Annotated in this window: 88 protein-coding genes, 20 tRNA genes, 1 pseudogene and 1 riboswitch (1 of these 110 running past the window's edge); of the genes and pseudogenes, 53 read left to right on the top strand and 56 right to left on the bottom strand. The window is 48.4% G+C overall.

The window, feature by feature from the left end:
- The 11 genes from nqrM to ung all read left to right on the top strand — a co-directional run.
- Nucleotides 1-106: the final stretch of a (Na+)-NQR maturation NqrM gene (gene nqrM, locus CWB98_RS05510; RefSeq protein ID WP_046003082.1), read on the top strand. Its footprint begins 107 nt before the window's first position; 106 of the gene's 213 nt are visible here — the last part of the coding sequence; its start codon lies beyond the left edge, outside the window; it ends in the stop codon at nucleotides 104-106.
- Nucleotides 107-184: 78 nt separating this feature from the next.
- Nucleotides 185-784 (top strand): histidine phosphatase family protein, encoded by a 600-nt coding sequence (locus CWB98_RS05505; RefSeq protein WP_138543934.1) that lies wholly within the window; start codon nucleotides 185-187, stop codon nucleotides 782-784.
- A riboswitch (cobalamin riboswitch) is annotated at nucleotides 785-984 on the top strand.
- A gap of 239 nt (nucleotides 985-1,223) precedes the next feature.
- Nucleotides 1,224-2,021, top strand: coding sequence for an ABC transporter ATP-binding protein (locus CWB98_RS05500; RefSeq protein ID WP_138543933.1), 798 nt, complete (start codon nucleotides 1,224-1,226; stop codon nucleotides 2,019-2,021).
- Nucleotides 2,018-3,010: a FecCD family ABC transporter permease gene (locus CWB98_RS05495; protein ID WP_138543932.1), complete on the top strand. Its 993-nt coding sequence runs from the start codon at nucleotides 2,018-2,020 to the stop codon at nucleotides 3,008-3,010. Before CWB98_RS05500 ends, CWB98_RS05495 begins: the two co-directional genes overlap by 4 nt.
- A gap of 16 nt (nucleotides 3,011-3,026) precedes the next feature.
- Nucleotides 3,027-4,091, top strand: a complete 1,065-nt coding sequence (cobT, locus tag CWB98_RS05490; RefSeq protein WP_138543931.1) for a nicotinate-nucleotide--dimethylbenzimidazole phosphoribosyltransferase — start codon at nucleotides 3,027-3,029, stop codon at nucleotides 4,089-4,091.
- Nucleotides 4,088-4,864 carry an adenosylcobinamide-GDP ribazoletransferase gene (locus CWB98_RS05485; protein ID WP_138543930.1) on the top strand — a complete coding sequence of 259 codons (777 nt, stop codon included), beginning with the start codon at nucleotides 4,088-4,090 and terminating at the stop codon, nucleotides 4,862-4,864. The genes cobT and CWB98_RS05485 overlap by 4 nt, the downstream gene beginning before the upstream one ends.
- Nucleotides 4,861-5,403: a bifunctional adenosylcobinamide kinase/adenosylcobinamide-phosphate guanylyltransferase gene (gene cobU, locus CWB98_RS05480; RefSeq protein ID WP_138543929.1), complete on the top strand. Its 543-nt coding sequence runs from the start codon at nucleotides 4,861-4,863 to the stop codon at nucleotides 5,401-5,403. Before CWB98_RS05485 ends, cobU begins: the two co-directional genes overlap by 4 nt.
- The gene (locus tag CWB98_RS05475; protein ID WP_138543928.1) at nucleotides 5,400-6,881 is read left to right on the top strand and encodes a cobyric acid synthase; all 1,482 of its coding nucleotides are present in this window, start codon (nucleotides 5,400-5,402) and stop codon (nucleotides 6,879-6,881) included. The genes cobU and CWB98_RS05475 overlap by 4 nt, the downstream gene beginning before the upstream one ends.
- A complete protein-coding gene (gene cobO / locus CWB98_RS05470; RefSeq protein ID WP_130246016.1) occupies nucleotides 6,878-7,477 on the top strand; it encodes a cob(I)yrinic acid a,c-diamide adenosyltransferase in 600 nt (199 codons plus the stop codon). Before CWB98_RS05475 ends, cobO begins: the two co-directional genes overlap by 4 nt.
- A complete protein-coding gene (locus CWB98_RS05465) occupies nucleotides 7,477-8,361 on the top strand; it encodes a cobalamin-binding protein (RefSeq protein ID WP_138544050.1) in 885 nt (294 codons plus the stop codon). Before cobO ends, CWB98_RS05465 begins: the two co-directional genes overlap by 1 nt.
- Nucleotides 8,358-9,017, top strand: a complete 660-nt coding sequence (gene ung / locus CWB98_RS05460; protein ID WP_138543927.1) for a uracil-DNA glycosylase — start codon at nucleotides 8,358-8,360, stop codon at nucleotides 9,015-9,017. Before CWB98_RS05465 ends, ung begins: the two co-directional genes overlap by 4 nt.
- 46 nt (nucleotides 9,018-9,063) lie before the next feature.
- On the opposite strand, the gene CWB98_RS05455 is transcribed toward ung, so the two are convergent.
- Nucleotides 9,064-9,255: a DUF3545 family protein gene (locus CWB98_RS05455; RefSeq protein ID WP_054014615.1), complete on the bottom strand. Its 192-nt coding sequence runs from the start codon at nucleotides 9,253-9,255 to the stop codon at nucleotides 9,064-9,066.
- Between the two features lie 298 nt (nucleotides 9,256-9,553).
- Nucleotides 9,554-10,504 carry a transaldolase gene (tal, locus tag CWB98_RS05450; protein WP_138543926.1) on the bottom strand — a complete coding sequence of 317 codons (951 nt, stop codon included), beginning with the start codon at nucleotides 10,502-10,504 and terminating at the stop codon, nucleotides 9,554-9,556.
- A gap of 299 nt (nucleotides 10,505-10,803) precedes the next feature.
- Between tal and yaaA the strand changes: the two genes are divergently transcribed.
- The 3 genes from yaaA to CWB98_RS05435 are packed head-to-tail and all read left to right on the top strand — an operon-like array spanning nucleotide 10,804 to nucleotide 13,084.
- Entirely contained in the window at nucleotides 10,804-11,583 is a 780-nt protein-coding gene (gene yaaA / locus CWB98_RS05445; RefSeq protein ID WP_138543925.1) for a peroxide stress protein YaaA, read from the top strand.
- Between the two features lie 13 nt (nucleotides 11,584-11,596).
- Complete coding sequence (locus tag CWB98_RS05440; RefSeq protein ID WP_138543924.1) at nucleotides 11,597-11,854, top strand: hypothetical protein; 258 nt, start codon at nucleotides 11,597-11,599, stop codon at nucleotides 11,852-11,854.
- A 54-nt stretch (nucleotides 11,855-11,908) separates the two neighbouring features.
- A complete protein-coding gene (locus CWB98_RS05435) occupies nucleotides 11,909-13,084 on the top strand; it encodes an MFS transporter (RefSeq protein WP_138543923.1) in 1,176 nt (391 codons plus the stop codon).
- Here CWB98_RS05435 and CWB98_RS05430 read toward each other — a convergent pair.
- The 4 genes from CWB98_RS05430 to srmB all read right to left on the bottom strand — a co-directional run bounded on the left by CWB98_RS05430 (nucleotide 13,056) and on the right by srmB (nucleotide 18,343).
- Nucleotides 13,056-13,856, bottom strand: coding sequence for a hypothetical protein (locus CWB98_RS05430; RefSeq protein WP_138543922.1), 801 nt, complete (start codon nucleotides 13,854-13,856; stop codon nucleotides 13,056-13,058). The two genes, CWB98_RS05435 and CWB98_RS05430, sit on opposite strands and share 29 nt — an antisense overlap.
- A 69-nt stretch (nucleotides 13,857-13,925) precedes the next feature.
- Nucleotides 13,926-15,911: a flavohemoglobin expression-modulating QEGLA motif protein gene (locus CWB98_RS05425; RefSeq protein ID WP_171045591.1), complete on the bottom strand. Its 1,986-nt coding sequence runs from the start codon at nucleotides 15,909-15,911 to the stop codon at nucleotides 13,926-13,928.
- Nucleotides 15,895-16,941: a glutathione synthase gene (gene gshB / locus CWB98_RS05420; RefSeq protein ID WP_138543921.1), complete on the bottom strand. Its 1,047-nt coding sequence runs from the start codon at nucleotides 16,939-16,941 to the stop codon at nucleotides 15,895-15,897. Before gshB ends, CWB98_RS05425 begins: the two co-directional genes overlap by 17 nt.
- Before the next feature lie 169 nt (nucleotides 16,942-17,110).
- Nucleotides 17,111-18,343, bottom strand: a complete 1,233-nt coding sequence (gene srmB, locus CWB98_RS05415) for an ATP-dependent RNA helicase SrmB (protein ID WP_054014621.1) — start codon at nucleotides 18,341-18,343, stop codon at nucleotides 17,111-17,113.
- 67 nt (nucleotides 18,344-18,410) lie between these two features.
- Between srmB and CWB98_RS05410 the strand changes: the two genes are divergently transcribed.
- The 3 genes from CWB98_RS05410 (at nucleotide 18,411) to CWB98_RS05400 (ending at nucleotide 24,290) form a co-directional block, all read left to right on the top strand.
- Entirely contained in the window at nucleotides 18,411-19,109 is a 699-nt protein-coding gene (locus CWB98_RS05410) for a tRNA1(Val) (adenine(37)-N6)-methyltransferase (RefSeq protein WP_138543920.1), read from the top strand.
- A gap of 134 nt (nucleotides 19,110-19,243) precedes the next feature.
- The gene (locus tag CWB98_RS05405) at nucleotides 19,244-19,768 is read left to right on the top strand and encodes a hypothetical protein (protein WP_138543919.1); all 525 of its coding nucleotides are present in this window, start codon (nucleotides 19,244-19,246) and stop codon (nucleotides 19,766-19,768) included.
- A 466-nt stretch (nucleotides 19,769-20,234) separates the two neighbouring features.
- Nucleotides 20,235-24,290, top strand: a complete 4,056-nt coding sequence (locus CWB98_RS05400; protein ID WP_138543918.1) for a carboxypeptidase-like regulatory domain-containing protein — start codon at nucleotides 20,235-20,237, stop codon at nucleotides 24,288-24,290.
- Between the two features lie 486 nt (nucleotides 24,291-24,776).
- Here the strand turns inward: CWB98_RS05400 and CWB98_RS05395 are convergent, their stop codons facing one another.
- Nucleotides 24,777-25,010, bottom strand: a complete 234-nt coding sequence (locus tag CWB98_RS05395) for a helix-turn-helix domain-containing protein (RefSeq protein ID WP_054014624.1) — start codon at nucleotides 25,008-25,010, stop codon at nucleotides 24,777-24,779.
- A 517-nt stretch (nucleotides 25,011-25,527) separates the two neighbouring features.
- Here CWB98_RS05395 and CWB98_RS05390 point away from each other — a divergent pair.
- The 3 genes from CWB98_RS05390 (at nucleotide 25,528) to CWB98_RS05380 (ending at nucleotide 38,547) form a co-directional block, all read left to right on the top strand.
- Nucleotides 25,528-26,952: a hypothetical protein gene (locus tag CWB98_RS05390; RefSeq protein WP_138543917.1), complete on the top strand. Its 1,425-nt coding sequence runs from the start codon at nucleotides 25,528-25,530 to the stop codon at nucleotides 26,950-26,952.
- A 557-nt stretch (nucleotides 26,953-27,509) separates the two neighbouring features.
- The gene (locus tag CWB98_RS05385; RefSeq protein WP_171045590.1) at nucleotides 27,510-38,057 is read left to right on the top strand and encodes an RHS repeat-associated core domain-containing protein; all 10,548 of its coding nucleotides are present in this window, start codon (nucleotides 27,510-27,512) and stop codon (nucleotides 38,055-38,057) included.
- Complete coding sequence (locus tag CWB98_RS05380) at nucleotides 38,041-38,547, top strand: hypothetical protein (protein ID WP_128064550.1); 507 nt, start codon at nucleotides 38,041-38,043, stop codon at nucleotides 38,545-38,547. The genes CWB98_RS05385 and CWB98_RS05380 overlap by 17 nt, the downstream gene beginning before the upstream one ends.
- Nucleotides 38,548-38,650: 103 nt before the next feature.
- Here CWB98_RS05380 and CWB98_RS24585 read toward each other — a convergent pair whose 3' ends face one another.
- From CWB98_RS24585 to xseB, 10 genes are all read right to left on the bottom strand, one after another.
- Entirely contained in the window at nucleotides 38,651-41,257 is a 2,607-nt protein-coding gene (locus CWB98_RS24585; protein WP_138543915.1) for a fibrinogen-like YCDxxxxGGGW domain-containing protein, read from the bottom strand.
- A gap of 251 nt (nucleotides 41,258-41,508) precedes the next feature.
- Nucleotides 41,509-42,114, bottom strand: coding sequence for a phage tail protein (locus tag CWB98_RS05370; protein WP_138543914.1), 606 nt, complete (start codon nucleotides 42,112-42,114; stop codon nucleotides 41,509-41,511).
- 244 nt (nucleotides 42,115-42,358) lie between these two features.
- Nucleotides 42,359-42,976 (bottom strand): phage tail protein, encoded by a 618-nt coding sequence (locus tag CWB98_RS05365; RefSeq protein WP_138543913.1) that lies wholly within the window; start codon nucleotides 42,974-42,976, stop codon nucleotides 42,359-42,361.
- Between the two features lie 170 nt (nucleotides 42,977-43,146).
- Nucleotides 43,147-43,767 carry a phage tail protein gene (locus CWB98_RS05360; protein ID WP_138543912.1) on the bottom strand — a complete coding sequence of 207 codons (621 nt, stop codon included), beginning with the start codon at nucleotides 43,765-43,767 and terminating at the stop codon, nucleotides 43,147-43,149.
- A gap of 118 nt (nucleotides 43,768-43,885) precedes the next feature.
- Nucleotides 43,886-44,386 (bottom strand): hypothetical protein, encoded by a 501-nt coding sequence (locus CWB98_RS05355; protein WP_138543911.1) that lies wholly within the window; start codon nucleotides 44,384-44,386, stop codon nucleotides 43,886-43,888.
- A gap of 86 nt (nucleotides 44,387-44,472) precedes the next feature.
- On the bottom strand, nucleotides 44,473-45,198 hold the full coding sequence (gene deoD / locus CWB98_RS05350) for a purine-nucleoside phosphorylase (RefSeq protein WP_138543910.1): 726 nt from the start codon (nucleotides 45,196-45,198) through the stop codon (nucleotides 44,473-44,475).
- Between the two features lie 2 nt (nucleotides 45,199-45,200).
- A complete protein-coding gene (deoC, locus tag CWB98_RS05345; RefSeq protein WP_138543909.1) occupies nucleotides 45,201-45,965 on the bottom strand; it encodes a deoxyribose-phosphate aldolase in 765 nt (254 codons plus the stop codon).
- A gap of 316 nt (nucleotides 45,966-46,281) precedes the next feature.
- Nucleotides 46,282-48,141: a 1-deoxy-D-xylulose-5-phosphate synthase gene (dxs, locus tag CWB98_RS05340; protein WP_138543908.1), complete on the bottom strand. Its 1,860-nt coding sequence runs from the start codon at nucleotides 48,139-48,141 to the stop codon at nucleotides 46,282-46,284.
- A gap of 211 nt (nucleotides 48,142-48,352) precedes the next feature.
- Entirely contained in the window at nucleotides 48,353-49,240 is an 888-nt protein-coding gene (ispA, locus tag CWB98_RS05335) for a (2E,6E)-farnesyl diphosphate synthase (protein ID WP_138543907.1), read from the bottom strand.
- A gap of 6 nt (nucleotides 49,241-49,246) precedes the next feature.
- On the bottom strand, nucleotides 49,247-49,489 hold the full coding sequence (gene xseB, locus CWB98_RS05330) for an exodeoxyribonuclease VII small subunit (protein ID WP_054017279.1): 243 nt from the start codon (nucleotides 49,487-49,489) through the stop codon (nucleotides 49,247-49,249).
- A 241-nt stretch (nucleotides 49,490-49,730) separates the two neighbouring features.
- Here xseB and pomA point away from each other — a divergent pair, with 241 nt between their 5' ends.
- The 3 genes from pomA (at nucleotide 49,731) to CWB98_RS05315 (ending at nucleotide 52,126) form a co-directional block, all read left to right on the top strand.
- Nucleotides 49,731-50,498, top strand: coding sequence for a flagellar motor protein PomA (pomA, locus tag CWB98_RS05325; RefSeq protein WP_138543906.1), 768 nt, complete (start codon nucleotides 49,731-49,733; stop codon nucleotides 50,496-50,498).
- Between the two features lie 2 nt (nucleotides 50,499-50,500).
- Complete coding sequence (locus CWB98_RS05320) at nucleotides 50,501-51,433, top strand: flagellar motor protein MotB (RefSeq protein WP_138543905.1); 933 nt, start codon at nucleotides 50,501-50,503, stop codon at nucleotides 51,431-51,433.
- 228 nt (nucleotides 51,434-51,661) lie between these two features.
- Nucleotides 51,662-52,126 (top strand): hypothetical protein, encoded by a 465-nt coding sequence (locus CWB98_RS05315; RefSeq protein WP_249364612.1) that lies wholly within the window; start codon nucleotides 51,662-51,664, stop codon nucleotides 52,124-52,126.
- Between the two features lie 526 nt (nucleotides 52,127-52,652).
- Here CWB98_RS05315 and CWB98_RS05310 read toward each other — a convergent pair.
- From CWB98_RS05310 to putA, 3 genes are all read right to left on the bottom strand, one after another.
- Nucleotides 52,653-53,537, bottom strand: a complete 885-nt coding sequence (locus CWB98_RS05310; RefSeq protein ID WP_138543903.1) for a hypothetical protein — start codon at nucleotides 53,535-53,537, stop codon at nucleotides 52,653-52,655.
- Between the two features lie 91 nt (nucleotides 53,538-53,628).
- Nucleotides 53,629-54,849, bottom strand: coding sequence for an aromatic amino acid transport family protein (locus CWB98_RS05305; RefSeq protein WP_138543902.1), 1,221 nt, complete (start codon nucleotides 54,847-54,849; stop codon nucleotides 53,629-53,631).
- 189 nt (nucleotides 54,850-55,038) lie between these two features.
- Entirely contained in the window at nucleotides 55,039-58,842 is a 3,804-nt protein-coding gene (gene putA, locus CWB98_RS05300) for a bifunctional proline dehydrogenase/L-glutamate gamma-semialdehyde dehydrogenase PutA (RefSeq protein WP_138543901.1), read from the bottom strand.
- A gap of 372 nt (nucleotides 58,843-59,214) precedes the next feature.
- Between putA and CWB98_RS05295 the strand changes: the two genes are divergently transcribed.
- The 4 genes from CWB98_RS05295 to CWB98_RS05280 all read left to right on the top strand — a co-directional run bounded on the left by CWB98_RS05295 (nucleotide 59,215) and on the right by CWB98_RS05280 (nucleotide 64,631).
- Entirely contained in the window at nucleotides 59,215-59,703 is a 489-nt protein-coding gene (locus CWB98_RS05295) for a winged helix-turn-helix transcriptional regulator (protein WP_138543900.1), read from the top strand.
- A gap of 142 nt (nucleotides 59,704-59,845) precedes the next feature.
- A complete protein-coding gene (locus tag CWB98_RS05290) occupies nucleotides 59,846-63,070 on the top strand; it encodes a S41 family peptidase (protein ID WP_171045589.1) in 3,225 nt (1,074 codons plus the stop codon).
- A 119-nt stretch (nucleotides 63,071-63,189) separates the two neighbouring features.
- Nucleotides 63,190-63,936, top strand: coding sequence for an SDR family oxidoreductase (locus CWB98_RS05285; protein WP_138543898.1), 747 nt, complete (start codon nucleotides 63,190-63,192; stop codon nucleotides 63,934-63,936).
- A gap of 260 nt (nucleotides 63,937-64,196) precedes the next feature.
- On the top strand, nucleotides 64,197-64,631 hold the full coding sequence (locus CWB98_RS05280; RefSeq protein ID WP_138543897.1) for a hypothetical protein: 435 nt from the start codon (nucleotides 64,197-64,199) through the stop codon (nucleotides 64,629-64,631).
- 86 nt (nucleotides 64,632-64,717) lie between these two features.
- Here CWB98_RS05280 and CWB98_RS05275 read toward each other — a convergent pair whose 3' ends face one another.
- The 7 genes from CWB98_RS05275 to miaB all read right to left on the bottom strand — a co-directional run bounded on the left by CWB98_RS05275 (nucleotide 64,718) and on the right by miaB (nucleotide 71,325).
- The gene (locus CWB98_RS05275) at nucleotides 64,718-65,272 is read right to left on the bottom strand and encodes a GNAT family N-acetyltransferase (protein ID WP_138543896.1); all 555 of its coding nucleotides are present in this window, start codon (nucleotides 65,270-65,272) and stop codon (nucleotides 64,718-64,720) included.
- Entirely contained in the window at nucleotides 65,256-65,522 is a 267-nt protein-coding gene (locus CWB98_RS05270) for a helix-turn-helix domain-containing protein (RefSeq protein WP_138543895.1), read from the bottom strand. The genes CWB98_RS05275 and CWB98_RS05270 overlap by 17 nt, the downstream gene beginning before the upstream one ends.
- A 316-nt stretch (nucleotides 65,523-65,838) precedes the next feature.
- Nucleotides 65,839-67,419 (bottom strand): apolipoprotein N-acyltransferase, encoded by a 1,581-nt coding sequence (lnt, locus tag CWB98_RS05265; RefSeq protein WP_138543894.1) that lies wholly within the window; start codon nucleotides 67,417-67,419, stop codon nucleotides 65,839-65,841.
- Nucleotides 67,397-68,275, bottom strand: a complete 879-nt coding sequence (gene corC / locus CWB98_RS05260) for a CNNM family magnesium/cobalt transport protein CorC (protein WP_054017264.1) — start codon at nucleotides 68,273-68,275, stop codon at nucleotides 67,397-67,399. The genes lnt and corC overlap by 23 nt, the downstream gene beginning before the upstream one ends.
- Nucleotides 68,276-68,297: 22 nt before the next feature.
- The gene (gene ybeY / locus CWB98_RS05255; protein WP_138543893.1) at nucleotides 68,298-68,756 is read right to left on the bottom strand and encodes an rRNA maturation RNase YbeY; all 459 of its coding nucleotides are present in this window, start codon (nucleotides 68,754-68,756) and stop codon (nucleotides 68,298-68,300) included.
- Entirely contained in the window at nucleotides 68,756-69,838 is a 1,083-nt protein-coding gene (locus CWB98_RS05250) for a PhoH family protein (protein ID WP_054017263.1), read from the bottom strand. Before CWB98_RS05250 ends, ybeY begins: the two co-directional genes overlap by 1 nt.
- 53 nt (nucleotides 69,839-69,891) lie before the next feature.
- The gene (gene miaB, locus CWB98_RS05245; protein ID WP_046002924.1) at nucleotides 69,892-71,325 is read right to left on the bottom strand and encodes a tRNA (N6-isopentenyl adenosine(37)-C2)-methylthiotransferase MiaB; all 1,434 of its coding nucleotides are present in this window, start codon (nucleotides 71,323-71,325) and stop codon (nucleotides 69,892-69,894) included.
- 326 nt (nucleotides 71,326-71,651) lie between these two features.
- On the opposite strand from miaB, the gene CWB98_RS05240 reads away from it, so the two are divergent.
- The gene (locus CWB98_RS05240) at nucleotides 71,652-72,815 is read left to right on the top strand and encodes an FAD-dependent oxidoreductase (RefSeq protein ID WP_138543892.1); all 1,164 of its coding nucleotides are present in this window, start codon (nucleotides 71,652-71,654) and stop codon (nucleotides 72,813-72,815) included.
- Nucleotides 72,816-72,948: 133 nt separating this feature from the next.
- Here the strand turns inward: CWB98_RS05240 and CWB98_RS05235 are convergent.
- The 18 genes from CWB98_RS05235 to lolB all read right to left on the bottom strand — a co-directional run bounded on the left by CWB98_RS05235 (nucleotide 72,949) and on the right by lolB (nucleotide 80,112).
- Nucleotides 72,949-73,033 (bottom strand) — tRNA-Leu (locus CWB98_RS05235).
- Nucleotides 73,034-73,244: 211 nt separating this feature from the next.
- A tRNA-Leu gene (locus CWB98_RS05230) sits at nucleotides 73,245-73,329 on the bottom strand.
- Nucleotides 73,330-73,356: 27 nt separating this feature from the next.
- Nucleotides 73,357-73,431: transfer RNA gene (locus CWB98_RS05225), tRNA-Gln, on the bottom strand.
- Between the two features lie 117 nt (nucleotides 73,432-73,548).
- Nucleotides 73,549-73,633 (bottom strand) — tRNA-Leu (locus CWB98_RS05220).
- Nucleotides 73,634-73,637: 4 nt separating this feature from the next.
- Nucleotides 73,638-73,714, bottom strand: a tRNA-Met gene (locus CWB98_RS05215).
- A gap of 2 nt (nucleotides 73,715-73,716) precedes the next feature.
- Nucleotides 73,717-73,791 (bottom strand) — tRNA-Gln (locus tag CWB98_RS05210).
- A 141-nt stretch (nucleotides 73,792-73,932) separates the two neighbouring features.
- Nucleotides 73,933-74,017: transfer RNA gene (locus tag CWB98_RS05205), tRNA-Leu, on the bottom strand.
- Between the two features lie 4 nt (nucleotides 74,018-74,021).
- Nucleotides 74,022-74,096, bottom strand: a tRNA-Gln gene (locus tag CWB98_RS05200).
- 141 nt (nucleotides 74,097-74,237) lie between these two features.
- Nucleotides 74,238-74,322 (bottom strand) — tRNA-Leu (locus CWB98_RS05195).
- Between the two features lie 95 nt (nucleotides 74,323-74,417).
- Nucleotides 74,418-74,492: transfer RNA gene (locus CWB98_RS05190), tRNA-Gln, on the bottom strand.
- A gap of 144 nt (nucleotides 74,493-74,636) precedes the next feature.
- Nucleotides 74,637-74,721: transfer RNA gene (locus CWB98_RS05185), tRNA-Leu, on the bottom strand.
- 39 nt (nucleotides 74,722-74,760) lie between these two features.
- Nucleotides 74,761-74,837 (bottom strand) — tRNA-Met (locus CWB98_RS05180).
- Between the two features lie 245 nt (nucleotides 74,838-75,082).
- A complete protein-coding gene (ychF, locus tag CWB98_RS05175) occupies nucleotides 75,083-76,174 on the bottom strand; it encodes a redox-regulated ATPase YchF (protein ID WP_054017260.1) in 1,092 nt (363 codons plus the stop codon).
- 58 nt (nucleotides 76,175-76,232) lie between these two features.
- The gene (pth, locus tag CWB98_RS05170; protein ID WP_046006617.1) at nucleotides 76,233-76,817 is read right to left on the bottom strand and encodes an aminoacyl-tRNA hydrolase; all 585 of its coding nucleotides are present in this window, start codon (nucleotides 76,815-76,817) and stop codon (nucleotides 76,233-76,235) included.
- 19 nt (nucleotides 76,818-76,836) lie between these two features.
- The gene (locus CWB98_RS05165; protein ID WP_138543891.1) at nucleotides 76,837-77,445 is read right to left on the bottom strand and encodes a 50S ribosomal protein L25/general stress protein Ctc; all 609 of its coding nucleotides are present in this window, start codon (nucleotides 77,443-77,445) and stop codon (nucleotides 76,837-76,839) included.
- A gap of 199 nt (nucleotides 77,446-77,644) precedes the next feature.
- Nucleotides 77,645-78,592, bottom strand: a complete 948-nt coding sequence (locus CWB98_RS05160; protein ID WP_010386544.1) for a ribose-phosphate pyrophosphokinase — start codon at nucleotides 78,590-78,592, stop codon at nucleotides 77,645-77,647.
- Between the two features lie 78 nt (nucleotides 78,593-78,670).
- Nucleotides 78,671-79,528, bottom strand: coding sequence for a 4-(cytidine 5'-diphospho)-2-C-methyl-D-erythritol kinase (ispE, locus tag CWB98_RS05155; protein ID WP_138543890.1), 858 nt, complete (start codon nucleotides 79,526-79,528; stop codon nucleotides 78,671-78,673).
- The gene (gene lolB, locus CWB98_RS05150) at nucleotides 79,525-80,112 is read right to left on the bottom strand and encodes a lipoprotein insertase outer membrane protein LolB (RefSeq protein ID WP_138543889.1); all 588 of its coding nucleotides are present in this window, start codon (nucleotides 80,110-80,112) and stop codon (nucleotides 79,525-79,527) included. Before lolB ends, ispE begins: the two co-directional genes overlap by 4 nt.
- 83 nt (nucleotides 80,113-80,195) lie before the next feature.
- Here lolB and hemA point away from each other — a divergent pair, with 83 nt between their 5' ends.
- From hemA to rlmM, 12 genes are all read left to right on the top strand, one after another.
- The gene (gene hemA / locus CWB98_RS05145; RefSeq protein ID WP_138543888.1) at nucleotides 80,196-81,452 is read left to right on the top strand and encodes a glutamyl-tRNA reductase; all 1,257 of its coding nucleotides are present in this window, start codon (nucleotides 80,196-80,198) and stop codon (nucleotides 81,450-81,452) included.
- A gap of 7 nt (nucleotides 81,453-81,459) precedes the next feature.
- Nucleotides 81,460-82,545, top strand: a complete 1,086-nt coding sequence (prfA, locus tag CWB98_RS05140; protein ID WP_054017254.1) for a peptide chain release factor 1 — start codon at nucleotides 81,460-81,462, stop codon at nucleotides 82,543-82,545.
- Nucleotides 82,545-83,393, top strand: a complete 849-nt coding sequence (prmC, locus tag CWB98_RS05135) for a peptide chain release factor N(5)-glutamine methyltransferase (protein WP_138543887.1) — start codon at nucleotides 82,545-82,547, stop codon at nucleotides 83,391-83,393. Before prfA ends, prmC begins: the two co-directional genes overlap by 1 nt.
- A 145-nt stretch (nucleotides 83,394-83,538) precedes the next feature.
- Nucleotides 83,539-85,080 carry a DUF3369 domain-containing protein gene (locus CWB98_RS05130; RefSeq protein ID WP_138543886.1) on the top strand — a complete coding sequence of 514 codons (1,542 nt, stop codon included), beginning with the start codon at nucleotides 83,539-83,541 and terminating at the stop codon, nucleotides 85,078-85,080.
- Between the two features lie 29 nt (nucleotides 85,081-85,109).
- Nucleotides 85,110-85,484, top strand: coding sequence for a SirB2 family protein (locus tag CWB98_RS05125; RefSeq protein WP_138543885.1), 375 nt, complete (start codon nucleotides 85,110-85,112; stop codon nucleotides 85,482-85,484).
- 144 nt (nucleotides 85,485-85,628) lie between these two features.
- Complete coding sequence (locus tag CWB98_RS05120; protein WP_054017250.1) at nucleotides 85,629-86,432, top strand: tetratricopeptide repeat protein; 804 nt, start codon at nucleotides 85,629-85,631, stop codon at nucleotides 86,430-86,432.
- 97 nt (nucleotides 86,433-86,529) lie between these two features.
- On the top strand, nucleotides 86,530-87,780 hold the full coding sequence (locus CWB98_RS05115; protein ID WP_138543884.1) for a DUF819 domain-containing protein: 1,251 nt from the start codon (nucleotides 86,530-86,532) through the stop codon (nucleotides 87,778-87,780).
- Nucleotides 87,781-87,813: 33 nt separating this feature from the next.
- Complete coding sequence (kdsA, locus tag CWB98_RS05110; RefSeq protein ID WP_046006606.1) at nucleotides 87,814-88,668, top strand: 3-deoxy-8-phosphooctulonate synthase; 855 nt, start codon at nucleotides 87,814-87,816, stop codon at nucleotides 88,666-88,668.
- A gap of 62 nt (nucleotides 88,669-88,730) precedes the next feature.
- Nucleotides 88,731-89,624: a transcriptional regulator GcvA gene (locus CWB98_RS05105; protein WP_046006605.1), complete on the top strand. Its 894-nt coding sequence runs from the start codon at nucleotides 88,731-88,733 to the stop codon at nucleotides 89,622-89,624.
- Nucleotides 89,621-90,283, top strand: coding sequence for an alpha/beta family hydrolase (locus CWB98_RS05100; protein WP_138543883.1), 663 nt, complete (start codon nucleotides 89,621-89,623; stop codon nucleotides 90,281-90,283). The genes CWB98_RS05105 and CWB98_RS05100 overlap by 4 nt, the downstream gene beginning before the upstream one ends.
- On the top strand, nucleotides 90,276-90,644 hold the full coding sequence (locus tag CWB98_RS05095; protein ID WP_054017245.1) for a DUF423 domain-containing protein: 369 nt from the start codon (nucleotides 90,276-90,278) through the stop codon (nucleotides 90,642-90,644). The genes CWB98_RS05100 and CWB98_RS05095 overlap by 8 nt, the downstream gene beginning before the upstream one ends.
- A gap of 23 nt (nucleotides 90,645-90,667) precedes the next feature.
- Nucleotides 90,668-91,753 carry a 23S rRNA (cytidine(2498)-2'-O)-methyltransferase RlmM gene (gene rlmM, locus CWB98_RS05090; RefSeq protein ID WP_138543882.1) on the top strand — a complete coding sequence of 362 codons (1,086 nt, stop codon included), beginning with the start codon at nucleotides 90,668-90,670 and terminating at the stop codon, nucleotides 91,751-91,753.
- Nucleotides 91,754-91,851: 98 nt separating this feature from the next.
- Here rlmM and CWB98_RS05085 read toward each other — a convergent pair whose 3' ends face one another.
- Entirely contained in the window at nucleotides 91,852-92,292 is a 441-nt protein-coding gene (locus CWB98_RS05085) for a hypothetical protein (protein WP_138543881.1), read from the bottom strand.
- A gap of 217 nt (nucleotides 92,293-92,509) precedes the next feature.
- Here CWB98_RS05085 and CWB98_RS05080 point away from each other — a divergent pair.
- Together CWB98_RS05080 and CWB98_RS05075 are read left to right on the top strand one after the other, a co-directional pair.
- Nucleotides 92,510-92,983 (top strand): annotated as a pseudogene (locus CWB98_RS05080) (AAA family ATPase); the annotation flags it as partial.
- Nucleotides 92,973-93,371, top strand: a complete 399-nt coding sequence (locus CWB98_RS05075; RefSeq protein ID WP_138543879.1) for a hypothetical protein — start codon at nucleotides 92,973-92,975, stop codon at nucleotides 93,369-93,371. The pseudogene CWB98_RS05080 and the gene CWB98_RS05075, both read left to right, overlap by 11 nt.
- Nucleotides 93,372-93,402: 31 nt before the next feature.
- On the opposite strand, the gene CWB98_RS05070 is transcribed toward CWB98_RS05075, so the two are convergent.
- The gene (locus CWB98_RS05070; protein WP_171045588.1) at nucleotides 93,403-98,883 is read right to left on the bottom strand and encodes a response regulator; all 5,481 of its coding nucleotides are present in this window, start codon (nucleotides 98,881-98,883) and stop codon (nucleotides 93,403-93,405) included.
- Between the two features lie 227 nt (nucleotides 98,884-99,110).
- Between CWB98_RS05070 and CWB98_RS05065 the strand changes: the two genes are divergently transcribed.
- Nucleotides 99,111-100,640 (top strand): response regulator, encoded by a 1,530-nt coding sequence (locus tag CWB98_RS05065; protein WP_138543877.1) that lies wholly within the window; start codon nucleotides 99,111-99,113, stop codon nucleotides 100,638-100,640.
- A 42-nt stretch (nucleotides 100,641-100,682) separates the two neighbouring features.
- Here CWB98_RS05065 and cysZ read toward each other — a convergent pair whose 3' ends face one another.
- Nucleotides 100,683-101,411 carry a sulfate transporter CysZ gene (gene cysZ, locus CWB98_RS05060; RefSeq protein WP_138543876.1) on the bottom strand — a complete coding sequence of 243 codons (729 nt, stop codon included), beginning with the start codon at nucleotides 101,409-101,411 and terminating at the stop codon, nucleotides 100,683-100,685.
- Nucleotides 101,412-101,665: 254 nt separating this feature from the next.
- On the opposite strand from cysZ, the gene CWB98_RS05055 reads away from it, so the two are divergent.
- Together CWB98_RS05055 and CWB98_RS05050 are read left to right on the top strand one after the other, a co-directional pair.
- Nucleotides 101,666-101,941: a hypothetical protein gene (locus CWB98_RS05055; protein WP_138543875.1), complete on the top strand. Its 276-nt coding sequence runs from the start codon at nucleotides 101,666-101,668 to the stop codon at nucleotides 101,939-101,941.
- Nucleotides 101,942-102,162: 221 nt separating this feature from the next.
- The gene (locus CWB98_RS05050; protein ID WP_138543874.1) at nucleotides 102,163-102,765 is read left to right on the top strand and encodes a hypothetical protein; all 603 of its coding nucleotides are present in this window, start codon (nucleotides 102,163-102,165) and stop codon (nucleotides 102,763-102,765) included.
- Between the two features lie 133 nt (nucleotides 102,766-102,898).
- On the opposite strand, the gene CWB98_RS05045 is transcribed toward CWB98_RS05050, so the two are convergent.
- Nucleotides 102,899-103,195 (bottom strand): hypothetical protein, encoded by a 297-nt coding sequence (locus CWB98_RS05045; RefSeq protein ID WP_138543873.1) that lies wholly within the window; start codon nucleotides 103,193-103,195, stop codon nucleotides 102,899-102,901.
- Nucleotides 103,196-103,329: 134 nt separating this feature from the next.
- On the opposite strand from CWB98_RS05045, the gene CWB98_RS05040 reads away from it, so the two are divergent.
- The 6 genes from CWB98_RS05040 to msrB all read left to right on the top strand — a co-directional run bounded on the left by CWB98_RS05040 (nucleotide 103,330) and on the right by msrB (nucleotide 111,671).
- A complete protein-coding gene (locus CWB98_RS05040; RefSeq protein ID WP_138543872.1) occupies nucleotides 103,330-104,061 on the top strand; it encodes a TrmH family RNA methyltransferase in 732 nt (243 codons plus the stop codon).
- A gap of 48 nt (nucleotides 104,062-104,109) precedes the next feature.
- On the top strand, nucleotides 104,110-107,517 hold the full coding sequence (locus tag CWB98_RS05035) for an AAA family ATPase (RefSeq protein ID WP_138543871.1): 3,408 nt from the start codon (nucleotides 104,110-104,112) through the stop codon (nucleotides 107,515-107,517).
- 16 nt (nucleotides 107,518-107,533) lie between these two features.
- Nucleotides 107,534-108,247 carry a cell division protein ZipA gene (gene zipA, locus CWB98_RS05030; RefSeq protein WP_138543870.1) on the top strand — a complete coding sequence of 238 codons (714 nt, stop codon included), beginning with the start codon at nucleotides 107,534-107,536 and terminating at the stop codon, nucleotides 108,245-108,247.
- A gap of 81 nt (nucleotides 108,248-108,328) precedes the next feature.
- The gene (gene ligA, locus CWB98_RS05025) at nucleotides 108,329-110,350 is read left to right on the top strand and encodes an NAD-dependent DNA ligase LigA (protein WP_138543869.1); all 2,022 of its coding nucleotides are present in this window, start codon (nucleotides 108,329-108,331) and stop codon (nucleotides 110,348-110,350) included.
- Between the two features lie 208 nt (nucleotides 110,351-110,558).
- Nucleotides 110,559-111,044 carry a DUF2919 family protein gene (locus CWB98_RS05020; protein WP_138543868.1) on the top strand — a complete coding sequence of 162 codons (486 nt, stop codon included), beginning with the start codon at nucleotides 110,559-110,561 and terminating at the stop codon, nucleotides 111,042-111,044.
- 171 nt (nucleotides 111,045-111,215) lie between these two features.
- On the top strand, nucleotides 111,216-111,671 hold the full coding sequence (msrB, locus tag CWB98_RS05015; protein WP_138543867.1) for a peptide-methionine (R)-S-oxide reductase MsrB: 456 nt from the start codon (nucleotides 111,216-111,218) through the stop codon (nucleotides 111,669-111,671).
- A gap of 28 nt (nucleotides 111,672-111,699) precedes the next feature.
- Here the strand turns inward: msrB and CWB98_RS05010 are convergent, their stop codons facing one another.
- The 7 genes from CWB98_RS05010 to CWB98_RS04980 form a co-directional block, all read right to left on the bottom strand.
- Complete coding sequence (locus CWB98_RS05010) at nucleotides 111,700-113,334, bottom strand: response regulator (RefSeq protein ID WP_138543866.1); 1,635 nt, start codon at nucleotides 113,332-113,334, stop codon at nucleotides 111,700-111,702.
- 341 nt (nucleotides 113,335-113,675) lie between these two features.
- Nucleotides 113,676-113,751 (bottom strand) — tRNA-Val (locus tag CWB98_RS05005).
- Nucleotides 113,752-113,785: 34 nt separating this feature from the next.
- Nucleotides 113,786-113,861 (bottom strand) — tRNA-Val (locus tag CWB98_RS05000).
- Between the two features lie 115 nt (nucleotides 113,862-113,976).
- Nucleotides 113,977-114,052 (bottom strand) — tRNA-Val (locus CWB98_RS04995).
- Between the two features lie 24 nt (nucleotides 114,053-114,076).
- Nucleotides 114,077-114,152, bottom strand: a tRNA-Val gene (locus CWB98_RS04990).
- A 63-nt stretch (nucleotides 114,153-114,215) separates the two neighbouring features.
- A tRNA-Val gene (locus CWB98_RS04985) sits at nucleotides 114,216-114,291 on the bottom strand.
- 95 nt (nucleotides 114,292-114,386) lie between these two features.
- Nucleotides 114,387-114,462, bottom strand: a tRNA-Val gene (locus CWB98_RS04980).
- Between the two features lie 598 nt (nucleotides 114,463-115,060).
- Here CWB98_RS04980 and CWB98_RS04975 point away from each other — a divergent pair.
- Both CWB98_RS04975 and CWB98_RS04970 read left to right on the top strand, forming a co-directional pair.
- A tRNA-Ala gene (locus CWB98_RS04975) sits at nucleotides 115,061-115,136 on the top strand.
- 71 nt (nucleotides 115,137-115,207) lie between these two features.
- Nucleotides 115,208-115,283 (top strand) — tRNA-Glu (locus CWB98_RS04970).
- Nucleotides 115,284-115,343: the final 60 nt, after the last annotated feature.

Raw genomic sequence — 115,343 nt, 5'->3', positions numbered from 1 at the left:
GGGCTCCATGGGCATCGACAAGATCTGTGATTGTGACGACCCGTGCGACAAACGCAAGAAGCGTCTTAAGAAAGAGCAAATGTGGAAAGAGAATCAGATTCTTTAATCCGCTGCTTCCATCAAAAACGCAAGCCCAGGCTTGCGTTTTTGCGTTTCAGGCCCCGAATAACAGAGCCCTAATCTCATGCAACAAACCTTGTATTTTATTCGCCATGGTGAGCCACTTGAAACCGGTCGTTTGCTCGGGCGCACAGATATGCCGGCAAGCGAGTTGGGCAATGAGCAGGTGTATGCCCAACTGCAGGCTTGTGATGCTGTTACACAGGTGATGAGCTCTCCGTTGCAGCGGTGTCAGACAGTGGCGCGCGCTTTTTGTGAATCAGCCGGTCTGTCATTACAGATTGACCCCAGGCTCAGTGAAATGGATTTTGGCGACTGGGACGGACAAAGTTATGAGGCGCTCTGGCAGTCAACACAGTCGCCCGGAATTGGGGATTTCTGGCAGAGCCCGTGGCAGCATACGCCACCAAACGGTGAACCGATGTCAGCATTTCACTTACGCTTAATTGACTGGTGGCAACAGTTTACAACAACGCCCTCATCCCAGAGCACCGCCATTGTTACCCATGCGGGGGTGATTAAACAGTTGCTGACAGTCTGGTTAGGTTTACCAGAGGGCTTTGATACGCATTTATCTCGGCTGGAGATAGGCTATGCCAAAGTGATTAAAGTAACTGTTTTCTATGATGACACCGGTCGTGCCTGGCCGAAAGTTGTGTTTTAGACGTCTGGACTTCATAATAGGCGCTAAATCTAGAATCGTATTGTATTGGCAGTCATTGGGAATGAGGTGCAAACCCTCAGCTGTCCCCGCAACTGTAACGGACTTTTATACCAATTTGCTTAATTAAGTGTTCTATTTTGAGGCGAGAAAATAGGGTCGATAACACCGCTCACGCGTCCTGCTATCGCTGAGGCACCTATGTCCATATAGGCGAGGCAAAAATTTTGCTATTTAGTTATTCTAAATGAGAAATTTTTAACGCCGTTAGCGTCATATTTGCTCCGTCTAATTGAACAGGCATTAAGTGAAATTGGTATTAGTCTGAAGCCAGATACCAAGGCCAATACCTACACTTAAGCGGGCGCACTTAAGTCAGTACAGAAGACCAGTCGTAGCAATGCGAGTGGCCTGCTCTGCTGCCGTCCGTATTTGAGGCGGTATGAGTTCACCACAAATCTCCGTACACAATCTGAGCCTGAACCTCGGCAATAAGCCTGTGCTGAGCGGATTAAATTTTGCTATTGCGCGCGGTCAGTTTATTGGCCTGATTGGGCCAAACGGGGCGGGAAAATCCAGCTTACTGCGCTGTCTGTATCGTTACTGGGACCCGACTGAGGGCGAAATTCACTATGCGGGTAAACCTGTGTCTGACTATCCCCGCCGGGCTTATGCGCGTCAGGTTGCGGTTGTTTTACAGGAGATCCCCAGTCAGTTTAACCTGGCGCTGTTTGAGGTGGTGGCGATGGGCGTCACACCACATAAAACCCTCTTTAGCACAGTCAATGCCGACGATAAGCAGCGTATTTTAGAAGCCATTGAGCGAGTGGGCCTGAGCCACAAGGCGCAGCTGGCTTTTGATTCCCTGTCCGGGGGCGAAAAACAGCGTGCGATGATAGCCCGGGCCATGGTTCAGCAACCTGAGTTGTTAATTATGGACGAGCCAACCAGTCACCTGGATGTGAAGTATCAGATCCAAATCATGGAGCTGGCGAAAGCCATGGGGGTGACTGTGATTGCCTCTTTTCACGACCTAAACCTGGCGGCGGCGCTCAGCGACGAGTTGCTGGTGCTGGCACAAGGTAAACTGATGGCTCAGGGCACACCTCTGGATATCATAACCCCCGACTTACTCAGCGACATTTTTGGGGTGTGTGCAGAAGTAGAAACAGTACCCGGACTCCACAGCAGTGCACCGGGCGTGCCCCACATTCGTTATCATTATGGGTATCAGCTATGAAGGCATTACTGATACCTGGCCTCATTTTGGCCTGCATGTTCAGCCTGCTCAGTGCGCTGTCTGTCGGCGCTGTTTCTCTGAGTTGGGGTGAAGTCTGGCAGGCACTGAGTAACTATGATAGCAGCATACTGAGTCAGAAAATTGTGGTTGAGCTGCGATTACCCCGCACCCTACTGGCATTCTTCGCCGGTGCCGGGCTGGCCATTGCCGGGCTCATTCTGCAAACGGTCACCCGCAACCCACTGGCCGACCCTTACTTATTTGGCATCTCTTCTGGCGCCTCATTTGGTGTGGTGTTGCTGGTAGCGCTGTTTGGTGTGCACAGTGCGCTGGCGTTGTCCGGTGCCGCGTTTGCGGGCAGTGCTGTGGCAATGAGTCTGTTGCTGCTGATTGCCTTTCACAAAGGCACCGCACTAGTTGAAAACATGTTGTTGTCGGGTGTCGCTTTGACCTTTTTATTCTCTGCCTTTACCAGCTTGCTGTTGTACTGGAGCGATCCGCAGGCCATTAGCGCGATTATATTCTGGAGCCTGGGCAGTTTCAGCCGCGCAGACTGGCAATGGCTGTGGCTGCCTGCCTTGGTTGTTTCGCTCGGGTGTATCCTCATGCTTTTGATGCGCCGCAGCTTGAATGCCCTGCTGGTTGGAGATGAGGGCGCGGTGACGCTGGGGGTGAACGTCCACCGGCTCAGGCTGGGCATGTTAATTTTGGCGTCGATGTTAACGGCCGTGATTGTCGCGGCCTGTGGTGGCGTCGGCTTTGTGGGCCTGATGATCCCCCATATCGTGCGTTTTTTTATCTCTCAGGTTCGCACTGTGGGTATGTTAGCGACTGCCTTATCTGGCGGACTCATGATGCTGTGGGTCGATGTACTCGCCCGTACCCTGATAGACAACCAGGAGCTGCCGATTGGGGTGATCACCTCAGCGATTGGCAGCGTGTTTTTCTTATCGCTGTTAATCGCCAAAAAGCGCGCCGCCAGCATCTGATCTAACCGGAGACTTTATGATCCCACAACTCAACCACCAGCATGACGCGCATATTCAGCACACCATAGATATGAAGACTAAGCCTCAGGGCGCTTTGGGCAAGCTCGAAACATTGGCGCATCAGCTGGTCACGGTTTTGAGTCAGGGCATGGAGCGCAGTCAGCTTGAAAGCGAAAAGCCAGATATCGTAAGGCCCCAGATGCTGATCTTTGCCGGCGATCACGGCATTGCAGGCGAAGGCGTTTCCATTGCACCCAGCGAGGTGACTGCGCAGATGGTGGCTAACTTTGCCACAGGTGGCGCGGCCATTAATGTTTTGTGCGCTCAGCTTGGCTGGCAACTGAGTGTGATTGACTGTGGCATTTTGACGCCACCGGCGCCTGAGCTGAATGTGGTGTCGCAGCGTCTGGGTAATATCACCCGGCCTTTGCACCTTGAGCCCGCACTGAGTGAAGCGCAGCTGGAGCAAGGCCTGGTATTGGGTCAAGAAGCGGTAAAGCCAGCGCTGAGCTCAGGCACTAACTTATTTGCATTGGGCGAAATGGGGATTGGCAATACCACCGCCGCTGCGGCGATTTTTTCTGCCCTGAGCGGACTAACAAGTGCTGACACGGTCGGGCGAGGCACCGGCGTCAGCGACGAGGTGGTAGAGAAAAAGCAACAACTTATCGAGCAGGCTTTGCGATTACATTGTGAGGCATTGCATGACCCACGTGAAGTATTGCGCCGTTTAGGCGGGTTTGAAATCTGTCAGATAGTCGGTGCCATGCTGGAGATTGCCCGTGCTCAGAAGATCATTCTGGTGGATGGCTTTATTGCAACAGCAGCGGCCATGCTGGCCTATCGGATTGACCCTGCGTGTAAAGATTATATGGTTTTTGCCCATTGCTCGGGTGAGCAGGGGCATCAGGCGATGCTGAATTGGCTCAATGTTGAGCCACTGCTGAACCTGAATATGCGACTCGGCGAGGGCACTGGTGCTGCATTGGCCTTACCCCTGTGTCAGAGCGCGCTGGCATTTTACTATCAGATGGCCAGTTTCGAGGTCGCGGACGTCACTCAGGTGGTCAAAACCTCATGAGTGAACTGAGACAATTTAAACTGGCGGTGATTTTTCTGACCCGTATTCCCGTTAAAGTGGCGGGTGAGGTCAGCAGTCTGGATATTAATCAGGCCAGTGGCTACTTTGCCTGGGTGGGTATGTTATTGGGTGTTCTGCTGGCCTTGATCTACTTAGTGCTGAGCAGCTTCTTGCCCGAAGGCATTGCGGTATTGCTCACGCTTGGCTGCGGACTGCTGATCACCGGCGCATTCCATGAAGACGGCTTTGCCGATGTCTGGGATGGCTTTGGAGGCGGCTGGTGCGTGGCCGACAAGCTGGCCATTATGAAAGACAGCCGCCTTGGCACTTATGGTGCTGCCGCATTGATCATCTTGCTGCTCACCAAATATCAGGCTTTGCTGGCACTGAGTGAGCGCGCCCTTTATGTCTGCGGTGCGCTTGTCCTTGCGCATGGTTTGAGCAGGGCCATGGCCACCAGCCTGATTGGTAAACTGGACTATGTGCAGGCGGATGCGCAGAGTAAAGTGAAGCCGGTTGCCCAGTCTCTTGCCCATGAAAGTAAGCAGTTACTCTACGTTTGCGGACTGATTTTGATGATAGTGAGCTGGATAGCTGGGCTGTTTACGTTATGGCAAAGCATTGCGCTGCTTGGTGTACTCTGGCTATGCCGCACGATTTGTATTTACTGGTTTAAGCGTCAGCTCGGTGGGTATACCGGAGACTGTCTGGGCGCGGCGCAGCAACTGGGTGAGGTCACTGTGTATCTATTTTGTCTGGGTGTCTGGTTATGACAGGGCGGGTAGAATTGATCCTCGGCGGGGCTCGCTCAGGTAAAAGCAGATTAGGTGAGCAAAGGGCCGAGCGTTGGCTTAGGGACGGCAAAGTGGCCCGGTTATTTTATGTGGCCACGGCTCGGCCCGGGGATGAAGAAATGACCGCGCGGATAGCCCATCATCAGGCAACGCGCACCAGTCACTGGCAGCTCATCGAGGAGCCCTGGGCACTGGATCAGGTTCTAAGCACGCTTGGCCCCGATGATGGCGTGTTGATTGACTGCCTGACTTTATGGCTGACCACAGCGCTGTGCGACTACAGCGACTCGGCATTTCAAAACAAGCGCGCGGCGCTGCTGAGTGCGCTGAAATCCAGCCATGCACAGGTTATTCTGATCAGCAATGAAGTGGGCCACGGCATCGTGCCGCTTGGCGAGTTAAGTCGCCGTTTTGTTGATGAAGCAGGCTGGTTACATCAGGACATTGCTGCACTGGCGGATAAAGTCGATTTTGTGATGGCGGGTTTGCCGTTGACGCTTAAAGGAGGCGAGATATGAATACGTTAATGGTACAGGGGACCACCTCCGATGCGGGTAAAAGCACGCTGGTAGCGGGCTTGTGCCGGGCATTACAGCGCCGTGGCGTTAAGGTCGTTCCGTTTAAACCACAAAATATGGCACTGAACAGTGCGGTCACGCCAGATGGGGGCGAGATTGGCCGTGCTCAGGCGCTACAGGCGATGGCTGCCAAAGTACCTCTTAGTACCGACCTCAACCCGATCTTACTTAAGCCGAATTCAGATACCGGTGCGCAGGTAATCGTACATGGCCGGGCGCTGAGCAACATGGAAGCGGCGGGCTATCACGACTACAAAAAGATCGCGATGCAGGCTGTGCTGACTTCACATCAAAGGCTCAGCGAACAGTATGCACTATGTGTGGTAGAAGGAGCCGGAAGCCCGGCGGAAATTAATCTGCGAGAGAACGACATTGCTAACATGGGGTTTGCCTGTGAGGTAGATTGCCCGGTGATCATCATTGCGGATATCGACAAGGGCGGCGTGTTTGCTCATCTGGTTGGCACCCTGGCGCTGCTAAGTGAACATGAGCAATCTCTGGTTAAGGGGTTTGTGATCAACCGCTTTCGCGGCGATATTGCCTTACTGCAAAGTGGTCTGGACTGGCTGGAGCAGTATACCGATAAACCCGTATTGGGCGTGTTGCCTTACCTGCATGATCTGGCGCTGGATGCCGAAGATGCCGTGACTATGGCCAATCGCATCGACAGCCCAGAGGTCAAAGTGGCTGTATTGCTATTGCCACATATTAGTAATCACACCGACTTTGATACCCTGCGATTAGACCCCAAAGTGGATCTGCGTTATGTGCGCCACACCGAAACCATAGGCGCAGCCGACTTGGTGATCATTCCCGGCAGCAAGAATGTCCTTAATGACCTGGCCTTTGTGCGTGCAGAAGGCTGGGACGTGGAGTTGCAACGCCATGTGCGTTACGGCGGCAAGGTGCTGGGGATCTGTGGCGGATTTCAAATGTTGGGCAATCGCATTTGCGATCCGGAACAGGTTGAGTCGACACTGGGCGCTATTAAAGGCCTGGGACTGGCGGAATTTGATACCAAACTGACGCGCAATAAAACCCTGACTCAGGTGCAGGCAAACTGCCTGTTAAACGCACAGCAAACGCCATTGAATGGCTATGAGATCCACTGCGGGATCAGTCAGGGCCCGGCACTGGCGCAGCCATTTTTACAGTTTGTTGCACATCCATCGGGGTGGCAAACGGATGGCTTTATCAGCGAGGACAACCAGCTGGCAGGCACCTACTTGCACGGACTGTTTGACAGTCCCGAGGGGCTAACCTGTGTACTGCTCTGGGCAAGCGAAGGTCGATACAGTAGTGGCGGATTCAATCTGGCTGAGCACCGGGAGCAGCAACTTGAGCGGCTGGCAGATGTGTGCGAAACCCATTTAGACATAGATAAAATTCTGGCAATCAGTGAACAGAGGACAACATGAGCGAACACAATCAGGACAAACACAAGGCAAGACAGCAAAAGGTGAAAGAGCAGGTCGATGCCAAAATCGAGCAGGCACAGGAAGAAAAAGGCATATTGCAGGTGATCACCGGCAATGGCAAAGGTAAGTCCACTTCAGGGTTCGGCACCGTAGCCAGGTGCGTGGGCCATGGCATGAATGCTGCGGTAGTGCAGTTTATTAAAGGCATGTGGGAATGTGGCGAGCGCAACTTGCTGGAACGTGCTGGTGTGCCGTTTGCCGTTATGAAGACAGGCTTTACCTGGGAGACACAAAATCGCGAAACAGATACCCAGGCGGCACAGGCTACCTGGCAGCAGGCAAAGCTGTGGCTCCAGGATGAGAGTATCGACCTGGTGCTGCTGGATGAGCTCACTTATATGGTCAGCTACGACTATCTTGATTTGGATGAAGTGATTGAGGCGTTGGAAAATCGCCCTGCGATGCAGTCGGTGATCATCACCGGCCGTGGTGCACATCGTCGCCTGACTGAGCTGGCCGATACCGTCAGTGAGGTGCGCAATGTGAAACACGCGTTTGAAGCGGGGATCAAAGCACAAAAAGGATTCGACTTTTGATGAACAAGGTCCTGATCATCTGGCTGAGCCTGGTGTTCTTTTTGACTGCAATTTCAGCGAGCGCAGATGATAATCCTGTGCCGCCTGCCAAACGGATCGTTGCTCTTGCGCCCCACATTGTTGAGAACTTATATGCCATTGGCGCAGGGGAGCGCATCGTCGGCACCGTGGAGTATGCGGACTATCCGGCTGAGGCGAATCAAATCCCACGTATCGGCGGTTATCATGGTATTGCACTGGAGAAGCTGCTGGCTTTGTCGCCCGACCTGGTGATTGCCTGGCAAGGCGGTAATCAACAAACTGATCTGGATAAGCTTGAACAGCTTGGTGTTAAAGTGGTGTACAGCGAAACCAGAGACCTACAACAGATCCCTGATGCTCTGCGCTGGTTGGGTCAGTTAACAGCACTGGAAGAAAACGCTGAGCAGATTGCTCGGCGCTTTGAGCAAGGCCTGACAAAATTGCAGGAACGGTATCGCTCAGCTATGCCTGTATCTGTATTTTACCAGTTATGGCCTGCGCCTATGATGACGGTCAATGGCACCACCTGGATCCATCAAACCCTGGAGGTGTGCGGGGCCAGTAACGTGTTTGCCGATGCCGTTACGGCATATCCGCAGATCAGTATCGAAAACGTACTACATACTAAGCCACAGGTGATAGTGATCCCGCAGGAGAAGTCCAAAAAAGCACAGCCAAAAATTGACTGGCATAAATGGCCAGAAATTCCGGCAGCCAAACATCAGCAATACATAGAAGTGAATGCCGATTTATTGCACCGATATACCAGCCGGGTGCTTGAAGGGCTGAGCGGATTATGTAATAAACTGGATACTTCGCGAACTTATTATCAGAAACTCACAATAACAGGGAAACAAGCATGACAACCTGGAGTGACGTGCTCGGGCACGAAAAACAAGAAGCGTATTTTCAGGACACCCTAAACTATGTTGCCGAGCGTCGGGCACAGGGCGTGACCGTTTACCCACCTCAGGAGCAGGTGTTTGAGGCGTTCAAGGTAACTGCTTTTGATCAGGTCAAAGTGGTGATCCTGGGACAAGATCCATACCACGGGCCTAATCAGGCACACGGGCTGTGTTTCTCTGTGTTGCCTGGCGTCAAGGCGCCGCCGTCGCTGGCCAACATGTATAAAGAGCTGGCACAAGATATCCCGGGCTTTCAAATCCCTAACCACGGCTATTTGCTGCCCTGGGCAGAACAAGGCGTACTGCTGCTCAATACCGTACTGACGGTTGAACAGGGGCAGGCACACTCTCACAAGCATCTTGGCTGGGAGCGCTTTACCGACGCAGTCATAGCGCAGCTTAACCAACATAGCGAAGGCGTTGTCTTCTTGCTATGGGGCGCGCATGCGCAAAAGAAAGGCAAAGCGATTGACCAGCAACGTCATCATGTGCTGCACGCACCCCACCCATCTCCGCTGTCAGCGCACCGCGGTTTTTTTGGCTGTCAGCACTTCTCGCAAACCAATACGCTATTACAAAGCATGGGCAAAACGCCCATCAACTGGCAAGTTTGAGTTTAGATTTAAAAAACAAAAAAAGGCGCTCAATGCGCCTTTTTCGTTAGATAAAGTCAAGCTCGTCCAGATCGACGCTGTCTGCGAATATGTCCAGCTCTTCCAGTTCCTTACGCAGGCGTTGTTTGTCTTTCAGCGCTTCAATTTCGCGCCACTTTCTTTTTTTGCCTTTAGATGAGGTTCTTCTCTTTGGTGCAGGACTTTCTAGTGTTGAAATAAAATCGTCTAGGCTATCCATGAATTTCTCCTATTGATGTACTAACCTCAAAGATTTGTGTTTACGCATTACCCAATTTGAATGAAAAACACACTTCAAGTAATGCTGGTATACCACAGACAGGAGAAAAGTAAAATAAAAATGTGTCCGTCAGGTTAAAAGCAGGTGACAGTTTGATGAAGCTCAAATTTGCTTCAAGTTATGCGCAAGTTAGGAAAACAAAGCGCTGGTGGATGGGGAGCTGCTGAGCGGAGTGATAACTCGCCGGAAATAAAAAACGCCACACAAGGTGGCGTTATTCGCATTATATGTTTTGTGGTTACAGTGCTTTGAAGCGCGCTTCCAGGGTTTCCTGTGCCGCAGCAAATGAGCGAATACCTTCTGCCAGCTTTTCAGTGGCCATGGCATCCTGGTTATGCAACCAGCGGAATTCGCTTTCGCTCAGAGGTGCCGGTTTAGCAACAACTTCATATTCGCTATCCAGCAGGTAATCTTCTGTGGCTGGCAGCTCACCCAGCTCTTCTAACAGTGCCGGGCTGATAGTCAGCTTGTCACAGCCTGTTAGTGCGATAATCTCGCCGGTATTACGGAAGCTGGCACCCATCACCACTGTGTTGTAGCCATGACGTTTGTAGAATTCAAAAATACTGCGTACAGATTGTACGCCAGGGTCTTGCAGTGGATCAGTCGGCTTTTCAAGGCCATTGGCCATGTGCCAGTCCAGAATACGGCCAACAAATGGTGAGATCAAGAACACGTTAGCATCGGCACATGCACGGGCCTGCGCCTGACTGAATAGCAGGGTCAGGTTACATTTAACACCTTGCTTTTCAAGAGCCTCTGCGGCTTTAATGCCTTCCCAGGTAGAGGCAATTTTAATTAAAATCTTGTCTTTGCTGATACCCAGCTGCTCATAGAGCGCCAGTAGCTGCTGTGCTTTGGCAATGGTCGCTTCGGTATCAAACGATAAGCGTGCATCGACTTCGGTTGAAATATAGCCAGGTACAATATTGGCAATCTCTTTTCCAATCAGTACGGCAAAGTAATCACAAGCCAGTTCCAGTTGTTGTACCGCGTCGTCATGCTGACTTTTGGCGTAATCCCAGGCCGCTTTCAGGTAATCCTGATAAGCAGGCATCTCGGCTGCTTTTAAAAGCAGAGACGGGTTAGTGGTGGCATCTTCCGGTTGGTGTTTACGGATTGCCTCGATATCTCCGGTGTCGGCGACGATAGATGAATGCTGTTTTAGCCTATCTAATGCTGAAGTCATGCTGTCCTCATTCCAATTCATAGCAGCGTGTCAAAAAGTCTACTTTTCCTATGTTGCATTACCGTGACCTGTGTGAATAGGTCATATGTCCGTATTTGCGAGGTCGCTTCACGAGAAAATCCGAATGTTCGATGCGGGTGCACTTCGTCAGTCGGGGATCTGTGTGACGAACTGCAAACAGGCTGGTCTGCCAGCAACTGGGCAAGCAGTGTCGAATCCCCGAAGAATATTGCGCTTGCGCTCATCAGGGGATAGTGTTGAAATTGACATTTATCAATAATTAAGTCAATAGGCAGGCCATGATCACTCTCGTTTCTCCGGCAAAAAATCTCGATTATGATACTCCGGCGCATACCGCGCGTTTTACCCAGCCCGAACTGCTCACACACAGTGAAGAACTTATCCGTGTGTGTCGTGACTTATCACCACAACAGATAGGCACGCTGATGAAGATCAGCGACAAGCTGGCGGGTCTGAATGCGGCGCGCTTTGCTGACTGGTCGCAACCTTTTACTCCCGATAATGCCAAGCAGGCTGTGCTGGCGTTTAATGGTGATGTGTACACCGGCCTGGATGCGGCAAGTATGGATGACGCAACGCTGGACTATGCACAGCAGCATTTGCGTATTTTGTCTGGCCTTTATGGCGTGCTGAAGCCTCTTGATCTGATGCAAGCGTATCGCCTTGAGATGGGCACTAAGCTGGACAACCCACGCGGTAAAAATCTTTATGAATTCTGGGGCCGTATCATTGCCGACAAGCTTAACGAAGCGCTGGCAGAGGCGGGTAGTCAGGTATTAATCAACCTGGCATCAAATGAATACTTTAAAGCGGTAGACAAAAAGGCACTCAAGGCCGAGATCATCTCACCAGTGTTCAAAGACTGCAAAAATGGTCAGTTCAAGGTGATTAGTTTCTATGCCAAAAAAGCCCGCGGCATGATGGCGCGCTATATTCTGGACAATCAGGTCGAGTCACCTGAGGCATTAAAAGCGTTTGATGTTGCGGGTTATTACTACAGCGAAGAAGCCACCCAAAAAGCCAGTGAGCCGGTGTTTTTGCGCGCTGAGCAAAACTAAGCGGGAGTAAACCATGGTGGCTAAAGGATTAGTGTTAGGTGTAATCATGGGCTTACTGGCTGGCTGTCAGGGCCAGTTCAGAACGCAGGCTGGCGGCGTTGTTGTAACATGCGAGCATAATGAGCGAGCCTGCGTGCAACGCTGCCAGGATGATTACGTCAGTGCCGATCCGCTTCAGGCTCGGTGTATTCAGCGTTGTTATGAACAGGCGAATCAATGCCGGGTGAGCGCACCTGCTGAGCGTAAAACTATCCCTCCTGAGTGGGAGTGATAACCCGCATAAGGGCGACAAGCCCTCTTCTCAGATCTTTGGAGCACTATCTCATTGAATAAAAATGTTTTGCTGCTGGCCTGCTGTCAGGGCCTGATCACCACTGGAAATATTCTGCTGGTGACTATCTCTGCGCTGGTAGGGCAGCTGCTCAGTCCGTCAGCGGCGCTGACCACTTTGCCTGTGGCTATGCAGATGGCAGGGCTGTTGATGGCGACGATTCCGGCCTCGCTGATCATGGCTAAAACCGGTCGCAGACTGGGCTTCTCACTGGGTAATCTGGTCGGTATCAGCGGCACCTTACTGGGTGTCTGGGCGCTCAGAGAAAGTGATTTTGCGCTGTTTTGTGTGGCGACCACTTTAATCGGTATCGGTATTGGTTTTGCCACCTTGTATCGATTTGCGGCCATAGAGGCCAGTGACAAGCCCGCTACGGCCATCTCGACCATTATGGCCAGTGGTGTGGTGGCAGCGATTTTGGGACCGAACCTGGCCGTCTGGGTCAATGAGGTGTATCCGGCGCTTAATTATGCCAACTCTTTTGTTGCGCTCAGCGGCTTGTATGTTGTCGCCTTACTGCTGTTACAGGGCGTACGCTTTACGGAAGTGGATCCACATACCACTGATGCACCCGCCCGGACCCTGAAAGAGATCGTGGCACAGAAGCAGTTTCAGCTGGCGGTGCTGGTGGCCATGATCAGCTATTCCGTGATGAACTTTCTGATGACAGCAACGCCGCTGGCCATGCATCGCCATGGATTTGATCTGGCGGACTCCGCGCTGGTCATTGAATGGCATGTGCTGGGTATGTTCCTGCCGTCGTTTTTCACCGGTAAGCTGATTGAGCGCTTTGGGGCACGCGTCATGATCCTGTTGGGTTGTGTGCTGTATCTGGCTAGCGCTGGTATTAACCTGCTGGGCGTGAGCCACTGGCATTTTTTACTGGCCTTATTTGCCCTTGGCGTGGGCTGGAATTTTATGTTCATCAGTGCAACGCAATTGGTGAGTCAGACGTATGCGCCGCAGGAGCGTGCCAAGGCACAAGCCTGCAATGAGTTTCTGGTCTTCAGCATGGTGGTGGCATCTTCGCTGAGCGCTGGATTTCTGGAAGCCACGGTGGGCTGGCAGACGCTCAATCTGTGGAGTATGCCAGTGGTGGTGATCGCCTTAATAGCCACCGTTGTGCTGTCCAGAGGCAGTGTTACACCTGCACGTTTACCGGCAGGCTAAGGTAGGCAAGCACTACTTCATCGCGAAACAGGATGTCCAGGTGTTTGTCCTCCTTGCGGTAGTGCTGGCACATAGCCTGGGCACTGCGTGTTTGCGTTTTTAACAGCTGGCTGGGCATATCAACACCGGCTGCGGCGCTGTGCCATTTGTCGGTGAGTGCCGGTGGCGGTGCAGGCAAAGTCGGCAGCACCCGCTCGACCAGCTCAAAGGCACTGTCGCGTGCCAGTAGCAGCATGTCGTCGTTGGCGGCGGCAAACCAGCTGACTCCGGTATGGCTCACACACACCAAAGGCAAAAATGGCGCCAGTGCTGGGAAAATCTCATTACGATAGACGTCGACTTCCCAGTAGCTGCGAGCGATTTTAACGAACTGCTCAAAGCTGGTAATGGCACCAAACCCAGATTCTGCGAGTAAGCGGATCTCGACCCGGGGTTTATTGGGATTGACGGTATCATTGGCTGCATCCAGGTACCAGGGGCCGGCCACCAGCGCATTCTGAAAATACTCATCGCGCAGCGAGCCCCATACTGGCTCGAGCGTCAGGCCGCTGTCTAGCAGTGCCTTGAGCGGTTGTAGTGGCGCCGCAACGGGGTCTTTTGCCAGCTCTGCTTTGAGCAGCTCCTGGATAGCATTGCGGACTTCTTTGCAGCGCCCGAGCGGATAAGGTTTGCCCGCAAAGGTGGGATACTTTTGTGCCAGTGCGGGGTCAATCTTCAGGCGTAAATGAGCCAGATACACTTCCAGAGCGGTGACTTGTTGTGCTGTGAGCATCGGGGTTCCTGCATCAGTGAGTACTGTATGCAGTGTAACCCCGTGTCTGACAAGATAAAAGCCGTTGGCTTATTTTATACAGCTGATCAGATAGCTGAGAATAGCATCCGGGTGATCCGGATCGCGGCTATAATCCGGCAGGTAGGCCGGTTTATCCAGTAACTGACGTTCAACCAGCATGTCAATGGCATCCAGCTGTGCCAGCCCGGTTTTGCCCAGATAAAGATTATCCAGCGAACGTTGCTGCGACAGCTTCACCACGTCTCTGAAGCCTTTCAGATAGAGATGGTCTTTGGTAAACCCGCCACCGCGAAACACCCGGGTCGTCAGGCCAAATGCCTCGGCGCTGCCCAGATAACTGGTATCACGCAAAAACTCATACACCTGATAAAACTGCTCACCTTTGACCATTTTATCTACCGCCAGCACCCTCAGCGCCAGAGTTTTCAGGCGCATCAGGTTGATATTCCCTGACTGGAACTCACGGAAAATCGCTAGGCCTTCCTGGGTATAAGTATTGCCCGGCAGCCCCAGGCGCAGCAGATGTAGCGGCTGTTGCTCGGCATTGAGCGTCGTGAGCAGGTGCACACCAATTTCATGCTCAATCAGCGCCCGCACATCCAGTTCAGAGAACATCGCCGTGCTGTTGACTAGCAGGGTTTTCTTGCCATTATCCACCATGGCTTTGGCCACCAGCTTAGTCGACAGGCTCACCTTACAGGGCAGCTGCATCTGTGCAATGGCCTGCTCAAAGCGGCCCAGCGCCTGCTCGGCATTAATGGTTTTAGGGGCCGCCGGCTGTGGCTCAGTGGCATGAATGATAAAGCGCGCGTTGGCGATGTCATCGACACTCGGTTCACCATAGTAACGCAGCGAGTTATACAAGAACTGCTCTTTGCCGACCTGAGTGATCACATCAATTTTGGTGGCAAAGTTATCAATCAGCTTGCGATAAATGTCTTTGATCAGCGGATCGCCGATATCCGCCACGGGCAAGCGATAGAGCTGCTCTTTAAATTCATAGGGATCCATGCGCAGCGGGCGGTACTTAAACTGGGGTCGATAATGGCTTTTGTTAAAGAAGCGACGCTTTTCCTGAGCAATGTTCGTCGGGTTGACATAATGCAGGGTGTCCAGGTTACGGGCCAGCTTATACAACGCCAGATCGACCGCCTTGATGGCCGGGTCAATGTGTTGCTGAACATGGTTAAACTGCACCATGGCTTTGGAGCAATAGCGTTTAATAAAAAACCGCGCGGTCTGAGTCAGGGCAATATGCAGATTGCGCTTGAGCTTTTCGAACACCAGCGGGTAGAGCTCCCCGGTCAGTTCATCCATAAAGAACTTACGCACTTCCAGCGGCAGGATCAGGGTGTTTTTGTATGTTTTGGTTACAAACGTGGCCTGGTAGCCGTCACCCTGAAACACGCTGTTCTCGGCAAAGCTCAGCGGCGCGCCCTGAAACTTCTTGCGGCACAGCTGTTGCCTGAGGGTATTAAATACCGGACGCCAGCGCAGCGCATCAAGCTGAGCAGTGCCGAGGTTAAAGTCGGGCGCAAAGTCGTACTGGCGAACCTGCCAGTTGTAGCTGTGAATATCGAACACCAGACAGGCTCCGAATTTTTTCTCCAGTGTATCCAGTACCAGCTTAAGCACCTGATAGTAGGCCGCATGTTTAGACAGACTGAGATCGCGCTCGGTGCCATCGGGCTGCTGTTGCCAGACTTCTTTGCCCCACGCCTGAGTATAAATGGCCTGCTGCGGGGCACGGTTGAGGTCGTACTCGTAACGGGAGTCTCGGGCTATCAACACAATCGGCATGGCATCAATCAGTTCGCCGGTGTGGGGATCTTCCTCTTCAAAACGGGCCTGCTCACTCAGCGCCATATTGCCGTGCAAGGAGGTTCGCAAGCGGCTCCCGGCATGGACGGCTGTTGCTACATAAGGCACATATTCGCGGATGTGCAAATACACGGCACCGCCGGCCACTTCCCCTTCAAAGGGTTGCTGGGCGGCAAGGGCCGCGACCAGCGCTTGTTCAGACTGCATGGGCATCTTCAATTACCTGACGAAATGCATTTTTACGATGGTTTACCAGCTCTTTGGCATGCACCACACTTTCAACAAAGTCGATCACTTGTACCTGCAAGCGGGTGCGGTTCAGACGGTTGATGCGAGAGATCCCGCCCGGACTGAGTACATTCACTTCAATCAACTTGCCACCAATCACATCAATACCCACAAAGTACAGGCCATCGCGTACCAGTTTAGGGCCTATGTGTTTACACAGTGCCTGCTCCTGCGCGGATAGTTTATGCTTAACCACTTTGCCACCGGCATGCACATTGGCACGCACCTCATTGCTGGCGGGAATGCGTTTCATCGCCCCGATGGGCTCGCCATTGAGCATCAGGATCCGCACATCGCCCTCTGCGGCACCGGGCACATACTCCTGTAAAATCACATAATTGCTGCCTTTGCCAGACTCATCGCCACCAATATAAAACTCCAGCAGGGAGCTGAAGCTCTGCTTAGCGCTTTTTTCCAGCACAATGACCCCGCGACCACCATAGCCATCGAGCGGCTTGAGGATCATTTTGTCGCAGCTGGACTCAGCGAAGATCCGCTCCAGGTACTCTTTGTTTTTTGACACATGGGTGGCCGGAATAAACTCACTGGCGGTGCCCTGGAAGGACGCGGTGTACAGCTTATTGTTAGCAATACGCAACCCGTCGATGTCGTTTACGATAAAGGTATCGTCGCGCACAGAATCAAGAAAGTTCATGGCCAGGGTATCGAGCGGAGGATTGGCGCGCATAAAAATCACATCAAAACCGGCCAGCGGCAACTGAGTACGTTTAAACTGGGCTTTGTTGTAAAAACTGACGAAGTTGTCGGAGACTTTGTCCTGCTTAATAAACACATCGCAAAACGCGCTGGCAACGCTGTCGCGGATGGTCAGGGCATTGACTGTGGTAATGGCAACAATGTGATTGCGCGACACCGCTTCGTGGATCAGGCGCAGGGTACTGTCGTTCTCGGCGTCAACCCGCTCCCACGGGTACATAATAAAACAAATTTTCACTGTCGGAATAGATCACTTAATCAGGCTTATTTTTGGCGACTATAACGACAAAAGCAGAGCTTAGCTCGCGAGTTATTTTTATCGTCAGGATAAAAAATAAGGGGAGTAATAAGGGCAGGAAGGAAAAATGCAGGACGCCGGGCGGCGTCCTGATGTGGCTCAGAACAGGCTACTTTTTCTTTTTCGCTTTGACTTTGGCGGCCTTTTTCTTGGCTTTGATTTTTGCCGGATCTTTTTTCTTTTTCGGCAGCTTAGCTTCTTTGTGTTTTGGCTCCAGACCTTCAATCACGCGGCGTTTTAGTTTCTGCTCTGTGTAGCGTTCAACCTTACCGAGGATCTCGGCATCATGGGCCTCAACCAGTGAAATGGCAGTGCCTTTTTTACCGGCACGACCGGTACGACCAATACGATGCACGTAAATGTCGGCAGTACGCGGCATATCAAAGTTAATTACATGGCTGATATCCGCAACGTCGATACCACGCGCCGCCACATCGGTGGCGATCAGAATGCGGGTGCGACCACTGTGGAAGCTGGCCATGGCGGCCATACGCTTGTCCTGCGGCATTTCACCACGCAGCCAGGTGGTTTTGATGTCCTGGGTATACAACTCGCCAACCAGTTTTTCGAGACGCTCACGGGTCTTTACAAACACAATGGCCTTAGTGACGTCTTCACTTTGCAGCAGGTTAGCCAGCATCGCCAGTTTATGCTCGTAATCATCAGCCAGGTGGATCCACTGATGAATTTTGCCTTTTTCTTTACGCGATGATTCGGCTTCAAGCAGCGCCGGATCTTTTAAGATACGCTCGGCAAACAGCTCAACACTGTCGCCTTCCAGTGTCGCTGAAAACAGGAAACACTGACGGCGATTCTTTGCTTCGTTGCAGATCTTGAGCATTTCTTTTTTAAAGCCCAGATCCAGCATGCGGTCGGCTTCATCGAGGATCAACAGCTCAACGTTATCGGCGTGGAAGTTCTCGGTTTCGAGGTATTCCATCAAACGCCCCGGTGTGGCGATCAGAATATCGTTGTTTTTTTCGAAGATCTCTTTGTGACTGCCGTAGTTGATCCCCCCGGTCACCACGCCGATTTTCAGGTGTGTGCCCGCCGCCAGGGCTTCGCATTGCTCAAATACCTGATAGGCCAGCTCGCGGGTCGGTGTCATGATCAGCACTCGGGCAAACCCAGGGTCGCGACGCGGGAAATCCATCAAATACTGAATTGCCGGGATCAGGAATGCGGCTGTTTTACCTGTGCCGGTTGGCGCGGAAGCAAGGATATCGCGGCCCATCAGGGCCTCCGGAATGGCCAGCTGTTGAATGCTGGTGGCTTGCTCAAAGCCCATTTTTTTTATGGCAGTCAGTAGCGTGCCGTCGAGATCGAATTCAGTAAATTGCATAGTGCATCACAAATAAAGGACAATAGCGGAATTATACTTGGCAATCCGGGTTTCTCAAAGGAGCAAAATGGCAGGCTTTGCATTTAAGCAATTTTCGGTGGCACAATCACGCAGTGCAATGAAGGTGTCGACCGACGGGGTGTTATTCGGCGCCTGGGTAGATGTGGCGCGCGCGCAGCGCATGCTCGACATTGGCGCTGGCACGGGGTTACTGAGTTTGATGTGCAAACAGCGCGCTCCATCGCTCATTATTGATGCGGTTGAAATTGATGCACAGGCATGCCTGGATGCCAAAGACAATATTCACGCCAGCCCCTGGAAAGATATTTGTGTACACCAGACTCCCATCCAGACTTTCGTTTCGGGCCAGCCTTATGATTTGGTGATCAGCAATCCGCCGTACTTTAACCACAGCTTAAAAGGGCCGGATGTCGCTCGTAACACTGCACGCCATACCGACAGCCTGAGTTTTGTGCAACTTATAGAGGGGTTTATGCGCCACAGTCATGCACAAGGTCGGCTGGCGGTGATTTTGCCAGCTCAGGAAGGGGGTGAGTTTACTGCATTGGCTGAACACCGAGGTCTATTTCTGGCACGACGTTGTACTGTGTCCATGACGCCCGACAAGCCTGTCAGCAGGTTAATGCTGGAATTTCACCGTAACGAAACCACACAGGATCTGCAAAGCCTGTGTGTCAGAAATAAAATGGGGGAGTATAGCGAGGCGTTTGTTGATCTGTGTCGTGATTTCTATCTAAAAATGTGACCCAAAAGGGCGGCGTAATGGGCACTCATGCGGTAATCTTATGTAATACCTAAGGTGTTTTAAAAGCGCTACACTCGCAAATAGCCAAATAAGACTAAACTGGGTCAATGCATGCCCAGTGCAAGGAGCCGATAATGGACCAAGATACCCAAATCATCTGTGACTTTCTGAGTGACATTAATTTGCCCCATGCGCTTTGCCCTGTTGAGGGGGAGATGTTTTTGCCGGGACTACAAATCGTGTATGGCGTACTGCATATAGACGTTGATAAGCTGGTTTGTCCGGGAGACATACTCCATGAAGCGGGCCATATCGCGGTGTGTGAGCCGATATTCAGGCCACAGCTACACAAAGATGTTTACAAAAACGGGCTCAAAAATGGGCGTGAAAAACAAGCGATGGACGGTGAAGAAATGGCGGCAACCGCCTGGTCTGTTGCGGCAATTTGGCATCTTGGCTTACCAATTGATCTGGTATTTCCGGAGAATAGTTATCAGGGCATGAATCAGGCTCTGAAGGAAAGTTTCCAAAACGGTGGTGTGTTTGGCGATCCGCTGCTGACAGCTTGGGATATGACCTGTCCGGAGAAGGGATTTCCTAAGATGACGAGTTGGATGAGAGAAATACGCTGGGTAACAGAGTTGCCTGCATCAGCCTAAACCCTTTTTTAAAACCCTCATGGTGGGGACATGCTTAGACTCTGTAGGTAAATAGCATAAAGTATTTTCTAACCTGGTACCCGCAGTAATTAGTTAGCGGGTATTGTTGTACAAGTAGAAAGGTTGGTGACCTTATTTAAGAGAATAAGTACAGTATTTTGTTGTTAGATTGAAGAGCAAGTTAAGCACTGATTTATTGCTACGCCCCATCCGGTAATCCATCGGCCGAACAAGCACTTGGTTTTTAAACAATCAGCTGCACTTTTTAACGGGTTGGCGGTGTTGGTTTCACTTATGTAAACATGTAGGCATTCTGAGTTTTATTTAGATTTATATAAACATATTCCTAAGCAAGCCATTATAATGTTATTGCTGGTTTAAGTTGCTGATTTAGCACCTAGCTAAGAGTGATATTACTGGCAATAATTATTAAGCACATGGATTTACGATTAAAGGAGAATATGTTTTGTGCAAGCTCAGAAATAATATACTGGGGCTGGGGTTGTTGTTCCTAGCTTCCGGCTGCATATGGGAAAGTAATGAAGAGGCATTATCTTCAGGTAAGGCCAATGATCAACAACTAGTCGACAATGATCAGGGTGACTCAACACCGAGTGTTCCTGAGTCTGATAAACCTGGGAATCAAGCTCCCGTAGTTGAAGTCAGTGGACCGGCTCAGGCGAAGGAGCGTGAACTTGTCATCATATCTGCTGTGGTAAGTGATGAGGAAGAGCATGCCGTTCAGTATCATTGGGAATCTGACTCTGAATTGCTGTTAGAGATCGATGGAAAAGATGCCTCAGAGTTAAGGGTTGTATCTCCAGATATCAACCAAGATATCACCGCTACCTTCACTGTGACCGTAACAGATGAGCTAGGTGCGACCAGCCAGGCTCAGCATTCCGTAACTTTTGCTCGGCAAGAGCTGCTTCTGAATATCCGAGGGCAAGTAACCGATCAGCCCATTGCTAATGCTCAACTTACAGCGACTGTCGGTGATGAGCTATTTAGTACTCAAGCCGATGCGCAAGGTCACTACGAGTTAAGACTTAACGCAGATGAGACCGCCGGTCAGGCATTAGTCAGGCTAAGTGCGAAAGGTGTTGATGCGCATGATAAAGTTGAATTCGTTTCTCAACTTAGCGCCCTGAGCGCTTTGATTGATCTCGCTGGAGATGATGCGATCTTGGAGCCTAGCGAGCTATCTGGTGTGAATGTAACTAATGTAACGACTGCTGAGTTTGCACAGTTGCAGGCGATGGAGGGGGCGTTTGATTCCGCAGAGCATTTAGCTACTGCCAGGCGGAATATTGATACAAGTAAAAAATATGATCAGGCGATCATGTTAAAGGTACTTGTTGATCATGACATGTCTTTGTTGCCTGAGGGCATAAACTCAACGCTTGAATTGGTCAAAAACACAGCGATAAGCGAGCAATTATTTAAGGTGTTGCAGGTATCACATACCAATGTAGTCGAGCAGGTTAGATCAAGTCTTTTTGCAGACCCTATTTTAATGGGGGGAAGTCTGCAACCATTGTTGGGTGAGTATTATCTTTCATCTTCGGAAGTGTTCGATGGCTTACTTATAAAACTGTACTTCAATGAAGATGGCTCTGGTGTGCTTTCTGCCCATCATGAGACACCTTTTAATTGGCATCTGTCTGGCCATACTGTTGAGTTTACATTTGATACCTTACCCATCCTCAGTGAATCTGAACATGGCAATAATACACTGACCGCACTGGCAATGACTCTGTTGAATGAACAAGCGTTACACACAGAAGTCGCTGTCAACCTGAGCTACACACTGGGCGCCAGCACATCTCAGGAAGTCAAGCATATGCATTCAGGTACCTACAGTAAATTGATTGCTGAAGATGCGTTTGTGGAAATCTCTGAGCAATTGTTATTGGGTAACTGGTATATCCAGCAGTTTGGTTTTGCCAATGAGATAGGGCAGTTACAAGAGTTTGATTTTATGGAAAATGGCCGGGCTATCGAGGTTTCAACTGCCACAATCTGGCAGTGGTCTCTCGTAAACAATGAACTGGTCATGAGCAATGATGGTGGGGCAATCGTACGGTTACGTCTATTGCAACACTCTGAGCTTGGACTGAAGTTTGTTGCGGCTGGTACATTTAATGCCAAATCGGAGATACTAAATCAGACCTTGTTTATAAAATCACAGGATGTGAGTTTCACTGATATAGAACCTGCCGGGCAGTGGCTAGAATTGTACAAGTCGTATAAACATAGCCAGCTCTCGCTGTTTACCGATCAGAGCGTAGTTCAGGGTCTTGCAAAACCAAAGCGGTGGTCTGTATCAGATGGCAAAGTGATTATTGAACAATATCGCTGGTTCAAGTCACCCGTCACATATTGTGATGTGACTCATATTGCTTGTGACTCCATCATACAGAACGAATATGAATTACTGTCGGTCATAGAGGACAAACTGATTGTACGTAGTGCAATTTTTTCCTCTGCAGAGCCTCAGTATACATTGAATGTATTTGCTCTAAGTCAGCTACCAGCTTCCGCAGCGATTGATATTTTTGACCTGGAAGCAGGAGTTGAGTTATTTAGCTCAGAGCCAGGTAGCCCTGTTGTGTTTAAGAGCTGGTATGACTGCACTGACGGTGACACCTGCCACTTGTTGGTAGAGCATGCCGGACATATCTACTTAGCCCAAAGACAGGGTGAAGTAATTGTATTGACAGACAAACAGAGCGGCATGAAGTCAATATTACAAGTTACCCCAGTTTCCTCAACTGAATTTGATGTGTGCATTCGTTTGCCTGGTTCAGCCTGCAATGATAGCAATACTCAAAGCTACTTCTCTGTTGGCAATATCATTGACTTTAACATCAACATTGAAGGTCACGGGAAGGTCATCGCACATTCTGAAATACTGACGCTTGGTAGTGCTTTTACCCTGAGTATTGAGCCGGATACTGGTTACCTTGTTTCACAGGTAAGTGGTTGCGATGGTGAGTATAATGCTCAGTTACAGTCGTATTCTGTTATGACTCCATCACATTTGTGCGTGATCGAGGCCAAATTCATTAAGGACAATGGATATATTAGTCGCTTTAGGTTGTTAAGTAATGAATATTATGCACCCAGATATTTTGACTTTGAGTTCTTGGCATCAGGCAAAGGATCTTTGAAATCGAAAAATATAGAAATCAGCGAATTTAACTGGGAGCAGGTGAACGAGCGGGATATGGTAGTAAGCTTTGAGGAGGCGCACTATGTGGGAGATAGACCGTATCTTGGCGATGAACAAGGGATCTCATATGAGCACTTTTATATCAGAAAATTAGAGCTCAAACCCGATGAAACCGGTAACGTCGGTGTTACCTGGCATATGGAGGTGAATCGTGAAGAGGGTCCGCCTGGCCATATACCCGTTGAATACCTCTACAGAACGTTCACCAGAGAAGAGCTTTTGCAAGACGTAAGAAAAATCAAGCCTTTGGGTATTGATGAGCCTATTGGTCGCTGGGCATTGGTACAAGGTGGAGAAGGAAACTTTTTAACTGATCATGTTATGGAAGATGTGGTTAACCAAAACCACGGGCTATGGCTCGATGCCTATGAGCTAAATTTGTTTGCTGACGGTACTGGTGTCTTGCACCCATGGGGTATTAGGTATCCGATTACGACCTTTCAGTGGCAACAAAATGAAGGGGGAATTTATGTTTCGGAAAATTCGGCAATGGCCTTTGAGTTCCAATTGGATATTGTTGAAGCGATAGATGGCGGTCTAAGATACAGCTTGAGCGAAACACACCCAAAAGGAAGCACCCTTTTTGCCAGTACTGGATTTATGGTGAAGCAGCAAGCGGATATTATACCTATCGAGCAATATACCGGTGTATGGCACTCTCTTAGTGGTCCAGAAAAGCTTCCGGTGGAAGGCAATCTTATTTACCCCAGTGGTGCGATGAACAGTGTGGTGAAGTCTTCGTATACGCATGCATCGCTGGCGCCGGGAGAAGTGATTCAGGAGAGGTATGTGAGAGGGAATACCTCGAAGGGAGATCCTAGTTGTAGCGCTGAGCAAAGTGATTGCGTCTTAAAAAAAGCAAGGAGACATGAACTCATCGCTTCAGTACCAGGTAAACTCTACAGTATCCAAACATGGCGTTATGCTAGTTCCAGCGATTTCAAGTATCCAACTCTACGTATAATAGAGCATCAGGTTGATATAAAAGACCTTAAACGTTTCGAGCCGTATGTATTACGTTCTATGGAGCTATATGAGCATGTTGAAGGAGGAGAGACTCGCCGCTGGAGTACATATTGGGATGATAATGGATATTGGATTAATCTGCCAGAAGGTCACAGAAGCATAGAGTTGAATGAACATGGACAGATAGAATATCAAACGAATATGGGTGTGAAATATTTTATCGAACTGGTATCTGCCAGTGAAGAAGGGTTATTGGTATGTCATTTTCCACAAGGTCAAAGCTGTGACGCAACGACAGAAAAATTCTTGAGCTACTACTAGCTCAAATTTTTCAGCCAGGTACCCGAAGCCAGTCACGTTTTGACTGGCTTTTTTATGTGCTGAGTTCGCAGCTTTGTATTTTAACGGTTGCTTAAACAGGACGTACTTTAGTTGTTTTATGACGGTAACAACCTGTTTTACTAGAGACAAGCACGGCATCTTGTTTTTGGCTTCATGGAACACAGGAAGTCAGACTTTCGGACCCAACATAACGAGTAGGATACGACAAAGGCTAAGCAGCCAGGACGGCTTTGCCAGTAAAATATCTGTTCTCGGCCATTAGCACTCACTGATTTAAAAAATTTAATTTACAGATAAACGTGTCAGGAAGAGCGCTCTTGCGATTTTATCCTTAGGTATAAAAATGAGCCTGTTTCTTTTGCTAACATGGGGTGATGCCTCAGCGATAGCTACACATGAGCAGTGTCATCACTGAGGCTAATTCGCCTAAAGCTTAGTTACTTATTTATACAGATTTGTTTAGGGTCAGGCTTGACCGTGCTGGCGTATTTTGGTCAAAAAGTCAGATACATCTACAGAGCAAAAAGTCACCATGGCAAAGAACTGGTTGAGCTTTGGTTGGCCCACATCTCGCTCCCAGTTTTCGTAAGTCTTACGACAAACCCCCAACTGAGTTGCCATCGCTTGCGTTGTCACCCCTTTGTTCTTTCTTAATTTTCTCAGGTCATCACCGGTAATATAACGGGAAAAGAAATCCATGCTGTTTATTCCTTTGTTTATTTTTTTAAAGGTAAAGCCGGTTCCGCTTGATACACCTATAGCATCACTTAAAAGACGGATCACCGGGCGCCTATTGCTATTTCCTGCAATGGGTAATTTGTAACTCAGGTTGCGATGAAATAAATAATAATATGCATCTATTTTGCATGTTATGAATTGATTCATCAGGGGCTGGGAGCCGTATAAAATTCGTGGATGTCAAAATTAAGAATTTAACAGAGAAGTCTTCCAGAAACATTTAAGGAAAATGTCATATTAAAGACATCTCGGTTTTGATCTCACCTTAGGTTAATAGATAAACACTTTTCTTGTTGACCTGAATGCAAAGTGAACAATACAATGGGGTGTTTTCCTAATTATATCGCCTTCCTTATGTTTTGTTTACATCTTGTTGATGTTTGGTGGTTGATAAAAGTGGATAAATGAGAAAAATAAAATAGCTCATTGATAATAAATAATAGAAGTTGGATACAGTTTAAGCGATCAAAGGATATATATGATGATAAGCGCTTTTCCGGGCAGAGCCACACTTACCTTACTATTTGCTCTGACTAACTTGTGTTTCACTTACATAGTGCACGCAAGCAGTCAAACTGAGTTTGAGCAGGCGTATGCGCCAATTTTAGTGGGTGGCATAACCACATTTATTCCAATCGAATTAACACCAGATGTTGTCGTAAAGCTCTCCACTAAAGAGGCTGGTGGCTATACCGACCTTGCCTGGACACCCTCTCCACAGGCCGACTACTATCAGATACTCAAGTTTGATGGCCAAACCTGGCAGCTAGTGGCTTCGAACGTCGTATCAACTCATTATCGATACCAGGGGGGCGGTAGTTTTAGAGTTGTGGCGTGCCATAGATATGGGTGCTCAATCCGCAACAAAGCCAATGTAAATGTGAGTGATGCACTGGCGATAAACGCTTTTTATATACAAGGCAATGCTGCAGTTGAGGTTGGCTCTGTAGTGAAGCTGGGCTGGCAGCTTTCTGGCGCGACAAGTGCTGCTATAACGCATACCCAAAACGGTGTTATTAACTCACATCAAGTTACATTGCTGGATACCAGCTCCCACACTTTTAGCGTGTACGCTGATTCACGTTTTACTCTAACAGTCAAAGGATTCAATGGAGAGCATATTTCTACAGTTCTTGATGTTGCCACATTAAGGGCAAACCCTTTTTTGCAAAAAGGGAAGCAAAGTGAATACAAGCAACCTTTATTTGGCTTAGACCTCGATATCATCGAGCGCACTATTTTACAAAACGAACACCACCTCGTTTTTTCAACTCATGATGGCGCGTTATATTTTTTCCGAGCGCATAAAGAGTCAGAAAAACCCATTACTTGGCACCAGGAATGGTCTATCAATTTGGAAGGGGTTATTAACAGTGTTCCTAGTATTACAGAAGGCTATGTATTCTATAGTGAAACAAATGAAAAAAATATGGGACGAGTTTGTAAGGTTAGGTTAAAGGACAAACAAAGCCAAACCTGTTCACCTTATTATGAAGGCAGTCTGCTCGCTAGCCCGATTGTCGTCAATAATGATGGTGATTACTCGGTCAAATTTTTAGAATCATTCGCGGGCTCTGAGAAAAAAGCCAGTGGTATTTACGCATTCTATTATGATGGAAGTGTTCGAATATTTGACCAGCAAAGCCTAACGCCTAAACCACAAAGTTTTACTTTGGCAGAACAATTATCGCTTCCATTGATAAATACGCCCACACTGTTTCTCAACAGGAAAAGAATTGAAGGTCTCGATGAGCAGATATTGATTAAAGAACAAAACCATGTGCTTGGTGTCGCTATTCCCACGACACAGGTTGTTCAGCAATCTCAAAGCTTTGGGGTGCTGGCCATTGGTCAACAAGGGTTAGCGCAACCTATGACAGTTCTATGGAGAGGAACACTATGAAACATATTATAAGCAGCCTTGTTTTTTTGGCGTATCTGTTTTTCTCCTCTTTGGCTACCGCCGGCAATTTTAGCTGCCCAGATACCACGATAGAAGTGCAAAAAGGCAATCCTGGTTCATCCAGTGGAAGATTTCCTACTCAACCATTTATCGATGCCATTAATAGATACGGAAGAGTCATCTTTTATTTTGATAAAGTGATGCATGGTAGCGTCAATTTGGGAGTGAATTATGCTGATTTTCCAGCGTGGATTACAAATAATGTTGTACCTACAGGAAACTTTATCTGGGGACCAAGTGTGCATTATGGTAAGACACTGGAGGTTGGCACACATGAGATTTATGCCCATTTTTCTTTTTCTGCTAACGGTATAGTTGGTAGTAACGATATCGTCTGCAAAAGAACGGTTAAGGTTACTGCTGAACCAACAAATTTCCATATAGTGTCTTCGATTTCACCAAACAAAACACGGTTTTCCACAAAAGAGAACTTTAAAATTACTGGTACTGTTAAGAACAACCCAAACCCAATTAGCTATTTTTCCTGGAAAAGATACATGGGGATAATCTGGCCCTATCCTCCCAGCCCTGGTGAGGGGACATGTACCAAAACTATCAATACGCCTTGCTACATTCAAATTAAGGCCGGCGACTTGCCTGTCGGTGAGTACACCTATGGTTTTAAAGCGTTTGATAACAGGTATCCTGCCAATGTGACTGAAAAAGCAATCAACATTGTTATATTCGAAGAAAACACTAATCCGACTATTAGTAATTTTAAGCTAAAAGACAGTTTTGGAAACGACTTATCAGGTTCATCTGTCGGCTCCGGACAAAACGTATATATTGACTTTACGATTCGTGATGTGGATGAATCCTCCGAAAACCAGTTAAATCAGTCTTCTCTAGAAGTCAATGGGGCACTCATTGACAGCTCTCATGACAAATGTAGTTTCAGTGCAACTGAAATCAGCTGTTCAGGTCTGGCATTTGCCGCTGCGCCGGGTAATGGAAGTAATAATTTTTCAGCAACTGTTTCTGTGACAGACAAAAGTGGTGGGTTTGCTGAACAAACTAAGAATGTAAGGATCAATGCTTTGCCGTCGGCAAACTTAGCAGTCAGCTTAGAATCAGCGTTTATTGATCAGAATATTCATGTCTCTGCGTCCATGAGTGACGATACTTACATTCGTGAAGCTAAAATTTGTGCAGATATTAGCCAGCTTAGCCGAGTCTGCGATGCTCCAATAAAAACATGTACTTTTAGTGAGAGTGATACAACGTTCCCTTGCTCAGTAAGCTATAACCATGCTCAGGCTGGCATGGAGAATGGTAGGGTTGTTTTCACACTATTTGTAGTCGATGGTGATGGTGCAACATTGAGTACCCCACCCTATAAGACCGTGAACTTTAAGAATCACTTTGGGTTTTCGGCGAACAGTCTGACAAACAGATCTTATCGTGTTGGCGATACCATAGAGCTTACTATCAATGTTGCCAAATTTTCTAATGCATCCAACCAGATAAATACTTACAGCTTGTTTAGCAATGAGGCCGAAATACGTAATGCCTCTATTTCGCCAGAAATTCCCGTGACTGGGTTGCCGATGACGGACTCTGAGGCCAATACTAAGCAAGTTACCATTAGTTGGAATGCGAACCACCTTGGAACGAACCGAACTCTCAGCCTGACTCTGACAGATGATCAGGGGGCTTCTATCACTAAAAATGTTGGCCAGATATCGGTTAGTCACCCAGTACCAGACAAACCGATTTCGCCAAAGCTTGAAGTTGTCAATGGGGATAACGGTTATAAGTTGATTATCAGTCAGTTCGACCTCACTCGCGAATTTGCGATAACAACACGTTTAAATGGAAGAGACCATCAGAACAACACATTAGTAGCTAGTAAAAGTAAGGTAGAGCTCTTTTTCCCTACGACAACCAATATGCATGGTCAATCGCTCCAGTTTGAAGTAGTAGGAATTAACTATTTTGATCAAAATCCGTCGCTGCAAACCCGCGGAGATGTAACACTGAGTGAATTAAGAGATATTGAACATACGATAGCGAAACCACTGCCACCGCGTTTCAATCACCACCCTAGACAGGTTGGTGGTCAATATACACTAACATGGCCTGACAATAATGATGGGGTTACCCATTATTACAAAGTAATGTCCTGGGCTGGGTTACCAAGCGATAAAGGAAAAGTAGCTAATAAAGAAACAGCAAAGCTGAGTGAAAATCAGTTGACGCTCTCGTTGCTCGAAAAGGGTAAGTACACTTATGAGCTAATCGCGTGTAATGCAATGGATCTGTGCACTGCAGGACAGCAACTCACAATCGATCATATGATACCTATTCTGCAGTCTGTTACTGCGACTGATTGCACACAAGTTCAATGCGGTGATTTAGTTTCTTTTTATATCTCAGGTCTATTTTTGCATGCAGACCAAAGTCAGATCCGTGCGCGGATCCGTGCAACAGGAGAGATCTTCACTGCGACCAATCAGAGTTTTAGTAACAATACTCTAACAGTCAACTTTGATAAGCGGGTATATCTAGGCCTCACACAGGGTGGCTTACAGGTGTTTGCAACGAATGGTGTTAAAGAGAGTGGAAAATATGTTCAGAGTATACTTTCTGTTGATTCAACAGGCAGCAGTGGTCAGCCGGATTTATTAGACAGCCAGATTACCATAAGTGATAACGGTTACCTTTATGTCGGGAGAGAAACGGGTCTTGCGGGGTATAAAGTACGGGGAGATAAACTGGATAAACTCTGGTTACATGAACCTGAGACGAACAACAGCGGCCGAGATGATATACCTGCCAAAGTCGTTGCTCGACCCTTAGTCGAGAGCGTGTCTGATGATGACCTCATTTATTTTGGTTCCGAAAACCATCAGTTCTATAAGCTACGCCACAGGCCAAGTCAATCGAGTGATTCTCTACGGCGTGTTCAGGATTGGTTATTTACATCAAAAGGTCCAATTATCGCATCAGCCCAGCTGGATCAGGACGGCAATTTATATGTTGGTTCTATGGACAGCAACCTCTACTCGTTAGATAAAGAGTCCGGTCACGTACAATGGCAGTACACTTTTCCCGCAGGGATCAATCATCAGGTCGATGTTGCAGCTTCTGGGCAAATCTATGTAAAGACCGAAGACGGTGAGTTACATGTTATCGACCGCTCCATGATTTCTGCCAATGCGATAAAGTGGCGTGATCTTGGGGTTCTATATGACGCTTTTAGAGAGCACATTGAAAGGTGGGAAAAAAGCCGTTGGGAACCAACCCAGGAACACACGCACATTGTTCAGTTAACTAAAGCCATGTTGGTAATTTTGCAGCAGTCGCCAAGCAAAGACCAGTTAAGTTTGCTTGCCTATTTATATGAAAACGGCTATTCACTGAATGAAATTATCAGTGCACTTATAAATGCAAACTCTGAACTTACCAATGCTGATGATACTCAATTTATCAATATGTTGTTTCAGTACTTTATAGGCCCCCTGAATGGCGACGAAGTACTTGGTGGAGGAAATCAGCATTATTGGGTTGAGCAGCTAAGAAAGGGTACAACTAGAACAGAAGTGTTCATTACATTATTGCATGCTGGTGCTGCAAGAAATACCTATGACTCTGTTACGAATAGTTTGTTGTATTATTTCTATGATTTCTGCCTGGTTTCGAAAGACTGCTACTATGACTTCGACTCAGATGGTGATGGCTTAAGCGATCAAGTTGAAGCTGAGCTGGGATCTAACCCTGTTGATCCGGGTGATGGCCTTCTTGCGCCGTCTCTGTCCCTTGCTAAAGTAGGTACAGATACAGTGCGACTTACGATGTCGGCAAATAGTATCGTGGAAGAATATGAGCTGTATGTATCAAAACAAAATCAAGACTACTACCGGGCAGAGGTGATTGCAGCGCACAGTGCAGGTGAAGGTCCTGTGTCAGACGATGTTACCTCGTGGGCAAAACAGTATGAGAATGGCGATTATCGATTTAAAGTAAAAGCTTGTGTACGTGTAGCCTTACTGAATAACCCTCGAGTTCTGCACTGTAGCAATAACTTCTCAAATGAAGAAAGTATTGTTATCAACGATAGTACACAAACATCAGTGCCAAGTATCTCATTGCCATTTACACAAGCACAAAATACTGCCCCTTCTAGCCAAGTGCTTTTGCAGCATGCTCGTTTGTCTCCAACTGTGGGTAGTTTTAGAGTTAGTGAGTCGGGCTCAGCAACCTATAGCATTCCAGTGGAGTTACCTTCTGGTATTACAGGGGTTAAACCTTCGGTTAGTCTTGACTACAACTCTCAAACATCGCGAACTAATCTCGCTCTGGGATGGAGTTTAAATGCCACGTCAAGCATTACTCGATGTCGACAGACTCGGGCCCAGGATGGACAGTTTAAGGGAATAACACTGAGCGATGAAGATCGTTATTGCCTGGATGGTCAGCGTCTGATACCGCTCGATGTTAACGAGTCGATAGACGGTCTGACGACATTAGCAACATTTGAAACTGAAATAGAGAGTCACCAAACCATTGTTTTAGCTAGCCACCCAGAAACAGGTCTGGATATGTTTGTTGTCAGGGGGAAAGATGGTTCATTTAGGTACTATGGTGGTACAGAAAACAGTGAAGTACGCATTACTAATGCGGATGATAATGAATATGTGTTGACTTGGCTTCTTCATAAGGTGACAGACAACCTACAAAATGACAAGACCTCTATTTACTACTCCTATACGAACGAAGCCACCAATGCACAAGTATTAGGACTCAATGAGAAAGTTCTGGATAGGATAGAATACAGTGGCAATACGGTGCAGTTTAATTATGACAATTCAGGTGTCTTTAGCTCGAGTTATATTGACGGTGCCAAAATGGAGCAAGCGGCTCAATTAACTGGAGTTCGAGTTAGCAATCACCGAGGTTTTGAATTAAGTAATTACAAACTTGAATTTGAATATGCAAACAATCGTATACGTTTGCTAGATAAGGTGTCTCAGTGCCGCAATGACGTATGTAAACGACCAATTGAATTTGACTATAATTCTTTCGCACTAAGTACTAATTATCAGGCATTTAGTACTATTTTTTCAACGTCTGGCAGCAACAAGCTTGCAGCTATGACACTAATCGATACTCAAGGGGATGGGACCGCAGAAATTGCAACTCTGGAAAAAGTGGGTGATAGAAGGTACGAATTGTGTTTCTGGGAAGGGAATACATACGAAACCCCCTCTAAAATAGACTGTCAGTCCATTAATCGCTTCGATAATGAGGAGTCTGTCGGTATTCAAGTAATCGATGCGAATGGTGATGGAAAGCAATCTTTATGGATAAATTTACAGGATAAATACAACCCTAGCCATACATCCAATAACTATTATTGGAAAAGGGCTTATTTAGATGCGGGTGTTATTCAGCTGACATCACTTCCTCTTTCGGATCACTACGCGCCGTTTATAAAAAACAGTAATGCGGCAGACTTCAATGGGGATGGTTTTGCAGATCTTGTTTTCCAGCAAAAAGAAGTGAGCCTTAACTCATCAAGTCACTGGTATTCGTTGTTCAGCAATAGAAATGAGTTGTTTGTTGCCTTGTATGATCCTGGCTTGGGCAAATTTTTACGCCCGCAAATGGTCTATTCGAGTAAACCAGGGAGCTACTCCCAGCTAACGCAAAAGAACACCCCTTGGTTTGCCATGGATGTAAACTTTGATGGCCTTGCTGACATTATTTCACTCAAGTGTCCCGCGAACAACTGTGCCGAACATGAAGCAAGTTCTGTATTTGCTAACTTTAACCAAGGCGTCACCAGTAGCGGTAGGCTGAGAGCATTGACCTCTAATGCCATAACCAGTTCTTCGGCTAAACATATAGAGCATGTTACTCCAGCAGACTTTAACGGCGATGGGCTCATCGATTTCGTATATCTTAAAACCTCGCTTTACAACGATAAAGTAAAAGAATGGCGAGTTATGCTCAGTAAATCGAGTAGTAGGATTTTGTTTGAAGACAAACACCTGGGCTGGGCTAAAACGGATCCTATGCAGGATGCTCTCTTGAGCGAAAAAATTGCCCCATTGGCAATGGATGTTAATAAAGACGGCAAGCTTGAGCTGTACTTCTTTGTTGAAGACAACAATCCAGTTTCACCCGATTGGACAAAGTTTACCTGGCATCCCGAAGAGGAAAAGTTTGAAGAGTCGGGTTTATATTCGCCATTTACTACGCCTGGATTAGACCTTGAAAAAGGAGACTATGCCTTTTTTAGTGATTACAATCGAGATGGTGTACCAGACTTAATGTTTAAAGCTGGTGGAAAGGTTGTAGTGAAATACAATCTCAGCCAATCGCCATTTGCAGGCTACCTGTCCGACATTACGCAAGGTTACGGTAATAAAACAAGTGTCCAGTATAGTGTGATGACAGACTCGGGTATCTATAAACCGATACCATCTTCACAGTATGATTCAGATTTCTCAGAAGACTTATTCGACCAAAGCTTATTCAAAACGCAGGGTTTAAAAATTATGCCTGTTAATGGTGCTATGCCTCTGGTATCTAGTGTCATGACGGACAGCCCTAGTAGTCAAGATGAGACATTGAGAAGCGAAGTACGATATAACTATGAGGGGGCTCTGGCGCAATTTGGTGGCCGTGGTATGCTCGGGTTTAAGTCCCTGACTACCGTGAATATCAAAGACGGTCAACAGTTTAGTACAACAACGCGTTATCATCAGGCCTTTCCGCTCACAGGTATGCCCGCGAGAACGGTCAAAGCTTATAACGGTACGGTGATCAGTAGTGCGGTGAACGACTATTATTTAAAGTCTAACTCGCATAGTTCAGGTAGAACCTATCAGGTTTATAACCAGCTTGCGAAGGAATGCGCCAGTCTGATCAATATGAATGCAGGCGCGGCAATTGGTTCAAGTCAGTGCTCTAGTACCCAAACTCAGCAGGATGCGTATGGCAATGTGACCAAGACCATATCTAAACAGCTAGCCGATAATCGCTCTGCGCCTATTGTGGATCTCTCAAATGACGAGGCCTGGCGTAGCATTGACAGCTTAAGCGTGGCCAGCCCACTCTCAAGTGTGACGACCAGCAATAATTATGGTGCAACTGATAGCTATAAAAAGCTTGGTCGTCTGGTTTCATCAACGGTTACGCATTCAGCCATTGATAAGACGGACCATACTCTGACGTCGAACTTTACTTATTATGGCGCCAGCCACGCTAATGCGTATATGCTAGAAAGCGAGACGATTGCACAGGGCAAAGGGTGTAAGTTCGAACTCACAACCAACTATCAATATGATGATCTGGGTAATCTAAAGCAAAAAAGTACTTCTAACTCTGCATGTGATAGTGACGACAAGCAAACCCGCATCACAGAAACTATTTACGATTCAGAGAAACGGTATCCGCTTTATTCCAGGCAAAAAGCCAACAAAGAGGAACCGTCAACAGCTGGCAACGTGTTGTGGGCAAAAAGTTCACAAGTCGAGGCACGCAACGCGTTTGGGCTGCCAACCGAAGTGCGGACGGTAAATGGCACAAGAGTGACTACTCTGTATGACGTGTTTGGGTCAAAAATTGGTACATATAGTGCGTCTGGCGCACAAAGTTATCAATATCTGACTGCTTGTCAGGACAGTGATAAGTGCGTTGCTCAGGTCAATAAAGTTGTCAATGGTGAGTTGGCTGAAAAACAATTCATGGACAGAATGGGGAGGGTGTATAAAACCAGCACAGTAACCGTTCTGGGGACTTGGCTGGATACGACGGTAGAGCATGATCAGTATGGTCGGGCGCTGAAGCAACAGGCGCCGGGGAGTGCTGAAATTACATACAGCTATGATGCCTTTGACCGTGTAACATCGACCACAGATAACAACAGTCAGGTGACAACAACCTATACTCAAAGTGATCTGGTTAGTACGGTTGAGCTAAGTGGTGCAGGCGTCTCTACTGGCAAGCAAACAACTACAACGACCAAGAATGCACTTGGGCAGGTTGAGTCAGTCACAGATGCTAAAGGCAATGTCCTCCGATACACCTATGATAGCCGCGGTAAGCAGCTGACGGTGTACTCTTCCGCAGACAATATGATTTTGATCGACAACAGCTATGACTTGCTGGGTCGGAGTGAAACCGCTAAAGATGTTGATCGTGGTGATTGGAGCTATGAGTACAACGCGTTTGGAGAGCTAATCAAGCAAACCGATGCACGGGGCGTTGCAACGCATATAAAGTATGATCTACTGGGACGTAAAGTTCGCCAGTGGCATACGCAGCCGAATAGCATGAGTGCCAATTCAACCTACATTGAACAGACCGACATTGTGTATGAAGGCGAGAGTCAGTGGCACTTTGGTACTCTGGCTGAGAATGTACATCAGTTACAGTCTGCAACTCAGGGTGACGACTGGGCACAGTATTACTACTACGATACCTTTGGGCGTACCGCGGCAACATTGACGGCGCTGGAAACGCAGCAATGTGTTGATGGCGTTGTGTTTAACACGCGACTGAACGATTTGCGAATTAAGCAAGGCTACAATAATCCGAACACGCCGAGCCGAGACTTATCTGACCCGCTCTCTTCCAGATGTGTTATTCAGCAAATGGCCTATGATGAATTTGGCAGAGTCAGCTATCAGTTTGATGATTATCGCAGGCTGGAAAGCGGTGAATACATCGATGCCCGTGGGGTGAGAAACACCTACCAGCACGGCCAGGTTGCACAGACACACGAAGCGCGAGAAGGGCAGTATGGTCAGCAATACTATGAAGTACAGTCGCTCAATGCCCGTGGGCAAGTTACCCAATATAAGAAAGGTAATGCAATCATGGCGGTGTCGTATGACGATGCCGGTATGGTTAAAACCATTGCAAGTACAAACTATCGTCATATTCAGGCTGACTCGTACAGCTTTGATGGCATGGGCAATTTACTGAGTCGCGCACAGATTGCGTTACCCGAGCAAAATTATGAGTATGATTTGCTTAATAGGGTGACACATATCGAGAATAAGGAATTGTTCAGATACGATGCCAATGGCAACTTAAGGTCTAAAGCGAATTTTAGCAGTTCCGGTTTAAATGGTAGCTGTACTGTGATTAATGAGAAGTGGTCTCAGCATTATGGTCAGGGTGAAGCGCCCAGACACGCCATAACAAGCCGCTCTTACAATACCGGGGATGTTGACAACAGCTGTAGTTCAACGCCAATTATTTTACCGCCTCCTATTGATATAGGTCCTATCCTTCCCCCTGGTGACGCGTTGTATAGTGCAGATATCGGTGTGCAATCGGCATCGGCAAACACTGACCGAACGGTGACGGAGCGATTTACCTATGACAAAAACGGAAATCAAACCAAGCTGTATATCGACGGTTCAGGTTATCGCAGCATTGACTACACAGCTAGAAATAAAGCGGCCAACATCATCGTGGATGGTAAAGTTGTGCGCTTTAGTTATGATGCAAACAATCGCCGTTATAAGCGCGTAGATGACAGCCAAACCATCTACTATGTCGGTGCGCTGGAGCTAACTGTGAGTTCGACGGAAAGCGGCGACAACACACCTTTTATCAAGCGCTACATAGGTAATGATGCGCAACAAAAGTACTTTATGAATGGCAACAGTGCCATGCAATGGATGTTTACCGACCATCAGGGCTCGATTATTGCTGTCACAAATCGTAATTACGAGCTATTGGCCCGTTATTCCTATGATGTATTTGGTGCACAAAAGTATAAGGGACCCCAGAATCTGGTCGATACGCTGAACTTCTCAACGGCACAGCGCATCTTTGATACGGTATCTGACAACTTCCGCGGTTATACCGGCCATGAACCCGTTAAGATAGGCAGTGACAGCCGTATCATTCATATGAATGGTCGGATCTATGACACAAGCACAGGCCGCTTTATGCAGGCGGATCCGGTGGTGCAGGCGCCTTCGAATCTTCAAAACTATAACGCTTATTCTTATGTGTTGAATAATCCACTGAGTTATACGGATCCGAGTGGGTATTTGTTTAAAAAGCTCTGGAAGAAAATAAAACCTTTTATTGGGGCAATAGCTGCGATAGCTGTATCATTATATTGTCAGGTGTGTGGTGCGACAATGTGGAATGCAGCAATGACAGGCGCTGCAATTGGAGCCAGTAGTGCTGCGATCAATGGTGGTAATATCCTCAAGGGAGCTATTCTCGGAGGATTGTCTGGAGCAGCTTTCCAACAGATCGGGGCCAATTTTAACGGACCTGAAGGTAGTGGATTTTTTGCTGAAGGTGGCATAGGACATATTGCTACTCACGGTGTAGCTGGTGGTGTCATGTCTGTATTACAAGGAGGAAAGTTTGGGCATGGGTTTGTCAGTGCTGGTTTGACAAAAGCCTTAAATATAAATGGAATTGTTGGTACTGCGGCCAAAGATGCTGGTATTCGGGTCGCTCTAGCAGCGATAGTCGGCGGAACAATATCAAAAGTTACAGGTGGCAAGTTTTCTAATGGAGCCATAACCGCTGCTTTTGCACAGGCTTTTAATGGTGAGAAATATGCGTCCAAAATTGAGGCAAGGAAAGAGCTGATGCACAAAGTAAACGATACTTATGAGCTGAAAGCTCTCCAGCCAAACAACCAAAGGTTTGAAGAATTAAGCGTAGCTGGTTATACCGCAGATTATGAGGAGAGAAGTGTATTCGGTGATTCTGAAGAGTACTTCACTCATCTAGGACCCGAGCAATCATTCAAAAATGGTGTCGCACCTCTGACTAATGTGGCTGGTGGTGCAAACGGAAAACTACATGTTAGAAGTAGCCTACCTGGGGCTGATAATTACACACTTGATGCAAAAGTTATTCGCACGTCTTATGACTCCGGCATGGTGGAGAACTTAAGAAATGTTTGGCAAGCACAAAGCCTTGACTATGGACATTACTCCGAAAATTACAACGCTATACCTGTGTACGTTCAATCGAGTGAAGGAACTATCTATAGGTTTCTACATAATCAAAAAACCTTGTCTTGGGATAGTATAAGTGATGTTAATAAATAAAATATGCTTTTTTACTTTTATAGTTTTAAGCTTCAGTGTTTTAGCAGACACTGAGTATGAAGTGGAGAAAAAGAAGCTTCTAGCTAACGAAAGGGTAGAGTATTGGTCTAATAAGGTTTTAAAGGAGCATAAAGCTATCTTTAGAATGCTAAGATATCTAGAGAAAAACCCTAGTAAGCACATTACACCTCAATACTTAGAGTTAATTTTTGAAGATATGAAAAAGAATGATCCTGAGTTACTTGAGATAACTACAAGTGCAAAAAGATTGGGAATAATTAATGGCAAGACCAATAGTTATGGTACTTCTGGTTTGTTATTGATGGTTTTTGAAAGTCGAAAATACTATTTTACTTATAGTGTTACATTTGATTCGGAGGAAACGAGTACAATGCTAGCGAGAACTTGCCCAAGCTCTAAACAAGGAGGTTTGTGCAGCTATTTTAAATCAGGTGGACTTCACTTTCTCTATAGTTTTGAGGAGAAATAGTACAGCCTGCAAAAAGTAGTGCATGTACAGCCTCCCAAAATTGGATGTCTCTGGTATGAAACAAGGTGCTGCTTAATGTGCTCATTAAGCAGCACCTGTCGTGTTATTTTATGTAGTACTTCAGTTCATCCTGCTCGTCCACAGAATACTGGGTCGTATACGGCCAGATGGTAAATTGTCGTTCCGGGTTGCCATTAAAAATCGACGCGCCTGCAATATCCCATTGATAGTATCCAGTATTATCTGCAAGCTGCGCCATGGTGAATGTTCCACTATTAACGTAGTTGCAAGCAACCCCAGTGGGCTCTGTTCTAAAAATATTCAGGCCTTCCATATGAGGGGTATTGTCAAATGTCGCTGTCAGATCAGCTGCGGTGTCGTCCAGTAGCCCCTGGCATCCTACACCAGTTGGATTGGTGACATTAAAAGCCGAGATCATCGATACTTTGCTGTGCTCATCAACAAACATCAGTCCTTCCGTCATAGCCGCGCGCAGTGCCTGCCATCTTGAGGACTCAAGCACACCATATTGGTCGACTCTGACAGGCTCACGGATCAGCTTTCTTTCAATACCATCGGCATGGTTGGCGAACAGCGTCCAGCCACCGCCCAGGGTCTCCATATCGCAATACGCAACAAATGGAGTGACATTGCCATCCCCGTCCGGGTCTATGGTGTAATAGCCTGACTGGCTGGTCGGATTGGTTTGCTGAATATCACGACAGGTTTTGCCCTGTGCCTGTGGATTGTTACCCGCAAACTCATCAACAAAGAAACCATAGTATTCCATTTCATCAATCTGAATATAGTCCACAGAGCCATGAGTACTGAGTACCAGCAGCCTGAAGCTGCTTCCAAGGGCTGCCTTGGTCAGTTTTACAGTGCTTTCTCCTTTATCCATCGTGATGGTTTCATGATCGGTAAAGGTCACGCCATCGTCCGATACCTGAAAAATCACTTCTTTGGGAGTGCGAGGAGGAGATTCTGCAAAGTGCTTGGTTATCTGAGTGCTAAAGCCGGTAATAACGGCTGTTTTAGCAAAGGAGACCTGTAACCACTCGTTGCTGGTGGAGGGGGCTAGCCAGATCCCGTGTGTCAGCAACTCTCCTGCCTGAGGGTTAATTTTCGGATTAGGATCTCCGTAATACAGGTGGCCGTCAAATGCACCAGCCGGACTGAATTGGTTAACCGTGCCGCTGGCTGTGTAATTACCCGGTGAGAGTGAATTTGTGTAGACCAGCGCAATGTTATTATTGGCACCAGTGGTATCACCATCGGTGACAACCGGGCGGGAGAGTGTCAAGTCTTCAAAGTGACAGAAGTACTGGAGTGCGGGTGCGCCACCAGGGCCGTCCGCATCAATCAGATATAAGTTGGACGTCGCATTGGGGTTACTGAGAGCTATGCTTTCACAGCTGATCCCGTCGCTTGGGTACACTTCCTGATTGAGGACATTGACCATGTCAAGTAAACGGGCATACTTGGCTTCCAGAGACTGACTGGCATTATCAACATAACGTTTGGTGACCAGATGGTTTGGCGCGATAGGATCGTTGGCGATGGCATTACCAATGACTTCCAGCGCTGCACTGGGTGACTGGGTGCCCACACCGACGGAAACGTTGGTTGATACGGTTGTCGCACCATCACGCCAGTGTGTGGTGCCAGGCAGGCCTTGATCCCCTTTCGGGCCCTGGATACCCTGGTCGCCTTTTGGCCCTTGTACCCCCGGCTCACCTTGTGGTCCTTGTACTCCTTGTAAGCCCTGCGGACCTTGTGGCCCCTGCAGCCCAGGCTCACCTTGCAGACCTTGCTCGCCCTTTAATTCACTCCAGAGTGTTCCATCACAGCTAAAAATCTGCTTATCTACACTGCTGTAGTATAGTGAGCCTGTGTGCTCTGGGTTACAGGGGACTGGTGCACTGGCATTAGGCGTTAATCTCAGAGCGCCGGGTATTTCCAGGTTAGCCTGCGACAGTGGCTCAAATAATGCCGGATAACTGTTGGGATCGGTGGGGTCAGTATTAGCCAGAAACTCAGCTAAGTTACTGGCACTATCCTGATCTATATCTGCACTGGCATCACTTGCATCTGCCGGATTTAACCCATAGCGAATTTCCCACTCGTTGGTCATGCCATCGCCGTCATCATCCTGTGGTTTAGCCAGGCTGATAACGGAGACGGCATCTATATCAATGGTGTTGGCATCAATGCTGGTATTGTGTATTTCCAGTGCCATCGTATCAGTTAACTCAGCAAGCGCACGATGTGCCTCGGTCGGCTCAAATGTTACATCAAGCTGGACAAATGCCCCTTCGACTAATGTGAGATCAGGAGTTACATCGATAAAGTGCTCTGCAATGCGAAAGCCAATTTTAAAGTCAGCCGGGTTGACACTGGCGCGCACGCCTAATTTAGCTTGGATGAGGTAGTTGCTGGTTAAACTCAAAGGCACAGACAGGGCCTGACTCAGGGATGCACCCTGACCAATGAAGGCGACGTTGTTCATTGCCTGGTGATCAGCATAGTGGGTTGCGGATAGGTTAATGATCCCCGCCTGACTATCGGAAAAGGTCCAGACATCAGAGGTGTGGCTTAGTTGTGCTTCAGCCAGTGTTTGTTGTTCGAACTGGCCATCCTGTACCAGTTCCGTTCCCGATGCATGCCAGCCCAGTGTGGCAAGCATCACAGGTAACACTCGTTTTTTCATATTTTTTCCTTTGTAAAAGTAGAGTTGGATTAATGCATGATGAATATTGTACAGGATTACAACTTAATGGTTGCCATAAATATTTTTGTCATTATTTAGTGTGGGTTTTGTGATGGGCTGGAGTCATCGTCGTGTGAGTACTAAGCAACAGCGTGGGTCTGCGAATCGATGAGTTTGTTGAAAGTGACTAAGAGCGGGTGAGTAATAAGACTGACAGGCCAATCGGGTGCATGGCACCCGGTTGGTATTGATTAAGCGCGCCTTGGGTAAGCACCCAGAACACAGATCTGCCAGCCAATGGCTAACACTGGGCTGCGAATATCAAACTCCGCATTGTCATTATAATCTGAATAAACTTCGGCCTCTACTTCAACCCCTTTAATAGGGCTCATGAAATCTGCTTTCTCAAAGTCAGAAGGTGTGAAGAAGAGTTGAGCTGGCGATTGCTGTAAGGGACCTGGTGGTTGTATGGGCGCCATATAACTGTTGCCTTCATAATCAGGAAAGAGCGCGTTGCCATTGTTCGATACCATAGTAAACCGGGCGACTGCTTTGGCCTTATGTGTGTGAGGGGGTAAATGACGTGGTTCGAGTTTGACTAATTCTCCTCCGGTGTAAGCGCCTAGTGGATATTCAATCAGCCCACGCCCTTTACCATAGCGTATCGGGCTTCTGCCACGCAGGTCCGGGAGCGCAAAAGTGGTGCGTCCGTCACCGCCATATTTGTTGCCTAGTATCGTGAATAGTGCCTGATTTTGGTTGACTGACACAAAACTGCCGTCGCATGGACCGTAACCTTCTACAGTAAAGTCGCCGCCATACGGCATCATGTCACCCAGGTATGCTTCAACTGCCATATTTCTACCTCACAGTTAGATGTTGTTAAAATTGCTACAATAAGTACATCGAATGGATGCAACGTATGCCAGTGCCCAAGGAGTAAGTCTGGTGTCTGCAGACTAAATCCATTGCGCTGCCTGTTGCCTATAATAAACTCATGCCTTTCCTGCTTATCAAGGCAGGCTATGGGGTGTCGCTTTATAACCGAAATAATTCGCATCAGGAGGGCCGACTCCTGATGCCTGGTGGTCTAATTAGCCATTATGCGCGGGATGGGAAAAGTCCATTCAAACACACTTGCCAGTTAATCGTGGTAAACGGGCTCAGTAACTCAACATCCTGGCCCAATCCCGTGTTGTCTACCGTGACTGTTGCGTTTTCTATTACTGATTGTACCTGCACTTCTGGACCCTTGATCTCTACCAGTTGCTCTGTTTCAAATGCACTGGGCACGAAAAAGCTCGAATCTTGTGGTTTGCCAAGGTAAGCAGCTGATGTCGGTACAGGGCTGTTGGCATTGTTGGAGGCCACAGACAGGGTGGCCGTAGCCGCACTTGATACGCCGACAGTAGCAGCTGCTGTATGAGAGTGAGCAGGGAGCTGTGCGGTTGTCAGTTGGACTGATTCACTGCCGCCTTTGCTACCTAACGGGTAGTAGGATAAGCCTGGTGCTTGCCCTTTGCTGACAGGGCTTCTGCCACGTAAATCTGGCACAGCAAAGGTACTTCTGCCATCGCCACCATAGAATGTGCCCATGATGGCATAGGTTGCTGAGTATTGTGAGATAGAAATGAGTTGCCCACCACACTCCGCGAATTGGCGTACTGCAAAGTTACCTGTAAACGGCATCATTTCACCGATAAATGCGTCGGCAGCCATAACATGCTCTCCCTAAATCATTGTTGTTAATAACGTTATAGTCAAAATCAACCATACCTCATCCCTTTTCAGAAGTATATTACTTTGTATTACAGCACAAACCGACATCATCATTGGCTGGTGTTAGTGGATACGAGCCGATATACGCTGATGAATAAGCTCAGTTCTGATTAGGGGCGTTGCGGATAGAGGTTGTCTGCACAAATGAGCCAGTTTACAGCCTGAACCGGGTTGCGGATATCAATAGATTCGCTCCGACCTGTATTATTCAATCCAACGTTTGCCGAGGCCGAAGACTGAACGTCAACATTTATTCCTTTGACTCCAACTGGTTGTACGGATTCAAATGGGCTAGGCACAAAGAAGTTTTGATCCTGTGGTTTGCCAAGGAAAGCGCTGATATTGGGGGCTGGTGTATTTGCGTTATTGTTCGCAACCAACATTGACGACTCCGTGGCGCTAGTGATGGGGGGGACCTGAGCCGATGCGGTATGATTGTGTGTCGGTAAGTGATATTCAGTGAGGGTTTTTTCTTCAATACCCCCAAACATACCGATTTGATAATCATACATTAAGTCGGGTGCCTTTCCGTGGCCAACAAGGCTGCGGCCGCGCAGATCTGGCACGGCAAAGGAGACCCGGCCATCGCCACCATAAAGGGTACTCACTAATGAGTAAAGGGACGTAAACTGCCCTATGCTGACTAGCTGGCCGTCACATGCCAGATACTCTCTTACGACAAAATTACCGACAAAGGGCATGAGCTCGCCCGTAAATGCTTCTGTTGACATAAAACAATCCCTAGCGCTTTAATATTAGATACTTACATCAATCTTTATCCTACATGCTCGAATGTCGCAAGTATATTACTTTGTATTACAGGGGATATGAGACACGCTGGAGATAGGCTTAAAGCTGGTGTTCTTCTATATCAATGGCCGCGATTCTGTAGGCTGCTTTGAGCATCACAATGAGCGCAATCACATTAAATGCCAGACTAAAAAAGGCTTCAAATGCCATGATATCAATATTGAAAGAGCGCAAATATCTTGTGATTTGATCAACAATCTCGATGGCTATACCTATCACAATCAACATGAAGCCATAGTATTCAGAGGTGGCGTTCAGGGCACTGTGTTGTTCCAGCGTTGGATCGTTTTTACTTTCGAGCATGCGTTTTGAAAAAATTTTCCGCCCATCCATGATGGCCCCAAAGCCAATTAGCAAAATGGTGATGGTCGATTCGTTTTCAATGACCTTCTGATAGCCATGCTGGTCCATGTGCCCCAGTAAATACCGAATGTCTTCAGCGGTAATACTGCCAACCAGCAGGCTGATCAGCACCAGTGGAAAAAGTAAAAATCCCCGGTTGAGTACAACCGCATAAATAATCTGTCGGGTTTTGGTCATAAGTTTTATGTAGTTCGTTAAAGCAATGGTTTTGGATTTGCCTGATGGGGCTTATTCGCCGAGGCTGACGCATAAGCCCGGCAAAGTTACAGTGCTTTAGTCGTCATTAAGGCCAGTTGGATCATCTCTTCAAAAGAAGACTGTCTGGCGTTACTGCTCAAATGCGTGTCGAGAGTGATGTGGTCGGCAACCGTTAAAACGGCGAGTGCCTTGGCACCATATTGTGCGGCAACACCATATAACCCGGCAGCTTCCATTTCTACACCCAGGATCCCCATGTTATCCATCAGATCAAACATATCTGGCTGTGGAGTATAAAACAGGTCGGATGAAAAAACATTGCCAACCTGCACTTTTAGCGCCATATCTGACGCGGCGTTGATACAAGCGTTGAGCAGGCTGAAGTCGGCGATAGCCGCAAAGTCATGATCTTTAAAGCGCATTCGGTTTACCTTTGAGTCGGTACAGGCACCCATGGCAATAATAATATCGCGCAGCTGCACGTGTTTAGACACCGCGCCACAGCTACCCACGCGGATCAGGTTTTTTACTTTGTATTCTGTGATTAACTCTTTGGCATAAATGGAGCAGCTTGGGATCCCCATGCCCGTGCCCATCACTGAAACTCTGTGACCCTGAAAAAAGCCGGTATAACCCAACATATTACGGACCGTATTGACGATTTTTACGTCATCCAGATAGTGCTCCGCGATAAACTTTGCGCGTAGCGGATCGCCTGGTAGTAACACGGTATCGGCGAATGCATCTGCTGGTGCATTAATGTGTACTGTTCCATGAGAGTTAGCGTCCATCCTCAGTATTCTCCCTTGGATTCACAGGCTATGCCTGTCAACGTTGAGAGTACATCACTGAGCAAGCCAGATGCACCAAACCTAAAATGCTGCTTGCTTACCCACTCCGGCCCCATAATTTGACCAGCCTGAGCCAGGTAAGCGTGGGCATCGGCAACCGTGCGTACGCCACCAGCGGCTTTAAAGCCGACCTCTTTGCCACTGTGCTTAATTGCAGTGAGCATGACTTCGGCTGCTTCGAGCGTGGCATTTTCAGCCACTTTACCAGTACTGGTTTTGATAAAATCAGCGCCAGCATCTATTGATATTCGCGATGCTTGCGCAATGAGTGCTGGCGTAACGAGTTCTCCGGATTCAATGATCACTTTAAGTTTTACGTGTTCAGGACATACCTGCTTACACTGCTGTACCAGTTGGTATCCCACTTCAGGATCACCTGCTCTGAGTGCCTGGTAGGGGAAAACAACATCAACTTCATCAGCACCGAGTGCAATGGCTGTAAGGGTTTGCTCTACGGCTGTGCCAATGTCCTCGCCCCCATGTGGAAAGTTGCTCACAGTGGCAACCTTGATACTCGGATCTAAATGCTCTCTGGCTAGTGGAATATGTTGCGGGAAAATACAAATCGCAGCTACCTTGCCGGCCTGTGAGCAGGCCTGCTGGCAAAGCCGGATAATGTCTTTTTCGCTTTCTGTGCCGGTCAGACTGGTTAAATCCATACAATTGAGCGCCAGCTGAGCAGCATTTTTGAGTTGTGTTAATGACATAGGGGACTCCTATTGTGCTGCCGATATAGTGTGGTCAGGCAGCAAAGAACCACTTTCCCAAATGGCAGAAGAGGGGCGCAGGCGGGCATTGCTCACTCGACAATTTGGGAACTCGAGTGGACTTGGTTCCATGAAGACTTGTACGCTGTGTTCAAGCTAATTCCGTTTAATCACCGAGGGATTGTCTGACAGTCAGCATCGGATTTCCAGCTTAAAAGCGTGTTATTTTGATATGACGCAAATTAAATAGGTGAATTCTAATTATAAAAAAACCACAGCAAGGGCTGTGGCTTTTTTATTAGCAGAGCTGACAGCGTTATAAAACAGTTTCAATCCGCTGCTGGATCCCATTGGCATCCAGGCCCATTTCAGCGTGCATCTCATCCTGAGTACCATGCTTGATGAACTCATCGGGAATGCCAAGATGCAAAATTGGCTTGAGGATCTGCGCAGCGGCCAGATATTCACTGACGGCACTACCGGCACCACCTGCGATGGCGTTATCTTCCAATGTCACTAGCAGATCATGTTCAGCCGCCAGCTTTTCAACCATAGTGCCATCAAGTGGCTTCACAAAACGCATATCCACCAAAGTGGCATCCAGCGCATCTGCGACTGGTTTTGCGTTGTGTAACAAAGTACCAAAGTTAAGAATGGCGACCTTCTTACCTGAACGCAGTTGGTTTGCCTTGCCTACTTCCAGCTCGGTCATCTGTGCCTTAACCTCTGCTTCACCGGCTGAGCCACGAGGGTAGCGCACCGCGGCTGGTTGTTGCAGACGGTGGCCTGTGTAGAGCATCTGACGGCATTCGTTCAGGTCACTTGGGGCCATAATCACCATATTGGGAATACAGCGCATAAAGCTCAGGTCGTAAGCGCCCTGGTGTGTCTCGCCATCAGCACCAACAATGCCTGCACGATCAATGGCAAACAGTACCGGTAGGTTTTGCAACGCGACATCGTGGATCAGCTGATCGTAACCGCGTTGCAAAAAGCTCGAGTAAATAGCCACGACCGGGTTCAAGCCTTCACACGCAAAACCGGCACCTAAGGTCACGGCATGTTGCTCTGCAATTGCAACGTCAAAGTATTGGCTTGGGTGCTCTTTTGAGAAGCGCACCATACCAGAACCTTCACGCATAGCTGGTGTAATGGCCATCAGCTTACTGTCTTGTTCTGCCATGTCACACAGCCAGTCACCAAAGACTTTCGAGAACGTTGGCGCGCTTGGTTTAGACTTCGGTAAGCTGTGTACAGAAGGGTCGAACTTAGGTACGCCATGGTAGCCAATCGGGTCGGCTTCCGCAGGTTGATAGCCTTTTCCTTTTTGGGTTTTTACATGCAACAGCTGAGGGCCTTTGAGGTTACGCATGTTTCTGAGCGTATCAACCAGCATATTGACATCATGACCATCAATAGGGCCGATGTAGTTAAAGCCCAATTCCTCGAAAAAGGTACCCGGTATCACCATGCCTTTGAGGTGCTCTTCGACTTTGCTTGCCAGCTCTTTTACGGGCGGCACACCAGAGAGTAACTTTTTACCACCTTCGCGGATATTGGTGTAGAAACTGCCTGACAAAATACGTGCGAAGTGATTATTTAATGCCCCCACGTTTTCAGAAATCGACATCTCGTTGTCGTTGAGGATCACTAGCATGTCTGATTTCACATCACCGGCGTGGTTCATCGCTTCAAAAGCCATACCTGCGGTCATGGCACCATCGCCAATCACTGCAACGACTTTACGGCCTTGCTGCTCTTTTTCTGCGGCAATGGCCATGGCCAGTGCTGCCGAAATAGAGGTACTGGAGTGACCAACACTGAATGTGTCGTACTCGCTCTCTTCACGAAACGGGAAAGGGTGCAGACCGTCTTTTTGACGAATGGTATGCATCTTGTCACGGCGACCCGTGAGTATTTTATGCGGGTAAGCCTGATGGCCAACGTCCCATACTAAACGGTCTTCGGGAGTATTGTAGACATAGTGCAGCGCCACAGTAAGCTCTACAGTGCCTAGACCTGAGGCAAGGTGACCACTACTTTGCGAGACCGAGTTTAACAGGTAGTCGCGCAGTTCATTACTGAACTCGGCCAGTTTGTGTTGCGGCAAAGTGCGCAGCTGATCGGGCTGCTCTATCAATGCCATAAGGGGATACTTGCTGTTATCAAGACTCATATTGATTATGTTATCCTGGGCAGAGTTTGCTGACTAAACTGTCATCATTGTCTGCCATTAAATTTATAAAATCTGTTTCTGGTGCTCAGTCATACTGGCAGGCCACCTATGGCCTTAGTCTTCAAGCTACATGCTGCAATGCACCACAGTATAACTTAACTAGTTATTAATTTAGCGACTTATCAGTCGATTGCTAGCCTGTCTCCGACCTTTAGTGATCTCTGGCGATGATATAATCTGCCAGCAAAGCCAGGGCTTGTGTGTCCGCATCAATGTCTTGCAATGCTCGCTTTGCTTCATTAACCAGTGCTTGTGCTTTTTGCTTTGCGCCAGACAAACCCAGTAATGAAGGGTACGTAGATTTATTGTGTTCCAGATCAGACCCCTGCGGTTTGCCTAACACTTCTGTGTTGCCTTCGATATCCAGAATATCGTCCTGGACCTGAAATGCCAGACCAATGTTTTGGCCATATTCACGTAACCGGGCAAGCGTGTGTGGCGATACATTGGGTGCACATAAAGCACCCAGCTCAATGGCACAGGTGAGAAGTGCCCCTGTTTTTAGGCGGTGGATACGCTCAAGCTCATCCAGACTGACAGATTTGTCTGTTGCTGCTAAATCCAGTGCCTGACCTCCCACCATGCCCTGTAAGCCAGAAGCCTTCGCAAGTGTATTGATCATGGCAATCTGATGACTTGCCGGAACGGAGAATGCGTGTCCGGATAACAGCTCAAATGCCAGCGTCTGCAAAGCATCTCCTGCCAAAATAGCTTGTGCTTCATCAAAGGCAATATGGCAGGTCGGTTTGCCGCGACGTAAGTCATCATCGTCCATTGCGGGTAAATCGTCGTGGACCAGTGAGTAGCTGTGAACACATTCAACCGCAGCGGCTGCAATATCCAGGTCTTGAGGCGCAGCGCCAAAAATCTGACCTGCCGTATAAACAAGAAACGGACGTAATCGCTTGCCGCCATTACTAATACTGTAACGTGTTGCCGCAATGGCTGTGCCGTCACTGTCGAGTTCCTGTGCAAAGTAGGTGGCCACGGTTTTATCTACCTGGGCTCTGGCTTGGGCAAGTTGTGCTTGTAAATCCACCGTTTATTATTCCAGCTCGTCTGTAAATTCGTTCAATGGGCTTTGCTCATCATTACCCAGCAAAATTGCGACTTTCTGTTCAGCCTGTTGTAGCTTTTGTGAGGAGGCATTGGCCAATTTAATACCCCGTTCAAATTGTTTGAGTGATTGTTCCAGGGTCAGTTCGCCGCGTTCCATGTCCTGTACTATGCCTTCAAGCTCGCCAACAGCTTCTTCAAAGCTCATGTTTTCCGGTTTTTTTGTCGCCATGTGCAATATTCACTTTGAGCTAAATTAAAAAACGCTTAATTTTATGAGTATTACAGATTGAGGTCAAAGATCTCTCGGACTTTTTACGTTATATAGTCTGCGGGAATTGCCAAAGGCTTATGAATTCGCATTTTCAAGGCAATTTAATATAATTGAGTTAAGTTATTGCAAAACTGGCCGATAACTCTGTCGATAATAATAACTGCGTGATAGATAACGGGTAATTTCCTTTGGAGGGTGTGTGGATTTAGCAACCGTGATTGGGATCTTAGGGGCCATAGGCTTGATTGTGATGTCCATGGTACTTAGTAGTGATGGCCAGATTGCCATGTTTTACAACACTCCATCAGTGGTTATTGTGTTTGGTGGTTCGATATTTATCGTGCTTTCGAACTTTACCATGAGCCAGTTTTTTGGCATTGGTAAGGTGGCCGGTAAGGCCTTTATGTTTAAACTGGAAACACCTGAAGAGTTAATTGAAAAAGCAGTTGAACTGGCTGATTCAGCACGTAAAGGTGGGTTTTTGGCGTTAGAAGAAGCGGAGATCCCTAACTCCTTTATGCGCAAGGGTGTTGATATGCTGGTGGATGGCCACGATGCAGATGTCGTCCGGGCAACATTGCAAAAAGACATTGCACTGACCTCTACTCGACATGAGATGGGCGCCGGGTTGTTTAAGTCTCTGGCGGATATCGCTCCTGCAATGGGTATGATAGGGACCTTGATTGGTCTGGTAGCGATGTTATCAAACATGGATGATCCTAAGGCAATCGGACCAGCTATGGCCGTAGCACTATTGACCACTTTATATGGTGCGTTTTTAGCGAACGTAGTCGCCATTCCTATTCAGGTAAAACTGGAGCTGCGCAAAGACGAAGAAGAACGTAATCAACGATTGATCCTGGATGCTATTTTGGGCATACAGGATGGCCAAAACCCGAAAGTGATAGAAGGTATTCTGAAAAACTATCTGCCTGAGTCTAAACGAGGTGGCGAGGCCGAGGAGTAGTTATGTCAGACGAAAACGAATGCAAATGTCCCCCCCCAGGCCTACCTGCCTGGATGGGGACCTTTGCCGATCTAATGTCATTATTGATGTGCTTTTTCGTTCTATTGCTGGCGTTTTCGGAAATGGATGTACTGAAGTTTAAGCAAATAGCAGGCTCTATGAAGTTTGCATTTGGTGTACAAAATAAAATAGAGGTCAAAGACATTCCCAAAGGTACCAGCGTGATTGCGATGGAGTTCACACCGGGTAAACCTGAGCCCACACCGATAGAAACAATTCAACAACAAACCGTTGAAATGACTCAGCAAATGCTAGAGTTTCAGGCCGGGGACGAAAGTTCGGCGGGTGGTCGGCAAGAGCAAAGGGGTAATAAACGTGGTGGTGAATCTTCCAGTACGGCCCAAGAGCAGTCTATGACTCAGGCAATTGCTGCTGCGGAGCAAGAGCAAGTAAACGAGTTGGTGAAGAAAATAGCACAACAACTCGAAAAGCAAATCATGGATGGTGCCATTGAACTGGAGTCGCTCGGCCAGCAAATCATCATACGTATTCAGGAAAATGGCTCTTTTCCATCAGGCAGCGCATTTCTGCAACCAAAATTTAAGCCCGTGATTCAGGATATAGCTCAGCTATTAAAAGATGTACCCGGCGAAATAACCGTGTCCGGGCATACGGATGACTTTCAGTTTTCCAATGAGCTTTACAGCAATAACTGGGACCTTTCCGCGACAAGAGCCGTTGCGGTAGCGACTGAAATGCAAACCGTTTCCGGGTTTGATAAAAATCGCATGGTGGTAGTTGGTCATGCAGACACGCGTCCTCTGGTACCGAATGAAACCGATACAGATCGGCGGCGTAACCGGCGTGTTGAAATATCAATTATGCAAGGGAAGGCTAAAGAATCTGACCCAATTAATGTACGTGGAAACAACTAGAAGTATTGCGTGGTACCGATTCTTGGGCTAGGCTATTCAGCGGAATTTAATCTGATAATGTTAATGGAGAAAACAATGCTTAATAAATATGCTTATATGCCGGGTTCAAATGGTGGTGGTAATGACGGAGATGATCAGTCTCAGCCTAAGTAGACTTGTTAGAGTGTTAGTTACCAGATGACTCAAACGCATATAAACAGTGCCTACTTTAACAGGATCATGGATGCCATGTTTGATAGTCAAATGGTATTGGTGACTATTGCCGTTGTTTTATTTTATTTTCTTAAAGACAGGCAAGCACTGCGATACTCGTTATTGTGCTTTGTTTTTTTCGTTAATGGTTACTTAACTCACGATCTCGTCTTAGACCTTGATAGTAGCAAGGTCTATCGTTATATCTATTGGGCTGCTGCGGACATTCTTTTCATTGCTATCGTTGCATATTGGGCACTGAAAGACAAAATGTATATGTGGCAGAGTATTATTTGTCAGCTGGTCGTGATCCCTGCTCCGCTATTACAGCTGTTTAGGTTGGTTGATCGCCATCTGATGGAGCTCAGCTATTCAGGCTATTTGTATAAAACCATTTTACCCTTGGTCAATTACGCGACCGTATTTTTGTGCTTTGTGCCGCTTATCTATGTGCTGGGTAAAAATAGAAAGTCCACCAGAGTAACGGAAGAAGCTAGCTAGCCGCTGAACTCGTTTTATCCTTTTACACTGAACGGCTCAAAAAGCCATAGCTCATATCTATTACCTTATGTGCCTGTTGAGCTTATAGTTAACCCTTCAAACCTTTTCGCTTTTGATACACGTTCGTGTAATTGCATAGCTAACTTTGAGGTGCCAAAACCCGGTGATATGGTTGCGTATATCCGCAGCTTAGCGCAGTGCATATGCCCACACATGCGAGGCTCCAAGAGCGCATTGTTAACACTGCCATAGGCTTGTTCAATTTCTCGCACTGCTGATGTCTTTATACCAATTTCACTTAATGCCTGTTCAATTTGAAGGCGCAAATAGGGCGCTAACGGTATTAAAAATTTCTCATTTAGAACCTTTACCTTAGGTATAAGTTCGTAAATTTTTGCCTCGCCTATATGGACATAGTTGCCTCAGCGATAGCAGGACGCGTGAGCGGTGTTATCGACGATATTTTCTCGCCTCAAAATAGCACACTTGATTAAGCAAATTGGTATTAGACGGGGTGTGGTAAAAACTACTTAATGTCGATTTGAGTAATACTCAGTTCGGCATCATCGTTGTCTATTGCGAGTGTGCCGGAGACCTTTACGGCTGTTTTATTACCCGAGCTGTCAGGCAACGCCACGCTGGTTGTGCCAAACTTGCATGACTCTAGTTTATCCGTAGTTGTTAAAGCAACGCTCAGGCAATGTGTTGTTGCGCTATCACCTGTTCCCTGAGTTTCACAGAAGCTGGGGTTTAAGGTATCCAGCTGGCTCTGTGCAACTTGTGATAGTGAGTAAGATAATGCGAATCCGTCTTGGGTGCAATTCATTGTCACAGGGTTTTGGTTGCTTTCTGATGTGCCTAACGTAAAGCGATTGTCATCTTTATCGCGATACCAGATAGTGATATCGCTGACAGGGGAGGCTAATGTGGTATGCGCAGGAGACCCTTGATTGCGCCAGTCATCAAGAGAGTCCAACTCAGGCAACGCACCCGTAAATGTAATTGCAGGGCTGTAGTAATACAATTCTCCCTGTTTTACCGAGCCATTATCATCACCTATCCAAGTCTGGGCACCACTTGAGCCAAATATGTCGGCTGCCAGCAAACACAATGTTTCATCTGAACTGAGCTGGTGAGAAGCATTTAATGAAAATTTGTCTGCGTAAATAAGCAGTTGCGGTTTTGACTGCAACCGTGACCCTTCAATCTGCCAAAAAACAGCGGTGCGCTCAAATTGGTTGAGCGAGCGTTGTGCACTAAAATCGTTGCCGCAACTTTGTACGGTTGAGCCTGTATCCGATGAGTCATTGTTACTTGACGAATTTGGATCGGCTTTTAACGGTTCGCTGTTTTCTCCGCCACAGGCAATAAGCAAAACGGTTGGAAGAATAAGGGGGATGAGATGTTTCATGCGGTCCTTCTTAACTACGGCTGGGAATGTCTTAGTGAGGACATTATATCGCCAGCCACAGTTAAATCGAGGCAAAAAGTGTGGTTAATTGTTAAAGCGCGGGGATCACACCCAGCATTTGCAGACATTGAGCAGAAATGATCAGCACACCACATAAACCCGCACAAATCAGTCCAACATTGCCACCAATAACCTGGTAGCCGTCAGCTGACTGGTTGTTACCTTCGGTCTGATGCGTTTTACGCTGTTGCCAGACCATAGCAACGGGAAGGAAAATGGCGAGTACAACGAGTGCGATAGCGGCATAACCCAGTGCCATGATAAATCCCTGCGGGTAAAACAGTGCAAAGCCAAGAGGAGGCAAGAAGGTGATCAGCGCAGTGATCACTCGCTCAGACACGGTATTGCGTTTTTTAAAGGCGTCTGCAAAAAAGTCGAACAGACCCAGGCTGACGCCAAGAAATGACGTTGCCAGCGCCAGATCGGCAAACAGGGTGACAAACGTACTCACTTGCGGGCTATGGGCAATATTAGAAATACTGGCGACGAATCCTGGCAAACCTTCACTGTTGAGCAGGGCGCTCTGTGCCATCACACCTTGGCTAAGCAGTTGCCAGCCGATATAAATCACTAGGGGTAGTGAGGCCCCGACTATCATTACTTTTCTTAAAGTTCGTATATCAAGCCCAACGTATTTAACGATGGAAGGAATAGAGCCATGAAAACCAAATGACGTAAAGATAACGGGTAGTGCAGAGATGATCAGCCCTTGCTCTACCGGCATATCTAATAAGTGCTGTCCGCGCACATAGGGGGTAAGAACAAAAAATAAACTGGCCAAAACGACTATCTTGATCGCAAACAACACACGATTGAGCTTATCAACCGTACTGGTGCCCAGAGTGACGATTGTTGCAACAAGTATTGCCAGCAACACAGAACCTGCCTGAGGTGCTATCTTCATATTGGTTAAGGCGGAGAGCTTTTCTTGTAGCTGAGCGCCCCCACCCGCGATATAGGCCGCACACAATGCATAGAAAAGGAAGACCATGGAGAAATTAGCAACATACTGACCTTTCTTTCCTAAAATGCGCTTGGCCAACGTATTCAAGGTTGCTTCTTTACTGGCGTACTGATGCAGTTCTAACATCAGTAATGCGGTATAAGTCATTAACATCCAGGTTGCCAGTATTAAGAGTAAAGCCGTGGTAAAGCCCAGCCCTGCTGAAGCGATAGGTAACGCCAGCATACCAGCTCCAATTGTGGTGCCGGCGACAATTAACATGCTGCCGATGGTTTTGTTCTTTTGCACACATAGCCCCTAACTTTGTGAGAGAAGCAGGCACAATATAACGGTTAACTAAAAAATGAAATAGTTTTGCTACAAATCAAGGTACAGGCTTGTAATTTGTGCATTACAACTGTGTTAAGGCTATTGAAATTACATATAAAAAAGCCGGCGAATGCCGGCTTAAGTAAAATTAAGATTCAACGAATTCTATTATTCGTCATCTTCTACCAGTGTCATCAGAGAGGTATTACCACCTGATGCCGTGGTATCAATACTAATTGTTTTTTCTGTCACCAGACGGCTGATCAACGTATCGTAGTACTCAGCGCTGATCACGGGCAAAATGGCGCCCTTGCGCGCAGCCAGTTGCTGACTGAAGTAGCCCAGGCGTGATGAGCGGGCAGCAACCACTGCGCCAGACAGGTGAGGGTGCGCCAGAATAGCCTGTAACTGGTTTGGCTTAGCAACCTGGAATACCCCTTCGGCAACGCCAGTTGCGATAAACTTATCGCGGAATGCCTGAGCTTCTTCATAGAATAACTCAGAGGCAACCGTAATTACTGTGTTACCTGCAGCCAGAGCGGTAATGACCGACAACGCCCAGAAGTTAAAGGAGGTACTCTTATCGGCATAACACACTACACAGCCGCGAGGCTCAAGGTGCAGGGTGTTAGATTCACCCGTTGGCCCAGGTAATACGATGTGTGAACGCATACGTTTTTCCAGGCGGTTCAACTGGGCTCGAGCATCTGCCAGCGTCAGGGCTAAGTCATCAGCTAACTCGTCGATGATCTCAACCGTCGCGACCTTAGCCAGTAGCTGACGTACTGCAGAAACACGGTCATTCAGCGGCGTGGCACGCCAGATCTTCTCGTCGCGCAGCGAGTTTTGCATCAGCGCTTCAACCTGCTCTACAGCACCCGGGAAGTGGTGCGTTTCCAGCTCATCTGGTGTCAGGTTCGTCATCTGTACGTTATCCGGAGAGGCTTTCTCTTTGACCAGACGCAACAGATAGTTTGGACCACCTGCTTTAGGACCAGTACCAGACAGGCCGCGACCGCCAAACGGCTGAACACCAACGATGGCACCGATCATATTACGGTTAACGTAGACATTACCCGCACGAGACATTTTAGCCAGGTACTCGCAACGCGCTTCGATACGTGAGTGAACACCCATAGTCAGGCCGTACCCTGTGCCATTGATCTGGTCTATCACCTTGTCGAGATCTTCGCCTTTGAAGCGGATAATATGGACGACCGGACCAAAGACTTCACGTTTAAGTACTGACAGGTCAGAGATTTCATACAAACGCGGTGCAAAGAAATACGCGCCGTTTTCGCTGTTGTCCGGGATTTTGGCTTCGAACAATAGCTTGCCGTTGCTCTTCATAAAGTCAACGTGCTTGGTTAAGGCATTCAATGCTTTTTCGTCGATCACCGGACCCACGTCCGTAGATAACATTGCCGGGTCACCAACATGCAGCTCTTGCAGTGCACCCTGAAGCATTTTGATAATGCCGTCAGCCACATCTTCTTGCAGGAATAAGACACGTAATGCAGAACAGCGCTGACCTGCACTTTGGAAACCAGATGAAATCACATCATCCACAACCTGCTCAGGCAGTGCTGTTGAGTCAACCACCATACAGTTCTGACCACCCGTTTCTGCGATCAGAGGGACCTGAATATCGTTACGTTCAGCCAGGATCTGTGAAATCAGGGTGCCGGTTTCAGTAGAGCCTGTGAACATCACGGCCTGAATACGCTCATCCGGTACAATGTGTTTACCCACTTCGCTACCACGGGCAATCACCGGCTGAACAACATGCTCTGGCAAACCGACGGTACGCATCAAATCGATACAACGCAGTGCAATCATACTGGTTTGCTCAGCAGGTTTCGCAATAACTGTATTACCAGTCACAATGGCAGCGGCAACCTGACCAAGGAAAATCGCCAGCGGGAAGTTCCACGGGCTGATACATAAAATCACGCCACGGGCTTCAAAGCGCTCATCTTTCGACAGCTCTTCGGCACGCGCCGCATAGTAGCGACAGAAGTCGACAGCTTCACGGACCTCATCGATGCCGTCCTGAGTGATTTTACCAGCTTCTTTAATACAGATAGCAACCAGCTCATCGTGATGACGCTCAAGAATATCGGCAACGCGACGCAGCAGATCCGCACGCTCTTTTACAGGCGTTTGTGACCACTCGGCAAAGGCATTCTCGGCATTGCTCAGAATGCTTTGCATGTAGGCGTCATCGTGCATAGGAACATGGCCGACAATTTCTGTGTGATTGGCCGGGTTACGCACGGCCATACGGCCCTCAGGCACGTCGCTTTCTTCAATGCGGTGCTCGTTGAACCAGTTGTCCAGATTCTCTTTAAATGGCGTCAGTACATTGATATCAGTCAGATCCATACCTTTTGAGTTCGGGCGTTCATCACCGTATAGCTCGATAGGCAGGCTGATCTGCTTGTTGTATTTGTTGCGCAGGCCTTGCAGGGTTTCAACCGGATCTGGTAGTAATGATTCTACCGGCTTAGTGGTGTCGACAATGGCGTTTACAAACGATGAGTTAGCGCCGTTTTCCAGTAGACGACGTACCAGGTAGGCAAGCAGGTCTTCATGGTGACCAACCGGTGCATAAACACGACACTGAATGCCTTCGCTTTCAACGATTTGATCAAATAATGATTCACCCATGCCATGCAGACGCTGGAATTCGAATCCAGTGTTGTCGCCTTTCGCAACTTCAAGAATGGTTGCGGCTGTGTAGGCGTTGTGTGTTGCAAACTGTGGGAACAATACATCACGTGCTTCCAATAGCTTGATAGCACAGGCTTTGTAAGACACATCAGTGGTTGCTTTACGGGTAAATACCGGGAAGTGGTCTAAACCATCTTGCTGCGTGGTTTTAATTTCCGTATCCCAGTAAGCACCTTTTACTAGACGGACCATCAGCTTGCGACCAACACGTCGTGCCAGATCTGCAACCCATTCTACAACGAAAATGGCACGTTTTTGATAGGCTTGTACCGCCAGACCGAAACCATTCCAGCCATCCAGCTCCGGAGCTGAGAAGACGGCTTCAATCACGTCTAAAGAAATGTCCAGTCGATCGGCTTCTTCAGCATCTACGGTAAAGCCGATGTCATATTGTTTGGCTGCCACAGCCAGTTCTTTCAGCTTTGGCACCAGCTCGTCCATTACGCGGTCGCTGTGAGAAAATTCATAACGTGGGTGGATAGCAGAAAGCTTAACAGAAATGCCGGGGCTCTTGATTGGGCCACGGCCTGCTGCAGCTTTACCAATGGCATGGATCGCATTCATGTAGCTCTGGTAGTAGCGCTCAGCATCGGCCATTGTGCGTGCGCCTTCGCCTAGCATATCGTAAGAGTATACATAGCCTTTCTGTTCTTTTTCTGCGGCGCGGGTAATGGCGTCCTGAATGGTCTCACCCATAACAAACTGCTTACCCATGATCTTCATAGCAAAGTTTACAGACTTACGGATCACAGGCTCACCCAGGCGGCCAATGGTGCGTTTTAGAACGCCAAACTGCTCTTCCTGGTTTTTATCGCTGTAGTTCACCATCTTACCGGTAACCAGCAGACCCCAACTCGAGGCGTTGACGAACAGAGAATCACTGCTACCTAAATGCGAACTCCAGTCACCTTTGGCCAGTTTGTCACGAATAAGCTGATCCTGAGTTTCTTTATCTGGCACGCGAAGTAGGGCTTCTGCCAGACACATCAGCACGACGCCTTCTTCTGATGACAGAGAGAATTCGTTAAGCAGTGCGTCTACACCATTTTGGCCATCCTGATCGCGACGAATATTCAAAACCATCTGACGGGCTCTTTCCCAGGCGCGGCTGCGTGCCGTTACGCCCACTTCGGCCAGCGGCAGAATATGGTCGATAACTTCGTTTTCATCGATGCGGTAAAAATCGCGGATCTTCTGTCTGATAGGACAGGTGGTTGTCAAATCGCCGTTATAAAGCATAACTCAGCCTCATAAAATAAGAGTCAAAAATGATTGTAAATTGAACAACTTAATGCTTTGCGTGCTAACAAGGTTGGTAAGTACTTGCTAGTCGTTGCGTACCTATTAAGTTTGGGCGGTACCTGCAAAAAGTCTCAATTACGACAATATGATGCGGTCATAGTGCTAACCTTAACACACCTCAGGGCGTGTTCAACTTTTAGCCAGTCTCGCGTTCTAATAAATGGTTTGCCACGGATACGATCTTAATGTGGCGGTTACGTCAAATTTCGGGGACATTCTATCGAAAAGACAGCAGAATATGCTGTCTTATTTTTTTTGATTACGGTAAATTTGCGGGTAATTGCGAAGCTGCACAGAATTTTATGCTGAATGACCACTTCAATTAAAACGCGGGTGCTCGACAGGATCGATATGGCAATTCTGGATATCCTGCAAAAAAATGCCCGTATTTCCAATGTAAACCTGGCGAAAGCCGTCAATCTGAGTCCCAGCCCGTGTCTGGATCGCGTGAAAAAGCTGGAAGCTGAAGGATATATTGAGGGCTACGCTGCCCAGTTAAATGCCGCAAAGCTGGGTCAGCACTTGGTTGCGCATGTTGAAATTACGCTGAAAAGCTCTACTGAGTCGGTATTTGAAACCTTCAGGCAGCACGTACTGGAGATTCCCAATGTCGTAGCCTGCGATATGGTTGCCGGCGGATTTGATTACCTGTTGAAGATTAGGGTGCAGGATATGCGTCAGTATCGCGAGGTACTGGGGCAGATTGTTGAGATACCAGGAGTCGGCACTAATCACACATATATGGTGATAGAGCACATTAAAGAAGACAGAGGCGTGGAAGTTCTGAACTTTCAGTGATCACGTGTTGAATTACCACCTTATGGATAGATAATCCGGGTTTCATATTTTGTAACAAGCTTTTGGCCGCAAGTTAGCTGTAATTAGGAACAGACTTGTTATTATAAATGAGATAAAATAACAAAACTAACTTGTGAGGCTTATGAAACTCAAGCATCTAGTTGCCGCCATTGCGGCTGTAGCTGCGCCATTGGCGGCTGCATATCAAACTCAGGACACGCGTCTACTGCGTTTTCCTGATATTCATCAGGACAAAGTCACTTTTGTATATGGCGGTGATATCTATATTGCGGATACCAAATCGGGCAATAGCACCCGCCTGACCGACCATGTTGGCTTTGAGACTTTCCCTAAATTTTCACCAGATGGAAAACGCATCGCGTTTGCGGCAGAGTACAATGGTAGCCGACAGATTTATGTGATCGATGCCGATGGCTCTAATCTGAAGCAACTTACTTACTACAATGATGTGGGCCCAATGCCGCCACGTGGCGGGTTTGATTACCGAGTGTTTGACTGGACACCGGATGGCAAGCATATCGTGTTTCGTGCCAACCGTACGCCGTGGGGTAAACGTATGGGCCGTCCATACATGATCCCAGCTGATGGTGGATTAGAGCAACCGCTGGCCATTCCGGAAAGTGGTGGTGGCATGCTGTCACCAAATGGTAAGCAGTTTGTCTATACGCCTATTGATCGCGAGTTCAGAACCTGGAAACGCAGCCGGGGTGGTCGTGCCCAGGATGTCTGGGTGTATGATTTAGAAAACAACACCTCAAAACAGCTGACCGAGCACAGAGCAACCGATCAGCAGCCAACCTGGGTCAACGACAGCATTTACTTCGTATCTGACCGCGACTATACCCTAAACCTGTATAAATACCGTGAAGGGAAAGCACCGGTTAAGATGACGAACCACAGTGAGTACGACGTACTGTGGCCATCTGCCGGGCCGAATGCCATTGTGTATGAAAACGGCGGCTATTTATATCGCTTTGATGAAGCAACCAAAGCCACTGAAAAGCTGACCATCAATGTGCCCGGGGTACGTAAGTATGCGATGCCTTACACAAAAAATGTCAGCAAGTTCATCGACTCAATGGATATTTCTCACGATGGTAAACGTGCCCTATTCACAGCGCGTGGTGAAGTATTCTCGGTCCCGGTTGAACAGGGTCCGACACGTAACTTGAGCATGACGGCAGAAGGCCGTGAAATTGCTGCGAGCTGGTCACCGAACGGTCGTTATATTGCGTATATGAGTGACGCGACGGGTGAGTATGAGATTTACCTGAAAGATCGCGCCAATAACAATGAAGTTAAGCAACTTACCAGTAACGGTACTATCTGGCGCTTTGATCCTATTTGGTCAGCTGACAGTTCTAAGCTGCTTTTTGCCGATAAGAATCACACTATGTGGTGGCTGGATGCAAGCTCAGGAGAGCTGCATAAGATCGATACTGGCAAGTATGATGATGATGGCATCACGCAGTATACCTGGTCTCCAAACAGCGAAGATCTGATCTTTGTGAAGAACAATGTCAATCGTTTTGCTTCTTTGTGGCACTACAATACCCAAAGCAAAGCGTTGAGTCGCCTGACAGATGATATGACCAATGAACAGAATCCGACTTTCTCACCGGATGGTCAGTATCTGTATTTTACATCGGAGCGCGATTTCAATCTGACCTTCAGTTCGTATGAGTTTGCTTATTTGTATAACAATGCAACACGCCTTTATGCCGTAGCAGTGAATGACAAGGTTGCATCTCTGACACAGTTTAACAGCGATGAAGCGGCAATTGTCAGCGAAGAGAAAGATGATAACGCCAAAGACAGTAAAACTGAAAACCACTTACAGGTAGATGGCTTTATGTCTCGGGTTGTGGCATTGCCTGCCAAAGCGGGTGATTATGGCGACTTAAGTGGTGTCAAAGACGGCGTACTGGCGCTTTCCGAAGGCACATTGAAGCTGATCCCTACTAAACAAGATGGCAAGGTGCAAACGGTTGCTAATGGTGTGCAGGCCTATAAGTTGGCGGCTGGCGGTGAGCACCTGATTGTTCGCGCAGGCGGTAAGTACAGTGTGATTAAGCCTAAAGCCAAGCAAGACCTGAAAGCAACACAACTTGATCTTAGTAACATGTTACTGAAGATCGACCCCAAAGTTGAATGGCAACAAATGTATGTTGAAGGCTGGCGAACGCTCAGAGACTGGTTCTATGATGAGAACCATCATGGTCAGGACTGGGATGCTATCCTGAAGCGCTATCAGCCGATGGCTGATGCCGTGGCACACCGCAATGATCTGGACTATGTCCTGAGCGAAATTGCCGGTGAGATCAACGCGGGTCACATCTATGTTCAGTCAGGTGATGAGCCTAAAGCGAAACGTAAGAAACATGGCCTGTTGGGTGCCCAGATCAGTGCGCACAGCTCAGGCTTTGTGCGCATCGAAAAAATCTACCAGGGTGAAAACTGGCATGAAGAGTTCCGCTCCCCATTAGGCGAGCCAGGTGTTAACGCCAGTAAGGGTGACTATATTGTGTCGGTCAATGGTCGTGCGGTAAACACCGTTAGCAACTTCTACGAACTGCTGGAAAATACTCAGGGCACTCAGGTTGAGTTGCGTCTCAATAATACCCCGAGTCTGGACGGTGCCTGGAAGGTGACAGTGAAGCCAAGCGCCAGTGAAGGTGGCCTGCGCTATCTGGAGTGGGTCCAGTCTCGTATGGACTATGTTGACAAGCTATCGGGCGGTCGCATTGGTTACGTCCACCTGCCAAATACGCTGTTTGAAGGTAACCGTGCAATGTTTAAGCACTTTATGCCACAAACAACCAAGGATGCCCTGATCATCGACGACCGCTACAATGGTGGTGGCTTCATTCCTGAGCACATGATCACTTGGCTGGCACGTAAGCCTCTGAACTACTGGAAGCGTCGTGGTGTTGAGCCGACAAAAACACCTCAGTTTGCTCACGATGGCCCTAAAGCTATGCTGATCAATGGTTACTCCAGCTCTGGTGGTGACGCACTGCCTTATTACTTCCGTCAGGCAGGACTTGGTAAATTGATCGGTACGCGTACCTGGGGTGGTTTGATCGGTATTTCGGGCAACCCACGTTTGGTTGACGGCGGTCAGGTGATCGCTGCAACTTTCCGTATTCTGGACACTGATGGCAACTGGATTATTGAAGATGAGGGTGTCAGCCCTGACATCGAGGTGATTGATCGTCCGGAGCTTATCCACGCGGGTAAAGATCCGTCAGTAGAGCGTGCTGTTGAGGAGTTGCTTAAAGAGATGAAAGCGAACCCGAAGAAGCAGCTCACGGTGCCGCCAGCGCCTACGGAGTTTGGTCGTTAAACGATGCGAGTCAGCATTTGATGAAAAAGCATTGAGTCTGATAAATTCAATGCATATCAATAAAAAGGGGTGCGAGGCACCCCTTTTTATTAGCAAATCGGTGTAAGGAAAAAATAACAATGAAAAAGGTGGTGTTAATTACAGGCGCCAGCCGGGGAATTGGCGCGGCAACCGCGAACTTACTGGCTGAGCAGGGCTACCAGGTGGCGGTTAATTACAAATCGAATCATGCGGCTGCTGAGCAGGTGGTTGCTCAGGTCCGCGCCCAGGGTGGCATTGCCGAGCGCTTTGTGGCTGACATTAGCGAAGAAGCACAGGTGGTTAAGTTGTGCGACGACATCAGAACACAGCTTGGGCCGATTTCACACCTGGTCAATAATGCTGGAGTGCTGGACACCCAAATGCGCGTGGAGGATATGACCGCAGAGCGTATCAATCAGATGTTGTGTACTAACGTGACACCGTATTTTATCTGTGCCAGAGAAGTGCTTAAACAGATCCGTGCCCATCACCAGATGGACAGGTGCGCCATAGTGAATGTCTCATCGGCAGCTTCTTATTTGGGTGGTGCCAATGAATACGTAGATTACGCCGCAGCAAAAGGCGCCATTGATAGCTTTACACGAGGTTTGTCCCTAGAGCTGGCAGCAGAAGGGATCCGGGTTAATTGCGTTCGCCCGGGTTGCATCTACACCGATATTCATGCCGATGGTGGTGAGCCCGGCAGAGTCGACAGGCTCGCTTCACTTCTACCATTACAAAGGGGCGGTAAACCCGAAGAAGTGGCCAGCGCCATCGCCTGGTTGCTCAGTGAGCAGGCAAGCTATGCCACCGGCACTTTTATAGACTTGGCTGGTGGAAAATAGGGAAGTCGGCTGCCTATCTGATACCAATGTACATTTCGTATTGTAGGTGGGCGCAGTGGCTTAGTTAATTTGGCCACCGGAATAGGGAAAGACATTGAGGATATCCATTCTAAATTGGCTAGTTCTATTTGCTGTAGCTTTGAATACTATTGGGCTCGCATCTCCCTCATAAACAGCAATGGAATAAATTTCACCAGTGTTTAATGGTTTTCTATCGCCGATACGAAATGAACGTTATTAAATATATATTTGGAGGTTGTATGAAAAAAATCTTTGGAGCAGTACTTATTCTGGGTTTATCTGGGTGTGCGAGCACGCACGTTCAAAAGGGAGTTGATGTCACGAAAGAAAGCAGTTTTGCGGTCATAAAAACAGAAACAGAAAAGGAACACACGTTGTTAACAGGGCTCGATCAGCGTGTTGTAATAAAGTCTCTTAATGGAGAAATGTTAGCGCTTCCAGGGAATATTTCCCCTGCTCCAGATGTTTTAAACGTTAACAAGGGTGTCCACACGATAGAAGTCCAATATCGCCATAAGAACACATTCGCAAACGGCTGTGTTTGGGTTGATGCCAAAGCAGGCAGTAGTTACCTGATCAGAAGAAAGGTTGTAGACTATGCTGTGACATTCTGGATTGAAAATACAGATACCAATGAAGTGGTAGGTGGTATCTGCGGCACTGAGCCTAAATAAGTTATAAGGGGGAGGTGTCCACTTCCCTCCTTAAAGCTTGAAGAGCTTAGCTAATTCAACGGTTGTAATACGTGAAGCTTGATTTATTAACTTAGCGAAGACGAGTTGCTTGCTAAGGTACTCTGACCAAGCAACTTATAATAATAGCTGGTGGCATACAGGGCGCCTTGTTGATCACTGACAAAGTGCGGGATCTCTCCGCTTTTGCTAAAACCAACTGCCTGATAAAACTGTTCTGATTTATCACCACTTTGTGTATCTAACACTAAGAGCTTTATGCCCAGCTGACTGGCATAAACTTCGAGACGTTGCATCAGTGTTTGGGCGATGCCCTGACGCTGATAATCGGGATGGACCAGTAATTTTTCGACTTCTCCCCGATGTCTGCCATTTTGTTTTTGACAAGGGGCCAGCTGTACCGAGGCAACCAACAGCTGATTGACGTAAGCGCCAAGCAAGAGGCGTTTTTTCTCTGCCAGTTCAATATTGACCTGAGACCAGTAATCGGTCAAGTCAGCGTCAGACAGAGGCTGATAGAACCCCAGGGATGCCCCCTGAGCGACACAGGCTTGTAATTGACACGCAAGCGCTTGTTGTTGCACCACAGTGAGCTGTGTGAGGGGCTCAATTGTGAGTCGCATAGTCATCCTTTTGCATACAAGCCAGTTCTTCACGGATCTGACGAAGCTGAGACTCCAGCTGTTGCTTTTGACGTAACAGCTGTGAATAGCGCGACTGAGTGTGGGGCTGTTTACCCCGAAGTGCTGCATAGAGCGTCCGTTGCGATAAGGCAAACTGTGTGGCTGCTTCATGAATGGTCAGTTGCTGACTCTGTACCATATGCACAGCACGTAGCACACTGGGGTGAGTGGAAGAGAGTTTGGCAGCCATGTTAGCTTTCCTCACTATTAAACTGTTGGTCCCGCAGCGGCCATACGCTGCAGTCTATTCGCCAGACCAGACTTAGGGTGTCGATAATTGTATAGAGCATGTTTGCATTCCTGCCAAATTCATTGTTGTTGAATAAGGAAGAACCATGCCACAAAGAAAATGTATTATATTTTCAATGTCTTAATGATTTTGTGGGTGGTGATTAGAGTGTTTGTGCACTTTACTAACGCACAAAGCTCACAAATATGGTGCATTTGCGAGGTGGTTTAGTACCTGGGGGGCAGCCGGAAATCTCATTATTCAGTCGTGACTACAATTATAAATAGTCACGTTCAACTCGGTATCTAACTCTGACTAATCCTTTGTCGAGTATGACTAGCCCCGTCAGAAACGCTAATAATATCCAGATCCATTTGTTTCCATGTTGGCTATACCAGCTGTTTCCGCTCATCAGTTTTACGTCCAGTAACATCGTCTCCTCAACAAACTGAGGGAGCGTATGCTGAGTCTGGCTGAGTGGATCATAAATCCCACTGATCCCGTTGTTGGTCACTCTGATTAGAGGGCGTTGTAGCTCAAGCGCACGCATTCGAGCAATTTGCATATGCTGATGTGGACCATGAGAGTCACCAAACCAGGCGTCATTACTCACCGTAAACAGGATGTCAGAACGGTCTGTGTAGTTGTTCCTTACCAACTCGCTGAAGGCTATTTCATAACAGATTGCGGGCAAAATATGCAATCCATTGGCTATCAAATTAGCTTGTTTTGCCTCTCCTCGAGAGAACGAAGACATAGCCAGATTGAACAACGGTGCAATGGGTCGTAACCACTCTTCAAAGGGAACAAACTCTCCGATGGGCAGCAACTGGTGTTTCTGGTAACGGTTAGGGTGCAGGTAGCGATAGTGGCCTTGCTCATCCTCCTCATGTTGTTTACCAACCACAATTAAAGTGTTGTACACATTACGAGTATCAAATTGGTAATCCGGGATCCCTGTGATCAAAGCGCTTTGATTAAAAGCTGCTGCTTTGTCCAGATTTTGCAAAAAGTCGAAGGCCAGGTCTTCCAGCTCAGGAATGGCGGCTTCCGGCCAGACAACTAAGTCGGCCTGCTGCCACAATGGCCGGGTCATATCCTGATATTTAGACATAGTCGGCCAGAATTGCTCAGGCTCCCAGCGCAGGCTTTGCTGAATATTGCCCTGAACCAGCAAGGTTCGGGTTTGCTCGCCGTTATAGTGCACCGGATTATCCGCTATGCGTGTAAACAGGGTGAGCGCTAGCACAGGCAGCAGGGCAATCATGGTCAGCTGATAGCGTCTTTGCCAGAGCAGGTAGTACAGCAGTGCGCCAAGCAATACACACACCAGGGTCAGACCAAATTCGCCAATCCAGGGGGCAAGCATATTGAGCGGTGCGTCGGTCTGGCTATAACCAAAGCTCAACCACGGAAACCCGGTCAGTAAGGTGCCACGCAGGTATTCAAATATCGCGAACCCACTGAGCAGCAGCGCAATACGTTGCCAGGGTTTATCAGAGAAGCGTGTCGCCAGCGCAAAGGCCAGTGCCGGGTAAATCGCCAGATAGGCACAGAGCAGGCCCATTAACAACAGTGAGGCCGGTAAGGGCAACCCCCCGAACTGAGCGATGGAAACATGTACCCAGCTTATCCCGGCTGAAAACCAACCAAAGCCAAATAAAAAGCCATATTTCGCGGCGTGTCGGGTTGTGGGCTGATCGGTGACAAAACACGCTACTGCGAGCGCTACAAAAGTCAGGGGCCAGAGCCCAAACGGGGCATAACTAAAGGTAAGAGAGGCACCGCTAAGCAGTGCCAGCCACGCAAACTTGTCTTTTAGTAGGGTGGTGAGTTTATTCGAAAACGTCTTCAACATGTTCAGCTTTTGGCATGGTCACCTGTAACTGCAAAATACGGCGATTGTCCGAGTTGGTAACCTTGAACTGCAAAGGTGCAATATCAATGGTTTCGCCCCGGCTTGGCATATGGCCAAAAGCATGCAAGATGATCCCGCCTATGGTGTCTGCTTCTTGCGTATCATATTCCGTTTTAAAGAAGTCGTTGAATTCATCCAGTGGAGTCAGCGCCTGAACGTTGAACACGTGTTTAGAGAGCTGGCGAATGGCCTGCTGTTCGTCTTCGTTGTCGTGCTCATCTTCGATTTCACCTACGATGGTTTCCAGAATATCTTCGATGGTCACCAGACCCGAAACACCGCCGTACTCATCGATGACAATGGCCATATGATAGCGTTTTTGACGAAACTCATTGAGCAGCGCGTCAACACGTTTACTTTCTGGCACCACAACAGCAGGTCGCAAGTATTCACGGATGGTTGGCAGTTCACTGTCGCGCTGAACGATCAGCGGTAGCAGGTCTTTGGCCAGTAAAATGCCTTCGACATGATCTTTGTCTTCGCAAATGACTGGAAAGCGCGAATGGCTGGATTCAACCATAGCGGGCAACTGCGACTCCAGGTCCTGATCAATATCCAGCGTCACCATTTGTGAGCGTGGGATCATGATGTCTCGGACTTTCAGTTCAGAAACACTGAGTACGCCTTCCATCATGTCTTTGGTTTCAGGGTCGATCAGGGCTCGTTCCTGCGCGTCGGCAATTACTTCTACCAACTCTTCTTTATTTTGGGGTTCCCCTTGCAGCATCTGAGTGATGCGTCCCAGCCAGGTCTTGCTCGAAGAACCCTGACTACTTTGCGAGTTTTCGTCGCTCATTGCGGTGTGTTACTCCAGTCGGTTAAACGTCATCTCGATATGGGTCAGCAATGCCCAGATCGGCTAAGAATTCTTTTTCAAGACTTTCCATTTCATTGGCGTCCTGTTCATTTATATGGTCAAAGCCCAACAAATGCAAGCACCCGTGTACCACCATATGGGCAAAATGATCATGGAACGTTTTTTCCTGTTCTTCGGCCTCACGAAAAACCACCTGAGGACAAATAATTAGGTCGCCAACTAAAGGCAGCTCAATCCCAGGCGGCGCTTCAAAAGGAAAAGACAGCACATTGGTTGGCTTGTCTTTACCACGGTACTGACTGTTCAGTTCCTGGCTTTCCGCTTCGTCTGCAATTCGTATGGTGACCTCGGCCTCTTCCTTATACGCAAGGAGTGCTTTTTCGGCCCACAACTGAAATTGTTCAGCAGAGGGCAGGTTGGCGAAGTCACTGGCAATCTGTAGATCTACCTCAAGCGACATTATGAGCGCTCCTCGTCGTTGGCGTTTGGCTGTGTATCAGCTGGCGCGGTATTGGCCTGTGCCTGTAATCTTGCCTGCTGTTTATTAAACTTTTCCTTTCGCTCGGCTTCTTCTTTTTTCTCGTAGGCCTCAACAATGCGTGCCACCACTGGGTGACGTACCACATCATGAGACTTGAAGAAGTTAAACGAAATCTCGTCTACCTCACCCAATACATCGATGGCGTGGCGCAGACCAGAGCGCGCACCGCGTGGTAAATCCACCTGAGTGATGTCACCGGTGATCACCGCTTTGGAATTAAAGCCAATCCGGGTCAGGAACATTTTCATCTGCTCTGTGGTGGTGTTCTGGCTTTCATCCAGAATAATAAAGGCATCGTTCAGTGTTCGCCCACGCATGTAGGCCAGTGGTGCAACCTCTATCACGTTCTTTTCGATCAAACGCTCGACCTTTTCAAAGCCCAGCATTTCGAACAGGGCGTCGTACAGCGGGCGCAAATAAGGGTCTATCTTTTGCGTCAGGTCGCCGGGCAAGAAACCGAGTTTTTCGCCGGCTTCAACGGCTGGGCGAGTCAGCAGAATACGACGAATTTCCTGACGCTCAAGGGCATCTACCGCCGCTGCTACCGCCAGGTAAGTTTTACCTGTGCCCGCCGGACCAATTCCAAAGCAGATGTCATGGGTCAAAATATTGGCCACATACTGGCTCTGGTTGGGGTTACGAGGCTTAACCACACCACGACGTGTTTTGATAAACACTTCTTTTTCCCACACATCCGGGGCTTCCTGCTCCAGGCAGTTCGCTTCGGTGATCGCCAGGTGAACCTGATCCGGTTCAATATCCGCAAATTTACCGCGCACAGGCTGGGTTTCGACATACAGAGATTTCAAGATGTCGACGGCGGCTTTTGCCACAACCGGCTGGCCGGTGACTTTAAACCAGTTATCTCTGTGGGTAATTTCTATGCCCAGACGACGTTCGATTTGCTTCAGGTTGTCATCAAAAGGCCCGCACAAAGAAGATAGGCGGTGATTGTCGGAGGGTTCCAGATAAAATTCGATATTCTTGACTTGGTTACTCAAAACAACTTCCTAATAACAAGACGCCAGCATCAGCTGGCGTCGAAATTCCAAGACTAAGGCGTAAAGGTCGCTACACCCAGTTCGTTGGCTTCAGGTTCTGCCGGGGCACGATTTAAGATATCAGATGGTGCAACATCACGGCGTAAGTCCATCTCAGCTTCGGTCCTGATCAGCTCACCACGTAGTGAGTTTGGCAGTGCTTCTGTGATACGTACGTCAACAAACTGACCGATCACTGAGTGAGGACCTTCAAAGTTCACCACTCGGTTGTTCTCGGTACGGCCACGCAATTCCATCGGGTTCTTTTTCGACGGACCTTCGACCAGAATACGCTGCTCAGTGCCATGCATTTTGCGGCTGATATCCTGCGCCATTTGATTAATGCGGTTTTGTAGCAAGTACAAACGCTCTTTCTTTTCCTGCTCGGTGACATCGTCAGGCAAGTCAGACGCTGGCGTGCCCGGACGCGCTGAATAGATAAAGCTGAAGCTCATATCAAAGCCAATGTCGTTGATAAGATTCATGGTCGCTTCGAAATCCGCTTTGCTTTCGCCCGGGAAGCCAATAATAAAGTCAGAACTCATGCTCAGGTTCGGACGGATCTTGCGCAGCTTGCGGATAGTCGACTTGTACTCAAGCGCCGTGTGGCCACGCTTCATCAGGTTCAGAATGCGGTCTGAGCCACTTTGAACCGGTAAGTGCAGGTGATCAACCAGCTCAGGTACGTCTGCGTATGCGTCAATGATGTCTGGTGTAAACTCAACAGGGTGCGAGGTGGTGTAACGAATGCGATCGATGCCATCAATGGCCGCCACAAAGCGCAGCAGATCAGAGAAATAGCAAATTTCGCCATCGTGCATTTCGCCACGATAGGCATTTACGTTCTGACCTAGCAGGTTTACTTCACGCACACCTTGCTCTGCCAGCTGAGCAACTTCAAGTAAAACATCATCAAGTGGACGGCTTACTTCTTCACCACGAGTATAAGGTACAACACAGAAAGTACAGTATTTAGAGCAGCCTTCCATAATAGAGACAAAGGCACTTGGACCTTCCGCTTTTGGCTCTGGCAGGCGGTCAAACTTCTCGATTTCCGGGAATGAAATATCGACCACAGAGCCTTGTTTGCTCTGCACTTGTTTGATCATCTCTGGCAGACGGTGCAAAGTTTGCGGGCCAAATACGATATCAACAAAAGGCGCGCGTTGACGAATTGTGTCGCCTTCCTGAGAGGCCACACAGCCACCGACGCCAATCACCAGATCCGGGTTGTCGTCTTTGAGTAGCTTCCAGCGACCCAGTTGGTGGAATACTTTTTCCTGTGCTTTTTCACGAATTGAACAGGTATTGAGTAGGATCACATCCGCTTGCTCAGCTTCTTCTGTTAGCTGATAGCCGTTGGTGGAGTCAAGCAGATCCGCCATTTTCTGGGAGTCATACTCGTTCATCTGACAGCCCCAGGTTTTGATATGCAACTTTTTACTCATTGAAATAATGCCTCGTTTTCAACTCGGTGAATAGCACGGTGTGCGACGCTAAAACAACTAATATCACTAAGCCGACCCGCTCATCACCTGTGCCAGTACAGAGCATAACCTGTATCTTTGCCAGGATCTTGCGTGAAATTAGTTTAAAGGACGCGTATTTTATATGACCTAATGACACTAGCCAAGTATAGTTTTTAACTTTAGAAACCAAGATCAAGGCATCTTGTATTTGCTCGGCTACACTATGCAGGGCTGTGAACCTTTCAGAGCGAATTGGGTTACAATAGCAGGATATGACTTAGCAAGCAGAACTAAGGAAAAAGGGTATGAAAAACAAAGTGCTGATAGTAGGTGGTGGCATGGTTGGCGCAGCCGCCGCCGTCAAGCTCGCGCAGCAAGGCCTGACAGTCACTGTGCTCGAAACGCATCCATTGGATGCCATGCAGGCTCTAACGGACGAGACCATAGATATTCGGGTGTCAGCCATTAATCGCTTCTCAGAAGCTTTGCTGGATGAACTCCAGGCAATGCCGTTGCTGCGCAATGCCAGACTGGCACCGTATCAGCAGCTCGAAGCGTATGAGCAGGAAAATAACAGCCTGCTATTTGACTGCGAGGAGCTGGCGGCAACGCATTTAGGCCACATTGTTGAAAACCGTCTTATCCAGGCCAGTTTATGGGCACAGTTCGAACGCCTTGGTATTCAGGTCGAACAGGTTTCTGGTACGCCGCAGGCAATCAAGCAAAATACTGATTCGGTTGAGTTGATTTACCCGGAGCAAAGTTATCAGGCCGATTTACTGTTAGCAGCTGACGGCGGACGCTCGGTGGTACGCAAACTGGCTGGCATTGGGGTGACCGGTTGGCAATATCAGCAGCATTGTATGGGTGTGCTGATTAAACTGGATGCGCCGCAGCAGGTAAAAACCTGGCAGCAGTTTAAGCCGTCCGGACCGATTGCCTTTTTGCCCATGCAATATCCGTATGCCAATCTTATTTGGTATCACCATGGCAATGAGCTGGCGCAGATGAAGACGTTATCGAATGCACAGTTGAAGCAGGAGATACAAAATCACTTCTTCGATTTACCCGGTGAGTTTGAGGTGTTACAAAGCGCGGTATTTCCGCTGGCCAGACAACATGCCAATCAATACCATCAGGGGCGTGTCGTCCTGATTGGCGACTCAGCACATACCATTAACCCGCTGGCAGGGCAGGGCGTTAATTTAGGGTTCAAAGATGTGGCTGCGCTGGCAAGCGCACTGGAAGGCGCTGAGGACATTGGTAACGCCGCCTTGCTGCGCCGCTATGAGCAGAGCCGTCGTAACGATAACCTGATGATGATGAGTATGATGGACGCCTGCTACTTTGGCTTCTCTAACGAAATTGCACCTTTAAGGCATTTACGCAACCTGGTGTTAAAAGTGGCTAATCATGCCGGTCCAATTAAACGTGAAGTATTGAAACATGCAATGGGTGGCGTCGTTTAGACGTCATTCATGACAGGAATAACAGATAGCAAAGCAATAAAGCAAAATTAACTGAAAATTACGAAGAAGATGGGAAAATAATTAAGATATGTCGGAAGAGTAGCAAGAGAGTTGAAATTGTCTTTGAACTAAATGGTGCGGAAGGAGAGACTTGAACTCTCACAACCGAAGTTACAGAAACCTGAATCCTGCGCGTCTACCAATTCCGCCACTTCCGCATCGTATATTTAGTTTATCAATGAAAAAGAAACCTGAATCCTGCGTCTCATTCGACAACAGCCAATTCTGCTACTTTTGCATCGAGTATTTAGTTTATCAATGAAAAAGAGAACCGAATCCTGCGTCTAATTCGACAACAGACAATTCCGTCACTTTTGCATCGAGTATGTAGTTTTTAAAAAGAAGAAAGTTTTCAAGATAAGAGTTAAATGGTGCGGAAAGAGAGACTTGAACTCTCACAACCGAAGTTACAGAAACCTGAATCCTGCGCGTCTACCAATTCCGCCACTTCCGCATCAAATTGTATCTCTTAAGGAAGAGATGGCTGGAGTACCAGGATTTGAACCTGGGAATGGCGGGATCAAAACCCGCTGCCTTACCGCTTGGCGATACTCCAGCAATAATTCAAATCTTGAATCCAGATAAATCTAAGAGATAATATCCTTCTTCTTAACGCTTGATACTACAGAAATAAAAAGCGTAATCAAGAGTTTTAGTTCTAACTTGAAGAACATGGTGCGGAAGGAGAGACTTGAACTCTCACATCCGAAGATACTGGAACCTAAATCCAGCGCGTCTACCAATTCCGCCACTTCCGCAACGTGGTGGCTATGCCCTGATTTGAACAGGGGACCCCATCATTATGAGTGATGTGCTCTAACCAGCTGAGCTACATAGCCAATGGCTGGAGTACCAGGATTTGAACCTGGGAATGGCGGGATCAAAACCCGCTGCCTTACCGCTTGGCGATACTCCAACGAAAACTCAAATCTAAATGTTGGTCCCAGGATTTGAATCTGGGGGTGAACGAGTGAGGGGTCAAAACCTCTCTCTTCTGTCCTTACCGCTTGGCGATACTCCAACGAAAAGTTGATTATTTTAGTTCTAATCGAGAACATGGTGCGGAAGGAGAGACTTGAACTCTCACATCCGAAGATACTGGAACCTAAATCCAGCGCGTCTACCAATTCCGCCACTTCCGCATGTTGGCTGGAGTACCAGGATTTGAACCTGGGAATGGCGGGATCAAAACCCGCTGCCTTACCGCTTGGCGATACTCCAACGAAAACTCAAACCTAAATGTTGGTCCCAGGATTTGAGTCTGGGGGTGGATGAGTGAGGGATCAAAACCTCTCTCTTCTGTGCTTACCGCTTGGCGATACTCCAACGAAAATTTGATTATTTTAGTTCTAATCGAGAACATGGTGCGGAAGGAGAGACTTGAACTCTCACATCCGAAGATACTGGAACCTAAATCCAGCGCGTCTACCAATTCCGCCACTTCCGCATATTTTTTTGCTTTGATATTGGAACCTAAATCCAGCGTCTAGTTCAAGACACCTGGCCAATTCCGCCACTTCCGCATTTTTATCTCAGAAGAGATGGCTGGAGTACCAGGATTTGAACCTGGGAATGGCGGGATCAAAACCCGCTGCCTTACCGCTTGGCGATACTCCAACGAAAACTCAAACCTAAATGTTGGTCCCAGGATTTGAATCTGGGGGTGGATGAGTGAGGGATCAAAACCTCTCTCTTCTGTCCTTACCGCTTGGCGATACTCCAACGAAACTAAATCTGTTTTAGTTCTGACTTAAAAGAACATGGTGCGGAAGGAGAGACTTGAACTCTCACATCCGAAGATACTGGAACCTAAATCCAGCGCGTCTACCAATTCCGCCACTTCCGCGTTTTGCTAGCTCGATGAGTTTTGGTAGTAATTAAAGCATGGTGGCTATGCCCTGATTTGAACAGGGGACCCCATCATTATGAGTGATGTGCTCTAACCAGCTGAGCTACATAGCCATCTCTTTAATTTCTCATCATCGCTGATGCGGGGCGTATTATGCGTATATGCCCGTATGTCGTCAACACCTTTTTTGCAAAAAAATACCTAACACAGTTTGTTTGCAGATAAATTAAGCGAAGCGGGCTGTTTTTAACGCAATTCAGCCAATAATTCTTCATACAGTGTAAGAGAAAGACAAAAAAAGCGCCATCAGGCGCTTTTTGTCAGACCAATAAACTTGGTCAATATTGAATGCAGTTACTTAGACATTGAACAGGAAGTTCATCACATCGCCATCTTTAACGATGTAATCTTTACCTTCCTGGCGCATTTTACCTGCGTCTTTCGCACCGCTTTCACCTTGGTATTCAATGTAGTCATTAAAACCAATGGTCTGTGCACGAATAAAGCCACGCTCAAAGTCGGTGTGGATCTTACCCGCTGCCTGCGGCGCAGTGGCACCAACAGGAATCGTCCATGCGCGCACTTCTTTAACACCTGCCGTAAAGTAGGTTTGTAGTTTCAGTAGCTCGTAACCGCCACGGATCACCAGGTTAAGCCCTGGCTCTTCCAGACCAAGGTCAGCCATGAATTCAAGCTTATCTTCTTCTTCAAGTTCAGACAGTTCAGATTCAATAGCAGCACAGACCGGGATCACAACGGCTTCTTCCGCTGCGGCAATCTCACGTACCTGGTCTAAGAATGGGTTATTTTCGAAACCATCTTCAGTCACGTTTGCGATGTACATGGTCGGCTTAATCGTTAAGAAGTTAAGCGGCTTAATCGCAGCTAGCTCCTCTTTTGTCAGCTCCAGTGAGCGCAGTGTTAACCCTTCATCCAGGTGTGCTTTGACCTTTTCCAGTACTTCGTTTTGGAATTTAGCGTCTTTATCGCCACCTTTGGCTTTTTTAGCGTTACGTTGTGCTGCGCGGTCGGCCGCTTCCATATCTGCTAAAACCAGCTCAGTGTTGATAACATCAATATCGTCTGCCGGGTTTACCTGACCAGATACGTGGACGATGTTTTCGTCTTCAAAGCAGCGAACAACATGACCAATGGCATCTGTTTCGCGAATGTTTGCTAAGAACTGGTTACCCAGACCTTCACCTTTAGAGGCGCCCTTTACCAGGCCTGCGATATCAACAAACTCCATCGTGGTTGCGATGGTTTTTTGTGGATTAACAATCGCAGCCAATTGGTCCAGACGCGGATCCGGAACGGCAACCACGCCGGTGTTTGGCTCGATAGTACAAAAAGGGAAGTTCGCGGCTTCGATGCCCGCTTTGGTTAATGCATTGAATAGGGTTGACTTACCTACGTTAGGCAGGCCAACAATGCCACATTTAAAACCCATAGTTTAAAACCTTTAGTTTGCCATCAATCACAGCTGTAACGGGACAGGAGAGTCGGTGTTACGGCTTAAAAGAATGTAGTCTATTTTGTGCTTTTAACACACCGTCTTTGGCCAGAATTTCCATACAACGCACGGCTTCATCTACCACTGCATCGATTTTTTCCTGATCTGCCTGAGGGGCTTTGCCCAGCACCCAACCTGTTACTTTGTCTCTGTGTCCAGGGTGGCCAATACCAATGCGCAGGCGCATAAACTCTTTGTTATTACCCAGCTTGGCGATTATGTCTTTGAGACCATTGTGCCCACCGTGACCGCCGCCTTTTTTGATTTTGGCGACACCAGGTTCCATATCCATCTCATCATGTGCAACCAGGATCTGCTCTGGCGGGATCTTATAGAAGTTTGCCAGGCTACCTACGGCTTTACCGCTTAGGTTCATAAAGGTGGTTGGGATCAGTAGCTTAAATTCCTGATTGTTCAGGATAAGCTTGCCACTAAGGCCATGGTGTTTTGAATCAGGTTTGAGGGGGACGTTGTAGCGCTTGGCCAGTTCTTCGATAAACCAGGCACCGGCATTGTGACGGGTGTTTGCGTATTCGGGGCCTGGATTAGCCAGGCCCACTAGCATTTGAATAGTATTCAAGGTGCTAACACCTTAAAAATTATTCAGCAGCTTCTTCAGCTGTTTCTTCAGCAGCGCTGCCTTTAGGTGCGTTTACAGTTACAACCGCTTGGTCGTGGTCTGCACCTTTAGCTAGCTCAACAGAAACTACACCAGCTGGAAGAGTGATGTCTGAAAGGTGTACAGTTGCGCCAACTTCGATAGCTGCAACGTCAACTTCTACGAACTCAGGAAGCTGAGCTGGCAGACACGTGATTTCGATTTCAGTTACGTGGTGAGCAACAGTGTTGCCGCCTTTAGTAGCTGCTTCTTCGTTCAGGAAGTGAACAGGTACTTTAGTGTGAAGCTTTTGAGAAGCGTCAACGCGTTGGAAGTCAAGGTGAGTTACCTTAGGCTTGTACGGGTGACGTTGGATGTCTTTCAGGATAGCTTCAACAGACTCACCACCGATGTTCAGAGTCAGGATGTGCGTGTAGAAACCTTCGTCTTCTTGCATCTGGATAACTTTGTTGTGGTCCAGAGTAAGCGAAACAGCGTCTTTGCCTGCACCGTAAAGGATAGCAGGAACTTTATCAGCGCGACGTAGGCGGCGGCTCGCACCAGTACCCAGAGTTTCGCGTACTTCAGCGTTTAATACGTATTGTGACATGAGTGTCTCCAATTATTTTAGTTAATACTTCGAAGGGCTCGCGACCAAGCACTTCGGTAAATCACTGCACTCGCCGTGGTTGTATCCAAAGCAAGCCCAGTAAAAAGGCGCGCTAATATACCACTAACCAGCAGCCTTGCAAACCTTTGGATATAAAAAAAGCACCCTAAGGTGCTTTTTCTTTGCCAGTGAACACGGATTAGTGTTCGAACATCGCAGAGATAGACTCTTCGTTGCTGATGCGGCGAATGGTTTCAGCCAGCATATCAGCCAGCGTCAGTACTTTGATCTTATCAACAGACTTCAGCTCGTCCGACAGCGTAATTGAGTCAGTGACAATCACTTCGTCAATTACTGAGTTGCGCAGGTTCTCTGCGGCATTGCCAGACAGAACCGGGTGCGTTGCATAAGCAAATACGCGCTTAGCACCATGCTCTTTCAGTGCAGCCGCAGCTTTACACAACGTACCACCGGTATCAATCATATCATCGACGATAATACAGTCGCGGCCTTCCACATCACCAATGATGTGCATGACTTGAGAAACGTTAGCCTGTGGGCGACGTTTGTCGATGATAGCCAGATCTTTGTCGTCCAGAAGTTTGGCGATTGCACGCGCACGTACCACACCACCAATATCTGGCGACACGACCACAACATCGTCAAAATCGCGCTCTTTCATGTCTTCAAGCAGCACCGGGCTACCAAACACATTGTCTACAGGCACATCGAAGAAGCCCTGGATCTGTTCAGCGTGCAGGTCTACCGTCAGAACGCGGTCAACACCAACGCTTGATAAGAAGTCCGCAACAACTTTTGCAGTGATTGGCACACGCGCAGAACGTACACGACGATCCTGACGGGCATAGCCGAAGTATGGAATAACGGCGGTAATACGACCTGCAGAAGCACGACGTAAAGCATCCACCATCACAATGAGTTCCATCAGGTTGTCATTGGTTGGTGCACAAGTGGATTGGACGATGAATACATCAGAACCACGAACATTTTCATTGATTTGAACGCTGATCTCGCCGTCGCTAAAACGGCCTACAACGGCATCACCTAATTCGATAAACAAACGTTTTGCAACTTTTTGAGCTAGCTCAGGTGTTGCGTTACCAGCGAAGAGCTTCATGTCGGGCACGGTAGGGTTCCTCAGGCACTGTAATATATATTTTGCAATGACGGCGTCTGTGACAGTGTCAAAACAGGCTAACTTAAACTATTTTACTTCATCTTTACGCCATGCAGCCAGTTGCCGGTGGGCAATTGACTCGCTTGCGCTTTGGGTAACAAAGCCAGTCCAGTGAGACGGGAGTTGTTCGAGTACACGCTGTGCCGCCTGTGCTGAATTAAATTCTGCAAAGCAGCATCCTCCGGTTCCCGTCATTCTGGACGGCGCATATTTTAGCAACCAGCTCAGGGTTTTTTCAACCTCGGGGTAGAGCTTTTTGACTAATGCCTGACAGTCGTTGTGTGTCTGCTCGATGGTCCAGCCCTCAGATAATTTCGGGGTATTTCTTGGCAGCTCTGGGTGTGTGAATACTTCAACAGTGCCAACATGGACATTGGGGAAGACCACCAGATAGTGTTTTGTTGCCAGAGTATAGGGGCTCAGCTTCTCTCCAACCCCTTGCGCCAAGGCCGTTTTTCCTCGTATAAAGACGGGGACATCCGCACCGAGTGATAATCCGATATCCGCAAGCTGGTCAAATGATAAGTCACATTGCCACAATGTGTTTAAGGCAAGCAAGGTGGTTGCTGCGTCTGATGAACCGCCCCCCACGCCGCCACCCATAGGCAGTTTTTTAACCAGCTGAACATGGGCACCGAATGGTGATTGTTTATAGGGCCTGAGCGCTTCCGCAGCTCGGTAAATCAAATTGTCTTGCAACGGAATGCCGGTGACATCGCCCTCAATCTCAAGTACATCTTGCTCGATAAGCGAAAAAGTCAGCTCATCGCCATATTCCAGCAGAGTAAACAGGGTTTCGAGTTCATGGTAGCCATCAGCACGGCGACCATTGATGTGCAAGAACAGGTTGAGTTTTGCCGGAGCGGTTAATTTGAGTGTCTTCATAGGGTGTCAAAGTGCCAATCACTGATTCGGATTTTAATGGTGATATCTTTATGTGTCAGGGTGAGCCGAGTCGGGAGTTCGAACCCGTTTACACGCTGGTAGGTTTGGTAAGCAACCTGCCAGCGCAGGCCTTGTTCGTCTTGCCAGATGGCCTGAGTTAATTGTTGTTTATCATTATACTGATTGTCAGGTGCCTCTATGTTGCCCGTTAACCATTGAGGGGCTTGTGATACAGGCAGTTGCCAGCCGCTCAGGCGGTACACTAAATCGCTGCTGTCTTCACTGGTGTAGGTGTTATCCTCAAGCGTCAGCACACTGTGCTGATCGAATTCTTGCAGCTTGAGTACCTGAGTCCCGATAAAGGTGTTCAACGTCAGGGTTTGTTTTTGTTCACGATATTGCCAGTTAAAGTTGGCAGACTGACGCTCTTCGGGAGAGATAAATGCCAGCTTACCGGTTGCCCGCCAATTGTTATAACTTTCGGGACGATTCTGCTGTAAATGCTCGTCAGGTGGGGTAATACGCTGTGCACACCCGCTCAGAAACAATAAAAACATGAGCAAAATCAAATGAAACTGTTTCAAACTAAGTTCCTTACTTTCCATATTCGATTGATTTTTGGTAAAATTAGCGGCTTTAAAGCAGGGCTTGAGCAACACTGGCAGTTATGACCATTATCGCACTTGGGATCAATCACAAAACCGCGTCCGTCGAATTGAGGGAAAAAGTCGCCTTTTCTCCGCAACAGTTATCGGATGCGCTACAGCAACTATCACAGTTGCCGCAGTTTAATGAGTCCGTGATTGTTTCTACCTGCAATCGGACCGAAATCTATTGTAGCCTTGGCGACTCGAATTCCCAAGCGCTTCTGGGCTGGCTGGCTGAATTTCACCAAATAGAAGAGCAAGAGCTGGCCGAAAATGTGTATGTGCATCACAATCAGGATGCGGTCAATCACCTGATGCGTGTAGCCTGTGGTTTAGATTCTTTGGTGTTGGGTGAACCTCAGATCCTAGGTCAGATCAAGCAAGCGTATAATAGCGCGAAAACACATAACGGCATTCAGCCGGTATTCGAGCGCTTGTTTCAGAAAACGTTCTCTGTGGCTAAGCAGGTGCGTACCGAGACTGAAATTGGCGCCAGCGCAGTATCTGTGGCGTATGCGGCCGTCAATCTGGCTAAACACATTTATGGTCAGCTGGAAAAAACCAACGTATTACTGATTGGAGCCGGTGAAACCATTGAGCTGGTTGCCAAGCATCTGTCGCAACACAATCCCAAAGCAATTACCGTTGCCAACCGCACCATTGAACGGGCTCAATCCCTGGCGGATGAAATTAACGCGAATGTCATCTCCTTGGCTCAACTTCCCGAGCAATTGCATCTGGCGGATATTGTCATCAGCTCAACAGCCAGCACCTTGCCAATCATAGGTAAAGGGGTCGTTGAGCAGGCTCTTAAAAAACGCAAACATAAACCGATGCTGTTTGTCGATATTGCTGTGCCACGTGATATCGAAAGTCAGGTCAATGACTTAGACGCGGCCTACCTTTATACGGTAGACGACCTGCAAGCAATCGTGAATGAAAATATGGCGTCGCGTGAACAAGCAGCACGTGAAGCGCAGCACATCATTGATGACAAAACCCATGAGTTTGCGCAGTGGCAGCGTTCACTGACATCGGTGGATGTGATCCGGGAATATCGAGAATCGGCCCAGACGATTAAATTAGAGCTCGTGGAAAAGGCGTTAAATCAGCTACAATCGGGTAAGAATTCAGAAAAGGTCTTGTTAGAACTGGCAAATAAACTCACTAATCGACTTACTCATGCACCGACCCGAGCGATTCAGTCGGCAGCAAAAGAAGGTGATATTGAGCGTATTGCAGTATTAAAACAAGCATTAGGTATTGAGCAGGAATAAGAGTTAAATGAAAGAGTCCGTTTATCGTAAATTGGAAACTTTGGTAGAGCGCCACGAAGAAGTGGAAGCCATGCTGGGGGATCCGGAAGTCATTGGCGATCAGAACCGTTTTCGCGCATTGTCAAAAGAGTACTCAGAGCTTGAGGATGTGGTGAAGGCGTTTACTGCTTATCAGCAGGCGCAGGAAAACGTGGCAGCAGCCGAAGAAATGCTGAAGGATTCTGATCCGGATATGCGTGAAATGGCTCAGGAAGAATATAAAGAAGCAAAAGAACAAATTTCAGAACTGGAAGAGCAGCTCCAGATCCTGATGCTGCCAAAAGATCCTAAAGACGATAACAACGTATTTTTGGAAGTCCGTGCCGGTACGGGCGGTGACGAAGCGGCTATCTTTGCCGGTGACTTGTTCCGTATGTACAGCCGTTATGCCGAAACCCAAAAGTGGCAAGTGGAAGTGGTCAGTGCCAACGAAGGTGAACACGGTGGTTACAAAGAGATCATTGCTAACATCAAAGGCGACGGCGTGTACGGTAAGCTCAAGTTTGAGTCGGGCGCGCACCGCGTACAGCGTGTACCAGAGACTGAATCTCAGGGCCGCGTTCATACGTCAGCCTGTACAGTAGCAGTCATGGCTGAGATCCCGGAAGCGGAAGCGATCGAAATTAACCCAGCCGATCTGAAGGTTGACACCTTCCGTGCCTCGGGCGCCGGTGGTCAGCACGTTAACAAAACTGACTCTGCTATCCGTATTACCCATATTCCAACCGGCGTTGTGGTGGAATGTCAGGATGAACGTTCACAGCATAAAAACCGTGCTAAGGCTTTGTCAGTATTGGGCGCGCGTCTACAGCAGGCGGAAGACGAAAAACGTCAGGCTGCTGAGGCAAGTGAGCGTCGTAACCTGGTAGGTAGCGGTGACCGCTCTGAGCGGATCCGGACTTACAACTATCCGCAGGGCCGTATTACGGATCACCGTATTAACCTCACACTGTATCGTCTGAATGAAGTTGTAGCGGGTGATCTGGGTGCTGTTATCGACCCGTTAGTATTGGAGTACCAGGCTGATCTGTTAGCAGCTATGGGCGACGATTAATGACGCAATATTCAACCCTTGCTCAGGCGATTGCCTGGGCGAGCGGGCAACTTCAGAGCAGCTCAGAGTCGGCGAAACTCGATGCCGAAGTGCTGCTTTTGCATATCCTTCAAAAAAACCGCAGTTATTTATTTGCCTGGCCCGAGGCTGAATTAAACGCCGAGCAACAGCAGCGTTTTGCAACCCTGATCGCGCGTCGACAAGCAGGGGAGCCGGTCGCTCATCTAACGGGAGAGCGGGAGTTCTGGAGCCTGCCTTTATACGTTAATAACAGTACACTGATCCCACGCCCGGACACCGAAACCCTGGTTGAACAGGCGCTGGCATTGGCTTTGCCGACGCAGGCCAGAGTACTTGATCTGGGCACCGGGACGGGCGCCATTGTGCTGGCGTTGGCATCGGAGCAACCTGGTTGGCAACTAATCGGTGTTGACTTCTCAAGCGATGCGGTGGCGCTGGCAGAGAAAAACCGCCTGCGTCTGGGTTTTGAGCATGTGCAGATCCGCCAGAGTGACTGGTTTTCAGCGTTGGCAGATCAGTGTTTTGATCTGATTGTCAGCAACCCGCCTTATATTTGTGAAACAGATGAACACCTGAGTCAGGGGGATGTGCGTTTTGAGCCTTTGTCCGCTTTGGTAGCACCGGATCAAGGCTATGCCGATATTCGTCATATTATTGAGCAAGCGCAGGCGCATCTTACGTCTGATGGGTATCTGATGTTTGAGCACGGCTATCAACAAGCTGCTGGTGTTCAGCAGATTTTTGCACAAATGAACTATCGCAATATACTTACAATAAAAGATATGGCAGGCTGTGATAGGGTAACGATGGCGCAAAAGCCGCAATAATCGTTATTTCTTGAGCAAAGCTACAATAAAAGTAGCGATGCCGTATAAGCGAGCAACAAGCCGGTTATCCTCAACCGGTTTCATGTCCGTCAGCACGCGCAATACTGGCGAGATACGAGTACAAAAGAGTGTTAAGGACTCTCCAATGGATGATTTTTTGTTTTCAGACGATCCGGGTGAAGTAGAAGTACAGGAAAAAAGTGGCACTTGGAAGGTGATCATTGTTGATGATGAACCCGAGGTGCATGCGGTAACCAAACTCGCGCTCAGTGACTTTGAGTTTCAGAAAAAGCGCCTTGAATTTCTCAGTGCCTATTCTGGCGAGGAAGCAAAAAAGGTGGTTATGGACCACCCTGATGCAGCGATTGTGCTACTTGATGTTGTGATGGAAACGGATGACGCAGGATTGAGAGTCGCGCAATATATTCGCGAGACGGCTAAAAATAACAATATTCGCATTATATTGCGTACCGGACAGCCAGGTCAGGCCCCGGAGCGTCAGGTCATCGTCAATTACGATATTAATGACTATAAATCCAAAACTGAGTTGACGGCACAAAAGCTGTTTACTGTAGTGATGTCGAGCTTGCGTTCCTACCGAGACATTTTGTCTATTGATCAGTCTCGTCAGGGGCTGGAAAAAATCATCACTGCATCACGAAATATTTTTGCTTCGCATTCCATCGACCAGTTTATCGAAGGGGTGATCCAGCAGCTGACTTCTTTGTTAGGGACTGTGGATGAAGCCATTTATGCAACGTCTTTGGTTGCCAGTAATGATCCCTCCAATAGCAGTGACAAACTGGTGGTGTTTACGGGTCGTGGCGAATTTGCCAGAAGCGAAGGTAAGCCGATTGAGGACGTGCTGGACTCAGAACAAATGGATGCCTGTCGTCAGGCATTGCAAGACCGTGGCATAGTTTATAAGGACAATTATCTGTTTGCGTATTGTTCGAGTGAATATAACCATGCGTCTATGCTGTTTGTCTCAGGTATCCCTGAGTTTTTGACCGACACGCAAAAGCACTTGATCAAAATATTCTCGCAAAACGTACAACTGGCCTATGAAAATGTTCAGCTTCAGGCAGAGATAGAAGACACTCAGCAGGAGTTGGTATATCGATTAAGCGAAGCGCTTGAGCAGCGCTCTACGGAATCGGGTAATCATGTTAAGCGCGTTGCAAACATCTGTTATGTGCTGGCCAAGCACTACGGTCTCAGCTATCGAGAAGCCGAGCTGGTGCGTCTTGCCTCACCTTTACACGACGTTGGCAATGTAGGTATTCCCGACGCGATTTTGAACAAGCCACATAAGTTGGAGCCCGAAGAATGGGATGTAATGAAGTCTCATACTCAAAAGGGTTACCAGATACTGCGCGACTCACGCCGTGAGATAGTTAATGCCGGCGCTATGATTGCTCGCGATCACCATGAGCGGTGGGACGGCAGTGGTTACCCAACAGGTAAAAAAGGCGAAGAGATCCATATCTTCGGACGTATTGCGGCGATTGCAGATGTCTATGACTCAATGCGTCACGAGCGTTGCTATCGCCCGGCATACAGCCTGGATGAAGTGGTGGCTGAAATTAACAGCCAAAAGGGCAAGCACTTTGACCCTAAGCTGGTTGATGTATTTAATACTGTAATTGACGAGCTGGAACAGATATTGGCTCGTTTAGAAGATTGATTTTATAGTTGATTTAATAAGGGGCAATTTTGGACTACATGGCACTTAAACACACACATGTGATGTTTGCAGTTTTAAGTATTATTTTGTTTTATACCCGAGCTATTTCGCGTTTGGCCAGTGGTAAACTGGCAGCCAACAAAGGGGTCTTTATCGCCAGCCACAGTGTTGATACTGTATTGCTGATTTCAGCGGTATCGCTGGCTGTAATGGCCAGCCTGAACCCGGCACAGCAACCCTGGTTGATGGAAAAAATTGTTTTAGTCGTTGCATATATAGCTTTAGGTTTCGTGATTGCAAAATCCACAACAAAAGCCAGGCAGATTGGTGCACTGGTTATGGCAACAGTCACGCTGTTGGCCGTTGGCTACCTCGCCAGTGCTAAAAACGCACTCTTACTGTAACACATGCGCCGGGCACCCCGCTGTCCGGCCATTCGCTCAAAGCCCCCTCAATTTTCTCCAAAATAAAAATCCCCTTGGGAATGTGATGAAAAATGTTACACTAGCCCATTATAATTTTAGACAGTAGAAAACAGTTCGTTATTTATGACTGATATCTGGTTCGATGAACACGACGCAAGTTCGGAGCATTTCTCTACGCCGGCCTTGTTACGTTGTATCTGGGCTGAGCCACACTGGGATGCTCAGGCCGATACCTCACACACGCTATGTTTACTGGCTGAGCTTGAGCAGGCTGTTGACGACATTTGCCATAAAAATGCCGACAAACACACGTGTGTGGATGCACTGCTCGATACATTTTATACCCAATGGTTATTTAGTGGCACGGACCAAAAAGTGCCAGAGCATTTGCTAAACAATGTCTGTTACGCTTTAAAGATGCACAGTGGCACCAGCATGGCGTTGGCGCTTATTCTGGTACATTTGCTGGAGCGAGCTAATCTCACCGCAAGCTTGGCAATTAATCAGGGCGATGTGCAGGTACACATTGCGTTGAGCGACGAAGAAGGCTATATCATAGACCCCAGCTCAGGCCACCAAGCCTGGTATGTGATCCCTGAAAATGGTGATGACAAAGAGCAGGAGCCTCTGGAGCTGGTGTTCGGAGAGGAAGCCTTCAAGCTTTACCTTGCCCAGCAAAAATGGTCGTTTATTGCAGCTGAGAAGTTTGGTCATGCACTGAGCTGTGTCGAGATGTTGATGGAATTACTGGGTGATGACCCTTATGAGCGTCGCGACAGGGGCTATCTGTTAAATCAACTCAATTGTCCAAAAATGGCAAAAGATGATTTGCAATTTTTTGTTGATGAATGCCCTGACGACCCAACCATTGAACTCATTCAAAATCAAATCGCTGAGCTGGCCGACCATAATAATATCCTTCATTAGGTGAGGTCAGTGCGCACTGCACTGAGGGGAGTTATGCCAGTCATCGGTGCTAACTTCCTGAGCGGTTTTTGTATAATCAAGGAAATAGAGAGATCCTATGCAAGAGAGTAGTGTACTCATTACCAATAATGCCGTTGTGCTTGGCCTGTTAGCCATTATTCTGGGATTTGTGTTTTATACCTCTAATCTGAAAACGGGATTCTGGGCCAAGTTTTATCGCTATGTGCCCGCTCTGTTGATGTGCTATTTCCTGCCATCTTTGCTAAACACCTTTGGGATTGTCGATGGCAGCGGTAACGATGTGTATACGGTTGCTAAGTACTTTTTACTGCCAGCCTGTCTGGTGTTGCTGACGTTGAGCATCGATCTTAAGTCCATCATGGGGCTGGGTAAACGTGCCATTATAATGTTTTTGACTGGTACGGTTGGCGTGGTCTTAGGCGGACCGATTGCATTGCTGATCACAGCCACCTTTATGCCAGAATTACTCGGTGTCGCCGGGCCTGAAGCGGTATGGCGTGGTATGGCGTCACTGGCCGGTAGCTGGATTGGCGGCGGAGCCAACATGGTGGCGATGAAGGAAATTTACGGCGCCGGGGGCGAGATCTTCACCATTATGGTGACCGTGGACATAGTGGTTGCCAACCTGTGGATGGCTGGCCTGTTGTTTTTAGCCGCCAGACATAAAGACATCGACGCACGTACCGGGGCCGACACGGCCTCGATTGAGCGTCTGATTGACAAAGTACAGGCCTTTGAAGCGGAGCATGCAAGACGACCCGAATTAAAGGATCTTATGTTGCTAATCGCCTTTGCTTTCGGTGCAACAGGCCTGGCGCATTTTGCCGCCGACCTGTTGGTGCCTTACTTTGCAAGTAATTTCCCGGAGCTGAAGAAGTTTTCTCTGCATTCCAAACTGTTCTGGATCATCGTACTGGTCACCACCATTGGTCTGGCGCTGTCTTTCACCAAAGCCCGCAACTTTGAGGCCGTGGGCGCCTCCAAAGTGGGTAGCAGCTTCTTATACATTTTGGTCGCAACAATAGGGTTGCACATGGATATCACCAAAATCGTCGAGGCCCCCAAGTATGTCGTTATTGGTCTGATCTGGATGGCAGTGCATGTGGGGTTATTATTTTTGGTGGCTAAACTCATTAAAGCGCCCGTGTTTTACGTGGCGGTTGGCAGCAAGGCCAATATTGGCGGCGCAGCATCTGCGCCTGTGGTTGCGTCAGCGTTCCACCCGGCACTGGCGCCAGTGGGCGTACTGTTAGCCGTATTGGGCTATGCGTTGGGCACCTACGCGGCCTGGCTATGCGGACAACTTTTACGTGTGATTGGCAGTTAGCGCTGCCAGTTAGCGACTATTTTAGGAAAAACAATGAATACACAGATTATCAAAGTAGCAGACATCGAAGTTGCTAACGACAAACCTTTTGTGCTGTTTGGTGGCATGAATGTGCTGGAGTCTCGCGACCTGGCCATGCGTATTGCCGAGCACTATGTTGAAGTGACCAGCAAGCTGGGCATTCCTTATGTGTTTAAAGCCTCATTCGACAAAGCCAACCGCTCTTCTATCAATTCATACCGTGGTCCGGGTATGGAAGAGGGGCTAAAAATCTTTGAAGAAATCAAAAGCACCTTTAACGTACCGCTTATCACCGACGTGCATGAGCCGCATCAGGCGGCACCCGTTGCCGAAGTGGTTGATGTGATCCAGCTTCCGGCCTTTTTAGCGCGTCAGACCGACCTGGTTGTGGCCATGGCAAAGACCGGCAATGTGATTAACGTGAAGAAACCTCAGTTTCTGGCACCACACGAGATGCGTCACATCATCAAAAAGATGAGCGAAGCGGGCAACGAGCAAGTGATCTTGTGTGAGCGCGGCACCAGCTTTGGTTATAACAATCTGGTGGTCGACATGCTGGGTATGGATGACATGAAGCACATGGCACCCGTGATCTTTGATGCCACACACGCCCTGCAGCGCCCGGGTGGTCGCAGCGATTCGGCAGATGGTCGTCGTGCGCAGGCGGCTGAGCTGGCACGCAGCGGAATGGCCCTGGGCCTGGCGGGCTTGTTTATTGAAGCGCACCCTAATCCAAACGAAGCCAAATGCGATGGCCCTTGTGCACTGCCGCTGGCAAAGCTTGAAGGCTACTTGCAACAGATGAAAGCCGTGGACGATTTGGTGAAGAGCTTTGCACCGTTAGATACCAGCGCTGCCGATCTGTAACATGACACTTACTGGCGGGGGAGACTCCGCCATTTTCATCAGCCTGGTTTGGAACACCCGCCATGTCACGACGATTACCCCCATTAAATGCACTGAAAGCTTTTGAGGCCGCAGCCCGGCATCTGAGTTTTACCAAGGCCGCTGAAGAGCTGTTTGTCACTCAGGCGGCCATCAGCCACCAGATCAAAATTCTGGAAGAGCACCTCGGGGTTAAACTCTTTTTACGTAAAAACCGCTCCTTGCTGTTAACGGAAGAAGGGCAGGGTTATTTCCTGGATATCAAAGAGCTGTTTTCTCAGCTGATCGATGCCACCGAAAGGCTATTAGCACGGGGTGCAAAAGGGTCGCTTACAGTGAGCCTGACGCCCAGTTTTGCCATTCAGTGGCTGGTACCCAGGCTGAGCCTGTTTAATGAATTGCACCCCGACATTGATGTGCGAATAAAAGCCCAGGATCTGGATGAAAACTCATTAACCGATGACGTGGACGTGGCCATTTATTATGGCCGGGGCAACTGGAGCGGCGTGCAAACCCACAAGCTGCACACCGAATATCTGGTGCCTATGTGTAGCCCTTTGCTGCTCAATGGCCCTAAGCCGCTGGATCAGCCCAGCGATCTGGCGAATCACACCCTGTTGCACGATACCACCCGACGCGCCTGGAAAGCCTGGCTAAAAACCGCCGGGGTGCGCAACGTGCCGGCTAACACCGGACCAATTTTCAGTCACTCATCCATGGTGACTCAGGCAGCGGTACATGGTCAGGGGATCGCGCTGGGCAACAGCGTATTGGCCAAACCTGACCTGGATGCGGGCCGTTTGATCATTCCATTTAGCCATCACCTGGAGAGTAAAAATGCTTACTACCTGGTGTGTCGTGAATCTCAGGCTGAATTAGGTAAAATAGTGTCCTTTAAAAACTGGATGCTGGAAATGGTAGAGCAGGAACAACAATGACGCAGAGTGAAGTAAAGATTGATATCGAATGGCATCAGGCTGACGCACCTCTGGCGCAACTTATTCTGGCCCATGGCGCAGGAGCGGGCCGCGACAGCGACTTTATGCAGGACATAGCAAACCGCCTGAGTGCGCTGGGAGTCTCCGTCGGGCTGTTTGACTTTGGCTACATGCAGATGGCAAAGGCGCTGGATAAACGTCGCCCGCCGGAGCGTGCCCCTAAACTGCTGGCCCATTATCGTAATGTGCTAAGCGCGCAGCTCGATGGCTTACCTGTGTTTATCGGTGGTAAGTCGATGGGCGGGCGGATGGCATCTATGCTGGTCTGTGAAGACGATATTCAGGTGCAGGGCGTGTTTGCGCTGGGTTATCCGTTTCATCCACCGGGCAAACCCGAGAAGCTGCGCACCGAGCACTTTGCTGACATCCCTTGCCCGTTTGTGGTACTGCAAGGAGAGCGCGATACCTTTGGTAATCACGCCGAGGTCACGGCTTTGGCAGCGCAAGCCGAAGATCAGGGCTGGCCTGAGCTGGTATGGCTTAAAGATGGCGACCATTCGTTGAAGCCACGCAAAGCCAGCGGCCTGACAGAAGCACAAAACCGCCAGCTTGCAGCTGAGGCCATTGCAACTAAAATTGCGGAGATACTCAATGGCTAAGCTATTCTTACTGCTGGGCGGGGCGTTTTGTATGCTGTCGGTCATGCTGGGGGCCTTTGCGGCACATGGCCTGAAAAGCCGTTTGAGCGACTATGCCATTGGCATATTTAAAACCGGCGCTGAATATCAGATGACACATGGCCTTGCATTGCTGGCCGTAGCCTTGCTCCTGAAATGGGGCGTGAAAGTTCAGCTCTCGGGCTATTTATTTGCGACCGGGATTGTCCTGTTCAGCGGCAGCCTGTATTTGCTGGCGCTGACCGGTGCCAAGTGGCTGGGACCAATTACGCCACTGGGCGGACTGTGTTTTATTCTTGGCTGGGCCTGGCTGCTGTTTCAGGTTGCCCGCCAGCCCTTTTAATTGATTAGAGACTTTTTATCACTATGTCTAGTGTGGTTATTTATTGCCGAAGCGGCTTTGAAAGCGATGCGGCGGCCGAAATTACGCATCACGCCGCGTTACATCATGTCGCCGGTTACGTAAAAGCTAAGCCCAATACGGGCTATGTGACCTTTGAGTGCTTTGACCCGGCTCAGAGCGAGCTGCTACTCAAGCAGGTTGACTTTTCCAGCCTGGTGTTTGCCCGCCAGTGGTTTGCGGGTGTGTTGTTAAGCAAAATGCCCGTTGAAGACCGCGTATCTGAGATCAAACAGGTGGTTGGGGATTTCCCTTTGTGTGGCGATCTGCGGGTAGAAACCCCGGATACTAATGAAGGCAAAGAGCTGTCGAAGTTCTGTAAAAAATTCTCGACGCCACTGGCCAAAGCGCTGGAGAAGCAAAATAAGCTGACCCGCGACCACAAAGCCCACAAACCGGTGCTGCATGTGCTGTTTCTGGCAAACGACACCGCCTATGTCGGTTACTCATTCAGTCATAACAACTCGCCCTTCTTTATGGGGATCCCCAGGCTGAAAATGCCGGCCGATGCCCCGAGTCGCTCAACGCTTAAGCTGGATGAAGCCTTCAATGTGTTTGTTGGTAAAGAGAACGAGCCAGAGCGGGTCCGCTCTGGTATGCGCGGCGTGGATCTGGGCGCTTGCCCGGGTGGCTGGACCTACCAGCTGGTGCGCCGCGGGTTGTTTGTAGCGGCAATCGACAATGGCCCGATGAACGATGATTTGATGGAAACCGGGCAGGTAAAGCACTTCCGTGAAGACGGCTTTAAATATCGCCCCGAAAAGCGCAACATCGACTGGCTGGTGTGTGACATGGTCGAAAAACCCACCCGCGTCAGCGAACTGATGGTCGACTGGATAGTCAACGGCTTTGTCCGCGAGTTGATCTTCAACCTTAAGCTGCCCATGAAAAAGCGCTTTGATACGGTTTATGAGTGTTTAACGCTGATCCGCGATGAGCTGAAAAAGTACGGCGTAGGCTACGAGCTACAGGCCAAACACCTCTATCACGACCGCGAAGAAGTGACTGTGCATATTCAGGTACTGAAAGTGCCGCAAAACCTCTACAGCTAAGTTCTGTTCGGCGGCAGTTTTGTTGACTGTCGCTTATTCCAGTTTCAGCCAAATTCCACTCAAAAAACGAAAATGGCCTCTGATGTTGAGCCTTTTCATCACAGCAGCGCGATTAAATAGCGCAGCCGTGGCTGTAAATCACCGTAAATATCGGGGTCGGTATTAAATTCGTCCAGCCTGTTCGAGATAAAAAGCAACGCCTCTCTACTTTGATGTAAGAGTTCTATGGTGTTGACGGTATCGTCACTTAGCTTGCCTTCTAATAAGGTCAGAAAACAATCGGCTATTGCCGGTTTATCGAATGCGTCGTGCCTGCACGTGACGATAAAGCGAATAAAATAGGGCAAACAGGCCATCAGTAAATTGGCCGGCATAAACCTGAGTTCATCTGCACGCTCAATAAAATTGATTTGAAAGCGCTTTAGTATCTCTTGCTCTGACTGGTTAAAAAACACCGATTTGGCATAGATTAAATCAGGATCTGCTTCACTTTGCGCAATTGCCTCATCCCACTGGTTTTCAGTTATATTGACTGACATGTTGTATTAGTCCTGACCGGATACGCAAGTCCATTACCAGCGTCTTACAAAGCTGTTTCTATATTAGTTCCATATAAAGTCGTATCCAAGATCTTTTATTGAACCTGACATAATAAATCCACATGCATTCAGTGGGTCAAAGTGATGATCCACAAAAACCGGCCCTGTCGATATTAGCTTTGATCAGGGTTGACCGGATGGCACACTCTATTATCTATGCGGCAAAATGGGGGCGGGCAAATCCACCCTGTCGCGCAAACTGGCTCAGGAGCATCAGGCGGTGGTGCTGTCTGAGGATGACTGGCTGGCGGCGCATTACCCGGGCCAAATCCAAACCTTCGATGATTACATCGAGAAATCTCGGCTAATCAAACCTTTTATTAAAGCGCATGTGCAAAGCCTGTTGCGGCTGGGGCTGAATGTGGTGATGGATTTTCCGGCCAACACCCGGCGACAGCGTGTCTGGTTTGTTGAGCTGAGCGAAGCGGTACGAGCCTCGCATCAGCTGTATTATTTGGATGTCAGTGATGAGCAATGCCTTTCCCAACTGGCCAAGCGCCAGGTTGAACAGCCAGCGCGGGCACACTTTGATACCGAAGCGGTGTTCTATCAGGTGAGCCAGTATTTTGAACCACCTGAGGCCAGCGAAAGCCTGACTTTAGTTCACAGGAAAAGTATCAATGAGTGTTAGGTTTATATTGCCAGTGTTGCTTATACTTTCTGGTTGTCAGACAGTCGGTGTTGATGTGCCTTTGACGAGTAAACTACTAGGTGTGTGGACGATGACTTATGACGGCTCGAACCTCAGAACTACTCAGGTTTGTGAGTTTTTTGAAAACGCGCAGCGAACGTGTATTGTCGAAGAGGCTTCTTTTTCTGCTGGATTCGGGGAAGCACACAGAAACAAGATAACGGGCACCTGGAGACTGGAAGGTGAAATGCTCACGGTGACTGAAACGCTCAACTTCTCGTCTGTTGAGCACCAGGTTCAGTTTAAGGTGAAAAGTACCACTGCCAATCAATTCGTGCTCGTCTCTGAGCGCGGCGATGTCACAACCTGGCATAGAGTGGAGCGCTGAGCATGACGTTGGGCAACTGCACACCCGAAATTCAGTTTGGCAGTTGTTGTTCAAGCGCCGTCAAAGTCTCTTCTGCGCCATCAAAATCAAAATCCTCAATCTGGTTAAATAGTTGCTCAGCGAGTGGTTGCTGGGATGTGCTGCTTAACGCCTCCAGTAATGTATCAGCCCGGTCGCTGGCATCCATATCAGAATCACTGATCAGTGCTTTGAGTTCAGCCAGTAAAGCCGTTATATCAATGTTCTGATGTGCGTTTTCTGAATGACCTGCCTCGCTGGAAGGGTCTATGTCCCGCGACTTATCCAGTGCCAGCGTCATTGCATCAATCAGTGCAGTTAGGCAGGGTAGTAGCTCATCCATTATGGCTTGTATCGGTGCATTGTTGGCACAGGCGGTTTCTAACTCAGCGGCCAGCTGTGCCACCTGAACAGCCCCGATATTACCAGCGCTGCCTTTGAGTGTATGGGCGCACCGCATCGGGCCCTGTGGATCTGTGTCCGTGTGTGACTGGGCTTCGACAAAGGCTTGTTCAAATTGCGCCTGTTTATCACAAAATCGTCCCAGCAGCTTTGTGTACAGCGCTGTGTCGCCTTCGCTGATGGCGAGCCCCGTCTGGGTATCCAGCCCGGCTATCGCAGCTAAGTCTTTCGATGCATCCGTGGATGCTGGCAATGTCTGTTCGCTGGTGGCTGGGATATCTGCAGGCCGGGTCGGGGTTATCCAGCGGGCGAGCGTAGCAAACATTTTGCGCGGGTTCAGGGGTTTTTCAATGATGTCGTTCATGCCGCATTCCAGCGCTTTTTGACGGTTATCCAGCATCACACTGGCGGTCATGGCAATGACCGGCAGCTGCTGCCACCTGGGCTGCTGGCGGATGGCTTCGGTTGCGCTGTAGCCGTCCATCACCGGCATCTGGCAGTCCATGAGCACACCATCGTAGTCACGCTGGTGCAGCATCTCCAGTGCTTGTTGGCCGTGCTCAGCTACATCAACCTCAATGCCATTTTTTTCTAATAAGGCAATGGCCAGTTCCTGATTAAGGTCGTTATCTTCAACCAACAGTAAATGTGCGCCCGCGACAGAGTTGGGGTGTTCGTCGGCACTCGTATCGTGTTGCTCGCAGGTGCTTGGGTCGCCAAACAGGCTAAGCAGACAGGCGGCAAGTGGCTTGGGAAAAACCGGCTTTGACAGGGTATAACTGACCTCGTTTTGTGTCATATCCCCGCCATGATTTAACAGGATGACGGGGAGTTTTGCGCGCAGTGAGTCGGGTAAGATATCCAGACTACGACTGTCCGCCAGAATACACTGGGCACTCGTGATGATTGATGCATCAGGGGCAAAGGTGTCCCGGTTGACGGCCTCTGCGCTGATCCCAAAAACATGCAGGTAGCGTTTGAGGGTGGTTGCAGCGTACTGATTGTCATCCAGGATCACCGCGTGCTGAACGGATAACTCAGGTAAACGGATATCGCTGTTATCGCATAGCCGCACCACAATATCAAAAGCAAAGGTACTGCCTTCACCGGAAATACTCTGGCAGCTGATCTGACCGCCCATCAGCTCAACCAGCTTTTTACAAATCGCCAGCCCCAGGCCTGTTCCTCCGTATTTACGTGTCGTTGAGGTATCCGCCTGGCTAAAGGATTTAAAGAGTTTTTGCTGCTGTTCATCGGTCATGCCAATACCGGTGTCTATAACCGCAAATGCCAGTGTGAGGGTATCTTTGTCGCCTGCCTGTGGCGACACATCGATGATCACATCACCGCCCTTATCGGTGAACTTAATCGCATTACTGCCTAAGTTTAATAATATCTGTGAGATCCGCAGCGGATCGCCTACCAGACGTGCTGGGATCCCCGGATCCAGCATCACACAAAGCTCAATGTCCTTTTCCCGGGCCTTGATGGCCATAAGGTCTACGCTCTGAGTCAGAGTTTCTTCCAGATCAAACTCAATGGCCTCAATATCGAGCCGACCCGCTTCAATTTTAGAAAAATCGAGAATGTCATTGATGATCCCAAGGAGCGACTCGGCACTGCGATTAATTTTCTCGACATAATTACGCTGCTGACGATCCAAAGCGGTTTGCAGGGCCAGATAGCTCATACCTATGATGGCGTTCATAGGAGTACGGATCTCATGGGACATATTCGATAAAAAGTCGGACTTAGCCTGGGTGGCGCTTTCCGCTTTATCTTTGGCTTTTTGCAGCGCCACTTGCAGCGCTTTGGCGTCGCTGATATCCATATGAATACCAAACACTTCCTTGCCACCCGGACCATGTTTGGCGACCACGCTGCGACCAATACTGAGGATCCACTTCCAGCTCCCATCGGCACATTTCATGCGCATTTCATGGCGAAAGGTATCGCTTTCACCACGCGCATGGGCCAATAATGCATCCTCAGTGGCACTGAGGTCGTCCGGGTGAATGAGCTGGTGCCAGCGTGCAATGCTGGGACCGTAAAGCTGTTCCAACTCATCGCACTGGTAGCCCAGCATTTCTGACCAGACATCGTTAGTGATCAGTTGCCCACTACTGATATCCCATTCCCAGGTGCCGGCATTGGCCCCCGACATCGCCAGCTCCAGCCGCTGTTCAGCTTCTTTGAGTTCGCCATAGGATAAGGAGTTGGCCAGAGCCACAGCGAGGTGATTGGCAACGACACGCAATATCGCGCGCTGTGCCCGGGTGAGCGCGTGCTGATGGTTAAATTGCAGGGTAAATACGCCCAGTACCTCACCATCGACTATCAGCGGAGCACAAAATACAGTTTGTGTGGCAGTGCCATGAAGGTTGTCAGCGGCCTCTAACGCCAGTTTTTGCCAGTCTTGCGGGCTGGCAGCATAAACCTGAGTGGCCTCTTTGACACAGTACACATCGGCGCCCCGGCTGGTGTTTAGTTTGCTTATCAGCGCTGAAAACGGCTCATCATCCTGCACGGCGTATATATAGTCTATGTACTGCTGATCTTGGTGATAAATGCCCACCGCACAAAACTCACAGGGCAGGGTTTGCTTGAGGTGCTGATAAATGGTTTCGCAAATAACTTTCATGTCGTAGGTTGCCGCCACTTCTTTACCCACTTCGCCTAATACCACCAGATCCTGAGTGCGTTGTGCGACCTTTTGCTCCAGCTTTAAGCTGGCCAGGCGCAGCCTGCGCTCCCTGATATGCACTATGGTCACTATCGAGATGATGAGCACAGCAGGCAGCAGCACTTTAAACCACAGGGTTTCATACCAGGCGGGCAGAGAAATGATAGGTAAGCCAATAGGCGTATCATTCCAGACACCATGGTTATTGCTCCCCACAACCTGCAGTACATATTCGCCAGGTGGAAGTGAGCGGTAACTGGCACGGGGTGTATCTGTGATTGTGCTCCACTGTGCATCGTGCCCCAGCAACTTATAGCGATAGCGGTTATCTTCTGTGGCATGGTAATCGAGCGCGGCAAAGTAGACGGTCAGGTTTCTGTCCCTATGTGTAAACTCAATACCACTATCGAGTTTGTTAATTCGTTCCCCATCGCGCTCAGCATGGGTAAAAACCAGTGGCGGTGGGGAAATATTGACGTAGACCGTGAGTGGATTAAACCCGGTGATACCATCTATGCTGCCAAACAGGATCTGTTCATCATAGGTGATAAACGAGCGCGCCAGAAAGTGGTTGTTGCCCAGTCCGTCATGGGTTGTAAACTGATGAAAGATCCCACTGAGCGGATCAAGTTGAAAGACGCCGCCAGAGGTTGCCAGCCACAGCAATCCCAGTTCATCGGCGACAATGGATTTCACTGCGAAATTGGCCTGTGATGTGGTGTTACTAAAACGCTTAAACTGCCCTCCATCCAGTGTATAACGGGTTATTCCATTATTACTGGCAAACCAGAGGTAACGGCCACTCTGAATGCCCTGATTAATGTGGCGGCCATCCAGACTGGTGGGGGTATTATCGGGTAAGTAGTGATGTGTTTGCGCTAAGTCCGAGCTGAGACGAAACAGGCCATCCCCATCGCTGCCTATCCAGACTTGCTCATCACTGTCGAACAGCACAAAAGTCGGGTCCGTATTGGGCAGGAAGTATTGTACTTCGCCGCTTGGTGGGTGCCAGCGCGTGACTCTGCGTTCACCAGCAATAATCAGCCACACCCACCCCTGAGCATCAAAATTGATATAATCGACGGGTGAGCCCTCTCGCACTCCGGCTGGCATAAAGGGCGTTAAAGTGCGATTAAGTTCATCGACCTTAAACAGGCCAAAGTTGGTGCCTGCATACAGCTGACCTTCACCATCTCGATTGAGATGGTGGACTCTGAGGCGATAGTCGCCGGTTAGTTCCTCGGGTGACGCGAACGGGGTAAATTGCCCGTGACCATCAAAATGCACTAAGCCACGACCGGTACCAAGCCAAACACCGCCTTCAATGGCTTGCGCCATACTGAGCACCTGATTAAATAGCCCGGAGAGCTGCTGGCCTGCCAAAAAGTGATGCCAGGCTTTAAAGGCGGGTGGATGAGGAAACACTTTTATGACGCCGGAATAGCGCGTTGCGGCCCACATCAGCCCAGTCTGATCAATTAACACCTGGCGCACATCTCGGTTTTGTAGTAAAGCCAGCTTGCCGTCCTGTGCAGTGGGTATAAATTTCTCCTGTAATGGAGAAAAGCGGTAGATACCCGCAAAGGTCGACAGCAGAATATCGCCCTGATGGTGCAGCAAGCTGGATACACTGGGCAGGCTGTGATCATTGAGCTGATAGGTATGGAACTGTTCAGCATCCGGGTCAAAGCGACCAAAGCTGGTGCGGGTGGCCACCCAGAGCTGGCCATCGGCAGCTACAGAGACTTGTCGGACTTCTGGATGATCCAATGACTGCGGGGCAACCTTAAATGCGCTGAACTGGCCACTTTGGCGGTCGAGTCGGTAAAGCCCGTCAGAGGTGGCACACCAGATAGCACCATCCTGCGCTTCGGTAATACTCCACACCCGGTTGTTGCCAAGACTCGTTGGGTTGTCCTGATCATGGACAAAACGCTCGAATCCGCTGCCATCTGTGTTGAGACGATTGAGCCCCCCGCCATTGGTGCCAACCCACAGGCTGCCATCCTGACTTTCGAACAGCGCCTGTACTTTGTCCGCCCCCAGAGACTGCGGGTTGTTGGGGTCATGGCGAAAATGCTTAAACCCTTGCTGTGCGCCTAAAAACAGATTCAGGCCACCGCCCCAGGTACCGGCCCATAAACGGCCACGGCTATCAAACAGTAACACACTGACACTGTCAGCAGACAGCGAGCTGGGGTCGTCCGGGTTATGATTAAAATTACTGAACTGATAGCCATCGTAGCGCTTAATGCCATCGGCGCTGCCAAACCACATAAACCCTTGCTGATCTTTGCTCACGGCGTAGATCTGCGGTGTATTCAAGCCGTTATAGGTGGCGATATTTTCAATCTTGAGGGTGGTAGCCAGCACTTTTTGTGCGAATAAAGCACATAAGAGCCATTTCACCGCTAAACTAACAGTGAGTGCTAACCCCCTGCGCGTTGGTCGGGTCGTGCATGAGACAGAAGTGACTGGCATAGCGTTGGCCTGTTGGCTGGTCCATTGAGTCGTTGTACAAATGTTAGACAGATATTAGAAACCTGTGCACAATAATAGCAAATAAATTTTCTGACCTTGCAACACCTTAACTGTGCCAAGCCTCATGGTGAGGTAATGAGCTTTAGGAGAGAAGAATGGATAATGGCAGTGCAGTAACCACTATGACTATCCTGGTTGTTGAGGCGCACGAAACCATTCGTTCTATGGTGGCCAACATTGTTACGGGCCTTGGGCGAGTCAATGTGCTACAGAGCCCCAATGGTGCAGACGCACTGGATAAGCTGCAATATCAGGATATCCATCTCATAATCGCCGACTGGATGTTGCCCAAGCTCGCGGGTATCGACTTGCTGAAAGAAGTCAGAAAAAATCCACGCACTGCAGCGATTCCTTTTGTCATGACTGCCACGTCCATTCAGCAATCTCAGGTGTTGCAGGCCATCAAATGTGGTGTGTCTGAATATGTGGTCAAACCCTTTTCCAGCAAAATTATGTTGGAGCGCCTGCGCCGGGCACTCAATAAGCCGGTCAGGCCCTATCATGGAGAAATGAGCGAAGAAGACACCGTTGTAGAGCAGCCTATTCAAGTGCTGGTGGTTGATGATGTGGCAGACAATATTAAAATCATCGGTGATGTACTGCGTAAAGAATACAAAGTCAAAGCGGCGTTGAGCGGTGCAAAGGCTTTGCAGATCTGCGCTGCAGAGCCGCAACCTGATCTGGTTTTACTGGATATTATGATGCCGGGTATGGATGGGCTGGAGGTCTGCCGTCGCCTTAAAGGCGACCCCCACACCCAACATATTACCGTGATTTTTCTTACCGCGCTGGAGCAAACTGAGCACGTTGTGCGAGGGCTTGAACTGGGGGCGGTCGACTATATTACCAAGCCGGCCAACCCATCGGTGGTTAAATCCCGGGTGCGAGCGCACTGCCGTAATATAGAATCGAATCGTCTGATGCGCGCACAGATAGACGCCATGCTGGACAATGCAAGATTGCGAGATGAGTTTGACAGTCTGACGCAGACCAATCTTGCCAAACCTGTGTCGGATATTCGCAGTTCAACGGCGATGTTGGCCAGGCACATTAAAGACCCGGAGCGTGCCAGGCGTTATCTTAGCTTTATTCAGCATAGCTGTTTACGGCTTCAGCACGCTATGGACAGTATGTCAGCGTTGGCAAAAATTGAAGCCAATGAGTACCGCCTCAATCCGGTCACTCACCCTTTGCACAAAGTCATAGAAGCTGTACTGGAAGACTTGGCCCCGTTGGTTGAAGAATCTAAAGTTCAGCTGCGTACTGTGGTGTCTAAGGATTTACTGTTTTTTGGTGAGCCTGCGCTGTGTTACACCTTATTTCATAATCTTATCACCAACGCATTGGAAGCCGTGAATACAAAACCGTTGGTCACCATCAGTGCGCAACCTGCTGAGCAGCAACTCACGGTGATCATCCAAAACCCCGATCCGGTGCCGGACGATGTCAGAACGCGTTTTTTCGATAAATTTGTGACTTATGGTAAGCCTGACAGAGCAGGTGTGGGTACTTACACCGCCAAACTGCTCGCCGAAGCGCAGCAGGGCCAGATAGAATTTAACACCGATGAGCAAAGAGGCACCGAGGTGACGGTCAGTTTGCCGTTAGGAGAAAAGGCAAACTAGCCTCTTGGGCAGCATCTGTGCCCAAGAGTAAAATGCGCGTGGCTAATCGCGAAATTGGGTGCGGTAATTCTCGACCCACAGTTTGGTTGCGCCACACACCGCCGCCGGCATCACAATCAGATTAACAATCGGAATGCTGGTTAATACCATGACTGCAAACCCAAAACCATAAGACAAGCCCTGATTTGCTTTTAAAGTGTCTTTCATCTGTTTGAAAGAGATTTTGTGGTTATCGAAGGGGTAGTCGTTGTACTGCACATTGTACATCCAGCAAGAAAACAACACCCAGAGTATCTGGCCAATGAAGGGGAGCATCCACAGCAGGATGAAAAAGCCGATAGCACGCGGCAGGTAGTAAACCAGCTTGCTCCATTCTCGGCCCAGCATGCGCGGCACATCTTTTACTAAATCGGCGAAGCCATCATCGTTAATTTTTTGTCCGGTCAGATGTAGTTCGACTTTTTCGGATAACAAGCCATTAAATGGCGCTGCAATAAAGTTGGTGATAACAGTAAACACCATGCTGTAACTGAATAAAATCACTAGCACGGCAATGGGCCACATTAACCATTCCAGCCAGCTTAGCCAGTCAGGCAGTAATTCATTCAGGTAGGCAAAGCCTTGTGTCAGCCAGTCATACAGGAAAAACAACGAGCCGCCAAATAGCAACACATTGATAAGCAAAGGAATAAATACAAAGCGTTTAAGTCCTTTTTGGCTCAGTAAGGAAAAGCCCGCGACAAAATACTCCATACCTTTGGTCAGTTGCATTGAAATACCTCTGTATTTAAAGTTTTATGCCCATTATAAGGTCAGGTCGACAAAAAATGGCAGCCTGTTGAGTAACAAATTGTGCACGCCTTGCCATCTTATTGTCTTTGCGAAGGTTTCCCGTTAACCCGGCAAAATGGATCTGGTGCACTCTGGGGTTAGGAGAAATAAATTTACAGATTATTGCGCTTTGCTGGTTGAAACCGCACTTGCTTGCCTATACATTCAAATTATCGTCCTCGGGGAGTTTGCTCATGCAATCGCGTTTTTGGTTATTAGCATTGTGTCTGATGGTGTCACTGACAGTGAACGCCGCCGGCAACAGTGCGTCAGTCAAAACTGCGCAACTGGTAGAGCTTTTATCTGACCCTGACGAAGATAAGCTAGACTGCGACTCCGACATTCCAATGCCAGGCTCTGCCAATCTGGAAAATGTGCAGCCAGCTCGCAATTTCCCGGATAGCGTCCGCTTATACCACCCGCTTACTTACTATCATCAGGGGATCAGAGCCCCACCTGTTTCAGCCTAATATACGCATTTTTATATTTGAATTTTGCACGCCTGATAGGCTGTGCCGTGATGTGCTTAATGTCAGCGCTGCTTGTGGCAAGTAGCTGGCAATGACCCATGCGTAAAGACTTCTCGCCAAGTGAGAGCGTATAAACCCAGCGTGTTATTGCCGGGGTTGATTTATCTTTGCTTGGCCAGGTGTTTAATCGCATTGGTATATTCCCGAAACAGAGGTGAATAATGAATACGTTTAACAGACTGAATGCGCTTGATGTGACTGCTGATGTTCCTGTCCAGGCCAACCCCTTACTGAGTGCAGCTGAAGAGAATGGGCTTGATCGCCTGTCGGTATCGGCACAAAAGTATATGCACAATCTGGATGGCCAGAGTGCAGTGTATCTGGACCTGGATACCAGTGTTGATGATGCCACGCTGGTACTGAACAAAACTCATGTGGCCTCCATGTTTGTGGCTCAGGATGGCGTATTGCTGGGGATCATTTCCCAGGCCCGACTGGGCAGTCGACATATCTTAAAAGAAGCTCAGTTGCGCGGCTGTCAGCGCAGCGATCTTGTTGTCAGCGACGTTATGCTGCCGCTTAAAACACTCAAACAGATAAGTCTGACCGATCTGCGTACAGCGCGCTCTGGTGATGTACTAGTGACCATGGAAGCACATGGCCTTGATTACTTGCTGGTAACCGCACCTGAAACAGGCCGGATCTGTGGCTACTTTGATTTGGTGGAGTTGATAAAAGTAGGTGGTCGTTCAGTTAATCAGCTGCGCCCGGCTGAACACTTTAATGACATTGTGGTATCTGTGCTGCACCACAGTGAACGGTAATACCAATCAGCTCAACATAGTCCAACCGATTTATTTCCTAAAGTTAATGTAAATTAACGCCAAGGCACCTGAGGGTGCCTTTTTTATACCAATTTGCCCCTATAAATTGAATATGTATTAAGTGAAGTGGGTACTACTCAGGAAATTTAACGCCGTGACGTTTGGCATACCAGTAACACAACGGCAGTTCAATCAGGGTAAAGGAAATCACGGTAAACCAGGCCCAGTTCACCTCAAATAAGACCAAAGAAAAAGATAATCCTGAGTCATAGTAGACAGAGCCGACAATAGCCAGCGAAACGGCGGTCGCTATCAAATCCTGAATCGAGACCTTTTTTAAATCATTACCAGCGTAACGCGGATAAATGACAAAGTAGGCCAGGCATAAAATAATGACGTTGAGCAGGATGACCTGGAGTTCAATGGACATAAATACAACTTATAGATATGAAGAAGTCCCTATTTTAAGGCGTGCAATGGCGCTTTGGCAAGCAAGCAGATGGATGACTCTGCCTTTTCTGTGATATTGCGGTTATACTTCGCGGGTAAACCAATGAGGTAGGTATGCTGTCGAAAAATCAACAAAAGCTGCTCCGCGCTCTGGCGCAAAAAAAATATCGTAAACAATATGGCCAATACCTGGTACAGGGTGCCAAAAATGTGCAGGAGCTGCTGAGCGCGGGCAAGCCGGTGAAACAGATCTTTGCCACTGCGGAGTTTATTGCCGACCATCAGTTGCTGTTGAATAATCATGAAGTAGTGACGTGTGATGAGGCCGAGCTGAGTAAAGTCAGTACTCTGGTCAGTAACAATGCAGCCATTGCCATTGCTGAGACAGAGCCGCAAGCTGAGTTGAATACCCAAGGGCTGGTCCTGGCGCTGGACGGCGTCTCCGACCCCGGCAACTTGGGCACCATTATTCGTGTTGCGGACTGGTATGGTTTGCGCCAGATTGTGCTCAGTGAACACTGTGCCGACCACCTTAACCCCAAAGTGATCAGTGCAACTATGGGCTCTTTTGCCCGGGTTGAGGTGATCAGAACCGATTTATGCGCGCTGCTAAAAGCCTACGATGGGCCGATTTATGGGGCGTTTCTGGAAGGTCAAAGCGTGCATACTATTTCATTTGCCACGCGAGGTATTTTGGTGATGGGCAGCGAATCGCATGGTATCAGCGCTGCCGTAGCTGAGCATATTAACCAGCCCATTACTATCCCGGCTTTTGGCGGTGCGGAGTCGCTGAATGTGGCGATGGCCACGGGGATCATCCTTGATAACATGAAACGCCATGGGTAAGGTAGACTGACCTTGAACTATTGCGTTTGTCATTAGGCTGTTGTTTTTATGCGCCTGAGCAGCATTAAACTAGCCGGTTTTAAATCCTTTGTAGAGCCGACTAAAATCCCTTTCCCGGAGCCTATGACCTGTGTTGTTGGCCCTAATGGGTGTGGCAAGTCCAACGTGATCGATGCCGTGCGTTGGGTGCTGGGGGAAAGCTCCGCTAAAAACCTGCGTGGCGATGCCATGACGGACGTGATCTTCAATGGCTCGACTCATCGTAAGCCGGTATCCCAGGCCTCTGTAGAGCTGCTCTTTGACAACACTCAGGGGCGTTTGCCCGGCTCTATGGCAGATCGTACTCAGGTTGCAATTAAGCGGCTGGTGACTCGGGACGGTCAGTCACTGTACTTTCTCAATGGCAGTAAATGCCGTAAACGTGACATTACCGATATTTTCCTTGGCACTGGCCTGGGTCCGCGCAGTTATGCCATCATTGAGCAGGGGATGATCTCGCGTCTGATAGAGAGCAAACCGCAGGAATTACGCATCTTTTTGGAAGAAGCCGCCGGGGTGTCCAAGTATAAAGAGCGTCGTCGGGAAACTCAGACGCGGATCAAAAGCACCAGAGAAAATCTGGAACGTCTGCTGGATATGCGTCAGGAGCTGCAAAATCAGCTCGACAGATTGGCTAAACAGGCCGAGGCTGCACGTCAGTACCGTGATCTTAAGGCTCAGGAACGCACCCTGAAAGGCCAGCTGGCAGTGCTAAAATGGCAGGAACTGCATACCAAGCAGCGGGAAAAAACCAGCCAGATAGCTAAGTTAAACGGCAAACTGACTTTTTTAGAGCAAGCCCATGGCGGACATGACGATGTACTGGCAAGCTTTGAGCAGCAGGTGACCCACTTCAGTGATGCGCAGGCTGAATTACAGCAGCAACTTCACAACACACAAACCCAGCTAACGCGCATTGAACAGCAGAAGATCCACCTGAGCGAAAAACGCCGTGAACTGGCAGATAAACAAATTCAGTTGAGCGAAGAAATTGCGCAGGCTCAGGCGCTATATGAACAACAACAGCAACATTGCGCAGAGCTTGCTGAGCAATGTGAAGTGCATGAGGAAGCAACGCAGATCAGTGCCGAAAAGCTGGCTGAAAGTGAATTACTGATCGATGAAAAAGCGCAACAAGTGCAAGCACACGAAGCGGCGGATCAGGCGACACAGCAGGCACTGGATAGGGCACGCCAACATACTCAGCAGTGCCACCTGGCAGTACAAAGGATGACACAACAACAACAGCACCTGATGCAGCGGCAGGAACAGCTGGCGCAACAGCTGGCGCAGCATAGTACACAGAACCCTGACGAGGCGCTGACGCAGCAACAAAAAGCGCATCAGGAACTGGTGCATACCATGGCCATTTCGCAACAGGAAAACCAGCGCCTTAGCACTGAGTTGCAGCGCCTGAGCGAGGCAAAAGCGGCATTGCAGCAAAAGCTTCAGACGCAACAAGTCAGGCTTGGACAGGCGCAGGCCCAGGTTCAGGCGCTGGAAAAGCTCACCCATGCTCAGCAAGGTGACAGTCAGGACGCGCCAGGTGAACCATTGCTCAGTGTACTGAGAGTTGAGCCAGGTCTGGAAGCGATTGTAGAGCGCGCCATGCTGGGGCTTGGATCGCTTCGGATCACCAAACAAGACTACGTCAATCGTATCTGGGCAGCTCAGGTCGATGAAAAAACGCCGGACAGTGTAGCGACCCTCATTCACTCTGAGATTTACCCGGACTTTCTAAATCAGATCGAATGGCTGGGAGAGGCTCGCCAGTTCAATGCGCGTCTACCATTCTTTGCCGCTATTGATAACGAGGGGAATTTGTATGGCGGTAACTGGCTGGTGCAGGAGGAAGAGGGACAGTCTGGAAGTTTGCTGGCCCATTACAGTGAGCTGCGGGCTCACAAGGCCGCATTGCCGGAAATTGAAGCGCAGCTGAGTGAGCTGGAGGCGGCGTTAAGCCCCTTGAATTCGTCAGTGGAACAGTGCTCGCAGCAGCTCGAAGCGAACAAGCAAGCGGTCCATGAGGCGGCCAAACAGGTGGCCAGCAGCCAGACCCGGGTGGATATGTTACTCGCTCAGCAAGTCAGTTGGCAGCAACAAAGCAGCCAGCTTGAAGGCAATCAACGTGAGCTGGATGAGCAAAGTGAACTGCTGGTGGCTCAGCTCGAAGAAAGTGAACAGACCCTTTGGCAAGCCGAGGAAGCACAGGAGCAGTTACAACAGCAGTTGAATCAGCAAAACGAATCCCTTGAAGCACTCAAACGGGCACATCAGCACCAGCAACAGCAGCAGCGCGACATTCAGCAGCAGTACCATCAGGCCAAAATGAAGCTTCAACAGGCGCAAAGTGATGCACAACTGGGTCAGACCAAACTCAGCCACCTGGCGCAAAGTTTGAAGCAGGGCACTGAGGCGCAGGCTCAGGTACAGCAGCAACTAAGCAGCTGCGATGAGCCCGGAGTCGAGCTGGAGCAACAGCAAACCGAGCTGCTGATCCGTTATACTGAACTGGAGCAGGCAGCAAAGGAAACGGCTGCAAAGCTGAGTGAAGCAAAACAGCAACTCGCGGACAAGCAGCTGGCACTCAAAGATGCCCAGACACAAAGCGCGCAGCTCAAAGAGCAACGCCAGCAGTTAGCACTGCAGGAGCAAAGCCTGATGGTGAAGGCGCAAGCTGCACTTGAACCCTTAACTGAGCTTCGTCAGACACTTAAAGAAGTATTAGCACAGCTTCCGGAAGATGCGCAGGCCAGCAGTCATCAGGGCAAGCTGACTCGGATTGGACAGCAGCTGAGTTTGCTCGGTGCAGTTAACCTTGCAGCGATTGAAGAATTTGATGAGGCACAGCAGCGTAAGCGCTATCTTGATGAACAACTGGAAGATCTCAGCGCGGCACTTGACACGCTGGAAGGCGCCATTCGTAAGATAGACCGCGAGACACGTAGCCGTTTTAAAACTACTTTTGATCAGGTTAATCAGGACCTGGCGGAGCTGTTTCCCAAAGTATTTGGCGGTGGCAGTGCCTACCTGGAATTGACCAGTGATGATCTGTTAGAAAGCGGTGTAACCATCATGGCAAGACCGCCGGGTAAGAAAAACTCGACAATTCATCTGTTAAGTGGTGGAGAAAAAGCCCTGACCGCATTATCATTGGTATTTTCAATATTTAGACTAAATCCGGCTCCTTTTTGTATGCTGGATGAAGTAGATGCACCGCTGGACGATGCGAACGTTGGACGCTTCTGCCGACTGGTCGAAGAAATGTCGCAAACGGTGCAGTTTATTTACATCAGCCACAACAAAGTCGCAATGGAAATGGCGGGCCGGCTGACGGGGGTAACCATGGCGGAACCCGGGGTTTCACGTATGGTTGCCGTAGACATAGAACAAGCAGTGCAAATGGCGCATGCATAATAAGTAAAGGTGAGCAATGGCCACAGAATTAAGATGGGCATTAATCGTGATCAGTGCACTGATCATTGGTGGATTATTGATACATGGCTTATGGTCGGTAAGAAAAAAAGAAAACCAGGACACCGATAACCCCGCAGCCAACAAGAAGCCCGCAGCCGCGCCTCAGCCGCAGCGCGAGGAAGAACCACAACTGGATGAAATGAGCTTTTCTGCCGTCGATGAAGACAAAGAGCCGACGTCGACTGAAGAGCATACAGAAGCCTCAGAGGTGGCGGCGGAACAGGCCGACACTGAGCAGCAAGCGCCGCAAGAGATTGCGCCGCAGGACTTTATTATTTTGCACATTGACATGCCAGAAGGCCTGACCATGGCAGGCTCTAAGCTGTTGCCCAGTGTGTTGAGCCTGGGCTTTAAGTACTCGGATGAAGGCTTTTTCAATCGCCACGTAGAGTCATCCGGTAATGGCCCAGTCTTGTTCCGGTTAGTAAATATGTATAACCCGGGCACATTCGATATCGATAATATGGAACAGTTCAACACCGGAGGCGTTAGCCTGTTTATGACGCTGCCTTGCGAAGGCGACAGCATGGCGGCGTTCAATATGCTTCACAGCGCTGCGAAAAAGTTGGCCGATGAATTTGGTGCCAGTGTGCTGGACAGCAATCGTGAGCCACTCACTGTGAATACCACCCGTGCCTATGTTGAAAAGGTACGTGAATATACCGTTTAAGCGTTAATACTGCCTACGGGCATAGACGCGATAGAGCCACGGACTTAGGTCCGTGGCTTTTTGTGTTATTAAGAGGTTGTAATGTCAGAAACTATCAGCAAACAAATCAATGAATTAAGACAACAGTTGGAAAGTTATAACTACCAATACTATGTCTTGGATCAGCCTTCTGTACCCGATGCCGAATATGATCGGGTAATGCGCACTCTGATTGAGCTGGAAACCCAGCACCCTGACTATCTAACCCCGGACTCCCCCTCTCAGAAAGTGGGAGGTGCTGCGCTGAGTAAATTTGAGCAGGTTACGCACCAGGTCCCTATGTTGTCTCTGGACAATGCATTTGATGAGGCTGAGTTCAATGCCTTTAATCGTCGCATCAAAGAGCGCCTGTTGCACAACGACGAGCTGGATTTTTGTTGCGAGCCAAAGCTGGATGGTCTGGCCGTGTCTATTCTCTACCGCGATGGTATGCTGGTTCAGGCCGCAACCCGTGGTGATGGTCAGGTAGGTGAAAATATCACCGAAAACGTGAAAACCATACGTAACATTCCGCTGCGTTTGTTTGGTGACAATATTCCGGCTGAGCTGGAAGTACGTGGTGAAGTCTTTATGGACAAGGCCGGCTTTGCACGACTAAATGAAACCGCAGCAAAGCGTGATGAAAAAACCTTTGCTAACCCGCGTAACGCAGCGGCGGGTAGCCTGCGTCAGCTGGATCCTAAAATAACCGCCAAACGCCCGCTGATGTTTTACGCCTATTCTATGGGCGTAGTGCAGGGCGCTGAGCTGGCTGATACCCATTATGCGCAATTGCAGCAGTTAAAAGACTGGGGCTTGCCCATGTGCCCGCAAACTAAGCGGGTAACAGGCGCGAGTGCCGCTTATCAATACTACGAAGCCATTATGGCCGAGCGTGACGCGTTGCCGTATGAAATTGATGGCGTGGTAATCAAGGTTGATAATAAACCGTTTCAGGAGCAGCTGGGCTTTGTTGCGCGTGCACCACGCTGGGCCATTGCATTTAAATTCCCGGCACAGGAAGAATTAACGCAGTTGCTGGATGTGGAGTTTCAGGTGGGCCGGACCGGCGCCATCACGCCGGTTGCGCGGCTGGAGCCGGTATTTGTTGGCGGCGTGACCGTCTCGAATGCGACTTTGCACAACCGTGACGAAATCGACCGTCTGGGTGTCAAAGTGGGCGATACCGTGATCATCCGACGCGCCGGTGATGTGATCCCGCAGATCACCCAGGTGGTACTGGAAAAAAGGCCTGAAGGTGCGCGCGATATCACTTTCCCGGATACCTGTCCGGTATGTGATTCCCACGTTGAACGAGTTGAAGGTGAAGCCGTTGCGCGTTGCACCGGTGGTCTGGTGTGCCGCGCACAACGCAAAGAAGCGATAAAGCACTTTGCGTCGCGTAAGGCACTGGACATCGACGGACTGGGCGACAAGATTGTTGAGCAACTGGTTGAGCGGGAACTGATCACCACGCCTGCGGAATTGTTTACCCTGCGTCAGGGCCATTTTGAGTCATTGGAGCGCATGGGCCCTAAATCAGCCAAGAACCTGGTAGGCGCGCTTGAAGAGGCCAAACAAACGACCTTGGCCAAGTTTTTATATGCCCTTGGGATCCGCGAAGTGGGCGAAGCTACGGCACAAAACCTGGCAAATCACTATCTGACGCTTGAAAAGGTGATGAATGCCTCCATTGAGAGTCTACAGGAAGTGAGTGATGTGGGTGTCGTCGTTGCCCAGCATATTCATGCGTTTTTCAGTGAACCACACAATCAAAAAGTGGTGAGTGACTTGCTTGAGCAAGGGTTGCACTGGCCTGAAATTGAGGCAAAAGCAGAAAGTGAACAGCCACTGGCTGGCCTGACTTACGTGCTGACGGGGACGCTGAGCCAGCTTAACCGCAACGACGCTAAAGCGCGATTGCAGGCGCTCGGGGCCAAAGTGTCAGGCAGTGTCTCGAAAAACACTCATGCGCTGGTTGCAGGCGAAAAAGCGGGGTCTAAGCTAACTAAGGCGCAAGACCTTGGGATCGATATCCTGGATGAAGCAGCACTGATTGCATTGCTTGACTCACATCAGGGCTAATACCAATTTCACTTAATACCTGTTCAATTTGAAGGAGCAAATAGGGCGCTAACGGTGTTAAAAATCTCTCATTTAGAACAACTAAATAGCGAAATTTTTGCCTAGTTATCGACCTTATTTTCTCGCCTCAAAATAGAACACTTAATTAAGCAAATTGGTATAAACAACAGGCGGGCTGATTAGCCCGTCATCAAATAAGAGAAGTGATATGAGCAAGTTACAGGCTGGGTATGGGCCCGAGTACTGGGATAAATACGGGGTATATCGCACGCCTGTTGGATTTAATCTGACCTTGTTGGTGTTGCTCAGGCCGTTTTTTCTGTGGCTGATGTCTGCGCTGACCTGGCGTCCGGATCTCGACCTCATGTCATTATTTTTCTATTCGAAGCAACACTTTTTTGTGGCGGTCTCAATTGCCAGTTTGGCTCTGTTGCCAACCATTGTGTTTTCATTGCGCCGACCAACCAGCTCGCAGAAACTTGCCGTTGTCTGGCGTCATATGCGCTGGCCTTTGTTGCTTGCTGCCTGCTTAGATTTGGCGTGGCTGGGGATGCAAATTGTTCAGGCGCACTATCAATTCTCTTTTTATCTGGCTATTCAGGCGGTACTCGTCTCTTGGGTAATTTTGTATTTACTTAAAAGTCGATACTTAACGTGTTTTTTTGGGGATTGGCCTGAACCTGAAAATAATTGACTTGACGCTGACGAGCTGACAACTAAACATTAGGGCGAATGTGGCTTTCATACTGGCGTAAAAATATAACGTTAATCTGATCCGGATTAGCTTTTGACACTCTATAACAATAAGACAAATCTTAAGTGTTTGCCAATATGGAGTAACTCTACATCAACCGGAGAACGAGACATGTTGACTTGGCGAGATATTCTGCAATTCGCAGATAATGGCAACCCACAGCCCCCCAGGCGGGTTGAAAAAAACCTGATGCAGTGGCAAGCCATATTAGAACCTTCTGTATTTCATATTACCCGAAACCGCGGGACTGAGCGTCCATTCAGTTCACAAAGCTGTAGCGTTTTTTCCCCTGGTAAATATCACTGTGCTTGCTGTGATCAGCTCCTGTTCGATGCGGATGAGAAGTTTGATAGTGGTTCAGGCTGGCCTTCTTTCACCCAACCACACAGCGCAGATTCGGTCGCATACCGACTAGACAGATCGCACGGTATGGACAGAGTCGAGATAGTCTGTAATGTGTGTGATGCTCACCTTGGGCATGTATTTCCAGATGGCCCTAAGCCCAGCGGATTGCGCTATTGTGTGAATGCGCTGGCACTGAAAAAGCAAGAAGAGGGCACACACTAATCGCTTTTGCTTAGCAACTCCTGTTCAGTCAGGGTCTGAAATCCAGATTCATTTCTTCTAGTTGCGCCTGTAGTTTGTCAAATCGCTCTTGCTGTTCAGGCTCGAGCTGAGCTGCGCTCAGGGTTTTGTAGCATTTGGCCGCCAGGTTTGAGTTAAACGTAGCGGCTTTCTTTCCTGTTGCATCCGCGAGACACTGCAATAGATTCAGCGCAATGCTGGCGTTTTTAGGCATCACTCTAAAGGCCTGTGTAAAGGCTTCCAGCGCGACGTCGAGTTGCCCTTTCTGGAATTGTTTTACGGCATGGTTATTGAGTTCTTTGGGGCCCATTGTGATATGACGACGTTCATCTTGCTGTTGCTGAAGCAGGTGCATAAAAGTGGGATCGTCTTGCTGTTGGTGGCGCTCGCAGTGTGTGATTATCTGGCCAAATAGCGCCTCCGCCTTGTGCTGAAACCCCAGCTCATGGAACGCCTTCGCCTTGTCTAACGCTGCATCTACAGAACGGATCTGAGGCTCATCCTCCAGCTGCTCCATCAGTTGTCGCGCTTTGGTATGCTCATCTTTGAGGTAATGTAACCGAGCATTGAGCACGTCAATTTGAGTCTGGTTATTGGCATTGGGAAACTGCTTTTTGAGATCGCTCAGGTACTGCTGGGTCTGCCTGGTCAGGCGGGTGATCTGATCGTGTTGATCTGTGCTGAGTGCGAAATCAATCCCGGCACGGGCGGCATTTAAATAAACTTCAGGGCTATCGTGCATCGAAAAGCGAGCAAAATTGGCGATTTCTTTTTGTGCGTTGTAACTGCACTCATAATCATGATTGATGCGTGCGACTGTACTGAGTGACTTTTGCCTTTCAATATTGCGTGGCGCAATCTGTGAGGCCTGTACTAGCGACGCTTGTGCTTCCTCAAATTGGTTAAGCTTAAGCTCCAGACGAGACAATAAATCCAAAGCAGCCAGACGAGTCTCGCTTTTTTCGATCAGGGATTTCAGCATTTTCTGCGCCAGCATGTCTTCGTTATTTGCAATTAAGGTTTCCACAAGGCCGAGCTTGGCCCAGGTAAATTTTTGTAACTCGAGCATGGAGCGGTAGAACTGTTTGGCTTCATCATAATGTTTAAGCTTTAGCAGTGTTTCACCTTTGAGCTTAAGTAATATCGGGCTGTAAGCGTGCTCACCGCTTTCAAGCTCTGAGTTAATAAGTTTGAGTGCCTTAGAGTAGTTTTCGTCGTCAATCAGGTTATAGAGCGTTTTAAGACTACGCTTACGCTTTAAAACACGCTCGATGCGTGCTTTGAGCTCTTTAATGCTAAAAGGCTTTACCAGAAAGTCATCAGGCTGCAACTCAACAATACTGTGCACCAGTTCGGGGCTGGTTTCGGCTGAGGTAAAAATAAACCCGGTACTTTGGCGGATCAGACGCTTTTTTAGTAGCTCTTCGTAAAGCTGATAGCCATTTTGACGCTTGCTTAGGTCAAACGAGCAGATAATCAAATCGAATTTATGATGGATACAGCTTTCCTTTGCCAGTTGGGCATTTTCGGCAAACTGAACGTTTTTATAAGCCAGCTGGTCCAGCGACTGTTTAATGTAGCTCAGCGCCAGTTGCTGTTCTTCCACGATCAAAATTTTTGCATTTACAAAGGGTTGAACAGACATAAAGTGAAAGCTAAAGGAATAAACTCGGAATGCTTTTAGTCTAGTCGTTTATCTTTTCTTTTGAAACATAAGGATTAAAAAGCTTGGTAAGAATACAGAGAAAGTAGGGGACCTGGCATTGTTCTGGATGAGCGCGATGCCGCATCGACCAAAACACGCATGATAGAGCGAAAAATAAAAGAGTGTGGCTTATTGTGATATCTAAGTGATGGTGGGTTGTACTGGACTTACACCTGTGACCCTCGCCTTGGTAAGAATGAGCGCGATGCCGCAGCGACCAAAACACGGATGATAGAGCGAAAAATAAAAGAGTGTGAGTGATTGTGGTATTTTTTAAGTGATGGTGGGTTGTACTGGACTTGAACCAGTGACCCTCGCCTTGTAAGGGCGATGCTCTCCCAACTGAGCTAACAACCCATGCATAAATGCAGGAACAATACTCTAAAAGAAATGGTGGGTTGTACTGGACTTGAACCAGTGACCCTCGCCTTGTAAGGGCGATGCTCTCCCAACTGAGCTAACAACCCAGAGTATTTTTTGGCAATTAGTTTTTAAAATGGTGGTTTATACTGACTTTAATTCAGAACCCTTGCCTTGGTAAGAATGAGCGCGATGCTGCATCGACCAGGCCCACCAAATTAATGGTGGGTTGTACTGGACTTGAACCAGTGACCCTCGCCTTGTAAGGGCGATGCTCTCCCAACTGAGCTAACAACCCATCTTAAAATTTTGTCTTTAGTTATGGTGGGTTGTACTGGACTTGAACCAGTGACCCTCGCCTTGTAAGGGCGATGCTCTCCCAACTGAGCTAACAACCCATAACTATTCTGACTTTTGCGTATTGATCCATAATCTTTTGTTCTATATAGACAATAGAATTATGGTGGGTTGTACTGGACTTGAACCAGTGACCCTCGCCTTGTAAGGGCGATGCTCTCCCAACTGAGCTAACAACCCAATACGCTGTGTCAAATGTGAATGTCTATACTGACTTTCCCCAAATCTTGGTGAAAACTAAAGCGATGCTACATCGACCAAGTTCACCAAATTAGTGGTGGGTTGTACTGGACTTGAACCAGTGACCCTCGCCTTGTAAGGGCGATGCTCTCCCAACTGAGCTAACAACCCACATCCGAAACCAACAACACATTGCCGTGTCGTTGTGGGGCGCTATTATATGTTTCCTTTCAAAGGAGTCAACACAAAATCCTGATTTTTTATCTGTATGCTTCTTTTGTGTTCAGGTGTTCGTTTTTTAGGTATTTCTCTTCATTATATGCATAAGCGATATATTGCCCGCCAGGTAAAGTGGCCGGCGGGGTGGTGAAGATGTTGAGTGCTGTTTTTAGGCAGGAAGGTGGGCAGGGGGAAGTTAAAAGCATTTGTTTCGGGATGGAAATCCGCTTGCCAAAGAAATGAGTTGCCCAATGGATATCCAGGGCTTTTATCTGTGTCCAATTGAATGGCAGTCTAGGTCTCCTTGTTTAAAATACGGAGAGATCAAGTACAAGGATATGCATAATCGAGAATAGCTGGTTTTAAATTAAGCAAAAACAGGCACTTCTATTGATTGAACCGCTCAATTCGCTTATATTCTGTCCTCTTGGGGTGTTTTTGCAGCAGTTAGAAAAAACTTGCAGGAAAGGTGTTGACTTTGTTTTCTGTGATGCATAGAATGCGCCCCGCACTCAGCGATGTGGCGTTACAGTTTCATTGCTGTTGGTGAGGGGCTATAGCTCAGCTGGGAGAGCGCTTGCATGGCATGCAAGAGGTCGGCGGTTCGATCCCGCCTAGCTCCACCAAATTCAGTGCGTAAATGTCCTAGTGATATAATATTTGGAACTGGCTTCGAATGCTGCTTCTAAATGATTGTGTCCCCTTCGTCTAGAGGCCTAGGACACCGCCCTTTCACGGCGGTAACAGGGGTTCGAATCCCCTAGGGGACGCCACTTACTTTTTATAAATTAAAAAAAAGTATGGTAAGAGTATAAACAACCAGTCCTAGTGGC

This window comes from Pseudoalteromonas rubra (assembly GCF_005887115.1).
Taxonomy (GTDB): Bacteria; Pseudomonadota; Gammaproteobacteria; order Enterobacterales; family Alteromonadaceae; genus Pseudoalteromonas; species Pseudoalteromonas rubra_F.
This window is presented reverse-complemented; position numbering and strand designations above follow the sequence as displayed.

Coding starts and splice junctions, on each gene's coding strand:
- CWB98_RS05115 (WP_138543884.1), top strand. CDS start 86,530: ATGCAAGAGAGTAGTGTACTCATTACCAATAATGCCGTTGTGCTTGGC.
- prmC (WP_138543887.1), top strand. CDS start 82,545: ATGACGCAATATTCAACCCTTGCTCAGGCGATTGCCTGGGCGAGCGGG.
- CWB98_RS05020 (WP_138543868.1), top strand. CDS start 110,559: ATGAGCAAGTTACAGGCTGGGTATGGGCCCGAGTACTGGGATAAATAC.
- lnt (WP_138543894.1), bottom strand. CDS start 67,419: ATGTTGAAGACGTTTTCGAATAAACTCACCACCCTACTAAAAGACAAG.
- CWB98_RS05100 (WP_138543883.1), top strand. CDS start 89,621: ATGACGCAGAGTGAAGTAAAGATTGATATCGAATGGCATCAGGCTGAC.
- kdsA (WP_046006606.1), top strand. CDS start 87,814: ATGAATACACAGATTATCAAAGTAGCAGACATCGAAGTTGCTAACGAC.
- CWB98_RS05295 (WP_138543900.1), top strand. CDS start 59,215: ATGACCACTTCAATTAAAACGCGGGTGCTCGACAGGATCGATATGGCA.
- cysZ (WP_138543876.1), bottom strand. CDS start 101,411: ATGCAACTGACCAAAGGTATGGAGTATTTTGTCGCGGGCTTTTCCTTA.
- CWB98_RS05475 (WP_138543928.1), top strand. CDS start 5,400: ATGAATACGTTAATGGTACAGGGGACCACCTCCGATGCGGGTAAAAGC.
- CWB98_RS05270 (WP_138543895.1), bottom strand. CDS start 65,522: ATGGCTGCCAAACTCTCTTCCACTCACCCCAGTGTGCTACGTGCTGTG.
- ybeY (WP_138543893.1), bottom strand. CDS start 68,756: ATGTCGCTTGAGGTAGATCTACAGATTGCCAGTGACTTCGCCAACCTG.
- CWB98_RS05275 (WP_138543896.1), bottom strand. CDS start 65,272: ATGCGACTCACAATTGAGCCCCTCACACAGCTCACTGTGGTGCAACAA.
- CWB98_RS05390 (WP_138543917.1), top strand. CDS start 25,528: ATGATGATAAGCGCTTTTCCGGGCAGAGCCACACTTACCTTACTATTT.
- CWB98_RS05120 (WP_054017250.1), top strand. CDS start 85,629: ATGACTGATATCTGGTTCGATGAACACGACGCAAGTTCGGAGCATTTC.
- CWB98_RS05280 (WP_138543897.1), top strand. CDS start 64,197: ATGAAAAAAATCTTTGGAGCAGTACTTATTCTGGGTTTATCTGGGTGT.
- putA (WP_138543901.1), bottom strand. CDS start 58,842: ATGCTTTATAACGGCGATTTGACAACCACCTGTCCTATCAGACAGAAG.
- CWB98_RS05370 (WP_138543914.1), bottom strand. CDS start 42,114: ATGGCAGTTGAAGCATACCTGGGTGACATGATGCCGTATGGCGGCGAC.
- CWB98_RS05045 (WP_138543873.1), bottom strand. CDS start 103,195: ATGTCCATTGAACTCCAGGTCATCCTGCTCAACGTCATTATTTTATGC.
- CWB98_RS05035 (WP_138543871.1), top strand. CDS start 104,110: ATGCGCCTGAGCAGCATTAAACTAGCCGGTTTTAAATCCTTTGTAGAG.
- CWB98_RS05385 (WP_171045590.1), top strand. CDS start 27,510: ATGGGGATAATCTGGCCCTATCCTCCCAGCCCTGGTGAGGGGACATGT.
- CWB98_RS05405 (WP_138543919.1), top strand. CDS start 19,244: ATGGACCAAGATACCCAAATCATCTGTGACTTTCTGAGTGACATTAAT.
- deoD (WP_138543910.1), bottom strand. CDS start 45,198: ATGGACGCTAACTCTCATGGAACAGTACACATTAATGCACCAGCAGAT.
- CWB98_RS05310 (WP_138543903.1), bottom strand. CDS start 53,537: ATGAAACATCTCATCCCCCTTATTCTTCCAACCGTTTTGCTTATTGCC.
- CWB98_RS05455 (WP_054014615.1), bottom strand. CDS start 9,255: ATGGATAGCCTAGACGATTTTATTTCAACACTAGAAAGTCCTGCACCA.
- xseB (WP_054017279.1), bottom strand. CDS start 49,489: ATGGCGACAAAAAAACCGGAAAACATGAGCTTTGAAGAAGCTGTTGGC.
- CWB98_RS05095 (WP_054017245.1), top strand. CDS start 90,276: ATGGCTAAGCTATTCTTACTGCTGGGCGGGGCGTTTTGTATGCTGTCG.
- CWB98_RS05075 (WP_138543879.1), top strand. CDS start 92,973: ATGAGTGTTAGGTTTATATTGCCAGTGTTGCTTATACTTTCTGGTTGT.
- CWB98_RS05505 (WP_138543934.1), top strand. CDS start 185: ATGCAACAAACCTTGTATTTTATTCGCCATGGTGAGCCACTTGAAACC.
- ung (WP_138543927.1), top strand. CDS start 8,358: ATGACAACCTGGAGTGACGTGCTCGGGCACGAAAAACAAGAAGCGTAT.
- CWB98_RS05105 (WP_046006605.1), top strand. CDS start 88,731: ATGTCACGACGATTACCCCCATTAAATGCACTGAAAGCTTTTGAGGCC.
- CWB98_RS05065 (WP_138543877.1), top strand. CDS start 99,111: ATGGATAATGGCAGTGCAGTAACCACTATGACTATCCTGGTTGTTGAG.
- corC (WP_054017264.1), bottom strand. CDS start 68,275: ATGAGCGACGAAAACTCGCAAAGTAGTCAGGGTTCTTCGAGCAAGACC.
- CWB98_RS05130 (WP_138543886.1), top strand. CDS start 83,539: ATGGATGATTTTTTGTTTTCAGACGATCCGGGTGAAGTAGAAGTACAG.
- CWB98_RS05440 (WP_138543924.1), top strand. CDS start 11,597: ATGGTGGCTAAAGGATTAGTGTTAGGTGTAATCATGGGCTTACTGGCT.
- CWB98_RS05425 (WP_171045591.1), bottom strand. CDS start 15,911: ATGCCCATGCAGTCTGAACAAGCGCTGGTCGCGGCCCTTGCCGCCCAG.
- deoC (WP_138543909.1), bottom strand. CDS start 45,965: ATGTCATTAACACAACTCAAAAATGCTGCTCAGCTGGCGCTCAATTGT.
- CWB98_RS05495 (WP_138543932.1), top strand. CDS start 2,018: ATGAAGGCATTACTGATACCTGGCCTCATTTTGGCCTGCATGTTCAGC.
- CWB98_RS05290 (WP_171045589.1), top strand. CDS start 59,846: ATGAAACTCAAGCATCTAGTTGCCGCCATTGCGGCTGTAGCTGCGCCA.
- CWB98_RS05410 (WP_138543920.1), top strand. CDS start 18,411: ATGGCAGGCTTTGCATTTAAGCAATTTTCGGTGGCACAATCACGCAGT.
- CWB98_RS05285 (WP_138543898.1), top strand. CDS start 63,190: ATGAAAAAGGTGGTGTTAATTACAGGCGCCAGCCGGGGAATTGGCGCG.
- CWB98_RS05395 (WP_054014624.1), bottom strand. CDS start 25,010: ATGGATTTCTTTTCCCGTTATATTACCGGTGATGACCTGAGAAAATTA.
- CWB98_RS05240 (WP_138543892.1), top strand. CDS start 71,652: ATGAAAAACAAAGTGCTGATAGTAGGTGGTGGCATGGTTGGCGCAGCC.
- CWB98_RS24585 (WP_138543915.1), bottom strand. CDS start 41,257: ATGAAAAAACGAGTGTTACCTGTGATGCTTGCCACACTGGGCTGGCAT.
- zipA (WP_138543870.1), top strand. CDS start 107,534: ATGGCCACAGAATTAAGATGGGCATTAATCGTGATCAGTGCACTGATC.
- cobO (WP_130246016.1), top strand. CDS start 6,878: ATGAGCGAACACAATCAGGACAAACACAAGGCAAGACAGCAAAAGGTG.
- yaaA (WP_138543925.1), top strand. CDS start 10,804: ATGATCACTCTCGTTTCTCCGGCAAAAAATCTCGATTATGATACTCCG.
- ychF (WP_054017260.1), bottom strand. CDS start 76,174: ATGGGTTTTAAATGTGGCATTGTTGGCCTGCCTAACGTAGGTAAGTCA.
- CWB98_RS05050 (WP_138543874.1), top strand. CDS start 102,163: ATGAATACGTTTAACAGACTGAATGCGCTTGATGTGACTGCTGATGTT.
- CWB98_RS05085 (WP_138543881.1), bottom strand. CDS start 92,292: ATGTCAGTCAATATAACTGAAAACCAGTGGGATGAGGCAATTGCGCAA.
- ispE (WP_138543890.1), bottom strand. CDS start 79,528: ATGAAGACACTCAAATTAACCGCTCCGGCAAAACTCAACCTGTTCTTG.
- prfA (WP_054017254.1), top strand. CDS start 81,460: ATGAAAGAGTCCGTTTATCGTAAATTGGAAACTTTGGTAGAGCGCCAC.
- CWB98_RS05040 (WP_138543872.1), top strand. CDS start 103,330: ATGCTGTCGAAAAATCAACAAAAGCTGCTCCGCGCTCTGGCGCAAAAA.
- CWB98_RS05165 (WP_138543891.1), bottom strand. CDS start 77,445: ATGTCACAATACGTATTAAACGCTGAAGTACGCGAAACTCTGGGTACT.
- CWB98_RS05315 (WP_249364612.1), top strand. CDS start 51,662: ATGTTTGATAGTCAAATGGTATTGGTGACTATTGCCGTTGTTTTATTT.
- CWB98_RS05430 (WP_138543922.1), bottom strand. CDS start 13,856: ATGCTCACAGCACAACAAGTCACCGCTCTGGAAGTGTATCTGGCTCAT.
- CWB98_RS05010 (WP_138543866.1), bottom strand. CDS start 113,334: ATGTCTGTTCAACCCTTTGTAAATGCAAAAATTTTGATCGTGGAAGAA.
- CWB98_RS05055 (WP_138543875.1), top strand. CDS start 101,666: ATGCAATCGCGTTTTTGGTTATTAGCATTGTGTCTGATGGTGTCACTG.
- CWB98_RS05485 (WP_138543930.1), top strand. CDS start 4,088: ATGAGTGAACTGAGACAATTTAAACTGGCGGTGATTTTTCTGACCCGT.
- tal (WP_138543926.1), bottom strand. CDS start 10,504: ATGACTTCAGCATTAGATAGGCTAAAACAGCATTCATCTATCGTCGCC.
- ligA (WP_138543869.1), top strand. CDS start 108,329: ATGTCAGAAACTATCAGCAAACAAATCAATGAATTAAGACAACAGTTG.
- srmB (WP_054014621.1), bottom strand. CDS start 18,343: ATGCAATTTACTGAATTCGATCTCGACGGCACGCTACTGACTGCCATA.
- msrB (WP_138543867.1), top strand. CDS start 111,216: ATGTTGACTTGGCGAGATATTCTGCAATTCGCAGATAATGGCAACCCA.
- hemA (WP_138543888.1), top strand. CDS start 80,196: ATGACCATTATCGCACTTGGGATCAATCACAAAACCGCGTCCGTCGAA.
- CWB98_RS05360 (WP_138543912.1), bottom strand. CDS start 43,767: ATGTCAACAGAAGCATTTACGGGCGAGCTCATGCCCTTTGTCGGTAAT.
- miaB (WP_046002924.1), bottom strand. CDS start 71,325: ATGAGTAAAAAGTTGCATATCAAAACCTGGGGCTGTCAGATGAACGAG.
- rlmM (WP_138543882.1), top strand. CDS start 90,668: ATGTCTAGTGTGGTTATTTATTGCCGAAGCGGCTTTGAAAGCGATGCG.
- dxs (WP_138543908.1), bottom strand. CDS start 48,141: ATGAGTCTTGATAACAGCAAGTATCCCCTTATGGCATTGATAGAGCAG.
- CWB98_RS05465 (WP_138544050.1), top strand. CDS start 7,477: ATGAACAAGGTCCTGATCATCTGGCTGAGCCTGGTGTTCTTTTTGACT.
- CWB98_RS05355 (WP_138543911.1), bottom strand. CDS start 44,386: ATGACCAAAACCCGACAGATTATTTATGCGGTTGTACTCAACCGGGGA.
- CWB98_RS05500 (WP_138543933.1), top strand. CDS start 1,224: ATGAGTTCACCACAAATCTCCGTACACAATCTGAGCCTGAACCTCGGC.
- CWB98_RS05365 (WP_138543913.1), bottom strand. CDS start 42,976: ATGGCTGCCGACGCATTTATCGGTGAAATGATGCCGTTTACAGGTAAC.
- CWB98_RS05320 (WP_138543905.1), top strand. CDS start 50,501: ATGTCAGACGAAAACGAATGCAAATGTCCCCCCCCAGGCCTACCTGCC.
- cobU (WP_138543929.1), top strand. CDS start 4,861: ATGACAGGGCGGGTAGAATTGATCCTCGGCGGGGCTCGCTCAGGTAAA.
- cobT (WP_138543931.1), top strand. CDS start 3,027: ATGATCCCACAACTCAACCACCAGCATGACGCGCATATTCAGCACACC.